This window comes from Enterovibrio coralii (assembly GCF_001559595.1).
Taxonomy (GTDB): domain Bacteria; phylum Pseudomonadota; class Gammaproteobacteria; order Enterobacterales; family Vibrionaceae; genus Enterovibrio; species Enterovibrio coralii.
Map to the genome: position 1 here is coordinate 1 of NZ_LNTY01000043.1, position 115,343 is coordinate 115,343.

Below are 115,343 nucleotides of genomic sequence, written 5' to 3' on the forward strand. Positions count from 1 at the left end.
TCTGCCTAGACCCACCAAATTCCAATAAACGCACTACCCTTTTGGGTCTCCCAAGCGTTTATTCGGGCGATTAGCTCAGTTGGGAGAGCACCTCCCTTACAAGGAGGGGGTCACTGGTTCGAGCCCGGTATCGCCCACCACTTTAAAAGCCTGCTTTCGAGCAGGCTTTTTTCATTTCTGCACTCAAGTATCTCAATAATCACATGTAACAGGATCATTCCCGTACCCTGTTCTATGCTGGATCTAATGTTTAATTTTCAATCCATTCATTTCGGATAAGAGACAAACTGATGATCCTTCCCCGCTCTATTAAGCATAAAATTTCCCTCGCTATCGCTACCATCATCATCATCATGGCCGCGATACAGTACATGCGACAGGACCAACAATTGATGAGATACACCAACGACTCTGTCGCGAGGTTTATTGAATCAGTGGGTACTGCCAGTACAAAAGGGATTCAGAATTGGGTAAACCCCAAAGTTGAGATTATCCAAGGTGCCAAAGAAAGCGTACTTGGTTCAAGCGGTGGAACGGTTTATGGCTATTTAGATCAAGCCAAAGTCTCTGGAAACTTCTTGTCTGTTTATATGGGAACGTCTTCCGGTGAGATGCTCCGCTATAACGCGAAACCATCAAAAGCGGGGTACGATCCTCGACAACGTCCTTGGTACATTCAAGCGAGTAACGCATCAGGCCCCGTAATTACAGAGCCGTACAAAGATTCTGCAACGGGTGAGCCTGTTGTGACAATCGCTGAGAAGTTTACGCTTTCCAATGGGGAAACGGCGGTTATCGCGGGTGATATCAAAATCGATCAACTGATTAGCTATGTAAACAGCATCAGCACAGCCAACACTCAAGCACTTTTGCTCGATGACAAAGGCACTATTCTTGCCAGCATGGACTCTGCAATGTCGTTGAAGCCCGCAACCGAAGCATCAGAATCGCTGACACCTCAAGCCTTGCCTACCCTCGCAGGTGCTAAGGCAATCAGTGAGTTAACCATTGGAACTACCCCATATCTTTTTGATATTCAGGCTATTGGTGGGTCGCCATGGTATTTGGTTGTCGCGTTGAACAAGGAATATGCCTTCCAGTCTGTGGCAGCGAGCAGAGTTGATTCATTGATGTTTGCCGTCGCTCAAGTAGTGCTGGTTTCATTGATTGCTCTCTTTCTTGTCAGCAAGATGCTCTCTCCGCTTTCTGACATCATGCGTGCCATGAAACGTCTCGCCCGTGGTGATTTAACAGCACGCGTTGACGTTAAAACGAACGACGAAATCGGTGCAATTGGTACCGGAATGAATGATGTTGCGCAAAGTCTTCAGGAGATTGTTACAGGCATTTCAGAAGCCACACGCCAGATTTCGTCTGAAGTGAACCATGTAAAAGAAAAGACCGAAGAGAATCATGGTGTTCTGGGACATCACGGACAAGTCACTGAGCATATGGTCTCTAAAGTCGAAAGCATGAACACAACGGTGGATTCAGTTGCAAACAGTGCCGGGGAAGCACTGAGTTGCACCCAGAAAACCACCCAACAAACATCAGAGTCAAAGGCGAAGGTCAAACAGTCTGTTGCAAGCGTAAATGCGCTGCTGCAAGAGATCTCTGACATGGAAAGTGACATCCAAATCATGAGTGAAAACTCAGAAAAAATCGCTTCAGTGTTGAGTGTTATTGGCGATATTGCAGAACAAACCAACTTGCTTGCACTTAACGCGGCCATTGAGGCTGCACGTGCGGGCGAACAAGGGCGAGGTTTTGCGGTGGTTGCAGATGAAGTTCGAGCGCTTGCCAGCCGAACGCAACAAAGCACCTCCGAAATCAACGATATGTTGGCCAAGTTGAATGCGGGTACCGATAATGCCGTGAAGTCGATAGAAAACACGAAAAAGAGCTGTCTCCAAGCGGTTGAGCAAACAGATTTGGTCGACACAAATCTCGATGTCATGGCGGCATCGGTGGAAGAAATTAATACGCTCAACAGCAATATTACAGAAATCACCAATGCGCAGAGTCAAGCATCCAGCGATATCAGTAACAGCATCAATTCAATCCGCGAAATGGTTGCTTCTTTGAATGAAAGTGGTGAAGCGACATTGGCAAACGTGCAGAAGCTGGCAAGTTCGAATCAGCAACTGACCTCAGCAATCGCGAAGTTCCAAATCTAACCATTTACTCCTAGCTAGCATACTGGCTCTGTAATACAGCAAGATATTCGGAGCCTTTTCTTTTCCAGCTACACAACGAAAACAAAGTTCGCTTGGAATTTCCCGTTTACCTTTTGCGGGTCGATCAAGAGAAACTCACGATCACGACTTAGCCATCGGCTACCAGAGTTTCCTTTCAGATAAAGCTGGGTGGTAAGAAAGTGCTTTTTGCCTTTCCAGAGTTTGACGTGAATGTGTGGAGGTCTGCCCGGATAAGGCACAGGATAAAGCACTGCTATGTCGTAGTTACCGCTCTTATCCGTCATCACTGCCCCACTTCCCATAAAGGCAGGGTCAAAGCTTTCCGTATTTTGCTGCATGGGATGATCGTATAGACCCTGCGCATCACATTGCCAAAATTCGATACGGATACCGGGCATCGGATTGCCATGTGTATCTCTGACTTCTCCCGATAAGTCCATTGGCTCACCCAGCAATTTTGTCGCGCTTGACACCAAGCTCTTGGTTAACGGAATAGGTTTAACAGGATAAAAAGGTCCTTCCGCCTGTTCTGGCGTTCGTAGATTGCTCGACCATGCGGGAAAAGATATCGCTACCAACCCCAAACTTTGTATAAATAAACGCCGCTTCATAAGTGCTTCTACCCTCTATTCGATGCGGATTTAGCCACCCTATCAACTATTGACCTTACCTATTAAAAAGTAGTTTCAAAATCTAACAAAAAGCACTACTATTGCGCCGTATTGGGGAGTAGTCACAAAGTCGCGAAGTCGTCATTCCGTTGCATTTATGCATCCGGCCCGCGAGAACATCCACTTTGGATGTTTTGACAAGACCAACGCCAGTTATTCGCTTTTATTTGCTTATAGATGTGCGGTTGGTATGGCTTCCTGATCTCGCCTTTCCTCCGCACACGGAGGTATCAATGTTCCTCAGCGAACTATTTTCAGGCTATGACGGCCTGCTTATCCTCACATTATGTATGTTAGGTATTGATCTTCTCATCACCCGCGGAAAAATTACTTTTCGTAGCGCGGTTATGTGGAGCATTTTTTGGTTTGCCTTGGCTTTCGCCTTTGCCGCAGCCATTTACTTTTTCTGGCCTCAAATGGCTCCGACCAGCCATTACACCAATGGTGAAGCAGCGACAGCTTTATCACCGGTTACTTACTTGAAAAGTCATTAAGCGTCGACAACCTGTTTGTTTTCGCCCTGATTTTCAGCCAATTCAAAGTGCCTGAGAACAACGTACCGCGCGTCCTCATGCTTGGCATTGTCGGTGCGCTGGTTCTACGTGCGATCATGATTTCGGTGGGTGCACCGCTTATCGCGAAATTCCATATCGTGCTTTACGTATTTGGATTCTTCCTCATCTGGACAGGTTACAAGATGTGGAAACAGCACGGTGAAGAAGACGAGTCATTCTCTGACAGTGTTGCAGTAAGACTGGTTAAACGCTTCTTGCGTGTAAGCGACGATTACCACGGCAACAAACTGGTTATCCGTGATTCTATCGGCCTGCTGGCTACCCCAATGCTGGTTGTGGTTATGGTTATCGCGATGACAGACATTATGTTTGCACTGGACTCTATTCCAGCGATTTTCGCCGTAACACAAGAACCGTATCTGGTGCTGGCCGCTAACGTATTTGCCCTGTTGGGTCTGCGTTCTCTGTACTTTGTACTGGGCGGTATGCTGAACAAGTTCGCGTATCTGCATCATACACTGGCATTTATGCTTTGTTTCATTGGTACGAAGATGCTGTTGATCGATACACCGTTCGCTATCCCTACCCCAGTGTCTCTGGGAGTGATTGTGGTATCACTGACAGTCGGCATCCTTGCTTCGATTTGGAAGCAAAAGCAGATTGACAAAGCGTTAACGCACTAACCACGAAAAAGGCACCGAATCCGGTGCCTTTTTTTCTATCTTTCAACATTACATAGCACTTAAATACACGCCGATTAGGCCACTACCAATGCCAAACAATGCACTGGCAAACGTCCCGAGAAGCACATATTCCGTATACATGCGGCTACCATGATCTTTCAAGTCGCCGAATCGAAACACAGACTTCGCCGCCAGCACCAAAGCAACCCCTGGTAACTGACCCCACAGCACAAAGATAACGATAAGTGCACGTTCGAAGTAGCCGATAAATGCACCCGCATCCTTCAATGGCTTTTGCTTTGGCACACCATCGGTACGAAAGAGCTCATCCGTCCAGTTTTTTAGCAGCAGTGAGATCGCCAAAGACGAAGGCTTCATCGCAAGCAAAAATGCCAGCACCCAACTAAACAGGTTCCACCAGTCTGCATTGAAGAATGCTTGCTCAGCTAATGTCTTTTCATTTGCATTTGCAACGACATAACTCGCCGCCGTCAGCGCGATGATGACGATACCTTGCTTTGCAAACAACAAACGGAGGTTATCTTTGTTTCTGAGTGAATACATATTCATTCCGACTGAAAAGCCAGCCAAAACAAAGGTTGCAGCCAAAGCTGGAATAAGAGGAATAGCAAAGAAAATAAATACGATAAGCCATGCCGCACTGAGCAATATGGGTAACGTCAGCAATTGCTTGGCAAATCGTTTTTCAATGGGGAACAGGTAAAATTCGAATATCACGTACACGGCTACCAGTGTGATAGCCAGAGTTAGAATCATCTGCGCGCCTCCTGCCAAGCATGGCAGCAGTGCTGCCTTTTAGTTATGTGCTTCCGTGTAACGCTTTATTCGACCAGCGTACCACCGACACGTTTCATCGATCCGCACATAATTTGCTCTATTGATGATTCTTGTGAACGCGCTGCGACTAATTCCTACCTTTTCAGCAAGGTCTGCATGAGAAAGCTCAGGATTTTCCATCCAACGCTTCAACGCGAATGCCATTTTGGCGGTGAGTGTAGAGATATAGCCGTCAAGTAAACTGACAACCATCTTCACATCGTCATCTAGCTCATTATCATCTGCACTGAAGACAAGCCGCTCATTCGCCATCTTATCGAGGTGGTGACCGGACAGTAGAAATGCTTTGCTGTTATTGGAGAGTCGAACAGGCAATTCGCGTTCCGTTGCAGTCGCAACGGACAATGATAAGCGAGCATCGGCTTGAGTCTCTTGGCTCAGCAAGTTCACACGAATCGCTAAGGCAACGCGCAATAAAATTTCTGGGTTCTCTGTATAAATTTGAAATGCATCCCCACGATAGATCTCAGCCACGATGTCCTCACCAAATGAGGAAAACACCGCTTCCAGTGCCGCTAAGGTCTCTCTACGCGCAGCTTCAGACAATGTCATCGACCCCACGATATCGCCAGTAATCACACCTGCAAACTTCATATACCCTCGGTTACATATTGAAGTAACAATATCGAATGTTACCTATTTATGTAACATTGTCAAAAGTTACGCTGAAGCATCACTCACAGGCATCGCCTCTTCAACTTCCATTTGGTTAAACAAATCAGAAAACTGCTTTGAGAGCTTGTGGTTTGGCGCGTAGTGCAAAAGTGGCATTTGATGATAGTGCGACTCTTTCATTTTCACTGAATGACTGAGGAATGGATCTAAAAGCGGCAAACCTAGCTCACGCACGTTCTCAATGATTTGCGCGGGAAACTTTGCTTGAGCATTGAACATATTCACCACAATGCCTTCCAAGGTTAACCCTTTATTGTGGTCGTCTCTGAGCTCAGCCAAATTGTCCATCAAGGTTAAAAGTGCTTGATGAGAAAAGCTGTCACAATCGAACGGAATCAAAAGACGATGCGCGGCAATTAAGCCGGCTTTCGAATAGAAATTGAGGTTAGGTGGCGTGTCGATGTAGATGCGGTCGTATTCTTTTTCAAGCTCATCTAGCGCATCTCGCAGTTTGTAGATCTTGTACCGACGCTCAAGCTCCGGTTCGAGAGAGGCTAAACGAGGGCTTGAAGGAATAATGTCGAGGTTTTCATAAGCGGTTGATTGAGGGAAATCTTTGATGGGCGTCGACACAGAAAACCAAGACACGGTTTGATCGAGTAACTCGGCCACACTCTTGTCGTTCTTGCCATTGATATCCACACCTAAGTAGTGCGAGCTGTTACCTTGAATATCAAGATCGATCACCAGCGTTTTGTACCCGCTCGCCGCACTGAGAGCAGCCAAGTTCACTGTGATGCTGGACTTACCTACCCCGCCTTTTTGATTAAAGATAATTCTACGCATGTTGTCGTCATCCCTTAAAAATAATAAGCACGACCACGAACTGTGCAGACTCAACAAAGCATATCAGGCATATAGCGAAGAAACATGTAGTTAGGTCTCGAATAGAGAGGTTATGCATGAACACCCTGTGAGGTTTTTGAATTCACGCAGCCAATAAAAAGCCCGCGATATAAACGCGGGCTTTTCCGAGCAAGCCATTCGATTTATTCACGCCCGGTCATACGCTTTAAGGTGGCGTCTTTGTCGACAACGTGATGTTTCAGTGCACCCAGCACGTGAAGAGCAATTGCTGCGATAACAATATTTGCCAGTATCTCATGCGTGGTATGGCCAACGGTGCCCAACCACTCAATTTTCTCGCCAGCAGCAATCAGAGTCACACCAAACACATCCAGACCTCTACCACCACCTACTGACATCATGATCCGGAAATCGGCATAAGAACCGTCGCCAAAAGAAGCAGATGATGAATACCTTTGGCGGCTTTTTCTTGCCAAGATGGAGAGCCTGGTATGGTTGGAATCGCACCTTCTTTTACACGCCATAAAATGCGTGCTGAAGCGAGAACGAGAATAAGAAAGCCGAAAGATTTATGCAGGCCAATCATTTCGCCTTTTTCTGGACCACGAGGGAGATCTTCCACGTACAGACCAAAAGCGAGAACGGCAATAAAAGAGATGGCAACTAGCCAGTGAAGATAGATGGTTTGCTTAGACAGCTGCGACACATTACTCATAAGATAATACTTCCTGTTTGACCTTATAATTTTGTGGTTATTTTGCGCCCTGAGCAGATTTTGAACAACCATGTGAATGTAAAGTAAAGTAAAAACTTCGAACCATTCGACAACATGTTATTTACACGCTCGATATCTCTTCAAAAATCACAACATGAGAACCGAACAGGATTCGCTATTTTGGCATTGTCTCCACAACTATGACGCTTAGCTTCTTGGGGATTTATAACCAAAATGCCATACTTGCTCTTTATCTCGATAACTTCGCATTCAATTGAGTTATCCGCCAAAGTGAAATGAAGGAGACGTTTCAATGAATACTCACTGGCGATTGCCCGTAGCGATACCTTTTCTTTTTTCTTTTTTACTACTGGCTTTCTCACCCAGTTCATTTGCCAACACAGAGCCAACCGCGCCAGCAACTCAGGCAGCCCCTTCGGTTAAACCTGAAGACCAAATCAACCAACTAAACAGCGAATTAAGCCAACTCGTCACCATGCAAAAGCAGTCATCCGGTGAAGATCGGTTGGCCTTGCAGTTACAAATGTTCCAAAAGAATGAACAGCTTCGTTCTTTGATTGGCTCTTTGGTAAAAGACCCTTCTGTTGATAAAGCTTTCTTAATCAAACAAATACAGCAGCAAGATACCTATGCAGATCAGGCATTAAGTATCTCACCCAGCGCACGACGAAACTTTCTGAAGAGCTTGGTACCGCAAAGAGTGAAGATAAATTTGCCTTACTCAGTGACTATGAAGAGTCTCGTAAATATCTCGACAGCATGTATGAGGAGCAGTCTCAGAATGCAGGCTGGCTGAAAAAGCTTGATGCACTTTCAACTGAAGCGGAAGAAAACTTAAAGCAAGAGATCACCCGACGAACAGAGCAGCTCGCCGCAAACGTTGAGTACATGCGCCAACAACTCAGTGCCATGGATGCACAGATCAAAGTCGCACCGGAGTCAGAAAAAGCAACGCTGCAACTCAGTCAGCTGATCACGCAACGCCGTATGGAGATTGCAACCACCAGCCTCAAGGTGATGATTGATATCTCTGACAAAGAAGGCATCGAAACGGCAGAATACAAACGCCTCTATTTCGAAGTGACGGGCAGCGTTACCCAAGACCTACTCAGTTCAGACGTTATTCTTTCCATCATCAAGAACTGGTCAACGCAACTTTGGAACTGGTTAGCAGAGAATGCCCCTCAGCATATTTTCCAGTTTATTGTTTTCCTGATCATCTTGTTGATTGCGCGTCAAATTGCCAACATCACACGCAAGGTGGTTAAGCGTGCCGTCGCCTCTAAGAATTTGAAGTTCTCGCAACTCATGCAAGAGTTCTTCATTTCAATGTCAGGCAAGGCTGTGTGGTTCATCGGTATCCTGATTGCTCTGTCTCAAATCGGTCTAAACCTCACCCCCATTCTCACGGGTTTCGGTATCGCCGGTGTTATCGTGGGTTTTGCGTTACAAGACACCTTATCCAACTTCGCGGCGGGTATGATGCTGCTTATCTATCGCCCCTTTGATGTCGGCGATTTCGTTGCGGCAGGTGGTGTTGAAGGTAAAGTTAGCCACATGAGCTTGGTGAATACCACGATCAAAACCTTTGATAACCAAATCATCATCGTACCTAACAGTAAGATTTGGGGTGATGTGATTAAAAACGTGACACATGAGCGTGTGCGCCGTGTTGATATGGTCTTTGGCGTTAGCTACAGCGATGACATCGAACACGTTGAAAAAGTTTTGAACGACATCGTTTCTAACCACCCGGCAGTACTTCGTGCCCCAGAAACCATGATTAAACTGCATGTGCTAAATAGCTCTTCGGTAGACTTCATTGTGCGTCCTTGGGTGAAAACCGACGACTATTGGGACGTTTACTGGGATGTGACACGAGAAGTGAAAATGCGCTTTGATAAAGAAGGCATTTCTATTCCCTTCCCACAACAAGATGTCCACCTACATATGGCATCGGGTCAATTGCCACCAAGCACAGGCAAAGACGCATAACGGAAAAGAGCACCTTAGGGTGCTCTTTTTACTTAGCTGCGACGACACGCATTTCCACCAGTGCGTTATCAGGGATAAATTCCACAACACCTATGGCCGTCCACGCAGGAAAAGGAGCCCTAATATAGTGATCTTTGACTTTCGAGAAGCACTCAATATGCTTTTTGATATCAACATGATAGGTCGTTATTTCCAATATGTTCTCGTAGTCCAGCCCTGCAGTTCTTAAATAGACACCCAGTTTGTAAAAGGCATCATGGAATTGTTCTTCGGGATCTGAACTAATGGGTTTGTCTTTTCTCGCTGCCGTCACCCCTGATAGGTAATACGTCCCATTTTTTTCGATAACGGGAGAAAAATGCCAGTCATCGAAATAGTGTTTGAACTCTTCAGGTACGATGCTGTTTTTTAAATACTGTGTCATGAAACCCCTCTACGACGAAGCTGAGTTCTGTCAATTTGGATTGGGAACGCGGATGAGATGAAAAACGGGGAATGAAACCCCGTTATTCTCTACTTGCTATTTTTTGCCAGACAGTTTGCGCCACAACCACTGTATCGCAAATTGGATGCTGTAAAACGGATTGGTCGACGCGTTGTACTCTTCCATCACATAGATGAAGTGAGATTTAAACTTCTCAACGGCCTCTTTCTCGTTTTCCGCATAGATTGCGTCGTCAGTCACCACCAGCCCTTGTTCAAGCAATGCAGACTTCTCTGCCGCGAAGGTTGGTGACGCCATATCTAGGAAGGTAAAGTTCTTGCGATTTGCATCTGGATAGGTGAAAAACTGAAATTTTCTGGCCATAACGTCCCTTACTGGTTGAAAAATCACGGTAAACCATTCAGACAGCGACACGCCCTGTACTCAGGAACTGTGCCCAATGGGTTCTATTTCGTTTCAACGCAGCATCAATCGCTTTGTGCTTATCATAATCTACCCGTTTGAAACTCACGTTCCACTTGTCGCCCTGTCCTTCCACAATGGCATAGGACGCATGGTAGCTATAACTTTGCATCGCATGAATCCAAGGCTCATCATCTTGATACGCTGGTAACCCAACGCTTCCTGGATTTACGATTAACTGATTGCTGCTGGTCAAAACTGAACGCGCTAAATGGGTGTGACCACAACAAATTAGGTGACTTTGGTTTCCTGACAACAGATTGATAATCTCTGCATCAGCGCGTAGCTCAGGCTTGCCGCTTGATGCATCTTCTAAGAGATAAACCAAATCATTGTCAGGCGTACCGTGACAGAAAAATACATCGTCAGTGTATTGCAAGACAGGCGGCAAACCTTTCACCCACGAAAGCGGCTCTTCGCCTAAATCATCGAAGATAAACTGTAGCGTGGGATTAGAAGTAAGCTCCGTTCCCCTTGCCTCGTAAATCTGCCTGTCTTGATTACCACGAATCGTGACAATCTCATTTTCCATCAACAGATTGAATGTAGCACGAGGCTCGATGGGGCCATAAAGGATGTCGCCCAGATTTACGACAACATCAACACTTTCCTTGAAAACATCATGTAACACCGCGTCTAAGGCATAAACGTTACTGTGAATGTCTGACAAGAGTGCGATTCGCATCCTTTATCCCTCTCTCGTTATTTCCTGTCCGCAGGGTGATTCACACCGTCGTTAGTCACAACATTGTCGATATCAAAAGGGTTTACGCCCTCCAAACAACCCACGTTGTAACCATATTCCGACGGATCTGAGCGTCGTTGATGGTGCGTGTAGATGCCACATTCAGAGCAAAAGTAGTGCTTTGCGGTTTGGGTATTAAATTGGTAAAGCTTGAGCAGATCGGCACCTTTCAGGATGTCAATGCCATCCAATTTCACCGAAGCAACCACCGCTCCTTTTCTGCGGCAGATTGAACAATCACATCGACGCGGTTTCTCGATGCCGTTTGGCAAACTCAATTCAATTTCGACACCGCCACAATGACAGGTTAAACGGTGCTTTTCCAATATCGGCGTGTTACCCACGGTTTTAATCATAAGCTAACTCTCCCTTTCTCTATTTCACTATACCCTTTTGAAGGTTAGCTTCCGTCTTTCAACGAAATGACACCGACGCACCTCACTGTTTCAGGGCATATCAAAAGTCTTTAGAGGTAAGTTTGAATAGCTGCGGAAATCCAATAAAAAAACACCAGCCGAAAAAAGGCTGGTGTTTTTAGTTCTGCCCGCATTACGCTGATTGATTAAATTGGCTATCCGGTTCAGGTTCAAGCGGCGTCACGGGTGCTGGCTCCGCGTCTTTTGGCTTGGTGTATTCTTCGGCTTTCTTTTCAGCTTCATCAAGAAGCTCTGCGCCTTTTTCTTTGCCTTTCTCCCAGAGTTCAGCACTTTTTTCTTTTGCGCTGTCCCATAGGGTACCGCCGTTTTCTTCTGCATCTTTAAGCAGTTGATCGCCCTTTTCTTTCGTAGCGTCCCACGCGTTATTGCCCGCTTCTTTGGCTTTGTCCCAAGCTTCGGTTGCGCTTTCTTTGGCTTTGTCCCAACTGCTTGGGTCATTTTGCTCAGCGTTTGCAGCGAATGGCATGGCAAGCAACGCTGTTAACAATAAGACTGATTTCTTCATCATCTGACCGTCCTCACTTCTTTCAACGGGGCTTCCCTGTATTGCGACGATTGCTTTCACTGTAGCAGCGATTATCGCTACACAATGTGAAGAGGTGTTTCAAAGCACGTCACACGCTCCGTATCTCGGTATCGTTCCGTTATCTATTGATTAACATGCTACCCCTTCTGAGATTCCATGCCAACCCAAAATAAAACACCGTTCAATTATAGATAAGGTTGATGCCTATAAAGTCACACCTCAATCAGATTTCTTCACGGCTCGTCTTGCACTTCCGTCGTACGTCCACAGTAAGTCCCTTGGAATGGGACCTTTATTTCTGCCACCTTGCTGCATTTGCTCCCATGAGTGAGCCAATATTCCAACGGAGCGGGACAAACAAAACAACCCACGCGCGAGTTCTGCGGGTACGCCTAACTCGGCATAAATCACCGCGGTTGCGCCGTCTATGTTCATCGGGATGGGTTTCCCTTTGCTGGATGCAAGCTGACTTTCAATCTCCAAAGCAATATCAAGATAACGGCCTTCGACAACACTGCTGGCTTTGGCTTCCGCTACAAGTTCCATCAGTCTTGGAGCGCGAGGATCAACAGGATGAAACCGATGACCAAATCCGGGAATGAACTTTCCATGCAGCTCTTTGTATTCTGATAATCCCTCAGTGACCGCATCTTGGAAAGTCAGCGGCTTTTCTGCTGCAATATTGTCAATCATTTGGTAGAGAGCAACAGCTTGCTCACCTGCCCCACCGTGCACATCGCCCAGCACGTTAACAGCAGAAGCCATAGCGTTGTTCAATCCAACACCACAGGTTGACGCCATTCTTGCAATCGCAATGCTAGGAGCTTGAGGGCCATGATCGACGGCTGACATCAATGCTGCATCGAGTAACGCGGCTTTGTTCTGAGGTGGCAATTCACCAAAGACCATTAGCCAAATCATCTGGGTGAAACTGACGTTGCCTATTAATTCTTCAATGGGATAACCGTGATAAGCGATTTTACCCGGCTCCATATCGATAATGGCGGTTTTCCACCAATCCGAGACGTCTTTTTCTGGACCTTCCGTCGGTCTTCTAATCGTCATATCGCCCCCAAACGGTGGAGTTCTGTAATTTGTTCTTCGCTGTAGCCAAGTTCCGCCAATATATCCGTTGTGTGTTGCCCAAGACTTGGTGGGGGCTTATCCACTTTCGGGCGCTCTCCATCAACTAAAAAGCCTGGGCGCACTATCTTCACTTCTCTATCTACGCCTTCGACATCCTGAAATGCCCCCTCAAATTCGCGCAGAGATACCTGTTCTAATTCCAGTGCATCAGGAACCGTGAGGATTCGTCCAGCAGGGACACCGACAGCGTTCAACTTGTCTTCCCAATAACCCGCATCATGCTCAGCAAAACAGGCTTCCAGTATCTCGGTTAATGCTTGTCGATTTTTGAGCCTCGCCTGACGCTCAGAAAATCGGGCGTCTCGCTTAAGTCCTGGCTGACCAATCACGTCGCACACTGCTTCAAACTGCTCTTGTTTGTTGGCAGCAATATTGATGAGACCGTTCGCGGTTTTAAACGACCCTGACGGACTGGCCGTCATATTGTCATTGCCCAGGGGTTCCGGCATCTTGCCTGCAATCAGAAGGTTCGATACCACCCAGCCCATGGTGGTCAAGGTCGATTCGAGCATAGACACATCGATATAACTGCCTTTTCCCGACTGCGAGCGCCCCGCCAACGCAGAGGAAATCGCAAACGCAGCAGTAATCCCGCCAATCGTGTCGGCAATGGGATAGCCCACACGATAAGGCGCATTGTCCGGTGCACCAGTAATCGACATCACCCCTGACATGCCTTGAATGATTTGGTCGTAGGCAGGTAGATGCTTCATTGGCCCTTCAGCACCGTATCCTGAAATTGCACAGTAAATGAGGCTAGGATTGACGCTTTTAAGTTCCTCGTAATCCAGACCCAAACGTTTCATCACGCCGGGCCTGAAGTTTTCAACCAGCACATCCGCACCTTCTACCAACTTTTTCAGTAAAGCCTTGCCCTGCGCGTGCTTAAGGTTGACGGTAATCGAGCGTTTCCCCGAGTTTTGAGCGAGAAAAGAAATGCCCATGTGTTGTTGATTGAGTTCAGCGTCCGCACCCAACTGACGGGCTAAATCGCCAGATCCCGGTACTTCGACCTTAATCACTTCTGCACCCAAATGGGCAAGTTGATGGCAGGCGAAAGGGCCTGCCAACACATTGGTTAAATCAAGCACTCTAAAAGAAGCGAGAGCCTTCTGCATTTCGCCTCCTGTTAGCCATCACCGCGGTCAACTTGCGCACCTGATGTTTGAATGCCGGTACGAATACCCAACTTATCCAACGCACGTCGGATAAGCGGTAGGAACAGCACAAACAGTGAGATACTCATGATGGTTAACGTAAGAGGACGTTCCCACAAGAAACTCAAGCTACCGTCAGAGATGATCAGTGCCCGACTGAGGTTGTTTTCCATTATTCCGCCTAGGATGAAGCCCAAGAGCATCGGCGCCATTGGGAAATCCAACAACCGCAGGAATATCGCCACAACAGTGATGATGACCATCATATTGATGTCAAAGGTATTGAAGCTCACCAGATAAACACCCGTGATTGAGAAGAACAAAATCAGCGGGATCAGGATAGGTCTTGGGATCGCCAACAAACGCGAGATGTAAGGAATGAGCGGCAAGTTAAGTATCAGCAGCACCATGTTGCCAAAGTACATGGAAATAATGACAGACCAGAATACGTCTGGGTTATCGACAAACAAGCGCGGCCCAGGCTGAATACCGTAAGCGATTAACGCACCCAACATAATTGCTGTCGTACCCGACCCCGGAATACCAAGGGTCAGCAAAGGTACAAATGACCCTGTAGATGCGGCATTGTTCGCTGACTCCGGCGCAGCCAAACCACGCAACGCACCTTTACCGAACTTCTCTTTCAGACGTTTTGGCGCGATGTTTCGTTCTAGACCGTAAGCAAGGAAAGACGCAATCGTCGCCCCTGCGCCCGGCAATACGCCCACAATAAAGCCAAATAACGAAGAACGTGCCACGGTCGGAGCCACTTCTTTCACTTCGTCCTTGGACAGTTTCATGCTGCCGAGTGCCGCCATATCCATGTCCGGCTCTTCTTCTTTGTGCTGACCTTTCATTACGGTTGTGACCACTTCAGCCAACGCGAAGGTGGCCATCGCTAACAAAAGGAAGCTGATGCCATCGACTAAATCGATATTATTGAAAGTGAATCGCGGTGCACCGGTAATGGCGTCAGTACCTATGGTCGCAATCATCAAACCAAAGACCGTCATTGCCATTGCTTTGAGTACCTGCCCTTTCCCCGCGAAAGCAGAAACGGCTGTCAGACCAAGGATCATCAGCGCAAAGTAGTCAGAAGATTGGAAGCTGAGTGAAACTGAAGCCAACGCAGGTGCGGCAAACAACAGAATAATTGCGCCAATAGTACCGCCGGTGAATGACGAGTACGCCGCCAATGCCAGTGCTTTACCCGCTTGACGGTTTTGCGACATTGGGTAACCGTCAAACGCGGTTACAACGGTACTCGCACAGCCTGGAGCGTTAATCAAAATGGAGGATGTTGAACCGCCAAATACGGCACCGTAGTAAACACCAGCCATAAGAATGATGCCTGATGCAGGATCAAGCCCATAAGTAATCGGGATCATCAGCGCAACCGCTGATATAGGGCCCAGCCCCGGCAGCATGCCGATGAAGGTACCCGCAAAACAACCAACGACAACCATTAAAATATTGAATGGCATGATCGCCGTGCTAAGGCCTGTAGAGATTCCGTCCCACATAATGCTAGCCTCCTAAAACTTGCGTAAACAAACGACCCGGTGCGAGATATATATCCAGCAGTTTCGCAAGTACAAACCAGATACCGACTGCGAACGGTACAGATGCTATAAAGAGTGTCTTTGGTCTTCGCTCGCCCAGCACCCAATAGCCTCCAACCAAAAACAAGATGGTGGATAAGGTGAACCCGACCCATTCAAGGGCAAAGGCAAACGCGACAATCAGTGCTAAGAGTTTCGCCACCAGCGCGAAATCCAGCCCTGCGACTGACAACTTGCTGGCTGCATCTCGCCTTGCTGTTGCCAGCATCAAGATGGAGAGTACGCTCCCCATCCAAGACAGCGCGATTGGCAATGTTTGTGCGTTGAAAGGTTCATATTCGTCACCCGGAAACATGGGAATTTCGCGTGCGTATACACCGTATGCCACCGAAAGACAGAGAAATACGAGACCACCGATATGGTCTTTAGTGACAATCATCAGACACTCCTTGAATACAACAGCAGATGGGAAGCCCCATCATCTTTGATAAGAGCCGGGCGTTGTCCTTCAGCCCGGCATTTTTAGATGTGTTTTATTTAGCGAAGGAAGCCAAGCTCTTTCATCAGGCCGCCTACTTCTTGCTCCTGACCTTCCAAGAAGGTGACAAACTCAGCGCGAGGCTTGAAGATTTCAGTCCAACCATTGCGGTCACGCACTTCTACCCACTCATCAGTGCCGTACATTTTTTCCAGTACTGCTGCATACTCGTCAGCTTGTGCATCCGTCAGACCCGGCGCACCGAAGAAACCACGCCAGTTGGTGAACTCAGCGTCATAACCCAGCTCTTTCAGCGTTGGTACATCTGCTGCCGCCGGTGAACGCTCTGGTCCAGTCATGGCTAGAATGCGTACTTCACCCGCGTTTTTCAGAGCAAGCGCTTCTGAGAAGCCAGTTGAAAGCACTTGTGTCTCACCAGATAGCATGCCTGCCATCGCTTTACCGCCTGCGTCGTAAGCCACGTATTTAACGCGCTTTGGATCGCCGCCAGCCGCTTTGAATGCCATTGCTGCTACCAAGTGGTCCATACCGCCACGTGATGAGCACCCGCTACGGAAACGGAGCGAGGGTTTTGTTTGTAGTCATTGACCAGTTGCTCAAACGATTGGTATTTCGAGCTGGTTGGAACCACGAACGCTGCATAATCGCCAATTGTCGCTGCAATAGGGGTTAAGTCACGAAATGACTGCGGAAAAACTTTAGAAAGCGAACGAATAACAATTGGCGTTGAATTCACCATCAAGGTGTTGTCTGCTTGGTCAGAGGTTTCAATCAGGTGAGCAATTGCTTTACCGCCACCACCGCCAGACATGTTTTCGTAAGAAACGGTTTCAACCAAACCAGACTTTGATAACGCTTCACCGGTACCACGAGCGGTACCATCCCAGCCGCCACCAGCACCGCCAGGAATAAGAAAGTGCACTTCTTCTACCGCCGCATTTGCAACGCCCGCACCCAGCACTGACGACAATGCCAATGCTGCTACCAGAGAGCGTTTCTTCGCGAAAAGAGCTGAAATCATAGGGTTTTCCTCGTGTCGTTCCGTCCAATGGACGAGATGTATTTATTGTTTACCTACCCTTTCAAAACTATTTGCAGCTCTAAGCAATGGAAAGATTGTGCGTTTAATGTTTTTTTAAACTTTAAAAAACATTTTGCTCATAAAGTTCACGCACGTGACGGACAGCAAAGTTTCGTCCTTTCAGTGAGATACATAATTTGTGAATGTGACTCCCAAACAAGATGTAAAGGACGTGTAAACCTATACTATGGCTATGTTGTCGCTCCGCTCATTCAAACTAAAAACCCGCATGATGCTGATTCTCGGCATGATGGCGCTGCTGCAAACCGGGTTAATTGGTTTCTTCACCCTTGCCTATCTCAGCCATTCTCTTGATGAGCAGATTGGTCAACGCGCGCTGCACGTAGCAAAAACCATTTCGTCCATGCCTCAAGTTGTTGAAGCGGTTGAAAGCCGAGATAGCGAACTGCTGCAGCCACTCACCCTCGACCTAGCGTCTATCAATGATGCGAGATTCGTTGTGATTGGCGACCGAAATGGCATTCGTCTCGCGCATCCTTCTTGGGAACGCGTGGGAAAGCCCATGTATGACGATGACGGTGACTACAACGAGCCTGCACTGCTTTATGGGAAACCTTACATACAAAAGGCGATTGGTAGCTTAGGCGCGTCGGTCCGCGGCAAGGCCCCGATCTTCGATCAAAACAGCGAGCAAGTCGTCGGCATTGTCAGTGTGGGATTTATGCTTTCTTCAGTAGAAGGCATTATCGAACGCTACAAAGCCACGCTTTATGTCGTCATCCTGCTTAGTTTTGCGCTGAGTATTTTCACAGGGCTATGGTTTGCCAATCACTTTAAAAAAGCCATCTTCGGCCTTGAACCAGAACAGATTGGGCGGTTATTCCAAGAGCGAAACGCAACGTTGGAATCTGTGCGTGAAGGTATTATCGCGGTCAACAGCGAAGGAAAAATCACGACATTTAACCGCGCTGCCGTCGAAACGTTAGGCCTAGATGCCAACACCCAGTTGACTGGAAAACCAATCGAAGAAGTCTTGCCCGACAGCCGATTAATGGATGTATTGAGATCCGGTAAACCGCAATTTGACCGCGAAATTTGGCTTCAAGATAGAAACCTCATCGTGAACCGCCTTCCTTACTACAAGACAATGAAATTACGGGGGTTGTATCGAGCTTTCGCCGTAAAGACGAACTGGATTCAGTCAGCAAGCAGCTTACCCAAATCCAACAGTATGCCGACACGTTAAGAAGCCAGTCCCATGAGTACTCGAACAAACTTCATACCATCGCAGGTTTGATTGAAATCGGTGCAACCGAGGAAGCCCTGACGCTAATCGGCCAAGAGACGCAAAGCCATCAAGCCTTGATACAGCTGCTGGTAGAAGCCGTGCCAGACCCTATTCTCGCTGGCTGTCTTCTTGGTAAATACAATCGCGCAAAAGAGCTAGGCCTTCGCTTAGAAATTGACACAGAAAGCAGTATGAAAGCCATTCCTGAGCACATTCAGCGTGAAGAGCTGGTGAGCATTATCGGCAATTTGATCGATAACGCATTGGAAGCCACGCTTAAAAACCAAAAACAGGAAGTACGCTTGTCGATGACAGATTTGGGTAACGACTTAATTTTCGAGATTGAAGACGAAGGCGTTGGCATCCCTGAATCAGAACAAGACAACATCTTCCGCAAAGGCGTGACCAGCAAAGAAGGTGAAGGTCATGGCTATGGCCTGCATCTGGTTCAAAAACTGCTGCAAAAGCTGGGAGGCACTATTTTGCTTGAGCCCGGTGAGGAATGCGGCAGTCGTTTTACGGTTTATATCCCCAAAGGGGCGGAATGATATGCACGAGCATGCTCGAATCCACAGCCCCTATGTTGGGTTGGTATATACCAAACAACCTGAAGATGCTCGTATTCATATTGGTTGGGTATAAACTCTAATGAGTAGAAAGGAAGCAGTATTACCTATGACTCAAAATATTCGCGTCGTTATCGCTGAAGATGACATTCAAATCGCCGAAATTCAAAAACGCTTTCTGGAGAAAATAGATGGCGTCGAACTTGTCGGCATTGCCCATTCGCTCGAAGATGCAGAAGACCTTGTCGATGTGTTCAAACCTGAGCTGCTGCTCTTGGACAATCATTTCCCTAACGGCACCGGACTCGACTTGTTAAGAAAGCTTCGGGCTGAAAACAGCGCGACTGACGTCATTTTGATCACCGCCGCCAAAGAAGTAGATACGCTGCGTGAAGCACTGCGTGGTGGTGTGTTCTATTACATCCTCAAACCTTTGGTCTTTGAGAGACTGCAAGAAGTCATCGGGCAATACCGTACACATTTGGACAAACTGAAAGCGATGGAATCACTGGCACAAACCGATGTAGATACCCTTTTGCCGCAACGATCGATTCAAACACCCACCAGCGAAACATTGCAGCAAGGTGTGCGGTTACCCAAGGGTATTGATGTCATTACGCTGGATAAAATACGCGGTGTGTTTTCAGATTCGGATGACCCACTAAACGCAGAGGAAGTGGGCACACTTATCGGAGCTAGCCGCACCACGGCTAGGCGTTACCTTGAGTATTTGGTCAGCACGCATGAGCTGCAAGCACACGTAAATTACGGTAGTGTTGGCAGACCAGAACGACGTTATATAGCAGCGACGGCCTAATGTGTTTTCATCAAAGTATTCTTTCAAACCATTTGGTTTGTTTACTTCCTTTTAATCGCATTCAGTTATAGTGCATTACATTCGGATTTTGGCAGTCAGTTGTCACGGAGAGACAAAGAACAATGAGCAACCCACTTTCAGTGACAGTGTCACTCCCCAATGGTTTTCAGTCTGAGTATTTCTTTGGTTTCCATCGAAGGGATAAGTGCTCTTTAGCAGAACGCGTTGAAGGCAACGCCATCGAAAAGGGACTGGTGATCGATGGACAGCCTTCTCTCCTCTCACTCACACTTACCGATTCCCACGCTACTGCGACGTTACATTCAGACGGTCAACTGACTTCGTTTTACGATGAGAGCCTTAAGACGTTAGTGACTGGCATGCTAGGGCTCAGTCAGGCAACAGATAGTTTTGAAGCGGAATACATGGTTCATCCCGATATTTCGCGATTGCTCAAACACAGCGCAGGCCTAAGAATCCCTCAAACGACTTCCCCGTTTGAAGCCATTGTGTGGGCCATCACCGGACAGCTCATCAGTGTCGAAGCGGCAGTTTCAATACGACGCAGGCTGATACAAGCTGCGGGTATTCAGCACAGCTCTGGATTATGGTGCCAACCTAGTCCCCAACGGCTCGCGGCTTTACCTATCAGTGAATATCGCGCGTGTGGTTTCTCAAATGCCAAAGCACAGACCATTCAACGTGTATCAGAGATGATTACCTTGGGTGACCTCAGCTTATCTATTGATGATGACCCTCAAGATGTAGAAAAGACCTTGCTTGCCATCAAAGGCGTTGGCCCATGGACAGTCAGTTACACCCTTCTGCGTGGCTTTGGTTGGTTAGATGGTTCACTTCAAGGAGATGTCGCTGTTAGAAAAAGTCTGCAACGCCTCCTTGGCAGTGAAGAGCCCCTCTCGCAGAAGGAAACCCAACAATGGCTTGCACAATTCGCGCCTTGGCGAGCGTTGGTAGCCGCTCATCTGTGGGCGATGGAAAGCGACAAGGCATACTAACCACTCGTGATTCTACTTGTTTTAGGAGAGTGCATTGACGCTCTCCTATTGCATATTGCTCAAAACATTAACAATTCGCTGACTAATTCAACACTCAAACCCTAATTCAAGAGAAGGTTGAAGTAACCAACCCATCAATGGGTTATCCTCCCTGCCCTTTAATAAAACTGATAACCCCGCGTATCACCTAGGCTCTGTTTACGTTCGGCGTTTGTGCTGAAGATTGTTTGTTGGCAAGAGAGCTGCGCGCGGGGCTGCGCGATTTGTTACATCATATGCATTATAAAAACATGTTGGGATACCGTTATCCCAAAGGTCCATTCGCCATGTTCAGCGTTTACAGCTTTACTGGTGCTGCGGTTGTTACTTCAACCGTGTTTTCGCTTCTGCTTTTTCTTTCAATTGATGACAGCCCGTTAATGAAGTTCCTGTTCGGAACACTGGCGGTGATCTTCGAAGCCGGTAAGTTCTATGCATGGTATGAATACGGGGAGCGTCGTGCTCACCGCAACTATACTGGCGCGGTAACCGCACTGGTTTTCTACCTCGTGCTTGCGGCCATTTCGATTGGCGGCAGTGTCGGCGGCATCAACAGTGCCACCAATAAAGCGCAAGGTGTGATTGCAATTCAAGAAGCCAAAGTTGAAGCCTATGATCGTCAGATCGAAGCGATTGAGAAACAAATCGCACTCAACAATCTGGCGGCACAGAAATACATTGAGATGGAGCGCATTGCCACAGGCATGAGCCGCATCCAAGCTGAAAACAATAAGCTTCGTGAAGAGCAAATTCGCCTTGCTGAAGAACGCGATTCATTGCCACCTGTCACCCAAGGTTCTGCCATTGGCTTGATTGATGGTATTGCAGACGCGTTTGATGTGTCGCAAAAGACCGCACAATTTGGTCTGGTGGTATTTCTTTCCATCCTGTTGGATTTGTTTGCAGCCTTTTTCGTTGGCGTGATTGGTGAAGAGCTGAGATTCCGCCGTTTTTATCAACACCACACTGAAATCGACATCACGCCTCAGGAAGTGACAAAGCCAGTTGGTTATTTGGAGCATAAACCTGATCTACAGGTTGAAACCGAGGTCGTTGAGGAAGAAAGCGAACCATTGACCATGGCAGAGCGTGTTGAAAGTGCGGTTAAGAAAGGCATCATCACCTGTTCGAAGAAAGCGGTGGCTAAACACTTCCTGCTTTCGTCTGATGATGTAGACACCTTGTTTGAAGAAATGATGGAAAAAGGCTTGCTCGCTAAAAAAGCTAACCATCACTATTACTTAACAAGCTGATGTACTTGACGAACTGACGCTTTAGCAATCAAGGTTAGAAAAAGAAAGCACCTAAACGGTGCTTTCTTTTTATCTATTACTTGGATGCATGGTTTAGATGCCTGGTTCGTCTTCTATCGACAAATAAGCGGGTTGCTTTGCCCCACTTGGCGATTGTTTTAGATCGTAAACCATCATGCGCAGTTCATTGATCATACCTTCGTATTTGATGTTTTGCCTTTCTAGCTTGGTCACTTCCGCCGTCAGCTCATCTTTTTCAGTGTCACTGAACGAGAGATCAGAGTTCACTGCGTCCAGCCTCGCTATCAAAGCTTCCAGCCTAGGATCAACGTCCGGCACATCACTCAAATTGCCAACGCGAAGCACCAACTCTTCCGTTTGTTTCTGCATGGGCTTGCTGCGAAGGTCAATGTCCCCCATCGCCTGAGCAATGCTGTGGAGACGATTTTCCAATTCAAGGATCAGCGGTTCGTATTTACCGTCGTCAATGCTTCTAAAGCGTTTCACTTCTTGCCCGATATGCTTGAGATGACTAATTTCAAACGTCACGTCATCGACGGCGTTGTTGATGGCTGCCGTGTCCCTCGGGTTCAGCCTGACAATAGCTTCTGCTTGTTCCAACGTAGCACTCGCTTTGGTGAAGCTGATGGGTGCCACTGATTTAAAGCCTTCCCGCTTGAGGAGGGCCAACTCTTTGGAAAGCGGTACGAAATTGACTTGCATGGCGATGTCGCTCTCTAACGTTTTCGCTTTCGTTAAAAACTCAGCTTGTTTTACCTGAGCATCTTCGATGTCGTTTTCAGCCACATAGCCATACAGGCGTTTGTAATCTCGATGAATGCTTTTGTATTTGTTAGGGAAAACGGATTGTGCATCGATAGAATCAAGGTATGCCATTTGTGCAATCGCTTCGGCCAGCAAACCATCGGCGGTTTGTTTTAGCGTTAAAAGGTCAGCATGTTGTTGCTGCACCTTAGCTAGACGTTTTTCGAAAACCTCACCATACGTACCCGAAGAAAACGACGAGTAATCTTCTGTCACTTTCGCTGGATTCGACGCGAAGTCTTCGTAAACATCGACGGCATCGTCCCAATCATCAAACATGTCCTCAACAGCATCTGCATCATAGAGCTGCAGTGATTTACTCTCTTCCATTTTCGCCAACCACTCGTTGTAATCTGCTTTCGCTTTGTCATACAACGCCATCGTGTTTTGGTTTTGTGTGGAAACGGCATTGGTCTTTGAAGCTACTTGTCGCGGCTCGGACGTAGACTGGCAAGCTGTAAGTAGTGACGCCATCGTCATAAAGACAATGGTGCTTTTAAATCTATGCATGTTAACCCCTCAGCGCACTTTCATTGAGCATTCAAACGATTGTTTTATAAGTATTAAGTGGAGCAGTTACGCGAATAACCACCTCATCGGCCACCTAGCTTTTTCGTCGGATAAAGATCAATTTAGTCCATCATCGGGAGGAGAATTTAGGAACTTGGAGTGATTCTGATCCCAGTTTTTTGAACAAGGTTTACAGTCTTACATTCGCTAACATCGACCAGATTATCCATCACCGATTTCTCCGTGATCTCGTCGAAGGTTTTAAAAAGATTATTTTGGGTCGTATAACGAGTAAGACAGTCCTCACTCTTTCATAAAACAAAAGTGTTTATATTTACAGACACAAAGAATGAATAGTCAGACTTATAAATAGAAATACCAAAACATCGCATTTACATAATTAAAACAAATAAGAAGTAATTTCTTTTTTCTGTGCACATTTTAAGCATTAAATAAGATTACTTATAACTTAGAACTTTTAGATATATAAATTACATTCTATATGCTCATTTAAATCTATTAATATCCACGCATTCAGTGCTGCCTTGCTTTCATGGCTTTATCCATGGGCCTTTTGGTGTGCGTGAATAGCTATAGATATTTTTGTTAACAGCGTGTTTCCGTATAACAAATCGAATTCTAATGTTTGTTTCACCCTACATCATTAATTGCCCAATTAAAGGCATGCTAATTCAATAAGGAATAAAATAATGGCGATGAGTGTTATTTTTAACCTCGCAATATTTATTGCTCTAATATATTTTCTTTACCGACTTCAAGCGAAATACGTTCCTTTTACTAAGCGCGTATTTGCCGGCTTAGGTTTAGGTATTGTTTTCGGTGGTATTCTTCAACTTTTCTATGGTGCTGGTTCAGACATCATTGCAACCAGCATCGACTATTTTGATATCGTCGGCCGCGGCTATGTAAAACTGCTTCAAATGATCATCATTCCTCTGGTAATGGTGTCTATCATCAGCGCAATCTTAAAGCTTAATGGTGGCTCATCCATCGGCAAGATCAGTGGTGTAAGTATTGGTGTGCTTGTTGTCACTACTATGATTGCAGCATTGGTAGGTATTGCTTGGTCGCTCATGTTTGGCTTAACCGCGGAAGGTTTGACGGCGGGCGCAGCAGAAGTTGCTCGTGGCGCGTCACTAGAAACTAACCTGGGTAAAGTAGAGACCATGTCCTTCGCGAATATGGTGCTTGAGTTTATCCCTGCGAACCCGTTTCTTGATATGACAGGCGCGCGCAAAACATCAACCATCGCGGTTGTTATCTTCTCTATCTTTATCGGTCTTGCCGCTACTGGCATTTCAGCGAAAAAGCCTGAGATTTATGCGTCGTTCGAGAACTTCATCAAGGTTGCTCAAGCCATTGTTATGCGTATGGTCACAATGGTACTTCGCCTGACACCATACGGCGTACTGGCACTGATGACCAAGGTTATCTCTGGTTCGAACTATGCGGACATCGTTAACCTAGCGAACTTCGTGCTTGCGTCTTACGGTGCATTGTTCACCATGTTTGCGATTCACTTGATCATCATTGCATTCATCGGCTTGAACCCAGTACGTTACTTGAAGAAAGTGATTCCTGTGCTGACCTTTGCGTTCACCTCTCGCAGCAGTGCAGCAACGATTCCTCTGAACGTACAAACACAAGAAAAAGCGCTGGGCATTCCAAACGGTATCGCAAACTTTGCCGCTTCTTTTGGTGCAACCATCGGTCAAAACGGCTGTGCCGGTATCTACCCAGCCATGCTGGCAGTCATGATTGCCCCAACATTGGGTATTAACCCACTAGACATCAGCTTTATCGTCACCTTGGTCGCGATCATCACTATCAGCTCATTTGGTGTGGCAGGTATCGGCGGCGGTGCGACGTTCGCGGCTCTGATTGTACTGTCGGCGATGGACTTCCCAGTCGCTTTGGCAGGTTTGCTGATTTCTATCGAGCCATTGATCGATATGGGTCGTACGGCACTGAACGTATCTGGTTCAATCACGGCAGGTGCAGTCACCAGTAAAGTGATGGGTCAAACTGACATGAATGTGTTTAATGACGACCAACCTCTGAACCTTGATAGCGAAGACGCAACAGCGTAACCGCAACGTTTAAAATTCTATCTGGGGAGCCTGCGCTCCCCGTTTTTAGTTTGCTGGATAAAACTATGAAAATTGTGATTATCGGTGGCGAAGCTGCCGGCATGAGCGCGGCAGCAAAAGCGCGTCGCGTTAACCCAAACGCAGAAATCACCGTATTTGAAGCATCTGAAATCATCTCATTCGGTGCATGTGGTCTGCCTTACTATGTTGCTGACGAATTCCAAGACTCAGGCTACATGGCGGAGTTTACCCCGGCTCAATTTGCAGAACGTGGCGTTACGGTTAAAACTGGCCACCGTGTAACTAAAGTAGACGCTGAAAACAAGAAACTTGAAATCACTGCGAACGGTGAAACCTTCGTAGCCGACTACGATCGTTTGATGATTGCGACCGGCGCGAAAGAAGTCATGCCGCCTGTTGCAGGTCTTGATAAGAAAGGCGTTCATACCCTGCGCGTGATGCAACACGGTTTAGATTTAAAAGCGGCGGTTCAAAATAATGAATGCCGCCATGTTACCGTTATTGGCTCTGGCTTTATCGGCCTTGAAGTAGCCGAAGCCATGATTCATCAGGGCAAGTCAGTGCGTCTTATCGAGCGTGCTGAACGTTTGATCCCAGACGCATTTGACGCGGAGATCAGCGTTCACTTCCATACGGAATTAGAAAAAGCAGGCGTTGAAATCCTGACTTCTGAATCACTGTTGTCTATCGAAGGCGACGATGTTGTCACTGGCATAGTGACAGACAAAGGTCATTACAACACCGACCTTGTGGTGGTTTGTACGGGCGTAAAACCAAACACAGAGTTCTTAAAAGAAACGGGTATTACTACCCTGCCAAACGGTGCCATTGTCGTTGACCGTCAGGGTCTGACTTCTCTACCCGATGTATGGGCTGCGGGCGATTGTGCAACCATTTGGCATGCTGTATCAGGTAAAGATGTTTACATCCCGCTTGCAACTGGCGCAAACAAGCTTGGCCGCATGATTGGCGATAACATCGCACAGGTTGAAGGTGAACCACTAACATTCCCGGGCTCTCTGGGCACAAGTTGTGTCCGCGTACTCGGTTTGGAAGCAGGTCGCACTGGCCTTTCAGAGCGCGAAGCCATTGATGCAGGTTTTAACGTTAAAACCACCGTCATCAAAGACAAGTGCCACACCAACTACTGCGCTGGTCAGTCTGACATGCACATGAAGTTGGTGTACGAAGCCGACAGCAAACGAATTCTCGGCGCGCAGATCATCGGTTACAAAGGCGCAGTGCACCGTATCGATGCTATGGCAGTTGCTGTTTCCATGGGCGTGACAACAACCCAGCTTGGCATGATGGATTTTGCTTACGCACCGCCTTTTGCACGTACATGGGACATCATGAACGTGGCGGGCAACGTCGCTAAGTAAACCGACTCTGTTCAAAATAATGGCCAGCACCTGCTGGCCTTTTTTATTTCACTTTTCGACCTCCCGCATTGCTTCCTTTCGTTCGGCTCGCTAGGCTGGATGACATCAAACACTTGTTGGAAGAAGGAACCATGGAAAATATTTCAAACATGTCGCTGTTGTCCTGCCTCGTTGAACAAACAGCCAGTTCTATTCCAGTTGTGAACCCAGCCAATGGGCAAACACTTGGGTTTGTCGCCACCCATGACAAACTCGCCATTGAAAACAAGATCCAAAAAGCAAAAACTGCGCAAAAGTCTTGGGCAAAAACCACGGCAAAACAACGTGCCGACATCATGCAGCGTTGGTATCAACTCTTGATGGACAACCAAGAAGACCTCGCAAGAATCATGACGCTGGAGCAAGGAAAACCGCTGGCCGAATCACGCGGTGAAGTCGCTTACGGCGCATCGTTTCTGCAATGGTTCGCAGAAGAAGGCAAGCGAGCATATGGTGAAACCATCCCTACGCCACTAGCCGATCGCCGAATCATGACAATCAGACAGCCTGTCGGCGTGGCAGCAGCGATTACGCCATGGAATTTCCCAATTGCCATGATCACACGTAAAGCGGCACCTGCACTGGCGGCAGGTTGCAGTTTTGTCGTTAAACCTGCCGTCCAAACACCACTTTCAGCTTACGCTGTTGCAGAGTTGGCTAGGCAAGCAGGCCTACCTGACGACTTGCTCGTTGTCGTTACCACTGAAGATGCGGTCATGGTAGGCGAACTCTTTTGCCAAAGTCCCGACATTCAAAAGATTTCGTTCACAGGCTCAACCAACGTCGGACGCATTTTGATGCGTCAAAGTGCCGAGACGGTGAAGCGAGTGTCGATGGAACTCGGCGGCAATGCGCCTTTTGTTGTGTTTGATGATGCTGATATTGATTTGGCCGTAAAAGGTGCAATCGCGTCTAAGTTTCGCAATGCAGGCCAAACCTGCGTTTGTGCTAATCGGTTTTATGTTCATGATGCTGTTTATGACGAGTTTGCTGAAAAGTTCGCCAAGGCAGTGTCTGAATTGAAGATTGGTGACGGACTCGAAGATGGCGTTTCCATAGGTCCTTTGATTGATGACAAAGCCAAAGAAAAAACGCAACGTCTTCTTCAAGACGCTGTGAACGAAGGTGCAACGATAGCCGTTGGCGGTAAAGCACTCGAAGGTCAGTTCTTCGAACCGACGATTCTGACCAACGTCAGCCATACCAATTCGATCGTCCAAGAAGAAATTTTTGGCCCAATCGCGCCATTGATTCGCTTCAGTGATGAAGCGTCACTGATCGAAATGGCAAATGACACCATTTACGGCCTTGCTAGCTACTTTTACAGCAAAGACATCAACCGTATTTTCCGCGTTGCAGAAGCACTCGACTACGGCATGGTTGGCGTTAACGAGGGAGTGATCTCCACGGAAGTCGCACCATTTGGTGGGGTCAAACAATCGGGTATTGGCCGCGAAGGTGCAAGCCAAGGGCTGGATGAATACCTGAACACCAAATACATCTGCTTAGGCGGAATGTAATCCCCCAATAAACAGCCTGGGTGACACCATTCAGGCTGTCCTAAGCAACGTCTCATCTTATCCTTTCGTCGCATTGTCAGTTTTCTTTTCTGCTATCTATTCTTATTTCGATGTGTCGTGAAAGTGAGAATCGATATGACAATTATCAAAGAAATTGATGCCGCTGTAGGTGCACATGGGGCGTGGAAGCAAAAGCTACGCAATGCAATAAATACAGGGGAGTGTGAGTCAACACCAGAACGGGTAAAACAAGACAACAATTGTTCATTCGGAAAATGGCTACACTATCGTATTGAAGAGCAATACAAAGCCTCCCCCTATTATGAAGAAGTCGTTAGTCTGCACGCTGCATTCCATAGAGAAGCGGGCTCGATATTGGCTCTTGCACTTAATGGTGACGTTGAAGCCGCCAGTGAAAAAATGAAACTGTGCAGTGAATTCAGTTCACTCTCCGCCAGCTTGACGGCAAAAATGCGGGAGTGGCAAGAGTTCCTTCAATCAGAAATGAAGAAACAAGCCTGACAAAAATCGCCATTGTTTTTAACGCAAAAAACCATGGCGATATACGCTTTATTCACGAATTCATGTTCACTATTCAGACAGTTAGCGACGACTAGCTTTTTCCTTTCGTAATCGGCATGTAAATTTGCATAAAAAGTCAGCGAACGCACTTGCATCAATGCCCTAGTTTCACTTAATGTGACTTGCGACAGCGTTTTTTCGTGCTACGGTGCGACACTACGCCTAATCAACGAGAACACTAAGGTAATATTGATGTCTGACGTACCTTCTGCTGCCATTGAAGTGGCGGCTACTGCCCAAACTGCTGCTGAGTCTTCTGGTTCTATCTGGCCATACGTAGTTGGCGGTATTGCACTGGTAATCGCTGCTGGTTACTGGGGCTTCAAGCGTATGAACAAACCTACTTTCATCATCAATCAAATCCGCAAACGCAACCTGAAAGCGATGAAAAAAGCGGGAATTGAAAGTAACGAAGCAACGATTGATCTAGACAAGCTACTTACAGCAATTGAAGAGCATGCGAACACTAACAATCTGAAAGGCTCAGATATGTTGAAGCTGCTGACCCCTCTGAACGATCAAAACCGTATGCAGTCAGCGAAAGATATGTACCTGACCATGCAACACATTGCCCGTGAAATTGGTAACACCAAACTGGCAGGTGAATTCAAAGGTAAATCTTCTGGCGTTAAATCTAACTCTCGCCTGATGGCTGGCCTTTTCAAACGCGCTGGTATCTAAGATTTTTTGGCACTGCAGCTCCCGTTGCAGTGCTTTCTCTCCCCTCACTTCATTACCGCTTTATTCCCGATAATTTTGTAAGCAGGTGCGCCTCTCACCAAAGTCTCTCTTGCGAATACATTGCCACACTCTGGGCATTCACACGGTGTACTTGTGCGATCTTCAACAATGCGTTCTTTAAAGCATTTAACCAAAGCTCCTTTGCCGCCTTTTTTGTACTTGTAGAGTAACGCTTTGCATTTACCGCAATGAATGTCGACAGAACGCTCTGGAAGTTTCTTGTTAGGTTTTGCCATTTTTTGTCTCTTTGCTTTCCTCCTGCGATCTTATCGAATCTCCGTTCCGGCTCCAACTAACACTTCATGCGTTGATCGTTAAGAAAACTGAGAACGGGCTTATATTTATACACCTCAATGCAACAAGCCATTCACATTCTCAGCTATCCTTCTGTTGGAAATTTAAACACGCGTTGATGTAAAACTCTCGTGCTACATCAAAGAGATACGTCAACAAGTCGATATCGAGGTCTGCAATTAGGCTCATCTCTCGATACAAAGCCCCCTTCCAACATTGGAGAGTTGTATGAAGATTAAGGCTCTATTTAAGACGCTCTCGCTGGCAACAGCGATTTCACTCACAGGGATTAACGCGGCTGCGGCCGAAGATCGTGATTACATTCTGGCGACAGCGTCTACTGGCGGTACGTATTACCCTGTGGGTGTCGCACTTGCGACCCTGAGTAAGGTAAAACTCGAGCCAAAGTACAAGTTTTCTCTCTCTGCGATCAGTCAGCCGGCTCAGGTGAAAACGTCAAACTGCTTCGTGAAAACGAAGCGCAATTCGCCATCCTTCAAGGCCTCTATGGTGCTTGGGCATGGAGCGGCGAAGGCAAACTGAAGCAAGCAGGCCCTCAGAAGGAACTGCGCTCGGTATCCATGCTTTGGCAAAACGTTGAGCACTTTGTGGTGCTGAGCGATCTGGCCAAATCTGGCAACATGGATGATATGAAGCAACTGGATGGCAAAAAGTTCTCTATCGGTAAGAAGAACTCGGGAACTGAAGGCTCTGGCCGCCAGATTCTGGATGGCCTTGGCATTAACCCAGACAAATTCAACCTTGCGTACCTCGGTTATGGCGCAAGTGCTGATGCTCTCCAGAACGGTACAATTGACGGGATGAACACACCTGCGGGTGTCCCAGTGAGTGCTGTTACGCGCGCCTTTGCTTCCATGGGCGATAAGATCACGATTTTGAACTTCACTGATGAGCAGATGAAGGAAGCAAATGGCGATTATAACCTCTGGACTCGCTTCGTAATTGAACCAAACACCTACCCAGGTCAAACAAAAGCAGTAGAAACCGTTGCACAACCTAACTTCCTCGCGGTTCGCAAGGACATCAGTGATGAAGACGTTTACCTCCTGACCAAAACCATTTATGAAAACCTCGCTTTCTTGAATGGTATTCATAAAGCAACGAAAGCCATGTCATTGCAAAAAGCCATTGATGGCTTGCCAGTACCATTGCACCCAGGTGCAGCACGTTTTTACAAAGAACAAGGTCTGACAATTCCTGAGCACTTGGTTGCTGAGTAATTCCTTCCCTTGTTTAGTGGCAACAATGCGCTGGCCTAATCAGGTCAGCGCATTTCAATCGACTCTCCCCAAGGACGTCGTGCTTTCAAAGCACAGTAGAGGGCATCATGAAAGAGAACGCACCAGCAAAGGATGCTGCCGACGAAGACATCGGTGATGGTCTTTCCCAATTTGAATTGACGCAGCGAACTGATTTTCCCCTACTTACACGCTGTGTCACTGTTATCGGAATACTCCTCTCCCTCGTTCATATTTGGTTTAATACGCTGGCAACACTGCCCGAGCTGTGGGTATCAGCAGCGCACTTCGCTGGTTTCTCCGTAATGTGTGCCCTGACTTATCCAGCAGCTGCAAAATGGCGAAAAAGTCGCTTCGCATTGGCGATAGATATCGGCATCGCGATTACCGCCGTTGCTTGCCTCATTTACATCATCATTGGGGAAGATGCACTCTATGATCGTGGCGTGAAATTTGTCACGACAGACTGGATATTCTCCATCCTTGCCATTCTGATTGCGTTAGAGCTTATCCGACGCACCATGGGTTGGTTTATCCCCTGTTTAATCGTTGTCGCGCTGACGTATGTGGTTTGGTGGGGTAGCTGGATTGACGGCATTTTCTCCTTCCCCGGCTTGTCTGCAGAAACCATGCTCTATCGAGCGTTTTACAGTTCTGAGGGGATGTTCGGCCCGATTTCGAGGATCTCATGGAGCTACGTCTTCATGTTCATCCTATTCGGTGCCTTCCTCGTGAAATCTGGTGCGGGTGACTACATCATCAATGTATCACGCGCTGCCGCAGGAAAAATCATTGGCGGCCCAGGGTTTGTCGCCGTACTCGGTTCCGGTTTGATGGGCTCGGTCTCTGGCTCCAGTGTCGCCAATACGGTATCGACTGGTGTTATCACGATTCCGCTCATGAAAAAGGCGGGCTTTCCGCCCAAATTCGCGGCAGGTGTTGAAGCTGCTGCCTCAACGGGCGGTCAGCTCATGCCGCCGGTTATGGGGGCAGGTGCCTTCATCATGGCGTCATACACTCAAATTCCGTATGTCGAAATCATCGCAGTCTCGTTCGCCCCTGCGCTGATTTACTTTTTGTCTGTCGCTTTCTTTGTTCGAATCGAAGCAAAACGTTCTGGCGTTCACCAAGTGGAAGCCAACACTGAGCCAATGCTTAAAGTGCTGGTTTCCGGCTGGCACTATCTGATCCCGCTGGTTGTACTCGTCACGCTTCTCGTGATGGACTTTACCCCAACCTATGCCGCTGGCATTTCGATCATTTCCGTTGTCGTCGCCTCTTGGCTTTCACCAAACCGCATGGGTATCGCTGATATCTTTGATGCACTGGCGCAAGGCGCAAGGAATATGGCGACAACGGCAGTATTGCTGACAGGTATAGGTTTGGTGGTTAACGTTATCAGTACAACAGGTATCGGTAACACCTTCTCACTGATGATCAACGATTGGGCCGGCGGCAGTTTATTCATCATGCTGGTGTTGGTTGCGTTAGCCTCGCTCATTCTTGGTATGGGCTTGCCCGTTACCGCGTCTTATATTGTATTGGGTACACTATCCGCCCCTGCCATTTATGGGCTCATCGCTGAACAACAACTGATTGAGCTGCTAGTGACAGGCCAACTACCGGAAGACGCGAAAACCATTTTCATGCTCATAGCTCCTGAACAGCTTGCTGCGTTAGGTTCACCCATGGCATTTGAGACCGCGATTGAGCTAGTTGCAAAGTGCCGGATGACTTCAAAGCAACCTTGCTTGAGCAAAGCCTTGGCCCCGTCACCGTGGGATTGTCGCTCCTTGCTGCACACCTAATCATTTTCTGGCTTTCTCAGGACAGTAACGTCACACCACCAGTCTGTTTAACGGCATTTGCCGCAGCCACGATTGCAAAAACGCCGCCAATGGCAACAGGTTTCAAAGCATGGAAAATCGCAAAAGGGTTGTATCTCGTGCCCTTGCTTATGGCCTACACACCGCTGGTTGCAGGAGATTTCCAGCAAGTTCTTATTGTGACTGTCTTCGCCATCATTGGTGTTTGGGCACTTATTGCGGGATTAGAAGGCTATCTTGAGGGCCCAATCAATATCGTGTTCCGTCTGATCGCTTTTGCTCTTGCCGCAGCCATGATGTGGCCGGGATTGGATTTGATTGTGAGAGTCATCGCGGCCGCAGCGTTCTTTGCACTACTGGTATTCAGCAAACGAAACGCAGAGCCACAAGCCGCCTGATTTTGAAGGTTAAAAAAAGCACCCTGTTGGGTGCTTTTTAGTTTTACTCTCCGGGCTTGTCGTTCAGCACAAAGCTGTCCATTAGCCCTACCATCCGCCCAATTTCGGGTTTGGTAATGGTATCGTTCGCGCCAAGATCCATCGCTTTCTTACGGTTATCGTCACTCATCAAAGAAGAAAACATAACGATAGGGATGGATTTGTATTCTTCGATTTCACGTAGTCTTTTGACCAAATGCATGCCGTCCATTTTCGGCATTTCCACGTCACTCACCACGCCATCGACAAACTCTGAGATTGGCAGGTTCTCTTCGGTACAAAGGCGAACAAACTCAATCATGTTGTCCAGGCCTTCTTGGCCATCTTTGGCTGTAATCACGTTGTAGCCTGCCGAACGCAAGGTGTTTTCGATAAGACGCCTGATAAACGCAGAATCATCAACGACCAGTATGGTTTTGGCTTCACGTTTGGCCACCATCGCATCATCAATGACAACGCGTTTGTCTTTGGTGACGTCGTATTTCTCCATACTCAATTCTGGGTTGATGTCGGCAATGATCTTCTCGAAATCGAGGATCATGATCAGGTTCTTTTCTTGCCTAACAACAGCAACCACACAATCCTGATCGGAGGCTTCTAAGAACTGACTTGGCGATTCGACCTCTTCCCATGAGATACGGTGTATACGTGAAACGCTGTCCACCAGAAAGCCGTTGGACATTCTGTTGAAGTCCGTCACGATAACGACTTTGCTATCGACATCTGAAGGTGTGGGTACACCCAACCAGCCTGCCAAATCCACCAAAGGAATAAGCTTGCCGCGCAGAGAGAATACACCCAGCACATTCGGCTGTGCATTGGGGTAGTCGGTTGTATCGGGTACACGAATGACTTCGCGCACTTTTGCTACGTTAATTCCGTAATAACACACTTTGGTACCGCCTTCTGGAAGACGCTTTTCCAGACGAAATTCGATAATTTCAAGCTCGTTGGTACCACTTTCAGTCAAGATTGAACTTTTTGGTTCTGTACTCATGCCAAATCTCGATACGGTTAAGAGGCAAATTGAAATTTTCCTCTTTCAGCATAGTCTCTTTCTTAAGACTGATGATCGAATGTTCGAAATTTGTTGTTCATGAATTCAATATCTTGTTACCAGCTCAGTCGAGTTTGAACGCTTGTTGATTGTAAAGTGCATTAATAATCTCACTGGTTTGCGCGCCTGCTGCGAGATCAAGGCCAGAGCTAGATATATCCATATTTTCCATCACAATGGTCTGTTCATTCGCCCCTGAAAGCACTTGTAGGGTAATAGTGCCGTTCGCATCCACTTCGGCTTCATCAAAGTGTGGTAACAAATCATTCGCGGTTGGCGATGCCCCTAAGTCTGGCAGGATATCGGTGATATCGATTTTGTCTTGTCCTAGCTCAAAAACAGTGACAGTGTCACTATTCTTTGGCGTAGAGAGTGACGATTCCAGCCAAGTAAACACATCATCACCTTCACCGCCCGTGAGTATGTCGTCGCCAGTTCCGGCCTGAAGCGTGTCGTTTCCACTCATGCCAAACAAGCTTTGACCACCAGCCTCAGCCACCAAAGAATCATTTGCTGCAGTACCAATGTTGTCACCAAGGTGGAGCACGCCGCTGTTGACGATAGCTTCAAGCTGCTCGGTTTGAGACAGCGAAGATGCATCACCATTGATAAGTGCGTTTAGCCCAATGCCAGTGAGCACGATCTCTTGTACAGCACTACCGCCGCTCAAGATGTTGAGCTGTGCATTGCCCCCTTGTTCAGACAGCGAAAGCTGACTAGTAAGATCATCGAAACTGGCGAGATTGCTCACACTCACCGCTTGGCTGAGGTCGATGACATCCTGAGCCACTTCAAAGTCTTGAATTGTATCAACGGCAGGTGCGTCAGCAGAGCCCAAGTCCGCGGTTGTCCATACGAAGGTATCTTTGACCGTATCCGCGCCGTCTTTACCTCCGTAGAGCTCATCATTCCCACTGCCACCAATGAGAATGTCTGACCCTAAACCACCAATCAGGGAATCATTGTTCGCTCCACCTTCCAGTGTTGCTCCTTCGCTACCAGAAACAACCACATTTTCCAGTGCATCATTTTGCGCTTTGATTGCACCATCGGCAGGATTGAGAATATTGATATCTAACGCGATGGGATTAGATTCCGCCTCTTCTCCCAGAGATGTCGTTGAAATCGCAACAACGCTGACGGAGGCATTGAGCACGGAAGACCCCATCACATGCAATTGCGTCAACTCCGTTGGCGTTAGCGTGAGTACACCAGAAACTGGCCCAGTCCCAATGGCCACGCCATCAGCATCCACAAAGGTTAGGTCGGATGGAATGCCGCGAATTTCCACTGACAAGGTTTCAGAAGGATCGGTGAGCGCGGCAGCCAGTCCTAGTAGAGGAATCACCGCAGCGATACTTCCGCCAACAGCCGCCGTTTGTGCATTACTGAGGGTTAAATTTGGAATGTCAGGTTTCGGAGCCACATTGATCGCCACCGACTCTGTATCCGTTTTTGCTCCGCCCGTGCCAGTGTTGCCATTGTCGTTAACCGTGACGGTGAGCAAATCATTACCGGAAAAGTTTGTGTCGCCAGTATAGGTGACGCCAGACGTAAGCAAGGCATTGATATCATCAAGCGTGCCTTCTAACGTCATTGTGCCCGTTCCCGCACCGCTTACCGTCACTCCATTAGGTGTCGTGCCACTTGGTATTCCTATCGCCCCATCTTGCACACTCAGCCTTACTTCAATCACTCCAGTCGGTGATTCATTCGCATCAATGTCTTTCACTCGGATGGATTCAATCAGAAGTTCAGTCTCTTCCTCAGCAGAAAGAGGCATACTTGGCAGGGTTAATTCAGGCGCGTCATTCACGGCAGAGACAGTCACGTCAATCGTTTGGTCGTCCCAAAGTGAACTCACCGCTTCGACACCGTTATCGACAGCTCGCACTGAAATCTCGAGTTTTCCATCCCAATTGTTTTCATTGGCATCGCCCGGCGTAAAAATCAGTTCAGACAACGTCTGTCCATTAATGTTCGCTATCCAAGAGCCATCGGCTTGTTTCTCGATGGTGCTGCCAGAAGGCGCATCAGTGGGTAAACTCAGCGTCGAACTATCCGGCACATTGGTGAGTACAATACGGAGTGTTTCTGGTGCATTCTCGGTCACTGAAAGCCCAGTGCCGTCATAGCTTGGCCCATCATCAATCACGCTGATATCAAGTGGTAACGCAATCTGCTCGTCTTCTGTACCGGAAACCGATGTAGTGATATCCGTATCAACGCCGTCACCTATCGGGTCAACGGTTACGCTTATACTGCTCTCGTATTTTTCTGGTATATCAAGATTTTGCTCTTTGGCATAAACAACCAAACCCACTGTCATCGAGCCGCTGAAGTTATTAGGCGGAACGAAGGCGATATCATTGAGATTAATGGATTGGCTGCCACTTGGCACGCTGATGGTCCAAATTCCACCGCCGCTGTTTTGAACAAGCTGTGAGCCATTAGATACGAGCTGGAAATCATCCGGCACGCCTGTGATTTGGATAGACACAATCTCTTCTGAACCATCCGTGTCTTGGACACTTGCAGATATCCCCGTCAGCGCGATGTGCGAATCCTCATCGCCAGATATCGGGTTGGTGTTGCCAGAGAACGTAATAGGATCATTCACAGGCAAGACGGTGAAAGAGACTTGCGAATCAACCGAGCCCGAAACAGAAGAATCAGGTTTGCCTGTGTCATCATTTTTCGCAGTATCCGTTATGAATGTTTTCACATTCACATTCACCGGGCCGCTGTAGTTTTCCGTCGGTTTGAAATAGATGTCAGAGAGCTGGGTAAGAGTAACGGTGTAAACCCCATTCTGATCTTCAACGACTTGACCCGACGCGTCGACGAACTGCCCCGCATTCCCCTGCACACTGAGTTCCACGGACGTAATGGTTTCAACGCCTCTTGTCGGATCTGTATCAGGATCCAACAAGGAATCTGCAATACTGAGCTTGATAATCCCATCTTCAAGGGCTTCGTTCGGAAAGACGGTGGTACTGCCAGGGTCAGGTTGTTTGTCGCTGCCTAACCCCGTCGTTTCAACGACAGTCACTGTGGTTTTGATGCCGTCAATTTCTGGCGTAATCACAACGCCAATGGTGGTATCAACTTCTTTGGTGTCGCCACTTTCTTGGTCCGTCGTCACCAGTTTCACAGGGAGATTAAAATCGCCCGCAAAATGCTGAGGAAGCGTTAACGTAATACCCGAAAGATCAACACTGCCATCAGCAGCCACGTTCACTTTTGCGACGTACTCAGCCGTTTCACTGTTAAACTCCATTCCCGAAACAGTCACCCCAGCAGACGCCAACGACGCTGCCGTGATAACGACAGTGAGTTCGTCATCTCCTGCATTGGCAGGGTCAATAGAAATCAGCCCGTCTAGCTGACTGCCTAAATCTACGGTTTGGTCTTCAACACCGGTAATATCACCCGCAGAGACAGTGATCGCGCCAGCCTCTTGGGTGTTTGGGTTACTGCCAGTGAAATCCAAAGTGAGAACGATCGGCTCTTGCTCTACTTTCGCACTCTTATCGCCTTCTCCCGCATCACCTTGGTCTTGCACTGTCCCTATCAGTTTTATGTAAACCGGGGCTGTGATAGGAGTGGATGTGGAAATTTCCAAATCGGCGAGCGCAGATTCGGGTATCGTCCAGCTACCATCGCCGTTATTAATGCCACCTTTGATGTAAAATTGATCGAAGTACGCTTGGTTTTCACCAGTAAACGGGTCGCCTTGCGCGTTTTGCACGAAAGAAATAACGACTTGCGTAATGAGCTCCTCGCTACTGCCGTCGGTATTGATCCCTTCAGCCGTTCTAAATACCAATCTGTGGTCGGTTTCTGACAATGATATCGACCCAGTGCCGTCATCGCTGATAGTAGTTATTTTCGTGTCACTGCTATTCACCACCTCAATTTCGCCGTCTTCGACTGTCGCGATAATACGGACATTGAGATCCCCTGTGACCTCGACTCGGTCAATAATCGACGGATCATCTTCGTCTTTTTGCTCGACGGTTAGCTTCACACTGAGGCCAATATTTTCGTCTTCATCGCTGTTTGGCGGGGCTTTCATTAAGAGCTTCGCACCGTTAACAAGCGCTTCCACTTGCGCACTGGTGAGCACGACTTCCCCACCCGAAAATACCAAAGGTGTTGTTTCGCCTTCTATCGTCAGCTCATAGCCCGCCGCTATTGCAACCGAAGACATGGAGAAAGTTATGCCAACGATTTCTTCGCGATTGTCCGTAAAGCCGTTGTCCTCGTCGGGTCGCCAATTGACGTTGATAGGCTGATCTTCGAATCCTGTGGTGGCCAGAGCATAGTCGGTCGCATCAATTTTCGGCTCGATATGCACAATCACGTCTTTGTTAACGGTCAGCGAGTCACCGTCATTCTCTGTGACCACAATACTCACCGTCATCGTGATGTCTTTGGTACTGCCCGGCGGCGGGATCAATCTGATGTCAGACAGGCCGTCGATACTCGCCTGATACTGTGGCTGCGGCGGTGTCTCATCATCTAGCCCTGCGTAGACCAAATTGACCTTTTGATTGTTCGTATCCAGCAAGGTCACACCCTCAGGGATTTTGGTGATGAGGGTAGTGAGAGTTTCTGAATTATCGCCGGGGAGTTTGTTTCCATCTTCCCCAGAGTTGATTTGGAATGACAATGACACCGAGCTGTCTTCGTCGATAGTTGTTTCTATACCCGTTTCAACGCCACCTTGCACGATAGGCTGCCAAATATCACCGAGATCGGGCTCAATATCAGGCTCGTCCGCTACCCCTTTCAACGCAACGTTTAACACTTTCGGGTCGGTTTCAAACACCTGAACCACAGTTTGGTCAACGCCAGATGAATTCGTGATAACCGCCGTATCCTTCACAACCCCCCTAACAGAAATGGCGAAATCAACGTTACTTTCCGGTGGTGGCTCCAGTTTCAAATCGGCAATTTGTGAATAAAGCACCTCATACAGGCCGCTTCCGTCAGGTACAAGCTTGTCGGTACCCAAAATCAACTCTGCACCTTCAGGCAACCCCGTAATCCAAACGTACAGAGTTTCTGACGAATCTGTGTCGACCGTCTCGGTGAGACTAATTGCATCCCCCAATGGAATCAGTGTGTCTTCTTCACCACTCACCCGAGAGACTTTCAGCGTCGTAGAGTCCGCGACCGGATCGACAGCAATCGTGATGGTTCGGGATGCCGAATCCGCGGTTTGGTACCCTGCGACAAAGTTAGACGTTTCCTTACTTTGCGCGACGGCTGTCAGAACGATATCCCCAGAGAAATTCGCATTGGGCTTCACAACAACATTGTTAATGTCACTGGCGGATACCTCATACTTTCCATTGGTAGGCGTGAGCGTATTGCCGTTTAGCAGCAACGTTGCCTCACCGCTATCCAGTGTGAGGAAATAGGTTAATGTTTCTGAACCATCAAGATCCTGAAGGTCAGCCTCAATATCCAACGTCGCGCCATCACTGTCTTCGTCGATGTTGTAATACAGTGTGGTATTGGCATCATCCCATTGCGGCACATCTGCAATGCCTTCCACGGTTACGGTGAAAGTTTGCGTTGGTAACGTTCGCTCAGAACCATCACCATTTTTCACAAACCCAGTTACTGAGAAGGTCGGGATACCGCTTGCTGCCGAGTAGTCTTGATTGGGTACAAAGGTGACACCCTGAAGTGTCCAGATTTCATTTTGTGCGTCCGGTGTGAATAGATTGGCAGGCAAAGTGATTTGCCCTGCTGACACCGCGAGTAAGGTTCCATTTGCATAGAAGGAACCATTGGCATTCGCGGGCAGCGTAATGACCACACGATCAACAACCTCGCCTTGGTCGCTATCTCCCACATTGACTGACATATTGATGGGGATACCATTTGCAGGGTTGTCGACGACATCATCATCAGGGTCAGCGAGCCTGCCTTGGTCTTCCACACCTGTTGTATTCTCAACAATAATCTGTGGCGAGCTGTCGACAATCACAATCTGTGTCGTACCCACAACAATGTCACCATCACCGTCCAGAATTTCGTAGCTAAATGACTCCTCGATACGGTTATTGGTCGAGCCACTGTGGTCGACGTCATCAGCTGCGGTAAATTGCACGTTGCCTGAACTTTGCACCAGCAAAGTCCCTAACACTTGTCCACCTGCCCCTTCTCTGACGGTGAAGAAGTTGTTCACGCCAACATTCAATTCATGCTGTTCGCCATTGATGGTCACTGACTTAATGTGAGCATCATCTGCACCACGGTTTCGGGCAGGAAGGATCGTCTGACGCGAGCTCTGCTCCCCTTCTTCTGTCACCAAGCACCGCCGCCAACACCCACGCCATCGGTCTCTAGCGAGAATGGTACATCATCCGTCACATTTACCTTGATGATACTGGTGGTCGAATCGTTGTCTGCATCTGTCACCACCAAAGGCAAATTGATTGTCAGGGTGTTTTTCTCGTTGCCCAGAGGATGATCCAGCGCACCAAGTAACGTGAAGGTATAATTTCCATCTGAATCGAGCGTGATTGTGAAGACTTGGCGAGACTCAGCAAGCCCAGTGTAGGTTTTAACGCCATTGACATCACTGGTGAGATGCAAGGTGACTGGTTCGCCTTTGGAACTGAGCGGAACATCATTTCCCGCTGAGTTTTGACTATTTGACGTGTTGTTAGCGGCAAACGCAGACACATCCAATGCAATATCTTTGACGTTGTCACTGCCACTGTTAATCACTAATTTCCCAGAATCCGTATCCTCATCCGTTCCCACGCCTCCTGGGGTGGTGCCGGGTCGATTACTGTTCGTCCCGCTTCCATTTTGGTTGATATCACTCTCTTCGACGTTCAATTCTGGTACGGTCGTTATTTGAGGACCAATACCGTCTTTAATAACCAAATCGACAGATGAGCCGCCAGTTACTGCATCACCATCGGAGTCACTCACCTGAAGGGGAAGAACGATAGAGATATCCGTGCCGTTGATAGAAATATTGGCATTCGCTGTGCCATTTTCATCATGGTCAAGCGGTTTCAACAAGGTTAATGTCGGGGAAACAACAACATCAAACCCATTGGCACCTTGTACAGCAGGGAACGTAACAGTCAGGACTGTTTCATTGTTCGCTGTCCCTGTCAGCGTGCGAGTCGTTGCATCGTAAGAAAAGACGACAGCATGTCCATCGCTGGTTAGAACCCCATTTAGATTACTAAGCACGGTAGCAACTTGAGATTCCTCAATGCCAGCAGTGTTAGGAAGCAAACGGTCATTTTGCGTTCTGATTTGAATGGCCGTATCTGCCGAATCTGGATAACCCTGCCCGCCGGTGTCCGGTGTGAGATCAGGCTCAGTTAGTTCTACCGTTCCTGACGCTTGGATAATACCGGATGCATCAGAATCTTTGATTGATACCGTAAACTCCGCTGATATCGCATCGCCATCTGTGTCAGTCGCCCTCACGCCAATCGGCAAGTTGATCACATCACTTGGTTCATCAATAGCTAGAAACTGTTTAACGGTATACGTTCCATCTGGAACACCATTGGCATCTTTGTTTAAAACGATACTTAATGCAGTTTCACCGTTATTTGGTGAGGTCGAATCATCAATCACAATGGCGATACTGTCAGAGAGCGACGAAAACGGCTGAGGTTGAACACTGGTTTGATAACCGCTGCTTGTGATGGCATCGAGTGCAGCCTCCAATCCAGCAGGTGCAATGAAAACCAAGGTTTTCAGCGCATCCGCACCCAACGTGAGTCCCAAACTTAGATTTGCCTGCTCACTGATACTACCGACACTTGGATCTGTTAAATCAGCATCAACGGGATCGAGTGACAAATCCTTGCCATCTTTCACTGTGACAACAAACGTATCTGAAGCACTATCACCATCAAAGTCAGTGACTTTGACACCGAGATTGAACAGCACTTCTTCACTGTTTGGCTGATCCAACGCATCGTTCAGCGTGGCTTTATATTGGCCAGCATTTGGCAGCAACTCGAAGGTTAACACCGTCACGGTAGAGCCACTTCCATCTTGATAACCAATGTTTATTGGATCGCTAGAGCCAGTAATCTGGGCATTGGATGGAATAACCGATAACGCGTTACCGTTGCTGGTTAAAGACGCGACGAAGGTTTGGAAATCGTTCCCCACTTCCCAAACCAGTGACGCAATTTCATCGCTGCCAAGAGTCAAACCTAATGTGGACGTTTCTGTCACTGGTGCGGCATTTGCGTCAGGATCGGTGAGTTGAGTATCGGGTGTTTGGATATCAGGCGGTTGCCATCTACCACTTCGTATTTCACCGATATTGGATTATCCAGCGAATCGCCATCCGTATCTTCAAGTTGAACTTCAAGTTCAATATTGAAAACAGCATTCCCCGACTGGTCACTCAATGTCACCCATCGATTACCCGCAAATTTCGTCGTATCTTGATGATCAAGTGGCTGATTAAGCTCAAATGTGGATGACACGGAAACGCCCGCAGCACCAGCCCCCGCTGCTTGCGAGGCCACCAGCGTGATTGAGACAGCGACTGAACCATCAGGCAACTTACCTTCAAGAATGACCGTTCCTGATGATGAGTTAGGTGAGACAGCAAATGTTAGTGTTTCGCCGTTGGAGGTCAGCTCGTTAAGTTCACTGATTAAACCCGGTACTCCACCACTTTCAGTGAGATTTGAGATAAGCAAAGAACCCGGTTTGAGCCTGTCGGAACCCGCATTGATGTCGATTTCCCCTTCAGCCGTTTGCTTTGGTACTACACCGTTTTCAATTCTGCCTTCTGTGACATCGAAGGTACCGGATTCCGTTGCCGTATCACCGTCTGCGTTGTTCCCATCGGTAATGGTTACCGAAAATTGCCCCTCAATTGTATCCTTGTCGTAATCGGTCACAGCAACAGTGACGGGCACAAGGTGAGACTCACCGTTGGCCGTTTGGTCGACACTCGCGTTTTCCGAAAAGACATAATTGTATTCATCGCCGGATGATTGCAGAGCAATGCTAAAAACGACAACAGATGGGTCAGATGCCAGCGATACAGAGATAAGGTTGTCTGTGATTTCAAAGGTCGTTGCAGCACCATTACTGGTTAACCCATCTAATGCAGCAAGCAATGCGGGCGATGACACAAACTTCACGTCAGCAATTTCGTCAGAGTTCGCCGCAATATTCAACGGAATGGGTTTGGACACAAACCCCAAGTCATTTTCATTGTGTTCCGTGCTGACAGGCTCAATCGTGGGTAAGTCACCGTCTGTAATCGTGATCACAACGTCGACGGGAGCGCGTAACGCGTTACCCCCGTTATCTGTGCCTTGAACAGATAAATCAATCTCTAACGCATCATTGACCACTCGCACTAAGCCGGAGGCATCGTCTTCAAGATGATCAAGCGGCTTATGAATTGTCACCGTTGTTTTGAGTTCAACGTCTCGACCTGCTTGAGTAGGTTCAAGAAGAATAGTGATGACGGTTTCACCTTCTGAGGTACCCGTAATTTCGCGTCCGTCATCACTCAATGTGTACTGAACGCTTTTGCCAGAAGTGGTGGTTTCACGGGAAAGCTCACTCACCACCTCATTCACGGAGAGCGACTCAAAGACAAAGGAAGAAGCATCTAGACCTAATGTACTCGCAGCAACAAGAATCGAATTGCTACCAGAGACCGGATAACTACTGCCCTCAGCAGGATTGGAGAGTTCTCCTTCTCGAACAGTGACCGCGAGATCGCCTCCTCCCAACGCGGGGATCAGCGGCGCATCATCGTCATCAAATAAGGGAAAGCGTTGACGAACAAATGACGTTTCAAACCCAGCAGTCGCAAGCACGGCAGAATAGTCATAGTGAATAACGGCAAAACCACCGATTGACGAACTGACAACGCCACCTGCAGCAGGTGGTTCCAGTTCTTCCGTTGGGTCGACACCTTGCAATATGGCTCTTTGCAATGCGGCAATGTCGTCTTCGAGTAAGGTCAGTGCGGACGCGGATTCATTAAAACCAATATTAGTTGCTAAGCCGATAACATCGGTTCCTTCGCCATCGACACGAACACACGTGGCGCAGGGCTCATCGACCAATACAGGAACACCGTTTTTCATTACTACATATCGGGCGGCTGGATTGGCAATGATCAGATCGTCAGCTCGGACGTTAGTAGAGAAAGGTACTGGGTTAGACACACCCTCTCGAATCACAAACACTTGCCCGTTTTTAACGGTTAGATGCGTGTCCGGTTCATTCGCTTTTTCGACTGTTCCTTGGTTTGAATTGTTATGTTCCGTCATCGCTTATACCCCTTACATAAGCAAAACAGGAGGCGCGAAATTCTTTTCAGAATTTCAGCAATCCTCCTGCTCTAAATCTCATTTAACGAGCTTCTGCCTGCGGATAAAAACAAATCGCTAGGTTTTAACTTTCAAGCGACAAACAACCCGCAAAGGCCTTAGAAACTGTCTTTCTAACAATTTTGCTGTCACTTATGTGTCTCAACCTGTCTCATTTCCGATAGAAACGCGATAAAGCCTATTCAGGGGGTCACATACGCATCAACTTGCCCTACTTTTAACGGGCAAAGGAAACAGAGCTTTCTCTTGCTTTATCACGCATTTTTTGTCCGGTTATGACGAACATATCTCACGTTCGTCTTAAAAAGCTCCATATTTGGACCTTTTTGCCTCCACTGGGCAGATTTGCCGTGTTTTACCAAGTTTCATATGACAACGGACAATCTTGACGCTTTCAGGGAGCATTCATGAATCAGTCAACATCCCATGAGAGACGGCAGTTAGCAAAACAGCAATGTCACTCAACTCGCTTCAAACAACAGACTCACTTCCTACATAAAATCCTTGGAGTCGCCACGTTAACGTTTACCACTACCCTCTTTTCGCTGTCTGCCTCTGCTCAGTCATTAGAACAAGCAGTCGCAACAACACTCACTCAAAACCCATTGATAAAAGAAGCGTATAACGAATACAAAAGTCGCCACGAAAACATTGACGCGTCAGAAGGTGGTTACTTGCCTTCACTCGATCTCGAGGCGGGTATCGGTTATTCGGATTACAACAATGACAGCAACAACGGCACGTACAAACCTAGAGATGTTCGCTCAGCTTACGCCAACTGATCTGGGATGGTGCCATCACTTACAACGACATTAAACGCACGAAAGCGGAAGCCGAAGCGCAGCGTTACCAGCTCCTTTCAGACGCACAAGATACCGCCCTCAGCGTGGTTGAAGTGTATTTGGAAGTGTTGAGATCGCAGCAAATTCTAGACCTCACGCTCTCCAACCTTGAGACCCATGAAAAAATCGCTGCTGATGTAAAAAAACTCACGGAAAGCGGCGTCAGTTCAACATCTGACCTCACTCAAGCCCAAGGACGTTTGGCACAAGCGCACGCTAACGTGCTTTCAGCGCAAAGCAATCTAGACGACACTATCACCGAGTTTGAGCAAGTGGTTGGTGATTCACCCGACACACTCGTTACACCCGCCGTTGACGCGCTCTTTATTCCATCTTCACTTATTGAGCTCTCAATATCGCCAAAAAGAACAACCCTGTGATTCAGGTTGCTCACCACGATGTTGATGCTGCGAAATTCCAATACAACCAAGCCAAAGGCGATATGTATCCGACCTTTACCATCGAAGCGTCACAAGAGTGGGGCGAAGAGTTGGACGGGACACCAGGTGATACGGACGAATTTCAGGCGATGCTGAGAATGCGATATAACCTGTTCAATGGTGGAACGGATGCCGCGGAATCACGCAGTGCTGCCTACCAAGTGAACAAAGCCAAAAATATTCGTAATAACGCACACCGCTTGTTAGATGAAAGCACGCGTCTGGCATGGTCAGCCAAAGAACTGGCAGACAAGCAAACCACCTTCCTTCAGCAACATGTTGATGCCGCATCTGACACGTTAAAAGCCTACGAGAAGCAATACCTCATCGGTCGCCGAACCTTGCTGGATCTCCTCAACACCGAAAATGAACTGTTTGATGCTCGCCGTTCTTATCTCGACGCGCATTTTTCGGGAATACTCGCCCGTTACCGAGTATTAAATGCCACAGGCTTGCTCCTTTCTGAATTGAGAGTTGCAACACCAGAAGAATGGCAAACATCAGTCTATGACTCTAATAAACAAGGAGAAAACGAATGATGAACGCTGTTTGGCTCAATAGAGCCAAGTTCAAAAAGGCGGTGATTTTGCCAATCACTGCCTCCTTTCTGCTCACGGCAGGCTGCTCCCTTTCTGTCGACCCTCCTCCTGTTGCGAAACAGGAGGCAGATCTGCAAGATGCCGATCGCGATGGCGTTATTAACCAACGCGATGAGTGTCTTGGCACACCGGTTGGCGCAGACATTAACAATAGTGGCTGCGCTGAAGTACTTGAGTTGAGCGCTCGCGATAACCTCCACATTTTGTTTGCGAACAATTCGTCTCGCATTCCTTCCACCTTTCTTCGCGAAGTCGATCAGCTCGCTCGATTTATGAAAAGCTTCCCGCAAACCCATGTTGAACTGAAAGGCTATGCCAGCACGGTTGGCAGTGCGGAAGCCAACCTCGCTCTTTCTCAGCGACGTGCAAACGCGGTGAAACAAGCTCTAGTTCGTAAAGGCATTTCACCGGATCGTGTTGTGATCATGGGATTTGGCGAAAGCGACCCAGTCGCGTCAGACTCTGAGCGCCAGACGGAGATTTTGAGCCGTCGCGTCACAGCGGCAGTCGCGGCCTCAGAAGAAAGCGTTGTGATGAAGTGGACGATTTATTCCACTGCAGCAAAGTGAATAGAAACACCGAAACGGTCGGCCCCGCTTAATGCGGGGCCGATTTATTTCGTGTATTGATAGATCTTAATGGAAAGTGATTGGGTCTATCGTGCCTTGGTTGGTTGGAAGCGCAAGCAACAGCCAAAAATCCAAGTCAGTTTCTGTGCACTTCGCTGCCGAGACTTTAACCACGCCTTTGCAACGCTTACCACCTGGATGTTCCAATTTGGCGCCTGGACGGCGCAATGCCTCTTCCAGACATTCTTCGCCAACAACCAGCGAGATACCATCGGCATCAACGATGCCGAAAAGTCGTCCATATTGAGAGAAATAGAAAGTGCCATTATCGCATTCTTCCCGAATGCCTGAGATACCTAGCAGTGCCTTTCGAACAGATTGGGATAAAGGATACTCAACCACGCCAACCTCTCTTTTATTCATGACATGATCCGCCAATATAGAGAAAGACGGCGCACCCTTCAGTCGTCTTTAATAACATTCCCTCTAAAACCGTAAAAAAGGCTGACAACTCTTAAACGCGCAAATCAGAAGTTGGCGCAATATTACCCAAAGATGTCTTACTAAAAAGCCAACTTAAGTATCAAACTTCCAGTAGAAGAACGAGCACCACCGCCGAGATATGCCTCGTTTTACCTGCCCAATATTCCACTACCAGTTTGATCTTGTACACATTTCACCGGATGGTCATCTTGTTCAAACTTTGAGGGTGCTACGCTTAATTTGTGAGTCACTTGTCTCTAGAGACAAAATTCACGCTCGCATTCTCACCTAAATCACGCGTTATCGCGTATCAAACTAAGGGAGGCATTGTCCCAGTTCGACGCTACATCTCACGCTCATAATCAATCATCGTTTTTAAGGAGAGACGGAATGAATGGGCTATATTGGTTTAGACACGACTTAAGACTGGCAGACAATCCGGCACTCGTCGCGCTTTCAAAACGATGCAGCAAAGCTCTGATGCTTTACGTCATCGATCCTTCTTGGTTCAAACCAACCAATCACCAATCCAAACACATGGGGAGATTCAGAGAAGAATTCCTCTACCAATCCCTGCGTGCACTTGAAAAGGAACTGAAAAAATCTAAGCAACGACTCGTCGTGAAAGTGGGTAACCCTTTAGAAATCATCCCACAGCTTTGCAAGAAGCACGATATCGACCTCGTCGCCGCAACGGACCATCCTGGCGTTTATGAGCGTCAACAACTCGCCTACCTGAATCGAACCTTGTCTTGCGAGGTCATGGTCAGCGAGAGCTTTAACCTCTTTCTCAAAAACCAAATCAGCTTTAACAAGGAAGATTTTCCACAAACATTTACTCAATTTAAAAAGAAAATCAGCGCACAAAACCTTTTACCTTGTATCCCTATCGCAAAGCCTGATTCTCTTCCCACACTTATCGATGAACGCAGAGATTTGTGGGGCGGCCAAGAGTTCGTCTATGACTTAACGCCCTACCACGGCGGCGAAGATTCAGGACTGGTTCAACTCAATCAGTTTTTCTGGAAAACGCAGGGACTCAAGAATTACAAAGCGACGAGAAACGGCTTTGATGGCTGGCAATTCTCCTCTCGCCTGTCAGCATGGCTGGCTAACGGCACACTCTCCGTGAGAACCGTGGCGGCTGAACTCGACAACTATGAGTATCGCCATGGAAGAAGCGATTCCACCGAAGCGATGTACTCAGAGCTACTCTGGCGTGAATACTTCCAGTGGATGATGCACTTCTTTGGCTCAAGCATGTTTGCCTTCGATGGCATTAAGAAAAAACGACCACTTACCAGCTTTTATTGTCAGAACTACAAAGCATGGGAACAAGGTACGACGGAATACCCCATAGTGAACGCCTGTATGCGTCAGCTCAATCAAACGGGTTATATGTCCAACAGAGGCAGACAAATTGTTGCCAGCTGTTTGGTTAACGAACTTGGTGTTGACTGGCGTTTTGGTGCGGCTTACTTCGAACAACAGCTGTTGGATTTCGATGTGGCGACTAACTATGGGAACTGGCAATACCTTGCAGGAGTCGGTGCCGATCCTCGTGGTCAGCGCCATTTCAACTTGGAAAAGCAAGCCAAGGATTACGACCCTGATGGCAGCTTCGTTGCAAAATGGGCCACCGCGACTCCTTCGGAGAGCTTGCTGAGATTTTAAATAGCCTTGGGATGGCTGAACGAAAAAGGCGGACTAGATAGTCCGCCTTTTAATTTTAGTATTAATTAGGCCAATATCTCTTCAATTCTCTCACTAACACGTTTTGCGAAAATCAGGGCGGTATGTGTCAGGGGGAATACTTCATGCTGTACATGCCATCAATCTTGGTTTCTTCAATCAGAACGGTACCGTCTGATGGCACACCTCGATTCAGCACCGTTGCGGGGCCAATCGAAAGATCACCAGCAATGCTGTAGAGCTCAGACCCTTTTGGCCAACTCGGTTCATGATCTGGCAACAAATACTTGCTCGCATCCATAAACATAAAGTCACCGATTCCGACCTTTTGGAAAAAAGCCGCAACTTGTGAGCCTTTGTGCGGTGTTCCAAGCGTGACAACCTTAGTGACATATTGAGCCATTGCCGCACCCGACTCTAGGTATGTTCGACAAATAACGCCGCCCATTGAGTGAGCAACAATCGCGGTTTCCTCACCATTAATGAAGGCGTCCATTTTGCCAAATAGCGCGGGGAGATCAGGCTTAACCGTGTTGTAAGACAAATTCAGCACGTCGTGTCCTGCTTCCTCAAGCCGCCCACTTAATGGGTGCATGGCAATACCATGCATGTACAAGCCGTGTAGCAAGATAATTTTCATTGTTATTGTCCTTCCTGCATGAGAACGATGTTTACAACGTCGCCAGCAGTTTATCCCATTCAACCGCCATTGAAATACGGGCTCTATTCACAGATTAGAAGTATTGAACTTGTTACAGCGGGTCGATGCTCTCGTTTCGTATGTTTAACTCGAGCACAAAACGTCCTACGTTTCAGAGGAGCACCAACATGAGAGTGGTTTCGACACTGGTGACAACACTTTTTCTTGCATCATTATCATCGCTCAGCTTGGCTGACGAGCAAGAAGTCAAAACGGCTGAGATGGTTGAGAAAGAGCGCGTCCAAGAACTCGATACACTGGGCGATGATGCCGCTAAAGATGCTGAAGAAGTAATAAAAAAGGGTGAAGCCGAAATGAAAGAGATGGAAGAAAAAACAAAGACTGATACTTAGTTTCTCACGCCGTCAGGTGCCTAAATCACACCTTCCCAATTGCAGACCTCTTTAATCGGCGTTAACGCATTGTCCAAGCCGCTTGTATCAAAGATCGTAGTGATGGGGTTGTAGTTATAGGGTGCTATCTGATCAACCGATTTATCTGATGTTGATATGGTGCGAAGAAAAGACATTGCATAGCAACATAGAGAAATATCATTAATATATAGAAGGTTAAAAACAAAAAAGCGGCTCAATGGCCGCTTTTTCTATATTTCGTATTGATTAGAAAATCAGGTGAGCAACACCCGCGATAACAGGCAGAGTAACCAATGTCCGCAGGATGAAAATCATCACCAATTCCCATACTTTCACTGGAATTTTACTGCCCAGCAAAAGCGCACCAACTTCTGACATGTAAATTAGCTGAGTGACTGACAGCGTGGCAATAACAAAACGTGTCATCTCGTTATCAATGTTCGCTGCAAGCACTGCTGGAATGAACATATCCGCGATACCGATCAGCATGGTTTCAGATGCAGCCACCGCTTCAGGGATTTGCAGCAATTCCAACAGAGGAACGAAAGGCATACCCAAAATGGTGAAGATTGGTGTGTATTCCGCAATGATCAATGCAGACGTACCGATTGCCATTACAACTGGCAAGACACCAAAAACCATGTCCGCAGCATTTTCCAAACCCTCTTTCAGAACATCTGACAGAGAACGGATGTGAGAAGCACGCTCGATACCAGACTTAATACCGTAAGAGAACAGCGTTTCACCTTCTGGCAATGCTTCATGTTCGAAAGTCTTTTCTTCACCATTTACCAGCGTGTTTTTCTTCCAGCTCAGTGGTGGCAAACGAGGAACAACAACTGCCGCAACAAAGCCCGCCAAACACACGGTGAGGTAGAATGGAACGAACATATGCTCCAAGCCCACTTGCGCGATGACTACTAGGCTGAAACTGATTGATACTACAGAGAATGTTGTACCTACAACAGCCGCTTCACGCTCGGTGTAGTAACCCTGCTCGTATTGCTTGCTCGACATCAGAATAGCCACGCTGCCGTCGCCCAACCAAGAGCTCGCACAGTCAACCGCTGAACGGCCTGGCAGACCAAATAGCGGACGCATGATACGTGTCATGAATGCGCCAATCATTTCTAGCAAGCCAAAGTTGGTGAGTAGTGGCAGGAATAGACCCGCAAAGACAAACACCGACAACAGCGTTGGCAGCAAATCAGCCAGAACGAAACCACCCGTTGCACCACCAACAACGTGCTCTGGACCAAAACCAATGAACGCCATTGAAACGAACACTGCACCAAGCAGTCGCACAACCAGCCAAACAGGTGAAGGTAAAAATAGGCCAGTGAGAAACTTTGATTCGGTGATAAAACGAGGTTTTGTAGCGAGAGCCAGCAAAGAACCCATTGCACTAATCAGTACAATTGACGTTACAACCAATGTTGAGTAGTTACCCAATAGGTTACGGAACGACTTTGCTAAAACAGCAATAGGAATAGTAAAACCACCTTCCGTGATCACTGGCGTCATGAACAGCAAAATGCCAAGTAGTGACGGAATAAGGAACATCAACACATTCCGTGTTGATGATGAATCTGTAGCAATATTAGTTGTCTTCTGCATAGCGAAACTTCCTGAGCGATGCGAGGGCAAGAAAAATAGATATTCACTTAAAGTGACTAATTGAGCGCAAGATTAATGGATAAATTTCTGAATGTAAACAATAAATAGTCACTTATATTGAATAAATTGCTAAATCTAAGGATTTTCACCACTTTTAGTTCATTTAATAAACAGAATTAACCAATTAAATGTTGCGATAATGTTATTTTGGTTAATTTGAACTTTGGGCAGATCAATGAGTTAACGCTGATTTTAACCCACCAAACGAGATACTCACGAAAGTGAATAATTATCCAATTTTGCGGTCGATTTTTGCGTATTCGTCGTTAACCCATGCACCAAAGGCATCCATGAGTGCAACGACGGCGCGTTTTTTGACGGGCTTACGTTGAATGAGATAGAAAAGGCGTTCCATCTCGAGGGATTTGTCTGGATAAAACTCCAGAAAAGCAGCAGAGCATTGTTCTAGGTTCACTTCCCACGTATGGGTGCGGTGCGCAACAAGACCAAAGCTCGCCCTGATCAGGCGCTTGGCCACTTCTTCTGCCGCATCCAATTGCGTGCCCCACTTGGTAGCAAGGGCGATTTTTTGTCTCAACTCCTTTAAGCGAACAATCAGGTCTTCGTTCATGGCTTTCGAGATTTCCCAACTGACCTCAAAATGCCCAAAACTGTCCGCCAAGTTGTCGCCTTTAAGGCAGATCGTGCAGTGTTTAAAGAAAAAACCCCAACGAAAAATATTGGCGAAGTTGGTGGCTTCTTTAAGCGGAACAATCTCGAAAGACACACTTTTTACCGCATCAGAAGACTGCTCAACACGCCAACGAATCGTGTTGAGCGCAGAGAACTCTTGGACATTCAACATACGTTGCGTCACCAAAGTGAACTCAAGCTCCGCTTTCTCGTCCGCCGCTCTTCTTGCCACATCACCCGAAAGATAAACACTGTGAATGACGTCTTCCAATGCCGCCCCAATTTGTCGAAGCGCCGCCGCCACTGGAGCCACAAAATCGGACTGAAGCGGTGCGTTATTGTCGAGTTCTGGCAATAATCCTCGGCGTGGCTGCGATTGGTACAAATTGAGCTCCTGAAATATAAAAACAGCATCTGCTAACGCTTTATTTTAATGGCTGTTTCTAGTGCCAACCAGTCATTCAGCGTCGAAAAATGAGGTCTAGTAAAAGAAAACCGCCTGAAATGACTTGAATGTGAATTGGGGAAACCGCATTTACATGCTCTAATACAGTTATATTGAACAAATCGGTAATGAATCATGGAAACGTCCCTGCTTTCAATTGATGAAACGCTGGAAACGGCTTTCGACATTTTCTACGAAATGGCGGAAGACAATCTGGAATACGACGATCTTCAAGCCTATGAAGCCCGCTTTGAAGACGAAGGTGCAGGCATTGCTGTCGATGCACTGAACGATTGGGAAAGCCACGTTGGCTTCGACGTCGATCGTGAAGTTTTTGTCGAAGTGCGCATTGGCCTGACATCCGGTGACTCACTGGATGACGTGCTCGTTCGCATGTTGATCAGTCGCGACCCAGACCAAAAGTTCTGCCACATGCTGTGGAAACGCGCAGAACAGGAATGACGTGTGACAACGAAAAAGGCCAGCGAATTGCTGGCCTTTTTTATACCCAATCAACTTAAAACTTGAACTCTTTGCTCGCATCAAAGTTTTTTGGCAGTTTATGCGCAATCCCTTTGTGACAGTCGATACAGGTCTGCCCTGCTTCTTCTGCTTTATCATGCACTGACGCGGCGACGGTTTTCTGCGTGCTGAAATCCATGTACTCGAAGTTATGGCAGTTACGACACTCCTGCGAATCGTTCGCTTTCATGCGTGTCCATTCTCTCGTCGCCATTTCTAATCGGTGATCTTCAAATTTTTGTGGCGTATCAACGATGCCAAATGCTTTTGCATAAAGCTCTTTGCTCGCTTGGATCTTACGCACCATTTTCGGCCCCCATTCCTTTGGCACGTGACAATCCGGGCAGGTCGCGCGAACGCCACTTCGGTTCGTGTAGTGAATCGTACCGACATACTCTTCGTACACGTTGTCACGCATTTCATGACAGCCAATACAGAAACCTTCTTGGTTGGTCATTTCCATACCGGTATGAAAACCACCCCAGAAGATAATACCGCCAGCAAAGCCGACAATAAGCACAGTACCAATGGCGAAATGACTCGGTGTTCTAAACCATTTCCAGGCGCGTTTAATAACGTTAGGAATCTTCATCTTTTCCCCTTATTGGCCAAACTTGCCTGCTGGAACGAATTCGTTCTCTACCAACTCTTCTGTCTGGGCCTGCGGTACGTGACATTGCAGACAGAAATAACGACGCGCAGAGACTTCGGTTAGCACACGGTTATCGCGATCCATAAAGTGAGTTGGGCTAACGCGAGGTGCACCGGTTTTACGGTAAACGTCGACATCATGGCACTCTAAACAGGTGTTGTTCGCTTGGTTAACCTGATATCCATCGATATTGTGCGGGATCATTGGTGGCTGGTTTACGTAGTTCAGTGCAAAGCGTTCCTGATTTTTAGGGACGCTTTTTATCTCTGGCAGAACGTTTGATTCTTCGATGCCCGTTGAGCCACGTAACGACTCAACAACAACTGCTTCCTCAGTGATCTTTTCTTCGTTTGCACTTACGACATTTGCATAAACCGCCACGCCCATTAGGGCAGACAACAGCAGCGAAACCGCTTTTTTACTCTTCATTTTCGGCTCCAAATCTTTTTCTGAATTCCAAAACTTGTTCGGCACACACGTCAATACAGCGGCCGCAACTCATACAATTTCTGTCCATGACACGCTTATCACCGCCTTTGAGCGGCTGTCTGAGCACCTGTGGTTCGGGACAGACGTTGAAACAATCCATACATTTTGTGCACGCGCTTCGGTTAACCGCGGTCACTCGCATCACGCTCTTTTCACCAATTGCTGCGTACATCGCACCCAGCGGGCAAAGATGTCCGCACCAGCCATGTTCAACCAGCAAGAGATCCAGTATGAATACCGAGCCCACCAGCCAAATTCCGCCTCCTACGCCGAATATCAGCCCACGATGCAAGGCAGACACTGGGTCGAGCCATGTCCAAAGCAAAGTGCCAGATACACCGCTCCCCACAACCAGCAATGCCAACAGCCAATAGCGAATGGATGAGGACATATGAAAACTCGCTTTGAAATTGAGTTTTCGTCTTAGCCATGCGGCTGCATCCGTCACCACGTTCATTGGACAGACCCACCCACAAAAAGCGCGTGGTGCGATCAGTGCGTAAATCGCAACAACCACAGCGAGTCCAATGAACCCTTCCGCTTCAAACGCATGCCCTGTCGCCAAAGACTGCGCAGCAATGAGAGGGTCCGTAAACGGCACGACATCAAACAAGACGCTTGAAGACAGGTTGCCTTTCAATACCCACACGCCCCCACAGGACCAGCGAGGAACGCAAGAAGTACCGCAAGCTGTGTTATTCGACGTAGGATTAGAAAACGATGTGCTCGCCACCAACCAAGACGCTTAACCACATCTTTGCCTGCATTAACCGCAAGGTTCTTGGCCATTAAAGCCCCTCCCCTGGTTTACGTGTCGGCAACGTCAGTTGACGAGGCACAAGACTTTCGCCCTCGTTCGCCGCTAGCTCTTCCCAGCCTAAGCGATAGTGTTCGCCCAGTTTTCCGCGCGCGAGGTTGGTCGGCACCACTTTGATGGCGGTTTCATCCAACACACACGCGTGTTCACACAAACCACATCCCGTACAGCGTTCTGCATTTACCATAGGAATAAGCTTTGCGTGTTTACCGGTACGCTGGTTGTGCATCGGCTCCAGCGTGATAGCTTCGTCCATCAAAGGACAGACGCGATAGCAGACGTCGCAACGAAGACCTTGCCAGTTAAGGCAGTTTTCGTGATCGATAAGTACCGCTGTCCCCATTCTTGCGTCAGTGATATCCGTCAGGCTTCTATCTAGCGCCCCACTTGGGCATGCTTTTACACAAGGAATGTCTTCGCACATCTCGCATGGGATGCTGCGGGCATCGAAATACGGCGTACCCGCAGCAACCGGAGACAAGAGCGTCGCTAATTTCAACGTATCGTATGGGCAGTCACGGACACACAAACCACAGCGCACACAAGCATTGAGAAACTCGTTCTCTTCTAACGCACCCGGTGGGCGAATGGGCACACCGCCCTGCGCTTGGCTTTGCTTGGATTGCAAGCCAAGAACAGTGACAGCAATGCCTGCACCCGCAGCGGTGCGAGCAGCATCTCGGAGGAAGCGACGTCGGCTGGTATCAAACATACCGACCTTTTTCTCTGCCTCATTTGCCGTGTGTGATGTGTCTGTGCGCTTTTTCATCGTGTGACCTGCTAATCCATTAAGCCTTCACGACTTTCACGGCACATTTCTTGTAGTCGGTCTCTTTCGACAACGGATCGGTCGCATCCAGTGTCAGCTTGTTCACCAACTGCCCCGCATCAAAGAACGGCATAAACACCAACCCTTTTGGCACACGGTTGCGACCACGGGTTTCAACGTGGGTAGTGACCTCACCTCGACGAGAAATGACTTTCACCGCATCGCCACGGCGCAGACCGCGAGCACGGGCATCCAATGGATGCATGTAAACCACCGCATCTGGGAAGGCGCGATACAGCTCTGGTACACGGCGTGTCATGGTGCCTGTATGCCAATGTTCAAGAACACGACCCGTGGATAACCACATGTCGAACTCTTCATCTGGCGACTCCGCAGCTGGCTCGTATGGCAGTGCGAAGATGACCGCTTTCTTGTCTGGCTTGCCATAGAAGGCAAACCCTTCACCGGCATTAACATACGGGTCGTAGCCCTCGGCGTAACGCCATAGGGTTTCTTTGCCGTCAACCACAGGCCAACGCAGGCCGCGCGCTTGGTGGTACATGTCGAAAGGAGCAAGGTCGTGTGCCTTGCCGCGTCCAAACTCGGCGTACTCTTCAAACAAGCCTTTTTGGATGTAGAAGCCCGCATCGCGCGCATCGTCGTTCAGGCGATCTTCTGGGATTTCATCCAAGCTGTATTTGTTCGCTTTGCCGTTGGCAAACAGTATGTCGAACAGGGTCTTGTCACCAAATTCTGGTTTCTTCGCGATCAGGTCTTGCGGCCAAACGTCCGACACCTTGATACGCTTAGACAGCTCAACGATTTGCCACAGGTCAGATTTTGCTTCGCCTGGCGCTTTCACTTGCTGATACCAGAACTGCGTACGACGCTCTGCGTTACCGTAAGCACCCTCTTTCTCTACCCACATCGCGGTAGGCAGAATCAAGTCAGCAGCCATTGCAGTCACTGTTGGGTATGGGTCAGAGCAGATAATGAAGTTGCGTGGGTCTCGGTATCCCGGCAGACGCTCTTCATTGATGTTTGGACCCGCTTGCATGTTGTTGTTACACATCACCCAATACACATTGAGCTTGCCGTCTTTCAACATGCGGTCTTGAAGAATGGCGTGATAGCCCGGTTTAGGCGGAATCGTACCCTCTGGAAGTTGCCATTTGTCTTCTGAGAACGCTCGGTGTTTAGGGTTGTTAACCACCATGTCTGCTGGCAGACGGTGAGCAAATGTACCCACTTCACGGGCAGTACCACAGGCAGATGGCTGCCCGGTCAACGAGAACGGGCCACAGCCTGGCTTGGAGATTTTGCCCGTCAACAAGTGGATGTTGTAAACCAAGTTGTTCGCCCACACACCACGCGTGTGTTGGTTGAAGCCCATGGTCCAGTAAGACACCACGTTCACTTTCGGGTCAGCGTAAAGTTCGGCCAATGCCACCAGTTGATCCTCAGGAACACCAGATAGCTCAGACACAGACTTCACATCGTAATCAGCAACAAATTTCGCGAAGGAATCAAAATCGATAGGATCTGACGCACCGCTTCCTGCATTTTTCGCTGCTTTTTCCAACGCATGTGTTGGACGCAAGCCGTATCCGATGTCTGTTGCACCTTTGCGGAAGTTAACGTGTTTTTCGATGAAGGCTTTATCGACTTTATTGTTTTGAATGATGTAGTTTGCGATAAAGTTCAGGATCGCCAGATCGGTTTGTGGCGTGAAAATCATGCCGTTATCTGCCAGCTCGAAACTGCGATGTTCAAAGGTGGAGAGCACAGCAACTTTTACGTGTGGTGCAGACAAACGACGGTCAGCCAGACGAGACCAAAGGATCGGGTGCATTTCTGCCATGTTCGATCCCCAAAGTACAAACGCATCCGCTTGTTCTAGGTCGTCATAACATCCCATTGGTTCATCCATACCAAAGGTACGCATAAAACCAACCACCGCTGAAGCCATGCAATGGCGAGCATTCGGGTCAATGTTGTTTGTGCGGAAACCTGCTTTCATCAACTTCGAAGCAGCATAGCCTTCCCACACCGTCCACTGGCCTGAGCCGAACATACCGACTGTTGTTGGGCCGTTTTGCTGAATTGCGGTTTTGAACTTGTCCGCCATCAAGTCCAAGGCTTCATCCCAAGACACTGGGGTGAATTCGCCGTTTTTGTCGTAAACACCGTTAGTTTTACGCAGGAGTGGCTGCGTTAAACGGTCTTTTCCGTACATGATTTTCGGCAGGAAGTAGCCCTTGATACAGTTCAAACCGCGGTTAACTGGCGCATCTGGGTCACCCTGTGATGCGACGATACGACCGTTTTGTGTACCCACCAGTACACCACAACCCGTACCACAGAAACGACATGGGGCTTTATCCCACTTCACCTGCTCGTCATTCCCTGCTGCTTGCGCGACAGAAACGGGCAGAGTAATTCCAGCCGCACTTGCCGCCGCAGCGGCCGCATTGGCTTTTAGGAACTTTCTACGCGTTAAGTTCATTGCCCTCTCCTTACATTGCTGATTCAGGCTCTTCGTTCTCGACCTGATGAAAAACAAGCGTTGCAGCCAGTACGCCCGGCAACGCTTTAATTTGGTCAAACAAATCCAACAGCTGTGCACGATTGTTTGTTTCGACAACCACAATGAGTTTTCCTGCTTCAGAAGATGCTGGGATCTCTGTGCCTTCAAACGACTCGATGCTTGTCTTCACGGATTCAATTTGGTCGGCGGCAGCGTGAACAATCAGGCTGCTTATGTGGTACTCGTTCAAACTCGTTGCTCCATTGAAATTGCAGATACGGGACAAGGTGAGATGCAGGCACCGCACCCTGTGCATGAGGTAGTGGTAATTTGGGGCTGAGCGACGCTGCCCAGCGTCATGCGAAATTGGATTGCACGTGTGTCACATGCATCAGCGCAGCTTCGGCATTCCACCGCGTTTTGCGCAAGACATGTCTCAGTGATAGTGATCGCTTGATGCCAAGGTGCGTTTTCCTCAGCATTGAACAGGTTTTCAGGACAGGCACTCGCACAGTCATAGCAGAAGGTACACTCGCCTTTTTTGAAATCGACGGTCGGAAAACCACCGTCCCCCGCGACGATGATGGATTCTTGGCAAGCAGATTGGCATTTCCCGCATCGGGTGCACAAATCGGTAAAATTCGCGACATCTTTCACCCACGGCAATGCCTGCAGGTTGACCCTGCGTTTACTTCTGAGGAAAAATCGGCGTTGCGTGTCTACCATGAGTAACCTTGAGATTTCTCTTTATTCGCCAATACTTAGCGACAATGTAGACACCGTAAGAATTTTTGTGAGGTGGATATATACCTCGAAAGGGGTATATGGGGGGTGGTATTGCGCTAGATCAATTTCTTGTATTGGCGTAAATCACATTATGGCGAAATCAAAGCAAGTATCCGTGTCATGAGCAAACCCAAATTGAACACAACTGCAACCGTGAAAAACTCTGTGACGACGACTGTCGCCCGTGCCCTGCTGACTATTTTGACCCTTGCAGTCATCATCACAGGTTTCTCTATCATCACCTTGGCGTCGAGTCAATGACGCCGCAGCGGTCAATACTTCCGGTTCTTTGCGTATGCAAAGCTACCGTATTGCCTACGACATCGTGACTGACTCACCTCGTTACCCAGAACACATTCAGATGTTTGAAACTTCCCTCTTTTCACCGGAGCTTCAACTGCTGGATAACCTCGCCGTGCCCGAAGAAATTCGTGTGAGGTATGATTTGCTGATCGCCCAATGGCTCAAGCTAAGACCCGAGCTAGAAGGACCCGACCGCAATTTCTATCTCGAACAAGTGGGGCTCTTCGTTAATGAGATTGACCGCTTCGTGTTTGAGCTGCAAAAACATTCAGAAAACAAGCTTCAGGTGCTGGCGTTAGTCAGCAGTGTCGGCTTGGGGCTAATACTGGCCGTCGTCATATTCCTGATTCACTACACCCAAAAACGCATCGTTAATCCTCTGAATCAGTTGGTGAAAGCAAGCCAGAACATTCAAAACCGCGAGTTTGATGTCGAACTGCCCACTGCACGAAGCAATGAACTGGGTGTCCTCTCCGACAGTTTCGGTTTGATGGCAAACGAGCTCAAAGAACTCTACACCGACTTAGAATCCAAGATAGAGTTAAAAACGCAGAAACTCACCAAAGCCAACCGCGCCTTGAATGTTCTGTATGACTGTTCCACGCAACTCTCTTCGAGCTTTCTGACAAGAAAGAGCTTTTCTAATATGTTGGCAATTACTTTGAAAGCTGATGGTGTGCGTGCCTTGCGTTTACGAGTCAATAACCCAAACCTGTCTGAGTGGGAATTAGAAGCCGGAGACGCATCCGACGAATCTTGGTACGCGCAACCGCTTAAGCTAGATGGTGAGCCTCTCGGTACCCTCGAATGGCAAGGGGACATAGAAACCGCAGATACTGTTTTGCTATCAAATTTAGCGTCTGTCATGGCGCGCGGTATCTACTACAATCACGCCCAAAAGCAGGCTACACACTTAGCTGTAATGGAAGAACGTGCAACGCTCGCACGTGAACTGCACGATTCAATTGCTCAGTCCCTGTCCTATCTTAAAATTCAAACGACGTTGTTGAAGCGACATTTGAAATTGATTGGTAACGAGGATTGCGACGAAATAGCTAACGAAATCAATGAACAACTTGGCATTGCCTATAACCAGCTCCGCGAGCTGTTGAATGCATTCCGTTTGTCACTCACGAACAGTGACTTTGGCTTAGCACTCAACGAAATGGTAAAAACGCTACAAACGCAGATAGCTGCCCCGATTACCGTTTCCTCTTCCATTGATGCAGTTTCAATGGATGCGCAGCGTCAGATGCACATTTTGCAAATCATTCGCGAGGCTTGTTCGAATGCGATAAAACACGCGGATGCGGACGAAATACTGATTGAATGTCACCAGGACAACAAATTTGCCCACATCGACATTATTGATAACGGAAAAGGGTTTGTTTTGAGTGAAGAAAAACCTGACCACTATGGTTTAAACATTATGCAAGAACGCGCGCAGTTACTTGGCGGAGAACTGAGTATAGTGTCTTCACCTGACAACGGGTGCAAAGTCTCTCTCACGTTCTCGCTGAAATAAATTGCTGGAGATAACAATGACCGCTTGGAATGTCCTTTTGGTTGATGACCATCCGCTAATGCGAAAGGGATTGGCGCAATTACTGAAGTTTGAGCCTGAGATTGGCTCCGTGGCTGAAGTCAGTTCGGGAGCAGATGCCATCGCAGAGGCGGCTCGCCACGAACCAGATTTGATCATTCTTGATCTCAATATGAAAGGCTTATCGGGCCTTGATACCCTGAGAGCGTTGCGCTCGGACGGCTGCACCTCAACCATTGTTATACTGACCGTTTCGGACAGCCCCAACGATATTCACGCAATCGTTCAAGCGGGAGCCGATGGCTACCTATTAAAAGACAGCGAACCTGAAGATATTGTCGATAAATTGAAGTCGGCGATGAAAGGTGAAAAGGCATATAGCGAGCAAGTGAAGGCGTTTCTGGACCGCACTCAAGATCAGACCTCGCCGCTAAGCGTGTTGACGGAACGTGAGATGCAAATCCTTCAGCAAGTCTCCAAAGGGTTTCGAAACAAACAAATCGGCGAACACCTCTACATCTCTGAAGCAACGGTAAAAGTTCACCTGAAAAACCTGCTCAAAAAGCTCGGCGTCGAATCACGCATGGCTGCCACCCTTTTGTATCTTGAACACGAATCGTTGAATTAATCTTTAACTGCCACCTTGCGGGCACAAAAAAAGGCTCACCGTGGTGAGCCTTTTGCTTATCTATTTTGGCAACTTAGAAAATGTCATCGCCGTTCAGGGTGACACTTTCTGCATCCGTCCACACTGTGATGGTGCGATCTTGCGTATCGTGCGTGAACACATATGCTTTCAGTTCGCCAACCTGCGTATCATTTAAGCCCATGATGCTGATCATCTCTGCAGACAGCGGCGCGTTAACAGCACCATCTTCATCGAAGCTCCATGGCAGACCAACGAGGTTGAACGAGTCATCACCACCACCGAGATGCGCAACGAAACCATCCCAGTCATCCGGCATACCCAGCTCTTCACCAAACGGTACGTCTGATTGCGCCCAGATTTCGTTAGGGTTAATGGTCACATCTTGATCGCCGTCATCACCGATAACCGCTTCAATCTGCGCCATCACGTTCCCTTTCACATTCGGGTCAGTCTGGTACGACGCACCGGTGAAATCCACGTTTGCATCACCATTTACCAGCATTCTGTCGAAGCCATTATCCGCGTTGTACATCGACTTATTCACTGTCTGACCAGCTGGATTGGTCGTTGTCAGGCCAACGAAATCGTCTGCACCGAACACGAAGGTGTCATCGCCGTTACTACCGATGTATTCATCAACACCTGTACCACCATCGATCATTACTTCGCTGCCAGGGCCACCATTCAAGATGTCATCGCCTGCGCCACCGTAAAGTTCATCCTTACCTGGGCCACCGAGCAGGGTATCGTTGCCTTCACCGCCGTAGATGAAGTCATCGCCTTTACCACCGAAGAGGGTGTCATCACCTTCGTCGCCGTAGATGTAATCGACATCATCACCACCATAGATGGTGTCATTACCTTCACCACCATGAATGGTATCTTTGTCGCTGACTTCGACCGTTTTGGTAGTGTCAGCAAACTCAGAGTAATTAAGCTCACGAATGTTGTCGTAAGAGTTCGCGACCAACGTAAGATTGGTAGATGCTGTGATTTCTGGGCCTTCAATTTGCAGCAAGATTTTGCCGTTTTCAGCCAGATTGTGGTAGTGGTGACCGTTGCCATCCAAGTCCACATCAATGATCACAAACTTATAGGTGTTTGTGCCATCCGTGTACTGAAGGGTGTAATCGAGATTCACGTTGTACGTTTTGTCACCGATGGTCACTGTCTGGGTTTTGTCATCTGAGTATTCATTACAGATGTTATCGCCATTCAGTACGCCGTCGTCATCGTGGAAAGTCACTTCTGTGCATTCACCGTCAAACGCCAACTCTGGTGGGAAGCAGAAGGTGTGGAACTCACCGCCTTTTGGTGTGGTGAAATCATCACCCATGATGAAGACTTTCGCTGTTGGGTCACAATCGATAGTTTGCGTACCAATCGTACCACCGTAGATCAGGTCATCGCCTTCCCCACCGTAGATTTCATCATCCCCCCACTGACCATAGATGGTGTCATTACCTGCACCGCCATCGATGTAGTCTTCGTCATTCGCCATCATGGTTTCAGTTTCGGCGATGTCTTCGTAGTCGAGTGAATTAATGTTGTTGTATGAGTTTGCCACCAACGACAGGTCCGTTGCGTCAGTGATCTCTGGACCATCGATTTGCAGCAACAACTGACCGTTTTCGCTCAGGTTGTTGTAGTGATTACCGTTGCCATCCAAATCAACATCAATAATCGCGAAGGTGTAAATGTTACCGTCCGAATCACAGTACTTCAGCGTGTAATCAAGGTTGACTGGGTAGGTATTGCCATCAATCGTAACGGTTTGAGATTTGTCGTCTGAATATTCGTTACAGATGTTGTCGCCATTCAGTACGCCATCATCGTCTTGGAAAGTGACTTTAGTCGAACCGCCATCAAACGACAGTTTTGGTGGGAAGCAGAAAGTGTGGAACTCACCGCCTTTCGGCATGGTGAAGTCGCTGCCCATTTGGAAAACAGTCACACATGGATCGCCACCGCCAAAGTTTGGAGACGCCGTGTTGCCGTAGATTACATCATCGCCATCGCCGCCAAACAGCTTGTCTTGGCCGTTGTTACCTTCGATGTAATCATCGCCACCTTGGCCGTAAATGGTGTCATTGCCATTACCACCAGAGATGTTGTCATCGCCACCGACTGACGGATCAACGGTCGTTGGCTCTGTGATGTCATCGTAGTTCAGGCTAGAAACGTTTTGGTAAGAGTTAGGTACGATGCTCAGATCGGTGCTTGATGTAATTTCAGGACCATCGATCTGGATCAGGATTTTCCCGTTTTCGCCCAGATTTGAGTAGTGATGGCCGTTGCCATCAAGGTCAACATCCACAATCGCAAAGGTGTAAACATTGCCATCGCTGTCGCAGTATTTCAGGCTGTAATCGACATTTACGCCGTATTCTTGGCCGTCAATTTCGACAGATTGTGACTTGTCATCAGAGTATTCATTACAACGGTCATCGCCATTCAATTGGCCATCATCATCGTTGTATTTCACTGTGGATGTCGAACCGGTAAAGTTCAGTGTTGGAGGGAAAGACCAAGTGTGGAAATTACCACTGTTCATGGTGAAATCCTTGCCCATCACGAACACTGCGCCAGTGTTTGAAGAGCCACCACCTGAGCCTACATCACCGTAAATCGTATCATCACCGTTTTTACCGGTGATTGTGTCATCTCCCAATGTGCCATTCAGCGTATCAGATCCGTTGGTACCCGTAATTGTTGCCATGAGTTTTGTCCTCGTATGCTAACCAGCTCGAGGTAGCCCAGCCATCTCTAGTCCTGCTTAGAGAGACCTGTAACTTTCCGTCCCCACCTCACGATAGGTTTGGCTTTTGCTCTACTTCGTCCTATTGCTTGCTTTTTGTGAGGGCCACGAAACCACAAAACTTCTGACGTATGCCCTGTTTCATATGGCACTCAGACTGGTTGATTAGCCACATCGCATCAAGACTATAAGTGAGAAATAAGGGGATTTTCAGGACAAGGCAGGGAAAGTTTTTAATCGATCATGATGAAAGCATGGATCAGCATTAGAAAGTAATGAGCACCAAAACAATACGTAAGCGTGATGAAAGAATGAGTGATTTAACACTTGGTATGGAAATGAATGCACTGAATACGCGGATATAGCAAAAAGCCATCACTAGGATGGCTTTTTGTCTAAGTAGTTACACAGTACTGAATATTACGCAGTAGCTGGTGTTGGCTCTTTCTGTTCTTCCGCAGATGCTTTCGTACCTTCTGCACCGTGCATCCAGTCAACCAGCTTGCTTGAGCAAAGTACCAACAGAATACCTGCAACACCTGCAGTTGCTGCAATACCGCCGAAGATTGCCAGAGGACCCGCATCGCCGACGTGGCTACCAATCAGACCCGCAACATAGTTTGCGACGGCGTTTGCACAGAACCAGGTACCCATCATCACTGACATCAGACGCAGTGGTGCCAGTTTGGTGATAAGTGACAGACCGATTGGCGACAAACATAGTTCACCCAGAGTATGGAAGAAATACGCACCTACCAGCCACCACATGGACGCTTTGACTGACATGTCTCCGCCCTGCTGCATTGCTGCACCCACCATGCACACAAAGCCCATCGCCAAGAAGCCCATCGCCATCGCGAACTTAATCGGTGAGCTTGGCTCATTCGCACCTAGACGACGCCAGAATACTGCCAACATTGGAGCGAGTAGAATGATGAAGAATGGGTTCAGCGATTGAAACCATGCCGCTGGTACTTCAAACGCACCAATCATGCGGTTTGTGTACTCTTGCGAGTAAATGTTCATCAAGCCGCCTGCTTGTTCAAAGCCCGCCCAGAAGATGATCACGAACATGCTCATCACAACGATAACTTTGAGGCGATCGCGCTCTACTTTCGTCAGAGGCTGCTTTTGTTGTGCGCCAGATTCACGAAGTTGCTTCTTCGCTGCTGGTTCAATACCAATGCTGCCAAGGTATTTGTTCGCGAAGATCATCTGGATCAACAGCGACATCAACATGCCGATACCCGCGCACAAGAAGCCAGCTTTCCAACCGAATTCTGTTGAAGCTGTACCCGCGATGATACCCGCAAGCAGCGAACCAAGGTTAATACCCATATAGAAGATGGTAAACGCGCCGTCACGACGGTTATCGCCTTCGTTGTACAGGTGACCAACCATTGTTGAAATGTTTGGCTTGAACAGACCATTACCAACGATAAGGAAAGCAAGGCCAACGTAGAAAGCATGCAGCTCATAAGGGTCGATAATGCTGTTAGGCAATGCCAGTGTAAACTGACCAATCGCCATCAAGGCACCACCAATAATGATAGAGCGACGCTGACCGAGGAAATTGTCTGCTAACCAGCCACCTAGCACAGGTGTCAGGTAAACCAAGCCGGTATAGATACCATAGAGATTCAGTGCGTCTTGTGTTGTCCAACCAAGACCACCGTTAATGGTTTTGTCTGTGAGATAAAGCACCAGAATGGCGCGCATTGCATAGAAGGAAAAACGTTCCCACAACTCTGTACCACAGAGCAGGAACAATCCGCGAGGATGACCAAGCCAAGTTGCCTGAGTGTTTGCATTCATGTTTGTCTATACCGCCTATTATTATTAGCCTGGCGGGGCAATATCGGGGCCTCCTTTCCTCTCTAGTCTCCGCCGCAGGTCGTACAGACTGCACCAAATCCGGCGTTGCCGCAAATGATAAATGAACAAAAACTTAAGATTTCATAGTTGATAAAACGGAATACAGACGGGTAATACGCAAAAACCGCAGGAATATCTTTTGTAATTCCTGCGGTTAGCGATTAGAAAACAACCACGCTTTTTTACGCTGTGATGGGTAAATCCGGAGCCACTTTTCTGTTTCTACACATCAGAAGCCCTAATCCCGTCACAACCGCCATAGCCAAAAGAATTGCGCCTAGCGAAAACTGGTCATTGACACTCATTTTTGCGGCAATCAGTGTAAAGAAACCCGCAGCCATATTTTGCACACCACCTAATACCGCGCCCGCAGTACCCGCGTGGTGTGGGAACGGAGACAAAGCACCTGTCGTCGCAGAAGGAAACAGAATGCCTGCACCTAGGAAATAAATGAACGCACCACCAATCAGTGTTTCTATTGTGACTAGGCCATTCATACCGGGAACGAACACCACTAGCGAACCGATGATAAGAACGACCGTACCAATGACCAAAGACTTCGCGGCAGACAGACGCTGTTCAATCACACTTGATAGCCATGAACCCAGCATAAAACCTGGCAGTGGCAGAACGAATAGCAAGCTCACCATTGCCGCGCTTAAACCCAAGGTGCTGCCAAGGATCACACCTGCAGCCGCTTCAAAAACCGCAATGCCAGAGAACACAGCAATCAGGCAAATCAGGTAGCCTTGGAATTGGCGATTGCTCATTACATATTGGTAGCGCTTAACCACAGAGTCATTGCGGCGCTTTTCTTCTGGCAATGTTTCTTCAAAGTACAGTGACATAACGAGGTATACCACCGCCGCCAACACCAGCAGGAACACGTAGCTCGCCTGCCAGTTGAAGTAGGTGCTTAGCATGCCACCAATCACGGGCGCAGCCAGCGGCGAGAAGATCAGACCCACACTCACCAAGCTGTTAGCACGATGCAGGCGACTGCCTTCGAAACAATCGCGTGTCAGCGTACGCGCCATCGCACCGCCACAGCCAATACCTGCACCTTGAATCACACTCGCTGCCAAAAACATATTGAACGAATCAGCGAATAACGCAGCAATCGTACCAACCAGGTAGATCGCGAGACCAACAAGAATAATCGGCTTACGGCCAAAGCGATCTGACAGCGGGCCATAAACAAACTGCGACAAACCATAAGGGATCAGGTAACAAGCCATAACAGCTTGGAGTAGTGCTGGAGACACACTGAAGTCGTCCGCCATCAATGCCATAGACGGAACATACATCGTTTGAGTCATCTGACCGACAGCAGCCAAGATGATGATCATGAGAAGAATTTTGGACAAAGGCGTTGTCGAGGACATCACCAGTTCTCCCTAAGCAAGCAAAATTAACCAAGTTTCTTTTATGCGAGGGAGACGAACGAAAAAGGACTTTATTGGAGAAAGCGACAGTGTATTTCAATCCCCCTCAGGATTTTGCGCAGATATTAGTGGCCAGCGTGGACTTAAACAACATAAATCCCGTGTTTCATACACGATAAGAAATCATAGAAAGGATTAGTTTTTCTAATGCGTAAATTTAGAACAAAAAGAAAGCACTCATTGAGTGCTTTCTATAGAGGTTTTAAGAAGATTAATGAATGATTGGCGTACTTACGTGAAGTGTCTTGCCAGAGTGGTTGTTTCTGGTGACAATTCAAAATTCCAGTTACCACTGCTGGTTGTGTGGTAGCCACCTTCAACAATAAAGTCCACTGAGTTACTGGTTCTGCGCCAGATACGCACGATGCCCTGTACATTACTGGTTTTAATGATGCTATGAGCAATCGGGTCTGTACAACCTGGCAGGAACTGCCCTTCTTTTAAGTTAATAGTAAACACCTTGCCAGAGCCCGACAGAAAATCCGTCGCATTCACCGAAACACCATTCAGTTCAGCGACCTTATTAGCGTCTTCATGCGGGGTGTCTGGTGCTGGCATATCGTGTTCAACAGGCATACTAATAGACAAGTCCTGTGGCACCGTTAACACGCTCGAATCAATGGTGAAATCGACAAAGTTCAACGCACGCAGGTCAAAGTCACCCGAAACGCGGAGTCTTACAGAGGTTGGCGTAGCGCGATAAGGTACCAAACGGTTGTCACTTGAAACACTGATGGCATTGCGAAGTACGTTGATGTCAGTCGTGCTTAACTCAGCACCATTCAAGGTAAACTCGACTTGGCCACCATACACAAGATAGGAATAAGGGATCTTCACCATATCGGCAGTCAGCGTTGGCATGGTTAAACCATAGCTTTCAGCCATTTCAGGCGTCACTACATACTCATGTGCCATTACCGGTTGAGCAACAGCAAAAGCCAGGGCAGAAACAGCGAACAGGTGTTTAATTTTCTTATTGTTTTTGATCATTATTAAGCCTCGAAGTTGGAGGAGTAAACTCCGCGTAAAATCTTCGAAAAACGCTTTTATAGCAATCAGTTAAATTAACTTGAGATCAAGACTGAGGGGTTGCTGCAAACTTCCAATTGCTCTCACTGCAATTGCGAGTTACTTCACTGAACCGATGTTGTATTTTTAGACCTGAAAAGCCTAGATAACTAGACCGCGCATCAACTATGTCTAGCCGTGATATTCAGCCAAAGAAAAAGCCCAGCAAATATGCTGGGCTTTTGAGTATGTTCTAGATGCTGTGCTTTGTCAGTTCAACTGCAACTTGTGTTTACCGTGTGACACCTTGGCCTTCAGGTACATTTTGTTGCCGTCTTTCAGGTGAGCTTCTGTACCAACAACCGCTTCTAGTTCAATGCCGTAGCTTTGAATATCTTTGATCTTTTTAGGGTTGTTCGTGATAAGACGGATTGTACTCACTCCCAAAGCCTTCAGCATGTCTGCTGCGTCTTCGAAAGTTCTCAGGTCATCTGCGAAGCCTAGGTGATTGTTTGCTTCGTAGGTGTTCATGCCCTGACTTTGCAATTCATACGCATCCAATTTGTTGTAAAGACCAATGCCTCTACCTTCTTGACGCAAGTACAGCAAAATACCGCCTTGCTCACCCATTTTCTGGATGGTTTCTTCTAGCTGTTCACCGCAGTCACAACGAGACGAATGGAAAACATCGCCAGTGAGACATTCTGAGTGCATGCGAACCAGGGGGGCACCCTGCTGTTTGTCAGCGCATTGGAAGATGATTGCGACGTGCTCTTTATTCGAGTTCAAACCATCGAATGACAGGATTTCAGCAGGAATCTTACTTCCCACTCCAACATTCAACGGGACTCTTGCTCTAATTTTTGCCATCGACTGTAATACTCTGTTATGTCGGCGTTAACCGAGGTGTACTGCCTATATTGCGACATCGATGTCAGAATTGTTATAATATAACGCTTCTCTCGATGTGGCGGGCAATCGTAACAGAAGTCCAGCACCACTGCCAGTAACGAATCAACGCAGGCGTCTTACTACGGCCGCCGGATTCCCCGCGACAACGGCAAATGCTCAACATCGCCTTCCACCACTGACCCTGCATCTATCACGGCTCCCTCGCCAATCGATACGCCAGCTTTTATGACACTGTTACCGCCAATTACTACGTTGTTGCCAATAATTATAGGCAATGAGATCTCGTTATCGCCATTTTGCTGTTCAAGCGGCAACAAACCTTGGGTCGTCGTGTAAAGGCCAACTGCGGGTCCAATCAGCACGTTATTGCCTATTTCGATGTGCCCACTATCAATAACTGTACAGTTGGGGCCAAAGGCAACATTGTTCCCCAAATTCAGGTTCATCCCGTACGTACACGTAAAGGGAGCCTCGATCACAACCCCCTTTCCACGTCTCGCAAACAACTTGGTGATGACCATGTCTTGCTTGTCGGTGTCGGCAGGATCAACCGCGTTGAGCTCCTGACAAAGCCTTCTAGAAGCAAAACGAAATTGAGTAAGTTCTGGATCAGCAGGACTGTATGGCAGTCCCTGCTGCATTTTTTCAAATTCAGTCAAAGTTCTTCCCTGAAAAAGTAGGTCTCTACTTCCCGACGGTAGAGAGCGTGTTTAGCGCACTGGCATATTGGTTTAAGAATGCTCTGCCCATTTCATGCCCTTGAAAGTAGTCCAGCTTTAATTGGAATGATTTGCTGAGTAACGCACTGCTTTCAAGTGGCGCATCCGGCGCAATTTGCATCAGCAATGTGCGGGCCGGCGGGTTCGCCATAAAATCGATGGCATCATGGTAACTTTGATAGTGCTTCGTCAGCATATCAAACATATCCGCGCTCACGCGATGTCCACTCATTGCCTGAAGACGATAAATAGACTCACCACCAAACAACCATCTGCCGCCGTTCTTGTTCAGCTTATCTGGCACCATTTCTCTGAGTTTATGCCAAATTGGTTCTTGGTGGTTTTCTTTATAACGCGTCTTAAGTGTATGAACATGCTGTTGAACATGCCCATGGAAATCTTGCAGCTTCTCTAGCCTGTCTTCGACGTTAAATTTCTCGAAATACTGTGGCAGCTTTTCTTCCATCCGTGATTTCAGGTTATCAAGGAAAGCAGGCGCGACTGGGTGCTCCTCTTCTTCCTCTTCCACTGGCTCTGTACGAATAACAACAATGATATCCGCACCACGATGGTAAGCCTCTTTCGCGGGGATCGCTCCACTCACACCACCATCAACAAAGTGATGGTCTCCAATCTGAACACTTTCAGGGTAAAGCAGTGGAATGGCGCACGTGGCCTTCAACACGTCGAGATAATTCTCTTCTAGCAGATGAAAGTACTCGGCTTCCAATGTATGCGTATTGGTGACACAGGCGTACGCTTTGCGATTTTTAAGAATTTGCTGCGCCTGCTCGACACGCAATCCATCTGGATGGTTAGGACCTGCCGCCTCTAATGCCCAGTCTAAGTCCATAAACTGTTGGCGGCGCACGTACTTCATCAGATTAAAGAATCGTTCGTGTGTGGTGTATTCGGTAATGAAGCGAAAGCCAAAACCACGTTGACGCGTGATGTATGACGAGAGGTTGAGTGCGCCTGCAGACGTGCCTATGTATAAATCAAAGGGGTCAAAGTCAGCTTCAAGGAAAGCATCTAAAACCCCTGCGGTAAAGACACCTCGTTGACCACCACCTTGGGCGACAAGAGCGACTCTTAGTTTGCGTTGAGGCGTAGAGGAAAGATACGGGTGACGTTTGTACCGATCATCGACTGTTAGTGATGAACCTTTCTTTACATTGGAGCTCTGCACACCGACCTCGGAGAGAATGCCGTTCTAAATTCCGAACCATTCTACTCAAGGACGCTGCTACAGAGCCAACAATTTGTGCAACAACGCCATTATGAATAGACGATTGCGACCGTCGCAAAGGTGATGATGCCTGCAAGTGCTGCAAATGCAGTGAATAAAGCAATTTTTAAATTCGTGTCCATTTTTTCCGCTCCCAAACCACGCCAAGCAACATTGCTTTTACATATACATAATGTAGAGCTAACGCCGAATCAAGCAGCAATACACACAATTTGAAACTATCCCCCTTTGAAGGTAAAGGTTATGTTTCAAAATGTGACACAATGCATAAAGCCAGTCACACCAGTACTTATCAGAATCTTTGACTAGAAAAACTGTCGTAATGAATAACCAGAACACAAAGTGTTACACCGCATAATGAGCGAAATATCACTTCAAGTTTAAGCACCTAAAAACACCATTTATGTGGTGAGAAAAATATAGAAACCCGCACCTATTTTCACAAACAATTAACAGGCACATTTATTTTGACCTCTAAATATATTCACTTTTTTCTCATTATTATTTAGCGAGTTACAATGCACAAAAATCTATGCTCAGACAAACAGCCTTCACACTTTTGCACCTTCATTCTTACCTACTGATGTAATTTTGAGCACTTAATCAAAAATTCGAACTAAAACGCATTTTTGTGCATTTTTCACCCAGTTGGCTGTTGAAGTGAAATTACTACATTTCACCAAGCGAAATATTTTAATTAGCGCAATACACCATACATATTCCATTTACATTTAGAATAGTTCGCACAAGAACGTTTTATTAACATCATCTCCCTTAGTTCAGTATAAAGGTGAGAGATTCTTGCTATTGATTTGTCAATAACCAACGCTTACTCTGCTATCAACCTTACTTGTAGATGAATATATTGCATATCAGTAAGGGAACAATTCCAAACACAACAAGGTTGACCTAACACCACGAAGCCAATGTGTTTAGCAGGCAGAAACACAAAAAAAACATACTGCCAACAACCCAAGCACAATCACTCACGCTCTGCGAAATGATGCGCTTTGCGCTGAGTCACCATGGACTGGTGTTAGCAACAACAAGGAGAAGTTATGAAAAGAGAACAATGGGGCTCTCGCGCAGGTTTTGTCCTCGCGGCAGTGGGCTCCGCTATCGGGTTGGGGAACATCTGGCGTTTCCCTTATATGGCGTACGAAAACGGCGGCGGTGCATTCTTTATCCCTTACCTTTTTGCCATGCTGACCGCTGGTATTCCTTTTATGATCATGGAATTTGGCATGGGCCATAAGTTCCGTGGCTCTGCACCGGTTGTATTCTCAAAACTCAACACCAAGTATGAATGGCTGGGTTGGTTCCAAGTAGGTATTGCGGCGACAATCGCAGTTTACTACGTGGCAGTCATCGGCTGGGCGTTCTCTTACTTTGGTTTCTCATTTACACAAAGCTGGGGCGCAGACACTAACGCCTTCTTCTTTGGTGAGTACCTGCAATTAGGCGGTGACAACTCTCCGAGCAAACTGGGTAGCATCCAATGGCACATTGCGTTGCCGCTTGCTCTGGCTTGGGCAATTACCTTTGCCGCTGTATTTACCGGCGTAAAAGGCGGTATCGAACGTGCAAGCAAGATCATGATGCCTCTACTGTTCATCATGATTCTTCTTCTGATCGCACGTGTTGCTTTCCTGCCAGGTGCAGTAGATGGTCTGAACTACCTGTTCACGCCTGATTTCAGTAAACTGGGCGATGCGAAAGTATGGTCAGCCGCTTACGGACAGATCTTCTTTACCCTGTCTGTAGGTTTCGCAATCATGTTGGCGTACTCAAGCTACCTGCCATCTAAATCAGACGTTAACAACAATGCTTGTATGACGGTTCTGATTAACTGTGGCTTCTCGATGATGGCCGGTGTCCTTATCTTCTCTATCCTTGGCTACATGGCCCAAGAGCAAGGTAAAGCCGTGACAGAAGTCGTCAGTGCGGGCGTAGGTCTGGCATTTGTTACTCTGCCACAGGCGATTAACTTGCTGCCTGCACCTTATATCTTAGGCCCACTGCTGTTCTTGTCTCTTGCAGTTGCGGGTATCAGCTCTCACATCTCAATCATTGAAGCAGTAACGTCGGCGATCATCGACAAGCTGAACGTAAGCCGTAAGAAAGCAGCGTCAGTCGTATGTGGTGTAGGTTTCGTTGTATCCATGGCGTTCGCAACGAATGGCGGTCTGTTGCTGCTTGATCTGGTTGACTACTTCATGAACAACGTTGCACTGCTGGGTAGCTGTCTGGTTGAACTGATTATCATCGGCTGGCTGATCAAAACCTCTGACATCCGTGCGCACGTTAACAGTGTTTCAGAGTTCTCTGTAGGTATCTGGCTGGAAATCTGTGTTCGTTTCTTGAGCCCATTGATGCTGGCGTGGATCGTAAGCACCAACCTGCTGAACACTTTCCGCGAAGGTTACGGCGGCTACGCACAAAGCGACCTAATGCTGCTAGGTTGGGGTGTCACTGCAGCACTGCTAATCGTCGGTATCGTTGTTAACGTGGCTTCACGTCCAGCGAAAGAAACAGCACAAGTTGAGGAGGCTAACGCATGACAACAGGCGCAATCATCATGATGCTGATTGGTTTCGGCATCACTTGGGGCGGAGCGGCTTGGTGTATCAGCCGAGCAATCAAAGCCAGCAAGTAAACACAAAACTGAACAAGCCCCGCTCTTCGCGGGGCTTTTTTGATGCTGAAATCACCTAACTCGTCAGTTTTTGACTTCCATTAAGCAAAATGCACCTCTCACGCTAGCACTGCACTTTATTCTCAAAGATAATATGCCAATTACTGAAAAGAATAAGAGGAATGCTCCGCATGCTAAATCAGAAGCGGATTTTGGTTGTTGACGATGATTTGGAGATCCGTGAACTGCTACAAGAATACTTGTCTAAAGCAGGTTACGACGTCACAACAGCACAAAATGGGTTAGAAATGAAAGCCAAGCTGGCCGTTCAATACCCAGACCTTATTCTTCTCGACATCATGCTGCCTGGCGACGATGGTTTTACGCTGTGTAAATACGTTCGCCAAGACTCTAGCGTACCTATCATCATGTTGACGGCGGTTTCCGACGAAACAGACCAAATCATTGGTCTAGAGTTGGGTGCGGACGACTATATCGCTAAGCCTTTCAGCCCGCGTCAATTGGTTGCACGTATTCGCGCCCTACTCCGCCGTACGCAACAACTTCAAGAAACGACCATGTCCAAGCCCAAGGCTATTCGCTTTGCACAATGGCGTTTGGATCCCGTCACTCAGCGATTGAACCATCAGGTTACGGGGCAAGAAGTCGAGATGACCTCGGCAGATTTCGCGTTGCTGATGCTGTTTCTTGAAAACCCGCAAACCTTGCTGGATAGAAATGCTATTTCTAATGCCATTCGAGGGCGCGATGCACAACCTCAGGAGCGTGGTATTGATGTGCAACTCAGCCGCCTACGTCAGCGCCTTAAAGACAACGGTAAGCAATCCACCATCATTAAAACGGTTCGCGGCAACGGCTACATGTTCGTAGCAGACATTACCTATGAATCTTAATTTCAAGCACTACTTCTGGCCGCGTTCTCTGTTATCGAGAACGCTTGTCCTTACCGTCCTTTCCGTGATCCTCGCGCAAGGTATCGCCAGTGTTTACTGGTATACCCAATCTAAAGAGCGAGAGATCGACGGTTTACGCGCAGCCTCTGAAAGCATGGCGGAGATGTTTGCCTCTACCACAGCATTCTTCCAATCACTGCCTGTGGAATACCGACACATCGCGCTCGACCAATTGAGAAACATGGGTGGTGCGCGCTTCTTCGTGTCCTTTAATAAAGAAGAAATCCGCATCGATCCGATTCCTGAGAATGCAGCGAAAGAAGAAGCTGTCTCTGCGATTAAACAGGTGCTTGAACGCAAACTGCCAAACGTAAAAGACGTGTTGGTGGAGTTTTCTCAGCCTGAAACACTGCGCGTGTTAAACAACAACCTTCTGCTGTCAGACCTTCCTAAGTCTTGGGCGCACCATACGCTGACAATGGAACCTCTGAACCCACCAATCTTGGTGGTTCAAATTGAATTAGCGAAAGAGCAATGGGTATATCTGGCCGCAGTACTTCCTGCACCGTACGTCACCCTAGATAATGAGATTGTAAATACCGACCAGATTGTCTTTCTCGGCGTGATCACAACCCTTCTCTTGTTGTTCACATACACGCTGATCCGAAACCAAACGCGCCCACTCAAGCGTCTTGCGTTAGCAGCAAACAAATTAAGTACTGACATTGAACAACCACAACTGGTTGAAGAAGGTGCTTCAGAAATTGCTACCGTGACCCGAGCATTCAACGTAATGCAAAAGCGTCTTCAACGTTATATGCATGACCGAGAGAAACTGTTTGGTTCTATCTCTCATGATTTGAAAACGCCGATCACCCGCTTACGCCTTCGTGCTGAGTTGATCGATGATGAAGTGCAAGCTGCCAAGATAAACAAAGACTTGGATGAGCTTGAAATCATGGTAAAAGGCGCACTTCAGACCGTAAAAGACACGGATATCCATGAGAATGTCGAGCAATTAGACGTTCTACAGATACTGAACAGCATTGCTGAAGTTCACAACCAACAACGTGAGCGCGTCTTTATTCGTGGTGTCCAAAAACAAGCGTTCTCTTGTAAGCCGTTGGCTTTCAAACGCTGCCTGACCAACTTGGTCGACAATGGCGTGAAATATGGCGATGAAGTCACGGTGTACATCCATGACAGCGATAAGTCTCTCGACATCACGCTTATCGATAATGGCCCAGGTATTCCAGAAGAGTACTTAAAGAAGGTCTTCGACCCTTACTTCCGCCTTCATACCGACCTTCACGCACAGGCCTTGGATTAGGTATCGCGAAGAACATTATTCGTGCACACGGTGGTGAGATTATTTTGTCCAACCGACCGAGCAGCGGTCTACAAATCGACATAGCTTTTCCCAAGGTATAGCAATGAATCTTAAGCCATTGTTACTGACGCTGAGCATTGCATTTCCTGTATTCGCATCAGATAACCAAGAACTTGAAGTGCTTCACTGGTGGACAAGTGGCGGCGAAGCGGCCGCTGTAGATTCTCTGAAGCAAAAAATGAAAGAAGAAGGCCGTCCGTGGAAGGACTTCGCGGTTGCGGGCCTAGCTGGTGAAAGCGCAACCAACACATTGCGTATCCGCGCCCTTTCGGGCAATCCACCGGATGTCGCGCAAATTAAGGGGCCGGAGATCCAAGAATGGGGCACAGCGGGCTTTCTTACCGACCTCAATGACATTGCTGAGGAACAGCGTTGGAGCCGATTGGTGCCAAGCCGTGTCGCGGATTATTTAAAGGTCAACGATAAGTTTGTGGCTGTGCCGTTTAACATTCACCGCGTTAATTGGCTTTGGGCAAACCCGGAAATCTTCGAGAAAGCTGGCGCAAAACTGCCAGAAACATTGGATGATTTCTTCGTCGCTGCGGAGAAGATAAAAACTGCAGGCTACATTCCCCTTGCTTTGGGTAACGAGCCTTGGCAGGAAACTACCCTGTTTGAATCTATCGCTCTCGCTGTCATGGGCTCAGACCAATTCCGAAAAGCGTTTATAGAGGGTGACTCAGAAGCGTTGTCGAGCGACAAACTGCGTGAGTCGCTTGAGATCTTCCGCCGCATGAAACAATACACAGACGCCGATGCACCGGGGAGAAACTGGAGTGACACCACGTCTTTGGTCATAGAAGGCAAAGCGGCCATGCAAATGATGGGCGACTGGGCGAAAGGCGAGTTCATTGCTGCGAAGAAACAGGAAGGCACAGATTATGTCTGTATTCCTGCGCCGGGAACGGCGAATCAGTTTTCTTTCAACGTTGATAGCTTCGTGTTTTTCAAAAACGGCGACCCAGACACCATCAAATCTCAGAAAGCACTGGCGACGTTAATCTTAGAGCCGGAGTTTCAGAAGGAATTCAACCTAACAAAAGGTTCGATCCCGGTTCGCGTTGATATGGACATGACTGACTTTGATGGGTGCGCACAGCAATCTATGGAAGCCTTTTTGCGCGCTGCTGCTACAGATAACCTCGTAGCCAGCCTTTCGCATAATATGGCGATTGGGCGTGCGTCTCAAATCGCCATGTTTGATGTCATCTCCCGCTTTTACGAAAACGACAACGTCGACATTAACGAAACCATGCGCCATATCCGCGCAGCAGTGCTTGCCGATAAACTCTGACAGCCCCTAACGAAAGTTGCTGGTTAGTTCACATTTCCAGCAACTTTCTCATTCCTCCTATCTCGCTCTTTTCTCAAGCATCTAGTTTTTAAGAAACCCGTTTTTTGTCCGCAAAATTATCCACATCGTGATCTGTGCACGTAACACTTTCCTTGTAGCGGTGTTATAACAAAATTGTAACATTGCGCTCATATAAACACTCTATAGTGCTCACTCGAACATATATATGCTCGTTAGAAACTAACCAATTAACTGCATAAAAACAGGCTTACAAGGAGTTATCTATGAAGCTGGGCAACATAGCTTTACTTACTTCTCTTTCACTGGCGTTTTCAGGACCCGCCCTTTCAGCGACCGAAATTGAATGGTGGCATGCCATGGGTGGCAACCTCGGCGAAAAAGTGAATGAGATCGCTGACAAATTCAATGCCAGCCAAACTGAGTTCGTCGTCAAGCCCGTTTACAAAGGGAACTACACAGAAACCATGACAGGTGCAGTTGCCGCATTTAGGGCTAAGCAACAGCCAGAAATTGTTCAAGTGTTCGAAGTGGGTACGGCAACCATGATGTCCGCCAAAGGTGCTATTTACCCCGTGTATGAGCTGATGGCGGATACCAAAACCGAATTCAACCCAGCGGACTACCTTGCTTCTGTCACCGGTTACTACACCGACAGCGACGGCAATATGCTTTCAATGCCGTTTAACAGTTCGACTCCCGTTCTTTACTACAACAAAGATCTGCTGAAAAAAGCAGGTGTAGAGCCACCAAAAACATGGGAAGAAATGGACGCAGTCGCCGACAAACTGCTAGCAAATGGAGCGAAATGTGGTTTCACCACAGGTTGGCAGTCATGGACACAAATTGAAAACTTCGGTGCAAGACACAACGCGCCGATTGCAACTGCCAACAATGGCTTTGACAGCACTGACGCGAAGCTAACGATCAACGACAAGATCTTTGTCGATCACATCAATCAACTCGCAGAATGGCAGAAAGACGGTACGTTCAAATACGGTGGACGCCGCTCTGACAGCGCACCGCTGTTTTACAGTGGCGAATGTGCCATGTACATCAATTCATCCGCATCTTATGCCGGCATCAAAGGCAATGTGAAAGACTTCGAGTTTGGGGTAGCACAGCTTCCTTACTGGGAATCGAAAATCAAACAGCCACAAAACTCCATCATTGGTGGTGCAACCCTTTGGGTTCTGCAAGGTCACGACAAAAAGGATTATGAAGGCGTCGCTGAGTTCTTCAAATTCCTGTCAGGCCAAGAGATTCAAGCAGATTGGCACCAGTTCACTGGCTACTTGCCTATCACCTATGCCGCGTATGACTTGAGCAAAGAGCAAGGTTTTTACGACAAGAATCCAGGCACTGACGTAGCAATTACGCAAATGACGTCTGTTGAACCAACGCCGGCTTCTAAAGGCATCCGTCTGGGTAACTTCGTGCAAATCCGCGATGTCATCAACGAAGAGCTTGAGAATGTTTGGGCAGGTAAAGCGAGTGCGCAAGATGCACTGAATAAAGCCACCGAACGCGGCAATGCACTTCTAGCAAAATTTGCGAAAGCAAACAAATAAGTAAACGACACACCCAATCAGCTTGAAGGCACATGCGTGCAGGTTGCTTGGGTTGTTATGGGGCGTCTCACCGCCCCTTTCTCTCTTTCGTTTAAAGCAGGTTGTTATGGACAACAAACCCGTCTTTCATAATGTATGGCTACCTGTGTTGCTGCTTGCTCCACAGCTAATTATCACATTCATCTTCTTTTTATGGCCTGCAGGACAAGCTGTATGGCAATCCGCATTGCTTGAAGACCCTTTCGGTTTGAGTACCGAGTTTGTCGGCTTAGAGAACTTCTTCGAACTCCTTCAAGACAGCACCTATTTTTCGAGCTTCGGCACCACCCTCTTTTTTAGTTTTGCTGTCGCTGGATTAGCCTTTGTGTTTCTTTGCTTTTAGCGGTCATGGCAGACCATGCCATTAAAGGCGCAACAGCCTACAAGACACTATTGATTTGGCCTTATGCGGTTGCTCCAGCCGTAGCCGGTGTTTTATGGCTGTTCATGTTTAATCCAACAGTCGGTGTCTTGGCGCATGGAATGGCGGCACTTGGCATTGGCTGGAACCCTTTTATAAACAGTGGCGATGCCATGTTTATGGTGATTGTTGCCGCCACATGGAAACAGATCAGCTACAACTTTCTGTTTTTCTTAGCGGGACTGCAATCCATTCCACGCTCCTTGATTGAAGCCGCTGCCATCGATGGCGCGGGGCCTGTTAAGCGCTTTTTCACCATCATTTTCCCGCTTCTTTCACCCACATCCTTTTTCCTCTTAGTGGTGAATTTGGTGTACGCCTTCTTCGATACCTTTGGTGTTATTCACGCCATGACGCAAGGCGGCCCCGGCGATTCAACCACTACCTTGGTTTACAAAGTGTATTCCGACGGGTTCGTGGGACTGAACCTTGGTTCTTCCGCTGCACAATCGGTGCTTCTGATGTTCTTGGTAGGCGCGTTAACCGTCGTTCAATTTAAATATGTTGAGAAGAAGGTGGCTTACTGATGGTAGAAAGACGCCCACTACTTACCCTTTTCAGTCACCTAATTTTAATCTTGGGTGTACTTGCGGTTGCCCTGCCCGTTTGGCTTGCGCTCACTGCGGCAACACACGACAGCAAAGAGTTCGTCAGCGGTATGACGCCGCTTTGGTTTGGCGATAAAGGCTTTGATGTTTTCAATGAAGTACTCACCGAAGGCACGTCACGTGAGCTGAACATCAGCGTTGCGGGCATGCTATGGAACTCGACGCTCATGGCGTTAGGGATTGCGTTCGGCAAACTCTCGATCTCAATCTTGTCAGCCTATGCGGTTGTGTACTTTCGCTTCCCCGGCAGAATGCTCGCGTTCTGGGTCATATTTATGACCTTAATGCTGCCTGTCGAGGTGCGTATTATGCCGACCTTCCAAGTCATCGCTGATTTAAGCATGCTGAATACCATGTCGGGGTTAACCATTCCGTTGATTGCCAGTGCAACCGCAACCTTTTTGTTCCGGCAGTTTTTCCTCACCGTCCCAGGAGAGTTGTTGGAAGCAGCACGAATCGACGGAGCCGGCCCCATCAAGTTCTTCTTCGACATCTTGCTTCCCTTATCACGCACCAACATTGCACCTTGTTCGTGATCACTTTTATCTACGGCTGGAACCAGTATCTATGGCCGCTTCTCATCACCACGGATGACAATTACTACACCATCGTCATGAGTATTCAACGCATGCTGGCGGTTGGTGACGGTGAAGTGGAATGGAACAAAGTCATGGCCACAACACTGTTGGCAATGATTCCACCCGTGCTCGTGGTATTAGGGATGCAGAGACTTTTCGTCAAAGGCCTTGTAGAGACAGAAAAATAAGAGATGGAAACCGCTCTTTTCACAGAGGACACGTGAATGGCAACAATGACGCTAGAAAAAATTAAGAAAGTCTACCCGAACGGCTTTAAGGCCATACACGGGGTGGATTTAGATATTGATGATGGAGAAATGATTGTACTCGTTGGCCCGAGCGGATGCGGTAAATCGACACTGCTACGCATGATTGCGGGTTTAGAAACAATCAGCGATGGGACGCTCAATATTGGCGGCGACCGCGTTAATGAAAAAGAACCCGGCGAGCGAGATATCGCATGGTGTTCCAAAACTACGCGCTTTATCCGCACATGACAGTGTTCAACAACATGGCCTACGGGCTTCGAAACCGTGGTGTACCCAAAGATGAGATAGAAACCACGGTCACAGACGTCGCCAAAATGCTCGAACTTGACCACTTGCTGCAACGCAGACCGTCTCAGTTGTCTGGTGGTCAACGTCAGCGTGTTGCAATGGGACGTGCAATAGTACGACGACCAAAAGCCTTTTTGTTCGACGAACCCTTGTCCAACCTTGATGCCAAGCTTCGTGTGCAAATGCGCCTCGAAATCAAAAAGTTACAGCGCACGCTGAATACCACATCTATCTATGTGACGCATGACCAAGTTGAAGCCATGACGCTAGCAGACAGATTGGTGGTACTAAATGGTGGTGATGTCGAACAAGTTGGCACCCCGCTAGAGGTGTATGACAGCCCTGCATCTCTTTTTGTGGCCACCTTTATCGGCAGTCCCTCGATGAACATTCTGCCGGTTTCAATCGAAGATGGTTTCCTCAAACTGGAAAACGACAGTGTGCTCGGACAAACAACCATTGCCGATAGACCTGCGTACGTCGGCCTTCGTCCTGAACATTTGCAGATTGCAGAATCACCGGAATCACAATTACTTTCCATGGATGTGACGTTAACTGAATCGCTCGGCGCGGATCTCTTGGTCTATGGCACCTTATCGGGTACTTCTCTGACGATGACACTTCGTCTTGAAGGACATGTTCATGTCGAAGATGGCTCTACATTACCCCTTACCATTGAAGACAAAAACATCCATTTTTTCGATAGGGAGACGGAAAAGCGCATCGAGATTTAACTCAGCACAATCCCGTCCAATGACGAGACATTTGCAGTCCACACGTAAACTCACTGTTGGAAAGTGTGGACTGCCTCAATTTGCTAATTTCACGCAAAATTTTTGTTTTCTTTCCAATCTCACTAACATTACCATTACAGCTATAAAAAACTTCCGCGCCCACATCGCCGGAAAATAAACTTCCGACTCAAAAGGATTTAAGTAATGCGTCGTTCAGCCTATATTTTTCTTACTCTTCTCTTACCCGGCGTAGCGTTTGCTAAAGACATCAACGATATTGATACACTGTGTGCTTCTCAGAAGTATCATAACTACATCGATGCCTCGATTAACTGGTACGAAAGCCTCGTAGACTTATCAATCCAAAAAGACGCGAAACTTCAAAGTGTTGCAACCTGGTTCTTGGACGGTCGCCGCAACCATTTCTTGCTGAACGAAGCAGCGTTCGATTATTACTTGGAGAATGATCCAAGCAAGCTGAATTTCGACGCACCGGTTGAGTCTTGGTTGAACCTGACACAAGAAGACGTGAAAGCACTAAGCCAATCCAGCACACCTCTCGCGCCTCAAGCAGAGAAAGTGTTTAACTTCCGCCAAGGGGAAGCGCACAAAGGCAACTACGACCTTCGTTCGGCATTGGCAGATTTGCTCAGTCATCCAAAAGAAATTGAAGTACCGCTGCAAAAATACAACGGCGAAATGCAAAAATTGGCCGAAACCACTTGCGACAAATCTGCGTAATTTACCCCTAGGAAAAGCAGCATAGCCCTGCTGCTTTTCCCAATTCAGCGTTTAATCCACTGATATTTAGACAGTACCCTTATCAATTCTGAGTTGAATAATCGGCTCCCATCGTGTAATTCTTTCGCACTACTCTTTGAGAACGTACCCCGGATGGTTAGAGATACAAAGAAGGCAGAGGCGTCTTTAGAAAGCCTTCAACGCATTTTCACGGTTCCAGAAGCCCCGAATTCAACACTAGGAAGCATCGAGCAGGCGATTTCGCAAAACCTCAATCGCTTCTTGCAAGACCATATCGCGGCGACTGATCGCTCGCTGACTGATATCGAAAAGGACTTCAGTAACCCCGCGATCCCTGAGCAGCCAACATTCGTTTCAGACCACACAGAGTTCCTGCTCGATAAATTGGTTTCTCAATCTGTCCATACATCCTCACCGCGCTTTATTGGGCACATGACGTCCGCCCTTCCTTATTTTCTGATGCCACTATCAAAAATCATGATTGGCTTGAATCAGAACACGGTGAAGATTGAAACATCAAAAGCCTTTACGCCCCTTGAGCGACAAGTGCTTGGCATGCTGCACAAACTCATTTATTCGCAGCCAGAGACGTTTTACGAATCTTGTATGCACAGTGCTCATCATTCGCTGGGTGCATTTTGTTCCGGTGGCACCATCGCTAACATCACCGCACTTTGGGTGGCAAGAAACAGCGCACTCAAGCCAGATGACAACTTCAAAGGCGTGGCGGAAGAGGGTCTGTTTCGTGCCATGAAGTACTATGGCTATGATGACCTAGCAATTTTGGTGTCTGAACGTGGACATTACTCACTGAAAAAGTCCGCGGACGTATTAGGCATAGGTCGAGAATCACTCGTTGCAGTGCCGACGGATGCCAACAACAGAATTCGACTGGATAAGCTAGAAGAAACCATTGCCGAGCTTAAAGCACGCAACGTGAAGCCGTTTGCCTTAGTTGGTGTCGCTGGCACCACAGAGACAGGCAATATTGATCCTCTAGATGCCATGGCCGACATTGCAGAGCGTGAAGGCATGCATTTCCATGTCGATGCAGCTTGGGGCGGCGCGAGCTTAATGTCGAACAATCAGCGTCCAAAACTGAAAGGCATTGAGCGTGCAGATTCAGTGACTATCGACGCGCACAAACAGCTTTACGTTCCTATGGGTGCGGGAATGGTGATTTTCAAAGACCCTTCACAGGTGTCTGCCATCGAACACCATGCGGATTACATCCTGCGAAAAGGCTCAAAAGATCTGGGTAGCCACACTCTAGAGGGTTCTCGTAGTGGTATGGCAATGCTGCTGTTTGCTTGCCTTAATATCATTGGTCGAGAAGGTTATGAATTGCTTATCGACCAAAGCGTAGAAAAAGCGAGCTACTTTTCCAACTTGGTCGCCAACCGAAATGATTTTGAATTGGTGACTGAGCCTGAGCTTTGCCTGCTCACCTATCGCTATGCGCCTGACGCAGTTCAAAAAGCCTTGGCGCAAGCAACGCCTGAAGACGTTGAACAACTCAACGCACTGTTGAATGACCTCACCATTTTCATCCAAAAGCGTCAACGTGAAGCAGGCAACACCTTCGTGTCGCGCACCACGCTTAAGCCTGAAAAATATGGTCGACAAGCGACCAGTGTGTTTCGCGTAGTGCTCGCAAATCCGCTGACGACGCAAGAGATCCTTCAGGAAGTGCTAGACGAACAGCGCGCGATTGCAGAAACCAGTACCATCGCGCTGCCGCAGCTGTTAGCAAAAGCTGAAGAAATCCTCACTCGATAGTGTCTGTAAGCATCAAATGAAAGAGCCGCTTTTTGCGGCTCTTTTTTTCGTCCTTGTAAATCAATGACTACGCTAAATATCAAGAGTTGTTGATTCAAGGAAGATAGGCATGCGGTCTCTGGGGTTTGATTTAAAAGCGTTGGATGTGTTCGTCACCACGGCAAAAACAGGCAACATGACCGTCTCCTCCCAACAGCTTAATCTCTCGCAATCCGCTGTATCACAAATCCTCAGTAACCTCGAAGAAAGCCTTGGTGTAAAGCTACTTGATAGAAGCGTCCGCCCCATTGCCCTCACTGTCGCAGGTCGTTACTTCTACGACCAATCTGAGCACCTTCTCGAGCAGGCAAACAAAACCCAGCGCGTTATCTCTCGCGGCAGTTTTGATAGCTTGCACTTAGTGAGAATCGCCATGGTGGACTCGCTGGCAGCGACCGTTGGAAAGCCTCTAATTGACGTTATCAAAAGCCACACGGAAAACTGGTCGATGATGACAGGCTACTCACACCTCCATCAGCACGGGCTGTTGAGTCGTAGTACAGATATTATTATTTCTGATGATGTGCTGGAGAAAGAAGACAACTTAAAGCGCTATCAGATACTGAAAGAGCCCTTCGTGCTGGTTCTTCCCCGCGCTTACGCCAATAAGTTTCCTGAAGTGTGCAAATCCCTGTTCGCATTAAGTAAACACTTGGATATGGTGCGATACAGTGAACAGAGCCTCATTAGCCAAAGCATCGAGACATATCTTCACCAACAAGGTCTCGAAGTGCCAAATCGTATGCAGTTCGACAATACTTTCGCAGTGTTGTCTGCGGTTTCACAAGGGTTAGGTTGGACGCTGACCACCCCGCTGTGCCTGATGCAAGGCGAAGTTTTTCGCCATCAACTTAGCTGTATTTCTCTCCCAGAATCAGACACTTTCTTTCGCTACTTAACCCTCATTTCACGCAGAAACGAGCTCGGAGAGTTGCCAGAAAAGCTCGCAGACGGGGCATGTAAAATTCTGCGCCAACACTTTCTGGCCAAGGTTCGCCAGCATTACCCTTGGCTTAACGAGAAAATCCGTATCGGTAAATACGCCTAAACTCACACTATTAATTTTGCTGATAGTAGTGTCTTACACAGCGTGATTGTTGTGGCAGATTTTTTGTTCCCTCACCTACCTTAATTTCATCAGTTCGTTACCGATCGTCAGACTCTGGTACCAAGCAATGTGCTTCAGCCTGTTTCGACTATCGTTTGGTAATGGTACTGCGTTTTCTAACTCAGCCAGTCACCACAAATTTGACTCTCACTCAGGGAAACCAAAGACGCAGGAGCGAATATGGATGCGCGCGAAGTAAAAACAGTGGCGGATGCCAAAGCCATTGTGGAAGAACGAAAGCTCACTCACGTTAAAGTTGGCCTATTCGATAACGACGGCGTCATGAGAGGCAAATACATGTCCAAGGAGAAATTCTTTTCTTCTCTGGAAGGTGGATTTGCCTTTTGTGACGTCGTTTTGGGTTGGGACGTAAAAGACCAACTCTATGACAACGCAAAATTCACAGGTTGGCACACCGGCTACCCTGATGCACCTGTGCGTATTCTCCCTGATACTTGCCGAGATGTGCTCGATGAGGACGGCATGGTGCTGTTTATCGCAGAATTTGAAGGTGAAGCAGAATCCGTTTGTCCCCGCGCGACACTGCGCCGCGTTTTAGACAAAGCTGCAGACATGGGCTTTGATGCCTTCGCTGCCTTTGAGTACGAGTTTTTTATCTTCGATGAAACACCGCACTCAGCGCGTGAAAAAGGTTTTCGCAACTTAAAGAACATTACGCCAGATTGGTTTGGCTATTCGATGATCCGAAACTCAACCTACTCAGGATTGTACAAAGCGATTTTGAACATGGGTGAAACCATGGATTTCCCCATCGAAGGTATTCACTCCGAGACAGGCCCAGGCGTCATCGAAGCTGCTATCGCGGTGGATGGTGCGAAAAATGCAGCCGACAAAGCGGCTTTGTTCAAAACTTACATGAAGGTCCTCGCTCAGAAGAACGACATGATGGCGACCTTCATGGCGAAGTGGACCAACGATTACCCCGGCCAAAGTGGTCACATCCATATTTCACTGCGTGACAAGGCGACGGGGAAAAGTGCATTTTTCAAAGAAGATGCAGAACTCAACATGAGCGACGTTCAACGCCACTTTCTTGCGGGTCAGCAGCTTCTCATGCCCGAGTTCCTCTGCATGATTGCGCCGACGGTAAACAGCTATACACGCATGATCCCCGGCTACTGGGCACCCACAGATGCCACTTGGGGTGTAGAAAACCGCACAACGTCACTTCGCGTCATCCCCGGTTCAGACAAATCTCAGCGTATTGAGTATCGTTTGGGAGCAGCCGATGCCAACCCTTACTTGGCATTGGCCGCAGCACTTGCCTCTGGCTTATACGGTATCGAGCACAAGTTAGAGCCCCATGCGCAAATCAAAGGCAATGCGTACGACATGACGCACGATGAAGCGTTACAGCTCCCTCGTACACTTTGGGAAGCTGCCCAATCCTTCAAACAATCTGAAGCGGCCAAAGCCATGCTGGGTGACGCGTTCGTAGAACACTTCGCCGCATCTCGTGAGTGGGAAGACAGAGAGTTCAGAAAGCACGTTACGGACTGGGAACTCGACCGCTACTTCGAAATTATTTAGGACATCAACATGGAACGTTTTCAAACGATTACACCTGTCGATGGCAGCGTGTACGTGGAAAGGAATTTCGCCACGCCCTCAGAGATTGATCGCGTATTAGGTGCCGCGCATCGTGCGCAGGCCGCTTGGCAAGATCAGCCGTTAGAAGTGCGTCAGTCGTTTTGTCGAGAAGCGGTGAAATGTTTCGTCTCTCACCAAACCGAAATCGCTGAAGAAATCTGTTGGATGATGGGACGTCCAGTTTCGCAAGCACCGGGCGAAATTGCAGGGTTTGTTGAGCGTGCGATGCACATGATAGACATCGCGCCTGAAGCCTTAGCTCCGATTTACTTACCCGAGAAAACGGGATTTACACGCTATATCAAGCGTGTCCCATTGGGGACGGTATTTGTCGTTGCGCCATGGAATTACCCTTACCTCACGGCGATTAACGCCATCATGCCGGCTCTGTTGGCTGGCAACACCGTAATTCTGAAGCATTCTGCTCAAACACCGCTTTGCGCCGAACGCTTACAACAAGCATTTCAGGAAGCTGGTTTGCCGGAGGGCGTATTCCAGTATCTTCACCTCACGCACGCTGATACTGAAAAGGTGATGCAACATGATCTGATTCGCCATGTGGCGTTTACGGGATCAGTACCGGGCGGCAAAGTGGTTGAACAGGCTATCGCAGGACGATTTATCAGTGCAGGTCTTGAGCTTGGCGGCAAAGACCCCGCTTACATCCGTGCCGATGCCAACATAGAACAAGCCGTAGAAACCGTAATAGACGGAGCATTTTTCAACTCAGGCCAATCCTGTTGCGGCATGGAACGCTTATACGTTCACGAGTCCATCTATGACGACGTCGTTGATATGTCCGTTGAGCTAGTGAATCAGTATCAACTTGGACGTCCTGATGATACATCAACCAATCTTGGGCCTTTGGTTCGAACAGCTCAGCAGATTTCGTTCGTGGACAAGTGGATGAAGCCATAAGACAAGGCGCCAAAGCCCTCATCTCTTCCCAGCATTTTAAAAGTAACCAGTTAGGTACGCCTTACCTCGCGCCACAACTCTTGGTTGATGTTGACCATTCAATGCGTGTCATGACAGAAGAAACCTTCGGCCCTGCGCTCGGCATTCAAAAAGTCAAAGACGACTACGAAGCCATTGCGCTGATGAACGACAGCGAATTTGGCCTAACCGCTGCGCTATTCACGCAAGATATTGACGAAGGTGAACGGTTAGCCGACAGCGTGGAAGCCGGAACCGTGTTTCTCAACCGCTGTGATTATCTTGATCCTGGACTCGCGTGGGTTGGCGTTAAAAACAGTGGCCGCGGCTGTACGCTTTCTCAAATCGGCTTTGAACATCTTACTCGTCCTAAATCTTTCCATATTAAGCACGGTTAGGAGCGAAACATGTCTATTTCTCTCTGGAACTACCCTACCGCCATGTCTTGTGGTGTGGGCGCGTTAAGCCAATTGCCGACCACCTGCGAATCGCTCGGCATCAAACGTCCTTTACTCGTGACCGACCCAGGCATTGCGCAGTTGCCGATGACAGAGCAAGCGCGGTCAATGTGTTCGCATCAAGGTTTGGCGATTGCTCTGTTTAGCGATGTGCAAGGCAATCCGACTGGTTCAAATGTTGAAGCGGGAAACAAAGCCTTTGTGGATGGAAACCATGATGGCGTGATCGCGCTCGGCGGTGGTTCAGCATTGGACTGCGCCAAAGCCATTGCACTTTCAGCGCGACAAGATGTGTCTTTGTGGGATTTCGAGGATATTGGCGATAACTGGACGGCCGCAGATGCAAGCAAAATTGCACCTGTTGTTGCGCTGCCAACCACTGCTGGTACTGGCTCAGAAGTCGGCCGAGCATCAGTGATCACCAATGAAGATGAAAAGCGAAAAATCATCATCTTCCACCCAGACATGTTGCCCAAACAGGTCATACTTGACCCAGAGTTGACCCTCGGCTTGCCTCCACATATCACCGCCGCGACTGGCATGGACGCTCTGTCCCATAGCCTCGAAGCATTATGCTCGCCAAGTTATCACCCAATGGCGGAAGGCATTGCGATTGAAGCATTCGTTTGGTGAACAACTTCTTGCCGGTCGTTTTCCAAAACGGCGCAGATAAATATGCACGCATGCAAATGCTCGTCGCATCAAGCATGGGCGCAACCGCATTCCAAAAAGGGTTGGGTGCCATGCACGCAATCGCGCACAGTCTGGGCGCACGTTATAACGCACACCACGGGCTGCTGAATGCCATTTTGATGCCCTATGTGTTAAACGCCAATCGCACCAAGATAGAAGAAAAGATGATGCGTCTTTCCAGCTACTTAGCATTGGAAGGGACGGGAACCGATGCCGTGTTGCATTGGGTGCTGTCGTTGCGCTCGAGTCTTGGTATTCCTCACACATTGGCAGAAATCAATATCAATGACAGTGAGGCCGCACTTATTGGCGACATGGCGAGTCGTGACCCGTCTGCAGGCGGAAATCCGATCCCATTCACCCCTGAAGAATACAGCCAGATTTTCTCCGATGCCGTACACGGAAAAGGTTTATAGCGAGGCCTTATGCGCATTGGCATTTTACTTTGTGATGATGTGAAACCTGAGTTGCAGGAAAAGCATCAAAACTACCCGGATATGTTCGCGGGGATCCTGCTAAATGCAGATCCCTCACTCACGTTGCGATTCTACCGCGTGATGGATTTTGAATACCCTGTGGATCTGGCTGAAAACGATGGCTACATCATTTCAGGCAGTCGATACAGCGTGTATGACGACCACCCATGGATTAAGCAGTTTGAAGCCTTTGTTCGCGAGCTTTACGACAACAAAATCCCCACCGTAGGCATTTGCTTTGGTCACCAAATGATGGCGCAAGCCCTCGGCGGAGAAGTCACACGCTCGGAGAATGGTTGGGGCGTGGGTATTGCCACCAGCGACTTCACTCAGTCGGCCAATTGGATGGGTAACACCAAAGGACAGTTTTCCTTGGTTGTCAGTCATCAAGATCAGGTTTCTCGATTGCCAGAAGGCAGCCAAACCTTTGCCAGCAGTGACTTTTGCCCTATCGGCATGTTTACCGTAGACAACCACTTTCTTGCGATTCAGGGGCATCCCGAATTCAGCCGCGCTTATTCATTTGATTTGATGGAATCGCGGCGAGATCGAATTCCTGAACGTGTTATCAACGCAGGACAAGATTCATTGAAACAAACCACAGACAGTGACGATGTCACTCGCTGGATGCTCGATTTTCTCGCGCAGGCAAAGCAGTGAATAGTGTGGAATAGCAAGCTCTTAAAAGGACAGGTGTAACGATATGGACTCCAGGCGACCCGAAGACGATGGCAGCTTAGCGTATTTGCCATCCGCGCTCGCAGCCTACGTCAGATTCGTCGAATCGATTAACTACTACGTTGGTCGATTCGCGATGTATCTGATTTTCGCTATGCTCGGCATTTTGATTTACTCATCCATCACCAAAACCTTCTTTCTCCCCTCTCTTTGGACGCTTGAAATGGCGCAGTTTGTGATGGTGGCGTACTACATGTTAGGTGGCCCCTACTCCATGCAGCTCAACGGCCACGTTAGGATGGATTTGATGTATGGCAGTTGGAAGCCTCGCACGAAAAGGCTGGTTGACTGTTTTACCGTGCTTTTCTTGATCGTCTATCTCGGCGTTTTACTTTACGGCGGCATTTCCAGCACCACCTATGCGTTGGAGTACGGCGAGCGAAGCTATTCAGCATGGCGTCCTTACATGGCACCAATCAAGGTCACCATGTGCATCGCTATTTTCCTCATGTTGTTGCAAGCAACGGCGGTCATGCTCAAAGACATCGCCCGTTTGCGCATGCCTAGAGACCAACAGGAGGACGTGCAATGAGTTATGAAATGATTGCCCTTCTGATGTTCTCCAGCATGATGATCATGCTTTTAACGGGTCAGCGGGTTTTTGCGGCTATTGGGGCCGTCGCAGTCATTGCGTCTTTGCTGCTTTGGGGCGATGGCGGCTCAGAGATAGCATTTGGCGCAGCGATGAAGCTGATGAAGTGGTATCCATTGCTGACGCTCCCGCTTTTCATCTTCATGGGATACATGCTGTCTGAATCAGGGATAGCCGACGATCTTTACAAGATGTTCCATGTTTGGATGGGGCCAATTCATGGCGGCCTCGCCATTGGCACGATTCTCTTGATGGTGGCTATTTCAGCAATGAACGGCTTGAGCGTGGCAGGTATGGCCATTGGTGCCAGTATTGCGCTTCCTGAGCTATTGAGGCGAGGCTACGACAAAATCATGGTCACGGGCGTAATACAGGCCGGTAGTTCGCTCGGGATCCTTGTCCCGCCCAGCGTCGTTTTGGTTCTGTACGGCATGATTGCGCGTCAGCCTGTTGGACAGCTTTGGCTTGCAGGCGTTTTCCCTGGTCTGCTGATGGCTACCATGTTCATCATCTACATCGTTGTGCGCTGTAAAATGCAGCCTCATCTTGGTCCAGCCCTTTCCAAAGAAGAGCGTAATGTGCCGTTTGCAGAGAAGCTCAAGTTGCTGCAAGCGGGCATTCTCCCTCTGGGGATCTTCTTCTCAATGACAGGTCTTTTCTTGATGGGTATCACCAGCCTTGTTGAAAGCTCCGCGGTTGGTGCCACAGCAGCGACGCTTGCCGCCATCATCAAACGGCGACTGACGAAAGAGGTGATGGAGAACACGCTCCGTAAAACCCTCGCGGTTAGCTGTATGTTCATGTGGATTATTCTCGCTGCGCTATGTTTTGGCGCAGTCTTTGACGGGCTCGGAGCCGTTAAAGCGATCGAAGCCTTCTTTGTCGATCGCTTGGGATTAACGCCATGGGAAATCCTGATCCTGATGCAGCTTTCGTATCTCATCATGGGCACATTCTTAGACGATACGGCGATGCTGGTTATCGTTGCGCCGCTTTATGTGCCTTTGGTCAAAATGCTCGGCTTCGACCTGATTTGGTATGGCGTGCTCTACACCATCACCTGCCAAATCGCATACATGACGCCGCCATTTGGTTACAACCTGTTTTTGATGCGCGCGATGGCACCACCAGAAGTGTCACTGAGCGACATCTATCGATCCATAGTCCCTTTTGTACTCATTATGATTTGCGCGCTGGCAATCGTTATGGCTTTCCCACAAGTCGCCTTGTGGCTGCCTGATTGGCATTACAGCCGATAGCGGATGCAGATTTAGGACGGAAAAAGGAAGCATCTTTTCAATGAACTGATGCAAACACCCAAACTCACAGTTACGTGGAATAAGGATACCGTTATGAGCAATAGACGCGACTTTTTGAAAAAAGCCGGTATGGTCAGTGCAGGTAGTGCAACCGCCATTCTTGGTGCACCTGCCGTGGTCTCAGCGAAAGAGCCAATTCGCTGGCGACTACAAACCTATGCGGGCCCAGCACTGGCAGAACACGTTATCAAACCTGCTGTTGATGCCTTCAACATCGCGGCAAACGGTGAAATGGTGATCGAGCTGTATTACGCAGACCAACTTGTACCGACGGGTGAGTTGTTCCGCGCGATGCAGAAAGGCACCATTGATGCGGTTCAAAGTGATGATGACTCAATCGCAGCCCCCGTTGATATCTCAGTATTTGGCGGTTACTTCCCTTTCGCTACGCGTTACAGCCTTGATGTGCCAGTGTTGTTTGAAGAATACGGCCTCAAGGAAATCTGGCAAGAAGCATACGGCGAAGTAAAAGGCGTGACATGGCTAAGCGCAGGATCGTGGGATCCTTGCCATTTCGCAACCGTGGATCCCATTCGTAGCCTGGCAGACTTAAAAGGTAAGCGTGTATTTACCTTCCCGACTGCAGGTCGTTTCCTTTCGCGCTTCGGCGTAATCCCTGTGACCTTACCTTGGGAAGATGTCGAAGTGGCGGTGCAAACGGGCGAATTGGACGGCATTGCATGGTCAGGCATCACCGAAGACTACACCGTTGGCTGGGCTGATGTAACCAACTACTTCCTGACCAATAACATTTCAGGGGCGTGGTGTGGTTCGTTCTTTGCGAACTCAGAGCGCTGGGATGCACTGCCAGACCATCTTAAAGTCTTGTTTAACATGATGATGGATATGTCCCATTACTATCGTCAGCACTGGTACTGGGGCGGCGAAGCGAAACTCAGAACCCAAGGTACCAAGATGCAGCTTACTACCATTCCAGATGATGAATGGCGTCAGGTTGAACTTGAAGCTATAAATTCTGGGACGAAGTTGCTGAAACCAGCCCACGTAACGCAAGGGTGATAGAGATATTCAAAGAGTATGCAGGGGTGATGGAGAAAGCTGGGAAGCCTTATCGCTACTCGTAGCTAAGCCTCAATGTGGAAATAAAAAAGCGGCAAACCATGGCCGCTTTTTTGTTCTTCAGGGAAAGTCAATTCACTCGTGCTTAAAATGAAAAAAACCAGTGCGATAGGCCAATACCGACACTGGTTTCCCTCGTGTTTTAAGCTGACGGCGATTTAACTCCGCCCTCTCATTAATTTCCTTCAGTTGAATAAAACCAAACAGAAAGAAATGAAAGTCTTTGGTTCAGAATCAGTCTGTAAGTGGCGGCCATGCATTACTGACTGATTTTGAACACGAGGCCTAATTTAGTATCTGATGAATAAGAAAACTGTGAGGCTATCCAGAAAGTTTCCTTATTAAATAAAGAGATGCAGTAATTTTGCGAGCCAAGTTCAACCATGGAATCGATATCACACGACTTCACTACCTTCTGGTCATAAAGCTGTCACAAAGTCCGTTGCGCACTCCGCTCTACCTAGCTCGTAGACACGTAACTCACGGATTTCACGTCTTTTTTCGTTCCATTGCCGAATGGTTTCTTGACGATTTTTGCCCCTTCCCATCTCACTGAATAAGAAACGGTCAACGGTGTGATTAAAGGCTTGAAGATCCATTTGCTCTTGGTAAACGACACCCATGTATTCGAACGCAATGCCTTTTTCTTTGTTGCTGCCAACCACAGTAAACCGTTGTAACGTATCGAGTGCCGACTCAAGCTCGCAATTGACAATCTTAGATTCAGCCTCAAACAGCGCACCGTGAACACCATAGCTTGTGGCGAAAGTACAACCATTCAGCACCAACGCAACACCAAGCACTGTAGCGATTCGTTTCATTGTATGTCCTTTTAATCCTTGAGTTTTCTTCAAGCGGCAATAGTAAATCTAGCAGCAATTTTCACGCCATGTTTGGACGTCCCTCGCCAAAACGTCAAACTAAGTTTTTAATAATTCGCATTCTCGACAATTGAAGAATCCCCTACCCTCGCCCACATTTTCACTATGTCGGTTTATTCACGAACTTAGTTTTTCGACTACAAAAATGAGGGTCCCCAATGAGAGTGGCTGTATTCAGTGCAAAGTCCTACGACGAAATTTCTTTTAATGCCATGAACCCGAAGTTTAACCATGACATCAGCTATTTCGATTTCCGTTTAACCGAGCAAACCGCGGCACTATTACAAGGCTTCGATGCTGTCTGTGCGTTTGTGAATGACGATCTTGATGCCAATGTGCTTAAAGAGCTTTCCAGTCATGGCGTGAAAGTGATAGCCATGCGCTGTGCAGGTTACGACAAACTGGATGTTGAAGCGGCTAAGGCACTAAACATTCAAGTGATGCGTGTTCCTGCCTACTCACCAGAATCAATCGCAGAACACACCGTCGGTTTGATGCTGAGTCTTAACCGCCATATTCACCGCGCGTACCAACGCACACGCGATGCGAATTTTAATCTTGAAGGCTTAACCGGATTTAACTTCCACAACCGAACCGCTGGCATTATTGGCACCGGTCGAATTGGGATTGCGACGCTTCGCATCTTGAAAGGGTTGGGAATGAACTTGCTGGTTCACGATCCGTATGAAAACCCAGAGGCAGTTGCTTTGGGTGCGAAATACGTCTCTTTGGATGAACTCTACGCACAGTCTCACGTTATTTCCCTACACTGCCCGCTGATGAAAGAGAACTACCACATGCTGAACGCAGAAGCCTTCGGCAAAATGCGTGATGGTGTGATGATCATAAACACCAGCCGTGGTGGTTTACTCGATTCCCAAGATGCGATTGAAGCGTTAAAAAGTCGCCGCATCGGGGCACTGGGTATCGACGTGTATGAACACGAGCAAGACTTGTTCTTCGAGGACAAATCAAACGATGTGATTCAAGACGATGTGTTCCGCAGACTGTCCGCTTGCCACAACGTGCTCTTCACCGGTCACCAAGCTTTCTTGACCGAAGAAGCACTTGGGAACATTGCAGAAACCACGCTCACTAACCTTCAGGCGTTTGAACGCGGTGAAAAGTCAGGCAATGAAGTGTTCTAAGCCGTTAAAGTGAACAATTTGGTGTAGTTTCATGTTTTTTTCAAAGTGCGTCTTGATTGGTTCTAGACTACAATGACGCGCTTTTTACTTATTACAGGTCAAGATTATGAACGACACTACTTCGCAACCAGCTCTGCCAGATCGTCTGTCTGGTAACCCACGCAGCCCACACCACGTTGCTGAGTGTTTCCAATACGACATCGGTATCATGTTCAACGGCAAAGAGCGTTTTGACGTTGAAGAGTACTGCCTGAGCGAAGGTTGGATCAAAATCCCTTCACCTAAAGCTCTAGACCGTCGCGGTCAGCCTCTTCTGATCACTCTGAAAGGCAAAGTTGAAGCTTTCTACAAATAAGCTTTAAACGCTTTTGTAAGTAGAAAATAGAAAAAAGGCAGAAAGTGATACTTTCTGCCTTTTTTAATGTTTTTTTCAGGTTGTTAATGCAACAACCGCTGACGTTATCTAGGGTCTTTTACCCAGTTTCACTGAGCCGTTTTGTTCAAACATGGCAGTTTCTTTCTTCTTCTTGCCAATCAACAAAGGCTTATCATCGTAAAACAGGAAGTTTTTCCAGTACTTCTTGAACACACCCCAGCGTGTTTCAATCACATTGCTTTTGTCATAGCAAAAGTAGACGACGCTGTTATCTTCCCAAGGAAAATGCGCCACGATCTCTTCAGGTAAATCACCTTCTTCATCCCACGCATTCTGCCAGTTTACGTCGCTTTCCCACACGTCTTTCGCGATAACCCAGTCGCCTTTACCAAAGTGATCTGGCGTTGGGCTTTGGTTGCTGATGAAATCACGCCACAACTGCGCACCACGTGCCTCAGCCATTGGTTTGATTTCTTCATAGTCTTCTTCTGAAACAGGCATGGATTGGTGGGTGAAAATCCACTTACGCTTGTAATCTTCCAGGGAAATGTAATTCATAATTCTCTCAAAGCTCGCGGATACGCTTATTTACCCGCGAACATATAGCCTTCACCATGAACAGTCACGAACAACTGCGGTTTCTTAGGCTCAACTTCAATTTTGTTTCTTAATCGGCGAACCAGTACATCAACGGTTCGGTCATTGGGTGCATCGACACGATGACTGATTAAATTCAGAATACGCTCACGACTCATAACCCTGTTCGGGTTTGCCGTAAATGCAACGAGCATTTCGTACTCAGCTTTGGTGAGCTTCACTGTCTCGTGTCCTTTGCTCAAAGCACGGCGATTGATGTCGAACGTCCAACCGTTGAAGCTGACAATATTATCATCTTCTCGACCCGAAGACGCTACTTGGTTTGGGGCTTTTTGCGCACGAGAAATGCGCCACAGCAAGTTCTTTACGCGAACTTGTAGCTCTCTGAGTTCAAACGGTTTAGTGACGTAGTCGTCAGCCCCCATTTCCAAACCAACAATGCGATCAATGCTGTCGGTCCGGGCGGTGACCAAAATAATGCCTACGTCAGACTTCCCGCGAAGTTCTCTGGTCAAACTTAAACCATCTTCACCGGGTAAGTTCACATCCAGCAGCACAAGGTCGACGTGTTGCTGGTTTATTATCTGATGCATTTCCTTGCCATCAGCAGCCTGGCTAACGCTATATCCTTGATTTTCAAAGTAACCACTAACCATTGTCCGGGTGACTACTTCGTCTTCTACAACCAGTATGTGATGAGTCACTGAAAACCTGTTCATAAATCGTCATGAGGAGCGCACTGTACCAGCAAAATTACCCGCAAACTTGATTTATCTCATGGTTTTTGCACTTTTCTATCCGTTAGATAAATCACAATTTTTAATGCTCAACACTATTTTTTTGCGAGTTATACACCAAATTGTGCTTTTTTGGCACATTTAGAAGCACATATTACCCACATTACGAAGCAAAACACCCACCCGTTCACATTCTATTCATATTTTCAAATTAGCCATTCACTTTCATTGCTAACCATATTCACATCCAATCGCTAACATGCGCGACTCGAAATAACGCATCAAAAACATGTAGCTATAGTGCGCTGGCTTGCTTTCCAACTTCGAGACGGGGATTGGGCCCAACACTAACTACAAACACATTTTATGGGTGTATCCATTTTTATGAAAAAGCTATTGCAAAAGCTGATGAAGCCAAGCGCAAAGTACCCAATCCTTGCGCTGGTTCTGGTCGGTGCTGTTATTGCGGTCGCCGGCGTGATCTCAATGAACAAAGCCTTCGAAGTTTTCTCTTCCACTGAGTTCTGTACTTCATGTCACACCATGCAGCAGAACTACGAGGAATATAAGCAATCTATCCACTACAGCAATGCGAAAGGTATTCGTGCTGAGTGTGTTGACTGTCACCAGCCAAAAGATTTCGCTGGCAAAGTGTGGCGTAAGATGGGTGCAGTAACTGACCTTTACCACCACTTCATCACTGGCAAGATCGATACCCCAGAAAAGTTTGAGGAACACCGGCTCGAACTCGCCCAGAAAGTCTGGGACCGTATGGCTGACGAGAACTACAAAACCTGTACGACCTGTCACTCATACGACGCAATGGATCACAGCAAGCAATCTGTTCAAGCAATGAAAGAGATGATCCCTGCTGCGAAAGAAAACATGGCGTGTATTGAATGTCACAAAGGTATCGCGCACGAACTGCCAAACATGGCAGGTGGCTTCCGTAAGACATTCGAAACGCTGAGCGCGACCGCAGTTGCTCCTGCTGGTGCGAAGAAGCTGTACTCGCTGGAAGAGAAGAGCCTGTTCGCTGCTGCTGATGCAAATGGCAAAGTTGAAGGCCAACTGCTGCCAGCTTCAGAAGTTGAAGTGATTGGCGAAGAAGGCGACATGCTGAAAGTTCGCGTTCAAGGCTGGATCGAAACAAACGGTAAAGGCCGCGTAATGACTGAGTACATGGGTAAACGTGTATTCAAGGCAACAGTACGTGGTGATGTTAAAGCAACTGAAACCGTTATCTCTGAAGAAGTAGACCCAGCAACCAACATCGCTTGGAAACAAGTAGCCGTTGAAGCATACGTCACCAAAGACGGCATGCTGGACAGCATTCAGCCTGTATGGGATTACGCATCAGAAATGTACGCGTCTTCTTGTAACTCGTGTCACGCAGCACCGGCTCCTGGCCACTTCACTGCGAACGGCTGGATCTCAAGCTTGAAAGCGATGAGTGCATATTACCGCCTGAGCAAGACTGAAGAGCGCACCCTGCTGAAGTATCTGCAGAACCACGGTAGCGACACTGGCGGTGCAGGTCACCACTAATAACGAATTAAAGCGGCAGGCGCATTAGCGCCTGTCTTATCGACTTTAAATTAATAAGGATTCCTACATGGCGACTGAAAAACAACAAGGCATTACCCGCCGTCGTTTTCTATCTGGCATGTTGACCGCCAGTGCTGGTGCCGTTATCGGCAGCAGCCTTCTGGCGCCTCGCAAGGCTATGGCCGCGACTGATGCGAAAAGCACTTTCTCTGGCGAAGTAATTCACGGTTCACACTGGGGTGCATTCCGCGCGAAAGTTGAGAACGGCATCTGGATCGATACCGTTGCGTTCGAAAACGACCCTCACCCAACTTCAATGTTGAACGGTGTTCGCGAAGTGGTTTACAACCCATCTCGTGTTAAATACCCAATGGTTCGTCTGGACTGGCTGAAGCACGGCTGGAAATCTGACACATCTCAACGTGGTGATAACCGCTTTGTACGTGTGCCATGGTCACAAGCACTGGACTTCTTCCACCACGAGCTTGAACGTGTTCAAACCACTTACGGCCCAAGTGCGCTGTACGCAGGTCACTCTGGCTGGCAGTCATGTGGTAAGTTGAACACCGCTGGTACCATCATGCAGCGCGCGATCAGCCTGCACGGTACTTACCTAGCGAAGATCGGTGACTACTCAACCGGTTCTGCGCAGGTTGTTCTGCCTTACGTTGCTGGTGCAATGGAAGTTTACGAACAGCAAACGTCTTGGCCTCTGGTTCTGGAAAACGCGAAAAACATCGTTATCTGGGGTTCAGACCCAATCAAAAACCTGCAAGTTGGCTGGCTGATCCCTGATCACAGCGTTTACGGTTACTACCAACAACTGGCAGATAAAGTGAAAGCTGGTGAAATCAACGTTATCCACGTTGACCCAGTGAAGAACGAATCTTACAAGTTCTTCGGCGGCGAGCAGGTTCCAGTGAACCCGCAAACTGACGTTCCATTGATGCTGGCGATTGCTCACACTCTGTACACTGAAAAGCTGTACGACGAGCAATTCCTGGCTGATTACACCACTGGTTTCGACCAATTCGTTCCTTACCTGACCGGTGAGAAAGACGGCGTTGAGAAGACACCAGAGTGGGCAGCGAAGATCTGTGGTATCCCTGCAGACCAAATCCGCGAACTGGCACGTACCATGGCAAGTGGCCGTACTCAGATCATCGCGGGCTGGTGTTTGCAGCGTATGCAGCACGGCGAACAGTACGCATGGATGATCGTTGTTCTGGCAGCAATGCTGGGTCAAATCGGTCTACCAGGTGGCGGCTTCGGTTTCGGTTGGCACTACAACGACGCAGGTACTATCACCTCTGCGGGTCCACTGATGTCTGGTTTCAGCTCAGTGACTGGCGTTGAGCCAATTCACCAAGGTAGCTACAACGGTTACTCGACCTACATTCCAGTAGCGCGTTTCGTTGACTGTATCGAAAACCCAGGTCAAACCATCCAGTTCAATGGTCACAAGGTGAAGTTCCCACACATGAAGATGGCTATCTTCTGTGGTAACAACCCATTCCACCACCACCAAGATCGTAACCGTATGATCAATGCGTGGCAGAAACTGGAAACCGTTGTTGTTGTTGATCACCAGTGGACAGCAAGCTGCCGCTTCGCAGACATCGTTCTGCCAGCGACGACCACTTACGAGCGTAACGACATCGAGCAGTTCGGTAACCACTCGAACAAAGGTATCATCGCGATGAAACAAATCGTTGAGCCTATGTTCGAATCGAAAGATGACTTCGATATCTTCCGTGAACTGTGCACCCGTTACGACCGCGAAGAAGCGTTCACTGGCGGTAAGACTAAGATGGAGTGGATCGAAGAGATCTACAACGGTGCGCGTCTGCAAGGCCGTGGTATCGGTGTTCGTATGCCTAACTTCATCAAGTTCTGGGAAGAAGAGCAATTTATCCCGTTCCCAGAAGGTTCAGAGTGGGTACGTCACGCAGCATTCCGTAAAGAACCGGATCTGGAGCCACTGGGCACAGCAACTGGTTTGATCGAGATTTACTGTAAGACTATCGCTGACATGGGTTACGACGACTGTCAGGGCCACCCAATGTGGTTCGAAAAAGTTGAACGTAGCCACGGCGGTCCTAAGTCGAACAAGTTCCCGATCCACCTGCAGAGCTGTCACCCGAACCACCGTCTGCACTCGCAGCTGTGTTCGTCTGACGACCACCGCGGTACCTATGCAGTTGCTGGTCGCGAGCCTTGTTACATCAGCACTGAAGATGCGAAAGCACGTGGTATCGTGTCTGGCGACATCGTTCGTGTATTCAACGACCGTGGCCAAGTACTTGCAGGTGCTGTTGTTACTGACGACTACATGTCAGGCGTATGTCGTATCCACGAAGGTGCATGGTATGCGCCTCTGGAAGGCGGCAAGTCAGGTACTCTATGTACTTACGGCGACCCGAACGTTCTGACTGTTGATATCGGTACATCGAAACTGGCTCAAGCAACGTCTGCACACACTGCACTGGTTGAAATTGAGAAATACACTGGCAAAGTTCCAGCAGTAACTGGTTTCAGCGGCCCAATCGCAGTTGACGATGTAAACCCACTGTTCCCAGCGATGGATATCGCATAAGAGACAGTGATGAGAAAAAGGGCAGCTTAGCTGCCCTTTTTTACTCCAACTTCTATACACTTATAGAATCTATACCCAAGCCCACATAAGACGAATACGGTTTGGGTATACACTCTAACGCATCTCGAAAAACGGAATGATAATGCAAGAATTTATTGCCATTAACGAACAACGCGCCGAGTTCTACTGGTGGATGTCTTCACTGTTTGCAACCGAATTGACCCAGCAAGACTTGGACAATTATCACGGCGGTGACATGGACAACTACTATTCTGTGTTGGCCATGACCGAAGAACTGAAAGCACCTATTGCTGAGTTCCGCGACGCATTGAGCAAACTGAAGCTGCGCGAAGACGCTCAGCTTGAATTGTCCGCCGACTTTTGCGGTTTGTTCCTGAGCACGCCAAAGAGCGGTGCCCTGCCGTATGCCTCTATGTATATCGGTACAACTGGCCTTCTGAATGATAAGCCTGCGCAAGAGATGGCAGCGTGGATGAACCAATACGGTATCGCGCAACGCAAAGACTTCAACGAACCGTTTGACCACCTGGCAGTGCAACTCGACTTTATGGGCAACCTTGTCATTCTTGCGAATAAAGAAGAGAGCGAAGAGAAACAAGAAGCAATGATGCAAGAGCAACTTCGTTTCCTCGACACTATGCTGGTGCCTTGGTTGGGCCATTTCCAAAAGTCAGTGAATGATTTCGACCGTTTTGGTTTCTATAAAGCGGCGGCAAACCTACTGGCTGCATTTGTCGCTTTAGATGTCGCGTTTTTGAAAGGCGAATAAACGAAAAACTGGCAGAGTAAAAAGCCGGCTGAGTCCGGCTTTTTTTATTGGCGCGCAAACACATACAGAGATTGGGTGTATGTTTTAAAAATCTCTAAGGGTGGTAAAGAATGTGTTGCTGCCTATTAAGGTTGACACGCATCAAGCTTATTTACGTCGTAACAATAGAATAATTGCGACACTGCCAAACACCCAGTAAACTGTGAACGCAAGCGTTTGGCATTGAGAATTTGGTGCAATGTTGCATAAGCACTTTTAAACGTTTCGCCGTGCATAAATCATGCAATTAAAGACAGACATATCGCTCGGCGATATGCACATAGGCAAAGCACTCGATACTTTGCATCATTTGAATTTAGTACGCCGCTTCTTAATAGCGGCGTAAACATGTGAGCAGCTCCGAAGCGGGCTGCCGATGAAAACGATAAGAAGATTACAATGGCAACAATTAAAGACGTCGCTCGACTCGCCGGTGTATCTACAACCACAGTTTCCCACGTGATCAATAAGACACGTTTTGTGGCAGAAAACACGACGAAAAAAGTATGGGCTGCAGTCGACGATCTGAACTACGCACCAAGTGCGGTTGCGCGAAGCCTAAAGTGCAACTCTACCCGCACCATTGGTATGCTGGTGACCAAATCGACGAACCCATTTTTCGCTGAAGTCGTACATGGCGTCGAAGAATATTGCTATAACGAAGGCTACACGCTCATTCTGTGTAACACCGAAGGTAACATCGCTAAACAACGCGATTATCTGCGTATGCTTGCTGAAAAGCGCGTAGACGGTGTTCTGGTGATGTGTTCAGACATCAGTGAAGAACTGTTGGCACTGCTTGAAAAGAAACAAGACCTGCCAATGGTTGTGATGAACTGGGGCACCGAGCATGTAAACACCGACTGTATCCAAGACAATGCAGAGCTTGGTGGTTACCTAGCAACTAAATACCTGATTGATTGCGGCCACAAAGACATCGCATGTATTTCTGGCCAATTGGACCGCCTTACGTGCCAAACACGTTTGAGTGGTTTCAGAAAGGCACTCGCAGAAGCGGGTCTTGAAGAAAGACCAGAGTGGATTGTCGAAGCTGACTTCGAGTGTGACACAGCAGTTGTTGCGGCGAAGAAGCTGATTGAACAAGAAAAACGCCCTACTGCGGTTTTCTGTTTTAACGACATCATGGCATTGGCTGCGATCAGTACATTCCGCCAGGCTGGACTGGATGTGCCAAACGATATCTCTGTGATCGGTTACGACAACATCGATTTAGCTGCGTTCTTCTCGCCACCGCTGACCACGATTCACACGCCAAAGAATCGCTTGGGTAAAACCGCTATCAAGCTTTTACTGGAGCGTTTGGTGAATAAAGAAAGCGAGCAGCAGACGTTTGAAATGCAACCAGAGTTGGTTGTTCGCAGTTCAGTAAAAGACCTGAACGCATAATCCTCTTAGTGCCTATTCAGTGCACACAAGAAACCCGAGTCTCTGACTCGGGTTTTTTATTTAATGTTCGTTCCAAAAGCGTCGCATTATCAAATGAGCTATAACGAATATAAAATGCCTAATATTTTAGGCTCGCATGCCATATTTCTATCCTTTGCCAAAATCGCTCGAAACCCCGCCATTACAGTGATTAGCCTCGAATATTTAAGATTCAACCAAATCATTTCCTGAACCAAGATCACACTTTAGGTGGCCAGTATTAACGACAAATTTACTAAATTGGGTTAAGCTATTTAAGTCAAGAAAAAGGCAAACCATCGCGAAAGCATGGGACGCAAAGCTTCCGGCCTTCACACCTCAATCTTTGTTGCGGTGTTGGTAGCGGAGTTACCGATGACGTTAGCATCTCCTCTCCAGAAAACTTCTGGTTAAAGACAATTCACAGAATTTGTCCCGCTACGTTAATCCCCTTGACCAATAGTCTTACAACGTTATGTTTGAGAATGAGTCATATGGATAAACCAACTCTAAAAAACACACTTAAGTTTTTTGAATCTTTAGGAAAAATCAAATCACGTTCAATGTTTGGTGGTTTCGGCATCTTTTGCAACGACACCATGTTTGGACTCGTTGTACATGACCAGCTTCACCTTAGAGCCGGCCAACAAAATGAAGTCGAATTTATTAAACTTCAAATGCAGCCATACGAGTACAAAAAACGTGGTTTCCCCGTTGTTACAAAGTACTACGCTATTCCAGAAATGTGGTGGGAACAGCCAGAGGTCCTGATGGCACATGCAGTCAAAGCTCTGGACATTGCACGTGAAGACCAACATGAAAAGAAGACTGCCGTCCCAGCTCGTATAAAAGACCTGCCTAACTTAAGGCTGGCAACCGAACGCATGCTGAAAAAAGCGGGTATAGGGTCAGTTCAAGAGCTGCAAGACACTGGCTCTGTAGGCGCATTCCAAGCACTTCAACGTTCACACAATGACGCGGTTAGCCTTGAAATGCTTTGGGCACTAGAAGGTGCTATCGAAGGCAAGCACTGGTCCGTTATCACGCCAGCTCGCAGAGACGAACTACTCCAACATCTCGATCAATAACGCTTTTTTCTCTGCGCGGAACTATCGCTCTCAGTTCAACTCTAAGTATAGAGCTGAGAGCGTTAAATCACTCTCACGTCACCCTCATTCGCACTGCATACTGTAACTTTTATAATTTACAGTAATAGCACCCTGTTTTGTCCTTTCTTTGCTTCCTAAATGGAAAGTACTACCATGTTCCATCGCTGTGATAGCAAGCATCCGCAATAGATAATTTAAGAAAAATCCCTTTAATAAACCAATCGACATAACAACATTCAAAAATCACCCCAAAGACACCTTTTGTGACATGCGTCACACATATGAGACTATATGTGCCTCGTTGATTATCAGTTCAACGCATTCTGGACTATGTGAAAAGAGAGAGAGTTGAATGGCAACAATAAGATGCATTACAACAAACCGTTTCCAGACCAAATTGACAGGATCTTTCGAGACCACTTTAGTAAGTGGCCGCGAAGATTTAAGTGGACGGTGTTCTGCTGCTTCTTCATGCCGTTGTCATTTTACTTTGCACTTGTCCAAGGCACCTTTGCACCCTCTTTTCTCAGCATTTTGGTCATGTTCTTCTTTTCCATAAATGCCATGGTTGTTTTTTGGGGCTTGAGACTTAACAGCTTCGCCCGACGCTACTGGCATCGAAACTATCACATCGCAGGCACCACTACCCTCGCCCTTGTCCCCCTTTCCTTACTGGCATTTCAATACTCTGTGTACTGTTTATAGCCGTTGCTATTTCACGAATTACTCAAATAACTAAATCAATTAAAACAGATAGATACCGCACATCTATTGATAGTCAGTGCAAACTGATTCGAAATTTTTGATGAAGTGTGTAATTTATTTCTCTACGCCACGGTCATATCCACCAAGCAAGAACGGAAACGCGCGCACCTCCACCCTTTGCTTAAGCTCATAATCTTCATGAGTCACAATATTGGCAACAAATTCACTTAACTCACTGGATTGTTAACAAAAATACTTATGACAAACGTATGTTTTGCCATAGTTATTCTGTGAATAGTCGCTTATCTTCACGTGAATGGATTGCCCGAGTGCTCCAACGCAACTTGGCTTTTTAGTAAGGACAAAAGATGAATAAACAAAAGCTAGCCATCATCGTCGTTATCGCTGCGATTTTCGTCACTTGGTTTGCTTTCGATCTCGGTGCGCTGTTTACGCTGGAAAATGCAAAAGCGCAGCATGAAGCGTTGAAAGACTCCATCGCCAGTAATTTTGTCAGCGCAAGCATCATCTACTTTGTTGTGTATGTGGCAATGACCGCCTTGTCTTTACCCGGTGCTGCTATTGCAACCCTTCTGGGTGCCGCTTTATTCGGCTTTTGGTGGGCGTTGCTTCTGGTCTCTTTCGCGAGCTCCATCGGTGCCACGCTTGCGTTTTTGGTAAGCCGCTTTCTTCTCAAAGACAGTGTTCAAAGTAAATTTGGTAACAAGCTGGCGACGATTAACCAAGGTGTCGAAAAGGACGGTCCTTTTTACTTGTTAACACTGCGCCTCATTCCTGTGTTCCCGTTTTTCCTGATTAACTTGCTGATGGCTTAACGCCAATCCGCACCGCTACGTTTTATATTGTTAGCCAAATTGGCATGCTCCCGGGTACTGCTGTGTACATCAATGCCGGTACCCAACTGGCTCAAATTGATTCATTGAGCGGTATTGTCTCTCCGGGCGTGCTTTTATCTCTGGTTTTACTGGGCGTGTTCCCAATCATTGCGAAGGTAGTTATGAATTTTCTTCAGAAACGTCGTGTCTATGCAAAATGGCAGAAACCTAATTCATTTGACCGAAACCTGATCGCGATTGGAGCAGGTGCAGGTGGTCTTGTTACGACGTATATCGGTGCTGCCGTTAAAGCGAAAGTTACCCTCATCGAAAAGCACAAAATGGGTGGCGATTGTTTGAATACAGGCTGTGTTCCTTCAAAAGCCCTAATCCGTGCAGGTCACGCAGTCCACGAAATTAAACGCTCCCAAGAATTTGGTGTTACTGCGGGTGAGCCATCGGTCGACTTTAAGCAAGTTATGGGCCGCGTACACAAGGTTATCGCCAATATCGAGCCGCATGATTCTGTCGAGCGTTACACCAAACTAGGTGTTGAGTGTATTGAAGGCGAAGCAAAATCCTTTCTCCGTGGGAAGTTGAGGTCAATGGTCAACGCTTAACAACCCGCAATATCGTTATCGCAACGGGCGCGCGTCCACTTGTTCCAGGCATTCCTGGTCTCCAAGAAGTCAGCTACCTCACGTCTGACAATGTATGGGAATTGGAAGATCAACCGAAGAAACTTCTGGTACTGGGCGGCGGACCTATTGGCAGTGAGCTTGCACAGAGCTTTGCGAGATTGGGGACTGACGTCACGCTGGTCGAGATGGCAGACCAACTGTTGATCCGTGAAGATGCTGACGCCGCCGAATTGGTCGTTAAAGGTCTCAAGGAAGATGGCGTAAACATCTTGTTAGGCCATAAAGCCACACGCTTTGAGAAAGACGGCGACGTGCAACGCGCTTACCTCGAACACAATGGTGAAGAAGTGGTGGTTGAGTTTGACCATGTCATGCTGGCATTAGGTCGTGTTGCAAATACGAAAGGCTTTGGCCTTGAGGATATCGGCGTAGAGCTCACAGAACGTGGCACCGTGAAGGTAAACGAATACCTTCAATCAAACTATCCGAACATCTTTGCCGTTGGTGATGTTGCAGGGCCTTTCCAACTGACCCATGCAGCGGGTCACCAAGCTTGGTATGCTGCCGTGAACGCATTGTTTGGCGACTTTAAGAAGTTCAAAGCTGACCACTCTGTTATGCCTGCTGCGACCTACACAGCCCCAGAAGTGGCGCGTGTCGGTATCAACGAGAAAGAAGCGATTGCACAAGGCATTGAGTATGAAGTTGCGCATTACGGTATAGACGATCTCGATCGTGCCATTGCGGATGGTGAAGATCATGGTTTCATCAAGGTGATCACACCGAAAGGGAAAGACAAGATCCTTGGTGCCACCATTGTCGGCTCTCATGCTGGCGACTTGCTCGCAGAATTCACCCTCGCCATGCGTCATGGTCTTGGATTGAACAAAATTCTTGGTACGGTTCATCCTTACCCAACCATGAGCGAAGCAACAAAATACACGGCGGGCGTTTGGAAACAAAACAACGCCCCCCAGGGTTTGCTGGCATGGGTAGAGAAATTCCATGCATGGATGCGTAACGAACCAAAAAACAATGGCTCACAGACAATGATTAAGGAAGATTAATCACCATGAACTACAAATCAATCGTGACCGCTTGCGCGCTGGCTTTCAGCGCGACAAGCGTCGCTGCTGACCTGTCGAACTGGGAAGAAATCAAAAAAGACGCCAACGGACAAACTGTTTACTTCAATGCTTGGGGTGGCAGTCAGGAAATCAACGCTTACCTACGTTGGGCTGGCGATGAATTGAAAGAACGTTACGGCGTCACACTTCAACACGTCAAAGTCTCAGACATTGCAGAAACCGTGAACCGTTTGGTTGCTGAGAAAGCGGCAGGTAAGAACGAAGGCGGCAGCGTCGATATGGTTTGGATCAACGGTGAAAACTTTAAATCGATGAAATCAAACGGCCTTCTTTTCGGGCCTTTTGTTGAAAACTTACCAAGTTGGTCAATTGTTGATAAGTCGCTGCCCGTTACAGAAGACTTCACCGAGCCAACAAACGGGCTAGAAGCACCTTGGGGCGTTGGCCAATTGGTGTTTATCCACGATGAAAAAACACTGGCCAACCCACCAGCATCCTTCACGGAATTACTGAGTTTGGCAAAAGCCTTTCCAGGCAAGACCACCTACCCTAAGCCGCCTGCGTTCCACGGTACCAGCTTCTTAAAAGCCGCATTGTTGGAATTGGCCAATGATTCTGCCCCGCTTTACAAGCCAGTCGATGAAGCACAGTTTGCAGAGATTACCGCACCGCTTTGGGCATATTTAGATGAGCTCCACGGCGTTGCTTGGCGCGGTGGTAAGCAGTTCCCTGCAGGCAGTGCCGAAACCATGCAATTGCTGGATGACGGCGAGCTGCTATTGGCGATCACCTTTAATCCAAATGCCGCAGAAACTGCGGTGAAAAACGGCACATTGGCACCAACGGCAAAAGCGTTCGCATTTGATAAAGGAGCACTCTCTAACATTCACTTCATGGGGATCCCTTGGAACGCTAACGCGAAAGAAGGCGCACTGGTGACTATCAACTTCCTAATGAGTGAAGAAGCACAGGCACGTAAAGCAGACAGCGATGTCTGGGGAGACCCTGCTGTGGTCAAACTGACCAGTGTGGGTGGAAAGCCATTGTTCAAATCCCAACCTGAACCACATCCAAGCTGGCAAGTTGCATTAGAACAAGCATGGCTGGAGCGATATGGTCAATAACTCGCGCCAGAAGTTTTCGGCGTTGTTTGAGAGGTAAACATGTTACGTCTGCTGTATATCCTGACGCTGACCGTGTGTTGTTTACCTCTTATTCCAGGGCTTGGAGGCGTGTTACTTTCCGCAGTTAGCTACCTCCCAGTCCTTGGACTCGATGAGCCCAATATTGCTGGTTGGCAAGCCATGATGGCTTGGCCTGGCACAGTGGTTTCTCTGAAAATTACCCTCTACACGGGTATTTCCGCTTCCATTCTCGCCGTCTTATTTACCTTTTTGATCCTTCAGGCTTGCTGGGGAACGAAACGATGGCAACGGATTGAAAAATGGCTATCGCCGTTGCTTGCCATGCCTCACGTTGCATTTGCTATCGGATTTGCCTTTACCTTTGCGCCTTCTGGTTGGCTATTTCGCCTAGCAGCACTCTTTTCGGGCGAGACTGAGCCTTATCACTGGTCACTGGTTCAAGACCAATATGGCATTGGCTTTATCATTGCGCTGGCAATCAAAGAGACACCCTTTCTCCTTCTGATGAGCTTATCTGTGTTAAAGCAAATGCAGGTCGATAAGCTTTTGACCGTCTCTCAAAGCCTCGGCTACAACCGAGGAGCAGCATGGTTCAAAGTGGTGTTTCCTCAGTGGTTGCCAAAAATGCGCTTCCCGATTTATGCCGTTTTGGCTTACGGCTTATCCGTTGTCGATGTCGCAATGATCATTGGCCCTACATCACCGACCACGTTCGCCGTGTTGGTTTGGCATTGGTTTAACGACCCAGATCTTCAACTATTACCGCGAGCGGCAGCAGGTGCCATATCCTTGTTCTTGCTTTGCTTTGGTGTCTTGCTGATTTATCGCGGATTTGAGCATGTTATTGTCCGCTTTTGGCAGAACTGGCAGTTTAGCGGCAGCAAACATATCTCCTTGCCCGGTAAACAGCTTTTCAACGTTATCGCGCTGGTACCGTTTTTGATGATTCCGGTCCTGTTAATTTGGTCTTTCGCGTTACGCTGGCGGTTTCCCGACATTTGGCCGACAAGGCTCAGTACACGCTTTTGGGAACAAGAAAGCAGCCACCTTGTAGAGCTTGCAATTAACAGCTTGATACTGGGGCTTGTCTCCGCCTCCGTGGCACTCATTTTTGCTATTGGCTGTTTGGAGTACCGAGATAAATACCACAAGTCCGTTCCCCAACTGGTTATTGCCATTCCTATGCTTATTCCCCAACTATCCATTTTGTTTGGGATACAAGTGGCTATCTACATGTTGCCGGGCCAATGGCACGTACCGGCGACCATTTGGGCCCATATTCTTTTTGCTTTTCCGTATGTCTATCTAGCTCTGGATGGCCCATGGAAATCGTTCGACCAACGGCTGACACAAACGGCGAGAAGCTTGGGGCAAAGTCCCTTCAAAGCTTGGTGCGCGGTCAAACTGCCGAATGTGCTTCCCGCCATTTTGCTCGCATGGGCAGTCGGCCTCAGCGTGAGCTTCGCACAATACTTGCCAACACAGCTCCTTGGTGCGGGTCGCATTACCACACTCACAACGGAAGCGGTTAGCTTGGCAAGTGGTCAAGACAGAAGGATCAGTGCCGTTTATGGACTTATCCAAGCCTTCTTACCTTTGGTCTTTTTTGCCATCGCGTTGACAGCAAGTCGATTGGCTGATCCCAAGCGTCGACTCGCCAAACAAACAGAACAAAGAGAGATAAACAATGAGTTTGTCCGTACAAAACCTCACTATTAAAACGCCGCAACTGACTCTGTTAGATGACATGAGCTTTGTGGTTGAAAATGGTGACGTACTCTCCATCATGGGTCCAAGCGGTTGTGGAAAGTCCACGTTGCTTTCGGCCATCGCTGGCCATTTGTCTCCTGAGTTTGAGTGCCATGGTGATATCAGCGTTAACGAGGCCAGCATTCTTGCTTTGCCAGCCGAAAAGCGCACGGTAGGCATACTTTTTCAAGATGACTTGCTCTTCCCTCACCTCAATGTTTGGCAAAATTTGGCATTTGGTCTGCCAGACACCATGACAGCAGCAGAGAAGAAAGCGCGGGCTCTTGCGACACTTCAGGAAATCGAGCTCTCGGATATTGCTTTCAAAGCCCCCGACCAAATCTCTGGCGGTCAAAGAGCGCGTGTTAGCTTGATGCGTACACTGCTTTCTCACCCAAAAGTTATCCTGCTCGATGAGCCGTTCAGTAAACTCGATAAACCACTTCGTAAAGCATTCCGTGCGTTTGTTTTCAAACAAATCAAAGCGAGAAACATCGCCGCCGTAATGGTGACACATGATGACAGCGATGTGCCTATGGAAAGCACCTTGTTGAACTGGCCAGTTTACGAGCAAGAAAGCACAAGTAACGCCATTAAACCGGAGCAGAAGCATGCTTGATCGTTACTCGATTGAAGTCATTCGTTGGCCACTCAAGCAAGCGGCTAAACTTCCCGACAAAATGGGCTTAACTGCCAATCAAGTCACCCTGTCTGGATTTGTGCTCGGCCTTTTTGCATTACCTGCGATTGCTTACGAACACTACTGGTTAGGACTGTTGTTTATCGTTTTCAATCGGATTTTTGATGGATTAGACGGTGCCTTGGCGAGGCGACAAGGCATCACAGATGCGGGCGGTTTTCTCGATATCACCCTCGACTTTCTGTTCTATTCCATGATCCCGTTTGCTTTTGCATTGGCAAACCCAGAGCAGAACGCCGTCGCGGCTACCTTTTTGGTATTCTCCTTCATGGGGACGGGTTCTAGCTTCCTTGCTTTTGCCATCATGGCGAGCAAGCGAAACATTGAAAACCCTGTCTACAAGAGCAAATCGCTCTACTACATTGGCGGGTTAACAGAAGGGACGGAGACCATCGCATGTTTCGTTCTTTTCTGTCTCTTACCTCAGCACTTTGCTGAAATCGCGTGGACGTTTGGTGCACTGTGCTGGATAACAACCGCCACCCGTATCTGGGCGGGCTACCAGACGTTGAAAAGCTAAATCTAACCGTCGGTTATCATGCTCAACAACCAGGTTTTAAACTGACTCACATTTGGGTTCTCACTCTTTGCCTTTGGGCTAAGAAGATAGAAGCCCATTTGTGGTTGAATCGTGAGTTTTCTTAACACCCTCAGAGCACCTGAATCAATGTGGTCTTGAATGAGCAACTGGGAAGAGATGCAAAACCCCTCGCCTGCCAACGCCGTATCGATTGCCATACCGGTTTGATTAACTTGCAACAGCGAACCGGTGACAAATGCAGGTTCGCTGTCTGCCAATAACTTCCAGTTAAAATGGCCATCATCGATAAGAGAATGTCCTGCAAAGTTCCATACTTGCGGCAAGCTCGTCCCGCTCTTCACATAGTTAGGGCTATAGACAATCACAAGATCAGACTGCGAAAGCACATTCACGTCTAAACTGCTGTCTTGAGGTTCTGATGATTGGCGTACCGCGATATCGACACCATCACTTTTGAAATTTGCGATGTCGTCCGTCGCGATGATATGAAGTTCGATAGAAGGAAATGCTTTTCTGAACATAGGCAGTTTTGGGATCAGCCATTTGTTTGCAAACGTAGGCGGCACGCTGACTGTTAGCGCTCCCGCCTCACGCTTTATGTCGTTTACCGCTTTGTGCAGCAGTAACAGGGCACTAGAGACATCTTCTTGTAACTGCTTACCTTTGTCGGTTAACGAAACGCCACGGGAATGGCGAATGAAAAGTTGGCAGCTCAGCTCATCTTCCAGTCGCCTTATTCTCTGAGCGACCGCACTGGGTGAAATAAAAAGCTCCTCCGACGCTAACCGGATATTGCGGTGTCTTGCGACAACCTCAAAGACATGCAGAGCATTGACGTTTAGTGAACTCATTGTAAAAACCTGAGAGAAGTTTTTCTTCACACTAGCACAAGAAATTTGCGCTTGTGGTTAGTCCTCTAAGGTTTTACCTTTGCGTCCTACAAATACACCAGATTTCAGTTTATAAGGGTGTGGTATGCCGTCTCTTGCTATGGTCGCGTTCTGGGTGCTTGGACTCGTTTGGGGAAGCAACTTTATCTTCATGAAGTGGTCCTCCGCTTACATCTCTCCAGATCAAGTCGCTTTTCTTCGTGTGCTCTTTGGTTTTATTCCCCTCTTGGCCTTTGCGTTATGGACAGGAAAACTCAGCCGAAACCACCTCAAACATTGGCCGCATTTTGTCGTGATGTCGCTACTGGCTACGGCTTTGTATTACTACGCTTTCGCTGAAGGAACAGCCCTGTTACCTTCCAGCATTGCGGGCATGCTAAGTGCGTCGATCCCATTATTCACCTTTGTCACCGCCGCCATATTTCTGCGCTCTGAACCACTCACACGCTTATCGCTTGCGGGAACGTCGCTGGGATTTATTGGCGTTCTCCTCATCGCGCAGCCTTGGCAAGGCCTGTCAGGTTCAATCAATCTTGCGGGTGTCGGCTATATGATCGCGGGTGCGCTCAGCGTTGGCGTTTCGTTTGTGTATGCGAAAAAATTCGTCTCGACACTGGGTATTCCGCCCGTTGCTTTGGCGACATATCAGATTGGCTTGGCGACAATATTGCTCGGCGTTACAACAGATTGGCATGGCATCACAAACATCACCCATGATACCCGCGCCGCAGCGGCACTTGTCATTGGATTGGGCGTTTGCGGGACAGGTATGGCATATATGATGTATTACTACATCGTTGAGCAGATGGGTGCCATCAAGGCCTCAGGCTCGACTTATATTCCGCCTGTTGTCGCACTGG

General features: G+C 47.9%; 85 protein-coding genes, 1 tRNA gene, 16 pseudogenes and 2 riboswitches (1 of these 104 running past the window's edge). Of the genes and pseudogenes, 58 read left to right on the forward strand and 44 right to left on the reverse strand.

What is annotated here, in order from left to right; genetic code table 11:
• Positions 1 to 64: 64 nt before the first annotated feature.
• A tRNA-Val gene (locus tag ATN88_RS16390) sits at positions 65 to 140 on the forward strand.
• A gap of 150 nt (positions 141 to 290) precedes the next feature.
• Positions 291 to 2,177, forward strand: coding sequence for a methyl-accepting chemotaxis protein (locus ATN88_RS16395; RefSeq protein WP_067418280.1), 1,887 nt, complete (start codon positions 291 to 293; stop codon positions 2,175 to 2,177).
• Between the two features lie 68 nt (positions 2,178 to 2,245).
• Here ATN88_RS16395 and ATN88_RS16400 read toward each other — a convergent pair whose 3' ends face one another.
• Positions 2,246 to 2,809, reverse strand: a complete 564-nt coding sequence (locus tag ATN88_RS16400) for a dioxygenase family protein (protein ID WP_067418284.1) — start codon at positions 2,807 to 2,809, stop codon at positions 2,246 to 2,248.
• A 293-nt stretch (positions 2,810 to 3,102) separates the two neighbouring features.
• Here ATN88_RS16400 and ATN88_RS16405 point away from each other — a divergent pair.
• A pseudogene (locus tag ATN88_RS16405) lies at positions 3,103 to 4,067 on the forward strand (TerC/Alx family metal homeostasis membrane protein).
• A 48-nt stretch (positions 4,068 to 4,115) separates the two neighbouring features.
• Here ATN88_RS16405 and ATN88_RS16410 read toward each other — a convergent pair.
• The 4 genes and pseudogenes from ATN88_RS16410 to ATN88_RS16425 form a co-directional block, all read right to left on the reverse strand.
• Positions 4,116 to 4,844: a hypothetical protein gene (locus ATN88_RS16410; RefSeq protein ID WP_067418288.1), complete on the reverse strand. Its 729-nt coding sequence runs from the start codon at positions 4,842 to 4,844 to the stop codon at positions 4,116 to 4,118.
• Between the two features lie 39 nt (positions 4,845 to 4,883).
• Positions 4,884 to 5,519, reverse strand: a complete 636-nt coding sequence (locus tag ATN88_RS16415; protein WP_067418293.1) for a winged helix-turn-helix domain-containing protein — start codon at positions 5,517 to 5,519, stop codon at positions 4,884 to 4,886.
• A gap of 66 nt (positions 5,520 to 5,585) precedes the next feature.
• Complete coding sequence (locus ATN88_RS16420) at positions 5,586 to 6,386, reverse strand: ParA family protein (RefSeq protein ID WP_067418297.1); 801 nt, start codon at positions 6,384 to 6,386, stop codon at positions 5,586 to 5,588.
• Positions 6,387 to 6,589: 203 nt separating this feature from the next.
• Positions 6,590 to 7,122: pseudogene (locus ATN88_RS16425) on the reverse strand (cytochrome b).
• 313 nt (positions 7,123 to 7,435) lie between these two features.
• Between ATN88_RS16425 and ATN88_RS16430 the strand changes: the two are divergent.
• A pseudogene (locus ATN88_RS16430) lies at positions 7,436 to 9,138 on the forward strand (mechanosensitive ion channel domain-containing protein).
• 28 nt (positions 9,139 to 9,166) lie between these two features.
• On the opposite strand, the gene ATN88_RS16435 reads toward ATN88_RS16430, so the two are convergent.
• The 10 genes and pseudogenes from ATN88_RS16435 to ATN88_RS16480 all read right to left on the reverse strand — a co-directional run bounded on the left by ATN88_RS16435 (position 9,167) and on the right by ATN88_RS16480 (position 17,138).
• Positions 9,167 to 9,562 carry a Rid family hydrolase gene (locus tag ATN88_RS16435; protein ID WP_067418301.1) on the reverse strand — a complete coding sequence of 132 codons (396 nt, stop codon included), beginning with the start codon at positions 9,560 to 9,562 and terminating at the stop codon, positions 9,167 to 9,169.
• 96 nt (positions 9,563 to 9,658) lie between these two features.
• Positions 9,659 to 9,946: a hypothetical protein gene (locus ATN88_RS16440; protein ID WP_067418307.1), complete on the reverse strand. Its 288-nt coding sequence runs from the start codon at positions 9,944 to 9,946 to the stop codon at positions 9,659 to 9,661.
• 37 nt (positions 9,947 to 9,983) lie between these two features.
• Positions 9,984 to 10,730, reverse strand: a complete 747-nt coding sequence (locus tag ATN88_RS16445; protein WP_067418310.1) for a metallophosphoesterase family protein — start codon at positions 10,728 to 10,730, stop codon at positions 9,984 to 9,986.
• A 17-nt stretch (positions 10,731 to 10,747) separates the two neighbouring features.
• Entirely contained in the window at positions 10,748 to 11,143 is a 396-nt protein-coding gene (locus ATN88_RS16450) for a GFA family protein (protein ID WP_198158400.1), read from the reverse strand.
• A gap of 196 nt (positions 11,144 to 11,339) precedes the next feature.
• Positions 11,340 to 11,735 carry a hypothetical protein gene (locus tag ATN88_RS16455; RefSeq protein WP_067418318.1) on the reverse strand — a complete coding sequence of 132 codons (396 nt, stop codon included), beginning with the start codon at positions 11,733 to 11,735 and terminating at the stop codon, positions 11,340 to 11,342.
• Between the two features lie 237 nt (positions 11,736 to 11,972).
• Entirely contained in the window at positions 11,973 to 12,818 is an 846-nt protein-coding gene (locus ATN88_RS16460; protein ID WP_067418321.1) for a citryl-CoA lyase, read from the reverse strand.
• Positions 12,815 to 14,017, reverse strand: coding sequence for a CaiB/BaiF CoA transferase family protein (locus ATN88_RS16465; protein WP_067418324.1), 1,203 nt, complete (start codon positions 14,015 to 14,017; stop codon positions 12,815 to 12,817). The genes ATN88_RS16460 and ATN88_RS16465 overlap by 4 nt, the downstream gene beginning before the upstream one ends.
• A gap of 11 nt (positions 14,018 to 14,028) precedes the next feature.
• Positions 14,029 to 15,579 (reverse strand): tripartite tricarboxylate transporter permease, encoded by a 1,551-nt coding sequence (locus ATN88_RS16470; RefSeq protein WP_067418327.1) that lies wholly within the window; start codon positions 15,577 to 15,579, stop codon positions 14,029 to 14,031.
• A 4-nt stretch (positions 15,580 to 15,583) separates the two neighbouring features.
• Positions 15,584 to 16,057 carry a tripartite tricarboxylate transporter TctB family protein gene (locus tag ATN88_RS16475; RefSeq protein WP_067418330.1) on the reverse strand — a complete coding sequence of 158 codons (474 nt, stop codon included), beginning with the start codon at positions 16,055 to 16,057 and terminating at the stop codon, positions 15,584 to 15,586.
• Positions 16,058 to 16,155: 98 nt separating this feature from the next.
• Positions 16,156 to 17,138 (reverse strand): annotated as a pseudogene (locus ATN88_RS16480) (tripartite tricarboxylate transporter substrate binding protein).
• 289 nt (positions 17,139 to 17,427) lie between these two features.
• On the opposite strand from ATN88_RS16480, the gene ATN88_RS27540 reads away from it, so the two are divergent.
• From ATN88_RS27540 to ATN88_RS16500, 6 genes and pseudogenes are all read left to right on the forward strand, one after another.
• The gene (locus tag ATN88_RS27540) at positions 17,428 to 18,405 is read left to right on the forward strand and encodes a PAS domain-containing protein (RefSeq protein WP_232313330.1); all 978 of its coding nucleotides are present in this window, start codon (positions 17,428 to 17,430) and stop codon (positions 18,403 to 18,405) included.
• Positions 18,381 to 18,449, forward strand: a pseudogene (locus tag ATN88_RS27545) (hypothetical protein); the annotation flags it as partial. The gene ATN88_RS27540 and the pseudogene ATN88_RS27545, both read left to right, overlap by 25 nt.
• A gap of 3 nt (positions 18,450 to 18,452) precedes the next feature.
• Positions 18,453 to 18,995, forward strand: coding sequence for a sensor histidine kinase (locus ATN88_RS27550; RefSeq protein ID WP_232313332.1), 543 nt, complete (start codon positions 18,453 to 18,455; stop codon positions 18,993 to 18,995).
• Between the two features lie 127 nt (positions 18,996 to 19,122).
• Positions 19,123 to 19,830: a response regulator gene (locus ATN88_RS16490; protein WP_067418334.1), complete on the forward strand. Its 708-nt coding sequence runs from the start codon at positions 19,123 to 19,125 to the stop codon at positions 19,828 to 19,830.
• Between the two features lie 122 nt (positions 19,831 to 19,952).
• Positions 19,953 to 20,846 carry a DNA-3-methyladenine glycosylase family protein gene (locus tag ATN88_RS16495; protein WP_067418339.1) on the forward strand — a complete coding sequence of 298 codons (894 nt, stop codon included), beginning with the start codon at positions 19,953 to 19,955 and terminating at the stop codon, positions 20,844 to 20,846.
• 275 nt (positions 20,847 to 21,121) lie between these two features.
• Positions 21,122 to 22,138: a Preprotein translocase subunit SecY gene (locus ATN88_RS16500; RefSeq protein ID WP_067418342.1), complete on the forward strand. Its 1,017-nt coding sequence runs from the start codon at positions 21,122 to 21,124 to the stop codon at positions 22,136 to 22,138.
• A gap of 93 nt (positions 22,139 to 22,231) precedes the next feature.
• Here the strand turns inward: ATN88_RS16500 and ATN88_RS16505 are convergent, their stop codons facing one another.
• Positions 22,232 to 23,473 carry a hypothetical protein gene (locus ATN88_RS16505; RefSeq protein ID WP_067418346.1) on the reverse strand — a complete coding sequence of 414 codons (1,242 nt, stop codon included), beginning with the start codon at positions 23,471 to 23,473 and terminating at the stop codon, positions 22,232 to 22,234.
• 710 nt (positions 23,474 to 24,183) lie between these two features.
• Here ATN88_RS16505 and ATN88_RS16510 point away from each other — a divergent pair.
• The 5 genes from ATN88_RS16510 to ATN88_RS16530 all read left to right on the forward strand — a co-directional run bounded on the left by ATN88_RS16510 (position 24,184) and on the right by ATN88_RS16530 (position 29,809).
• The gene (locus ATN88_RS16510) at positions 24,184 to 25,584 is read left to right on the forward strand and encodes an L-cystine transporter (protein WP_067418349.1); all 1,401 of its coding nucleotides are present in this window, start codon (positions 24,184 to 24,186) and stop codon (positions 25,582 to 25,584) included.
• A gap of 65 nt (positions 25,585 to 25,649) precedes the next feature.
• Complete coding sequence (locus tag ATN88_RS16515; RefSeq protein WP_067418352.1) at positions 25,650 to 26,987, forward strand: CoA-disulfide reductase; 1,338 nt, start codon at positions 25,650 to 25,652, stop codon at positions 26,985 to 26,987.
• A gap of 131 nt (positions 26,988 to 27,118) precedes the next feature.
• Positions 27,119 to 28,546: an NAD-dependent succinate-semialdehyde dehydrogenase gene (locus ATN88_RS16520; RefSeq protein ID WP_067418356.1), complete on the forward strand. Its 1,428-nt coding sequence runs from the start codon at positions 27,119 to 27,121 to the stop codon at positions 28,544 to 28,546.
• A 135-nt stretch (positions 28,547 to 28,681) separates the two neighbouring features.
• Positions 28,682 to 29,068: a CZB domain-containing protein gene (locus ATN88_RS16525; protein ID WP_067418360.1), complete on the forward strand. Its 387-nt coding sequence runs from the start codon at positions 28,682 to 28,684 to the stop codon at positions 29,066 to 29,068.
• Between the two features lie 252 nt (positions 29,069 to 29,320).
• On the forward strand, positions 29,321 to 29,809 hold the full coding sequence (locus tag ATN88_RS16530) for a hypothetical protein (RefSeq protein ID WP_067418364.1): 489 nt from the start codon (positions 29,321 to 29,323) through the stop codon (positions 29,807 to 29,809).
• Positions 29,810 to 29,853: 44 nt separating this feature from the next.
• Here ATN88_RS16530 and ATN88_RS16535 read toward each other — a convergent pair whose 3' ends face one another.
• Entirely contained in the window at positions 29,854 to 30,105 is a 252-nt protein-coding gene (locus ATN88_RS16535) for a hypothetical protein (RefSeq protein WP_067418366.1), read from the reverse strand.
• A gap of 286 nt (positions 30,106 to 30,391) precedes the next feature.
• Here ATN88_RS16535 and ATN88_RS16540 point away from each other — a divergent pair.
• Positions 30,392 to 31,404 (forward strand): annotated as a pseudogene (locus ATN88_RS16540) (TAXI family TRAP transporter solute-binding subunit).
• A gap of 107 nt (positions 31,405 to 31,511) precedes the next feature.
• A pseudogene (locus tag ATN88_RS16545) lies at positions 31,512 to 33,646 on the forward strand (TRAP transporter permease).
• A gap of 43 nt (positions 33,647 to 33,689) precedes the next feature.
• Here ATN88_RS16545 and ATN88_RS16550 read toward each other — a convergent pair.
• The 4 genes from ATN88_RS16550 to ATN88_RS27565 all read right to left on the reverse strand — a co-directional run bounded on the left by ATN88_RS16550 (position 33,690) and on the right by ATN88_RS27565 (position 45,055).
• The gene (locus ATN88_RS16550; RefSeq protein WP_067418368.1) at positions 33,690 to 34,682 is read right to left on the reverse strand and encodes a chemotaxis protein CheV; all 993 of its coding nucleotides are present in this window, start codon (positions 34,680 to 34,682) and stop codon (positions 33,690 to 33,692) included.
• Between the two features lie 124 nt (positions 34,683 to 34,806).
• On the reverse strand, positions 34,807 to 41,070 hold the full coding sequence (locus tag ATN88_RS27555; protein ID WP_232313334.1) for a M10 family metallopeptidase C-terminal domain-containing protein: 6,264 nt from the start codon (positions 41,068 to 41,070) through the stop codon (positions 34,807 to 34,809).
• A complete protein-coding gene (locus tag ATN88_RS27560; protein WP_232313336.1) occupies positions 41,067 to 42,980 on the reverse strand; it encodes a T1SS-143 repeat domain-containing protein in 1,914 nt (637 codons plus the stop codon). The genes ATN88_RS27555 and ATN88_RS27560 overlap by 4 nt, the downstream gene beginning before the upstream one ends.
• Entirely contained in the window at positions 42,977 to 45,055 is a 2,079-nt protein-coding gene (locus ATN88_RS27565; protein WP_232313337.1) for a retention module-containing protein, read from the reverse strand. Before ATN88_RS27565 ends, ATN88_RS27560 begins: the two co-directional genes overlap by 4 nt.
• A gap of 560 nt (positions 45,056 to 45,615) precedes the next feature.
• Between ATN88_RS27565 and ATN88_RS16560 the strand changes: the two are divergent.
• Together ATN88_RS16560 and ATN88_RS16565 are read left to right on the forward strand one after the other, a co-directional pair.
• Positions 45,616 to 46,936 (forward strand): annotated as a pseudogene (locus ATN88_RS16560) (TolC family outer membrane protein).
• A complete protein-coding gene (locus ATN88_RS16565; RefSeq protein WP_067418371.1) occupies positions 46,933 to 47,565 on the forward strand; it encodes an OmpA family protein in 633 nt (210 codons plus the stop codon). The pseudogene ATN88_RS16560 and the gene ATN88_RS16565 overlap by 4 nt, the downstream one beginning before the upstream one ends.
• A gap of 66 nt (positions 47,566 to 47,631) precedes the next feature.
• Here the strand turns inward: ATN88_RS16565 and ATN88_RS16570 are convergent, their stop codons facing one another.
• Positions 47,632 to 47,988: a hypothetical protein gene (locus ATN88_RS16570; RefSeq protein ID WP_232313338.1), complete on the reverse strand. Its 357-nt coding sequence runs from the start codon at positions 47,986 to 47,988 to the stop codon at positions 47,632 to 47,634.
• A gap of 450 nt (positions 47,989 to 48,438) precedes the next feature.
• On the opposite strand from ATN88_RS16570, the gene ATN88_RS16575 reads away from it, so the two are divergent.
• Positions 48,439 to 49,722: a DASH family cryptochrome gene (locus ATN88_RS16575; RefSeq protein WP_067418374.1), complete on the forward strand. Its 1,284-nt coding sequence runs from the start codon at positions 48,439 to 48,441 to the stop codon at positions 49,720 to 49,722.
• Positions 49,723 to 49,849: 127 nt separating this feature from the next.
• Here ATN88_RS16575 and ATN88_RS16580 read toward each other — a convergent pair whose 3' ends face one another.
• Complete coding sequence (locus tag ATN88_RS16580; protein WP_232313339.1) at positions 49,850 to 50,380, reverse strand: PGAP1-like alpha/beta domain-containing protein; 531 nt, start codon at positions 50,378 to 50,380, stop codon at positions 49,850 to 49,852.
• Between the two features lie 188 nt (positions 50,381 to 50,568).
• Here ATN88_RS16580 and ATN88_RS16585 point away from each other — a divergent pair, with 188 nt between their 5' ends.
• Positions 50,569 to 50,793 (forward strand): hypothetical protein, encoded by a 225-nt coding sequence (locus ATN88_RS16585; RefSeq protein ID WP_067418377.1) that lies wholly within the window; start codon positions 50,569 to 50,571, stop codon positions 50,791 to 50,793.
• A 267-nt stretch (positions 50,794 to 51,060) separates the two neighbouring features.
• On the opposite strand, the gene ATN88_RS16590 is transcribed toward ATN88_RS16585, so the two are convergent.
• Together ATN88_RS16590 and ATN88_RS16595 are read right to left on the reverse strand one after the other, a co-directional pair.
• Entirely contained in the window at positions 51,061 to 52,431 is a 1,371-nt protein-coding gene (locus ATN88_RS16590; RefSeq protein ID WP_408607711.1) for a YjiH family protein, read from the reverse strand.
• A 289-nt stretch (positions 52,432 to 52,720) separates the two neighbouring features.
• Positions 52,721 to 53,509, reverse strand: a complete 789-nt coding sequence (locus ATN88_RS16595) for a hypothetical protein (protein WP_067418382.1) — start codon at positions 53,507 to 53,509, stop codon at positions 52,721 to 52,723.
• Positions 53,510 to 53,704: 195 nt separating this feature from the next.
• On the opposite strand from ATN88_RS16595, the gene ATN88_RS16600 reads away from it, so the two are divergent.
• Positions 53,705 to 54,031 carry an HI1450 family dsDNA-mimic protein gene (locus tag ATN88_RS16600; protein WP_067418385.1) on the forward strand — a complete coding sequence of 109 codons (327 nt, stop codon included), beginning with the start codon at positions 53,705 to 53,707 and terminating at the stop codon, positions 54,029 to 54,031.
• 55 nt (positions 54,032 to 54,086) lie between these two features.
• On the opposite strand, the gene napC is transcribed toward ATN88_RS16600, so the two are convergent.
• The 7 genes and pseudogenes from napC to napF form a co-directional block, all read right to left on the reverse strand.
• Positions 54,087 to 54,683, reverse strand: a complete 597-nt coding sequence (gene napC / locus ATN88_RS16605; protein WP_067418388.1) for a cytochrome c-type protein NapC — start codon at positions 54,681 to 54,683, stop codon at positions 54,087 to 54,089.
• A 9-nt stretch (positions 54,684 to 54,692) separates the two neighbouring features.
• Positions 54,693 to 55,172 carry a nitrate reductase cytochrome c-type subunit gene (locus ATN88_RS16610; RefSeq protein ID WP_083539502.1) on the reverse strand — a complete coding sequence of 160 codons (480 nt, stop codon included), beginning with the start codon at positions 55,170 to 55,172 and terminating at the stop codon, positions 54,693 to 54,695.
• Positions 55,162 to 56,021 (reverse strand): annotated as a pseudogene (gene napH, locus ATN88_RS16615) (quinol dehydrogenase ferredoxin subunit NapH). The gene ATN88_RS16610 and the pseudogene napH overlap by 11 nt, the downstream one beginning before the upstream one ends.
• On the reverse strand, positions 56,021 to 56,761 hold the full coding sequence (napG, locus tag ATN88_RS16620; RefSeq protein ID WP_067418521.1) for a ferredoxin-type protein NapG: 741 nt from the start codon (positions 56,759 to 56,761) through the stop codon (positions 56,021 to 56,023). The pseudogene napH and the gene napG overlap by 1 nt, the downstream one beginning before the upstream one ends.
• Before the next feature lie 76 nt (positions 56,762 to 56,837).
• The gene (gene napA, locus ATN88_RS16625; RefSeq protein ID WP_067418390.1) at positions 56,838 to 59,324 is read right to left on the reverse strand and encodes a nitrate reductase catalytic subunit NapA; all 2,487 of its coding nucleotides are present in this window, start codon (positions 59,322 to 59,324) and stop codon (positions 56,838 to 56,840) included.
• A 10-nt stretch (positions 59,325 to 59,334) separates the two neighbouring features.
• Positions 59,335 to 59,595: a chaperone NapD gene (locus tag ATN88_RS16630; protein WP_067418392.1), complete on the reverse strand. Its 261-nt coding sequence runs from the start codon at positions 59,593 to 59,595 to the stop codon at positions 59,335 to 59,337.
• Entirely contained in the window at positions 59,592 to 60,071 is a 480-nt protein-coding gene (gene napF / locus ATN88_RS16635) for a ferredoxin-type protein NapF (protein WP_067418395.1), read from the reverse strand. The genes ATN88_RS16630 and napF overlap by 4 nt, the downstream gene beginning before the upstream one ends.
• Positions 60,072 to 60,251: 180 nt before the next feature.
• Here napF and ATN88_RS27570 point away from each other — a divergent pair, with 180 nt between their 5' ends.
• From ATN88_RS27570 to ATN88_RS16645, 3 genes are read left to right on the forward strand one after another with little or no spacing between them, the layout of a single operon-like run.
• On the forward strand, positions 60,252 to 60,392 hold the full coding sequence (locus tag ATN88_RS27570) for a hypothetical protein (RefSeq protein WP_232313351.1): 141 nt from the start codon (positions 60,252 to 60,254) through the stop codon (positions 60,390 to 60,392).
• Entirely contained in the window at positions 60,340 to 61,959 is a 1,620-nt protein-coding gene (gene narQ / locus ATN88_RS16640; protein WP_232313341.1) for a nitrate/nitrite two-component system sensor histidine kinase NarQ, read from the forward strand. Before ATN88_RS27570 ends, narQ begins: the two co-directional genes overlap by 53 nt.
• 16 nt (positions 61,960 to 61,975) lie before the next feature.
• Positions 61,976 to 62,605 carry a response regulator gene (locus tag ATN88_RS16645; protein WP_067418397.1) on the forward strand — a complete coding sequence of 210 codons (630 nt, stop codon included), beginning with the start codon at positions 61,976 to 61,978 and terminating at the stop codon, positions 62,603 to 62,605.
• Between the two features lie 73 nt (positions 62,606 to 62,678).
• Here ATN88_RS16645 and ATN88_RS16650 read toward each other — a convergent pair whose 3' ends face one another.
• From ATN88_RS16650 to cydH, 8 genes are all read right to left on the reverse strand, one after another.
• Positions 62,679 to 65,345: a calcium-binding protein gene (locus ATN88_RS16650; protein WP_067418399.1), complete on the reverse strand. Its 2,667-nt coding sequence runs from the start codon at positions 65,343 to 65,345 to the stop codon at positions 62,679 to 62,681.
• 28 nt (positions 65,346 to 65,373) lie between these two features.
• A riboswitch (cyclic di-GMP riboswitch) is annotated at positions 65,374 to 65,459 on the reverse strand.
• Positions 65,460 to 65,804: 345 nt separating this feature from the next.
• Positions 65,805 to 67,199, reverse strand: a complete 1,395-nt coding sequence (locus ATN88_RS16655; protein WP_067418402.1) for a peptide MFS transporter — start codon at positions 67,197 to 67,199, stop codon at positions 65,805 to 65,807.
• Positions 67,200 to 67,441: 242 nt separating this feature from the next.
• Positions 67,442 to 68,644 carry a multidrug efflux MFS transporter EmrD gene (gene emrD / locus ATN88_RS16660; RefSeq protein ID WP_067418405.1) on the reverse strand — a complete coding sequence of 401 codons (1,203 nt, stop codon included), beginning with the start codon at positions 68,642 to 68,644 and terminating at the stop codon, positions 67,442 to 67,444.
• Positions 68,645 to 68,935: 291 nt separating this feature from the next.
• A complete protein-coding gene (locus ATN88_RS16665) occupies positions 68,936 to 69,694 on the reverse strand; it encodes a hypothetical protein (protein ID WP_232313343.1) in 759 nt (252 codons plus the stop codon).
• A gap of 288 nt (positions 69,695 to 69,982) precedes the next feature.
• Positions 69,983 to 70,582 carry a GTP cyclohydrolase II gene (locus ATN88_RS16670; RefSeq protein ID WP_067418407.1) on the reverse strand — a complete coding sequence of 200 codons (600 nt, stop codon included), beginning with the start codon at positions 70,580 to 70,582 and terminating at the stop codon, positions 69,983 to 69,985.
• Positions 70,583 to 70,743: 161 nt separating this feature from the next.
• On the reverse strand, positions 70,744 to 71,265 hold the full coding sequence (locus ATN88_RS16675) for a maltose acetyltransferase domain-containing protein (protein ID WP_232313345.1): 522 nt from the start codon (positions 71,263 to 71,265) through the stop codon (positions 70,744 to 70,746).
• A gap of 43 nt (positions 71,266 to 71,308) precedes the next feature.
• A complete protein-coding gene (locus ATN88_RS16680; RefSeq protein WP_067418410.1) occupies positions 71,309 to 72,532 on the reverse strand; it encodes a patatin-like phospholipase family protein in 1,224 nt (407 codons plus the stop codon).
• Between the two features lie 89 nt (positions 72,533 to 72,621).
• The gene (gene cydH, locus ATN88_RS25860) at positions 72,622 to 72,714 is read right to left on the reverse strand and encodes a cytochrome bd-I oxidase subunit CydH (RefSeq protein WP_157490739.1); all 93 of its coding nucleotides are present in this window, start codon (positions 72,712 to 72,714) and stop codon (positions 72,622 to 72,624) included.
• Positions 72,715 to 73,650: 936 nt separating this feature from the next.
• Between cydH and ATN88_RS16685 the strand changes: the two genes are divergently transcribed.
• The 20 genes and pseudogenes from ATN88_RS16685 to ATN88_RS16770 all read left to right on the forward strand — a co-directional run bounded on the left by ATN88_RS16685 (position 73,651) and on the right by ATN88_RS16770 (position 94,882).
• Positions 73,651 to 75,153 (forward strand): sodium-dependent transporter, encoded by a 1,503-nt coding sequence (locus tag ATN88_RS16685; protein WP_067418412.1) that lies wholly within the window; start codon positions 73,651 to 73,653, stop codon positions 75,151 to 75,153.
• On the forward strand, positions 75,150 to 75,248 hold the full coding sequence (locus ATN88_RS25865; protein WP_157490740.1) for a MetS family NSS transporter small subunit: 99 nt from the start codon (positions 75,150 to 75,152) through the stop codon (positions 75,246 to 75,248). The genes ATN88_RS16685 and ATN88_RS25865 overlap by 4 nt, the downstream gene beginning before the upstream one ends.
• A 170-nt stretch (positions 75,249 to 75,418) precedes the next feature.
• Positions 75,419 to 76,141 (forward strand): response regulator, encoded by a 723-nt coding sequence (locus tag ATN88_RS16690; RefSeq protein WP_067418524.1) that lies wholly within the window; start codon positions 75,419 to 75,421, stop codon positions 76,139 to 76,141.
• A pseudogene (locus ATN88_RS16695) lies at positions 76,131 to 77,572 on the forward strand (ATP-binding protein). Before ATN88_RS16690 ends, ATN88_RS16695 begins: the two are co-directional and overlap by 11 nt.
• A gap of 2 nt (positions 77,573 to 77,574) precedes the next feature.
• The gene (locus tag ATN88_RS16700; RefSeq protein WP_067418414.1) at positions 77,575 to 78,825 is read left to right on the forward strand and encodes an ABC transporter substrate-binding protein; all 1,251 of its coding nucleotides are present in this window, start codon (positions 77,575 to 77,577) and stop codon (positions 78,823 to 78,825) included.
• Positions 78,826 to 79,109: 284 nt separating this feature from the next.
• Positions 79,110 to 80,414 carry a sn-glycerol-3-phosphate ABC transporter substrate-binding protein UgpB gene (gene ugpB, locus ATN88_RS16705; protein WP_067418416.1) on the forward strand — a complete coding sequence of 435 codons (1,305 nt, stop codon included), beginning with the start codon at positions 79,110 to 79,112 and terminating at the stop codon, positions 80,412 to 80,414.
• Positions 80,415 to 80,520: 106 nt separating this feature from the next.
• Positions 80,521 to 81,401: pseudogene (ugpA, locus tag ATN88_RS16710) on the forward strand (sn-glycerol-3-phosphate ABC transporter permease UgpA).
• Positions 81,401 to 82,248, forward strand: a pseudogene (gene ugpE / locus ATN88_RS16715) (sn-glycerol-3-phosphate ABC transporter permease UgpE). The pseudogenes ugpA and ugpE overlap by 1 nt, the downstream one beginning before the upstream one ends.
• Before the next feature lie 129 nt (positions 82,249 to 82,377).
• Positions 82,378 to 82,709, forward strand: a pseudogene (locus tag ATN88_RS28950) (ATP-binding cassette domain-containing protein); the annotation flags it as partial.
• 291 nt (positions 82,710 to 83,000) lie between these two features.
• The gene (locus ATN88_RS28955; protein WP_408607713.1) at positions 83,001 to 83,351 is read left to right on the forward strand and encodes a TOBE domain-containing protein; all 351 of its coding nucleotides are present in this window, start codon (positions 83,001 to 83,003) and stop codon (positions 83,349 to 83,351) included.
• A gap of 204 nt (positions 83,352 to 83,555) precedes the next feature.
• Complete coding sequence (locus ATN88_RS16725) at positions 83,556 to 84,092, forward strand: hypothetical protein (protein WP_067418418.1); 537 nt, start codon at positions 83,556 to 83,558, stop codon at positions 84,090 to 84,092.
• Positions 84,093 to 84,245: 153 nt separating this feature from the next.
• Positions 84,246 to 85,892, forward strand: a complete 1,647-nt coding sequence (panP, locus tag ATN88_RS16730; protein ID WP_067418420.1) for a pyridoxal-dependent aspartate 1-decarboxylase PanP — start codon at positions 84,246 to 84,248, stop codon at positions 85,890 to 85,892.
• Positions 85,893 to 86,001: 109 nt separating this feature from the next.
• Positions 86,002 to 86,979, forward strand: a complete 978-nt coding sequence (locus ATN88_RS16735) for a LysR family transcriptional regulator (protein ID WP_067418423.1) — start codon at positions 86,002 to 86,004, stop codon at positions 86,977 to 86,979.
• A 240-nt stretch (positions 86,980 to 87,219) separates the two neighbouring features.
• Positions 87,220 to 88,590 (forward strand): glutamine synthetase family protein, encoded by a 1,371-nt coding sequence (locus tag ATN88_RS16740; RefSeq protein WP_067418425.1) that lies wholly within the window; start codon positions 87,220 to 87,222, stop codon positions 88,588 to 88,590.
• A 9-nt stretch (positions 88,591 to 88,599) separates the two neighbouring features.
• Positions 88,600 to 89,984: pseudogene (locus ATN88_RS16745) on the forward strand (aldehyde dehydrogenase family protein).
• 9 nt (positions 89,985 to 89,993) lie between these two features.
• Positions 89,994 to 91,153, forward strand: a pseudogene (locus tag ATN88_RS16750) (iron-containing alcohol dehydrogenase).
• Between the two features lie 9 nt (positions 91,154 to 91,162).
• A complete protein-coding gene (locus tag ATN88_RS16755; protein ID WP_067418427.1) occupies positions 91,163 to 91,873 on the forward strand; it encodes a glutamine amidotransferase-related protein in 711 nt (236 codons plus the stop codon).
• Positions 91,874 to 91,916: 43 nt separating this feature from the next.
• The gene (locus tag ATN88_RS16760; RefSeq protein WP_067418429.1) at positions 91,917 to 92,483 is read left to right on the forward strand and encodes a TRAP transporter small permease subunit; all 567 of its coding nucleotides are present in this window, start codon (positions 91,917 to 91,919) and stop codon (positions 92,481 to 92,483) included.
• Complete coding sequence (locus ATN88_RS16765; protein ID WP_067418431.1) at positions 92,480 to 93,802, forward strand: TRAP transporter large permease; 1,323 nt, start codon at positions 92,480 to 92,482, stop codon at positions 93,800 to 93,802. The genes ATN88_RS16760 and ATN88_RS16765 overlap by 4 nt, the downstream gene beginning before the upstream one ends.
• Before the next feature lie 93 nt (positions 93,803 to 93,895).
• On the forward strand, positions 93,896 to 94,882 hold the full coding sequence (locus ATN88_RS16770; protein WP_232313347.1) for a TRAP transporter substrate-binding protein: 987 nt from the start codon (positions 93,896 to 93,898) through the stop codon (positions 94,880 to 94,882).
• 479 nt (positions 94,883 to 95,361) lie between these two features.
• Here ATN88_RS16770 and ATN88_RS16775 read toward each other — a convergent pair whose 3' ends face one another.
• Positions 95,362 to 95,763: a hypothetical protein gene (locus ATN88_RS16775; RefSeq protein WP_067418434.1), complete on the reverse strand. Its 402-nt coding sequence runs from the start codon at positions 95,761 to 95,763 to the stop codon at positions 95,362 to 95,364.
• A gap of 218 nt (positions 95,764 to 95,981) precedes the next feature.
• On the opposite strand from ATN88_RS16775, the gene ATN88_RS16780 reads away from it, so the two are divergent.
• Both ATN88_RS16780 and ATN88_RS16785 read left to right on the forward strand, forming a co-directional pair.
• A complete protein-coding gene (locus ATN88_RS16780) occupies positions 95,982 to 96,971 on the forward strand; it encodes a 2-hydroxyacid dehydrogenase (protein WP_067418437.1) in 990 nt (329 codons plus the stop codon).
• Positions 96,972 to 97,077: 106 nt separating this feature from the next.
• Entirely contained in the window at positions 97,078 to 97,326 is a 249-nt protein-coding gene (locus ATN88_RS16785) for a DUF3297 family protein (RefSeq protein ID WP_067418439.1), read from the forward strand.
• A gap of 108 nt (positions 97,327 to 97,434) precedes the next feature.
• Here ATN88_RS16785 and ATN88_RS16790 read toward each other — a convergent pair whose 3' ends face one another.
• Both ATN88_RS16790 and torR read right to left on the reverse strand, forming a co-directional pair.
• Positions 97,435 to 97,905, reverse strand: a complete 471-nt coding sequence (locus ATN88_RS16790) for a DUF2947 domain-containing protein (RefSeq protein ID WP_067418442.1) — start codon at positions 97,903 to 97,905, stop codon at positions 97,435 to 97,437.
• Positions 97,906 to 97,931: 26 nt separating this feature from the next.
• A complete protein-coding gene (torR, locus tag ATN88_RS16795) occupies positions 97,932 to 98,648 on the reverse strand; it encodes a two-component system response regulator TorR (RefSeq protein ID WP_067418526.1) in 717 nt (238 codons plus the stop codon).
• Between the two features lie 417 nt (positions 98,649 to 99,065).
• Between torR and torC the strand changes: the two genes are divergently transcribed.
• From torC to ATN88_RS16845, 10 genes and pseudogenes are all read left to right on the forward strand, one after another.
• Positions 99,066 to 100,229 carry a pentaheme c-type cytochrome TorC gene (torC, locus tag ATN88_RS16800; RefSeq protein WP_408607712.1) on the forward strand — a complete coding sequence of 388 codons (1,164 nt, stop codon included), beginning with the start codon at positions 99,066 to 99,068 and terminating at the stop codon, positions 100,227 to 100,229.
• 67 nt (positions 100,230 to 100,296) lie between these two features.
• Positions 100,297 to 102,825, forward strand: a complete 2,529-nt coding sequence (gene torA, locus ATN88_RS16805) for a trimethylamine-N-oxide reductase TorA (RefSeq protein WP_067418447.1) — start codon at positions 100,297 to 100,299, stop codon at positions 102,823 to 102,825.
• A 142-nt stretch (positions 102,826 to 102,967) separates the two neighbouring features.
• Positions 102,968 to 103,615, forward strand: a complete 648-nt coding sequence (gene torD / locus ATN88_RS16810; protein WP_067418450.1) for a molecular chaperone TorD — start codon at positions 102,968 to 102,970, stop codon at positions 103,613 to 103,615.
• Positions 103,616 to 104,053: 438 nt separating this feature from the next.
• Entirely contained in the window at positions 104,054 to 105,061 is a 1,008-nt protein-coding gene (gene purR / locus ATN88_RS16815; protein WP_067418452.1) for an HTH-type transcriptional repressor PurR, read from the forward strand.
• Positions 105,062 to 105,359: 298 nt separating this feature from the next.
• Positions 105,360 to 105,456: riboswitch (cyclic di-GMP riboswitch) on the forward strand.
• 117 nt (positions 105,457 to 105,573) lie between these two features.
• The gene (locus ATN88_RS16820; RefSeq protein ID WP_067418455.1) at positions 105,574 to 106,167 is read left to right on the forward strand and encodes a TfoX/Sxy family DNA transformation protein; all 594 of its coding nucleotides are present in this window, start codon (positions 105,574 to 105,576) and stop codon (positions 106,165 to 106,167) included.
• A gap of 1,094 nt (positions 106,168 to 107,261) precedes the next feature.
• A pseudogene (locus ATN88_RS16825) lies at positions 107,262 to 109,437 on the forward strand (FAD-dependent oxidoreductase).
• A gap of 5 nt (positions 109,438 to 109,442) precedes the next feature.
• On the forward strand, positions 109,443 to 110,582 hold the full coding sequence (locus tag ATN88_RS16830) for an ABC transporter substrate-binding protein (protein WP_067418457.1): 1,140 nt from the start codon (positions 109,443 to 109,445) through the stop codon (positions 110,580 to 110,582).
• A gap of 39 nt (positions 110,583 to 110,621) precedes the next feature.
• Complete coding sequence (locus ATN88_RS16835; RefSeq protein ID WP_067418460.1) at positions 110,622 to 112,322, forward strand: ABC transporter permease; 1,701 nt, start codon at positions 110,622 to 110,624, stop codon at positions 112,320 to 112,322.
• The gene (locus ATN88_RS16840) at positions 112,291 to 112,971 is read left to right on the forward strand and encodes an ATP-binding cassette domain-containing protein (RefSeq protein WP_067418462.1); all 681 of its coding nucleotides are present in this window, start codon (positions 112,291 to 112,293) and stop codon (positions 112,969 to 112,971) included. The genes ATN88_RS16835 and ATN88_RS16840 overlap by 32 nt, the downstream gene beginning before the upstream one ends.
• The gene (locus tag ATN88_RS16845; RefSeq protein WP_067418465.1) at positions 112,964 to 113,572 is read left to right on the forward strand and encodes a CDP-alcohol phosphatidyltransferase family protein; all 609 of its coding nucleotides are present in this window, start codon (positions 112,964 to 112,966) and stop codon (positions 113,570 to 113,572) included. The genes ATN88_RS16840 and ATN88_RS16845 overlap by 8 nt, the downstream gene beginning before the upstream one ends.
• 2 nt (positions 113,573 to 113,574) lie before the next feature.
• On the opposite strand, the gene ATN88_RS16850 is transcribed toward ATN88_RS16845, so the two are convergent.
• On the reverse strand, positions 113,575 to 114,444 hold the full coding sequence (locus ATN88_RS16850; RefSeq protein ID WP_067418466.1) for a LysR substrate-binding domain-containing protein: 870 nt from the start codon (positions 114,442 to 114,444) through the stop codon (positions 113,575 to 113,577).
• Between the two features lie 124 nt (positions 114,445 to 114,568).
• On the opposite strand from ATN88_RS16850, the gene ATN88_RS16855 reads away from it, so the two are divergent.
• A protein-coding gene (locus ATN88_RS16855) for a DMT family transporter (protein ID WP_067418468.1) crosses the window boundary here: on the forward strand, positions 114,569 to 115,343 show its 5' portion. It continues 122 nt past the right edge of the window; only the first 775 of its 897 coding nucleotides appear in the window; the start codon lies at positions 114,569 to 114,571; its stop codon lies off the right edge, out of view.

Bases quoted from the DNA above. Each gene is read 5' to 3' on its own strand.
- ATN88_RS16395 (WP_067418280.1), top strand. From the start codon at position 291: ATGATCCTTCCCCGCTCTATTAAGCATAAAATTTCCCTCGCTATCGCT.
- ATN88_RS16400 (WP_067418284.1), bottom strand. From the start codon at position 2,809: ATGAAGCGGCGTTTATTTATACAAAGTTTGGGGTTGGTAGCGATATCT.
- ATN88_RS16410 (WP_067418288.1), bottom strand. From the start codon at position 4,844: ATGATTCTAACTCTGGCTATCACACTGGTAGCCGTGTACGTGATATTC.
- ATN88_RS16415 (WP_067418293.1), bottom strand. From the start codon at position 5,519: ATGAAGTTTGCAGGTGTGATTACTGGCGATATCGTGGGGTCGATGACA.
- ATN88_RS16420 (WP_067418297.1), bottom strand. From the start codon at position 6,386: ATGCGTAGAATTATCTTTAATCAAAAAGGCGGGGTAGGTAAGTCCAGC.
- ATN88_RS16435 (WP_067418301.1), bottom strand. From the start codon at position 9,562: ATGACACAGTATTTAAAAAACAGCATCGTACCTGAAGAGTTCAAACAC.
- ATN88_RS16440 (WP_067418307.1), bottom strand. From the start codon at position 9,946: ATGGCCAGAAAATTTCAGTTTTTCACCTATCCAGATGCAAATCGCAAG.
- ATN88_RS16445 (WP_067418310.1), bottom strand. From the start codon at position 10,730: ATGCGAATCGCACTCTTGTCAGACATTCACAGTAACGTTTATGCCTTA.
- ATN88_RS16455 (WP_067418318.1), bottom strand. From the start codon at position 11,735: ATGATGAAGAAATCAGTCTTATTGTTAACAGCGTTGCTTGCCATGCCA.
- ATN88_RS16460 (WP_067418321.1), bottom strand. From the start codon at position 12,818: ATGACGATTAGAAGACCGACGGAAGGTCCAGAAAAAGACGTCTCGGAT.
- ATN88_RS16465 (WP_067418324.1), bottom strand. From the start codon at position 14,017: ATGCAGAAGGCTCTCGCTTCTTTTAGAGTGCTTGATTTAACCAATGTG.
- ATN88_RS16470 (WP_067418327.1), bottom strand. From the start codon at position 15,579: ATGTGGGACGGAATCTCTACAGGCCTTAGCACGGCGATCATGCCATTC.
- ATN88_RS16475 (WP_067418330.1), bottom strand. From the start codon at position 16,057: ATGATTGTCACTAAAGACCATATCGGTGGTCTCGTATTTCTCTGTCTT.
- ATN88_RS27540 (WP_232313330.1), top strand. From the start codon at position 17,428: ATGATGCTGATTCTCGGCATGATGGCGCTGCTGCAAACCGGGTTAATT.
- ATN88_RS16490 (WP_067418334.1), top strand. From the start codon at position 19,123: ATGACTCAAAATATTCGCGTCGTTATCGCTGAAGATGACATTCAAATC.
- ATN88_RS16495 (WP_067418339.1), top strand. From the start codon at position 19,953: ATGAGCAACCCACTTTCAGTGACAGTGTCACTCCCCAATGGTTTTCAG.
- ATN88_RS16500 (WP_067418342.1), top strand. From the start codon at position 21,122: ATGCATTATAAAAACATGTTGGGATACCGTTATCCCAAAGGTCCATTC.
- ATN88_RS16505 (WP_067418346.1), bottom strand. From the start codon at position 23,473: ATGCATAGATTTAAAAGCACCATTGTCTTTATGACGATGGCGTCACTA.
- ATN88_RS16510 (WP_067418349.1), top strand. From the start codon at position 24,184: ATGGCGATGAGTGTTATTTTTAACCTCGCAATATTTATTGCTCTAATA.
- ATN88_RS16515 (WP_067418352.1), top strand. From the start codon at position 25,650: ATGAAAATTGTGATTATCGGTGGCGAAGCTGCCGGCATGAGCGCGGCA.
- ATN88_RS16520 (WP_067418356.1), top strand. From the start codon at position 27,119: ATGGAAAATATTTCAAACATGTCGCTGTTGTCCTGCCTCGTTGAACAA.
- ATN88_RS16525 (WP_067418360.1), top strand. From the start codon at position 28,682: ATGACAATTATCAAAGAAATTGATGCCGCTGTAGGTGCACATGGGGCG.
- ATN88_RS16530 (WP_067418364.1), top strand. From the start codon at position 29,321: ATGTCTGACGTACCTTCTGCTGCCATTGAAGTGGCGGCTACTGCCCAA.
- ATN88_RS16535 (WP_067418366.1), bottom strand. From the start codon at position 30,105: ATGGCAAAACCTAACAAGAAACTTCCAGAGCGTTCTGTCGACATTCAT.
- ATN88_RS16550 (WP_067418368.1), bottom strand. From the start codon at position 34,682: ATGAGTACAGAACCAAAAAGTTCAATCTTGACTGAAAGTGGTACCAAC.
- ATN88_RS27565 (WP_232313337.1), bottom strand. From the start codon at position 45,055: ATGACGGAACATAACAATTCAAACCAAGGAACAGTCGAAAAAGCGAAT.
- ATN88_RS16565 (WP_067418371.1), top strand. From the start codon at position 46,933: ATGATGAACGCTGTTTGGCTCAATAGAGCCAAGTTCAAAAAGGCGGTG.
- ATN88_RS16570 (WP_232313338.1), bottom strand. From the start codon at position 47,988: ATGAATAAAAGAGAGGTTGGCGTGGTTGAGTATCCTTTATCCCAATCT.
- ATN88_RS16575 (WP_067418374.1), top strand. From the start codon at position 48,439: ATGAATGGGCTATATTGGTTTAGACACGACTTAAGACTGGCAGACAAT.
- ATN88_RS16580 (WP_232313339.1), bottom strand. From the start codon at position 50,380: ATGAAAATTATCTTGCTACACGGCTTGTACATGCATGGTATTGCCATG.
- ATN88_RS16585 (WP_067418377.1), top strand. From the start codon at position 50,569: ATGAGAGTGGTTTCGACACTGGTGACAACACTTTTTCTTGCATCATTA.
- ATN88_RS16590 (WP_408607711.1), bottom strand. From the start codon at position 52,431: ATGCAGAAGACAACTAATATTGCTACAGATTCATCATCAACACGGAAT.
- ATN88_RS16600 (WP_067418385.1), top strand. From the start codon at position 53,705: ATGGAAACGTCCCTGCTTTCAATTGATGAAACGCTGGAAACGGCTTTC.
- napC (WP_067418388.1), bottom strand. From the start codon at position 54,683: ATGAAGATTCCTAACGTTATTAAACGCGCCTGGAAATGGTTTAGAACA.
- ATN88_RS16610 (WP_083539502.1), bottom strand. From the start codon at position 55,172: ATGAAGAGTAAAAAAGCGGTTTCGCTGCTGTTGTCTGCCCTAATGGGC.
- napG (WP_067418521.1), bottom strand. From the start codon at position 56,761: ATGTTTGATACCAGCCGACGTCGCTTCCTCCGAGATGCTGCTCGCACC.
- napA (WP_067418390.1), bottom strand. From the start codon at position 59,324: ATGAACTTAACGCGTAGAAAGTTCCTAAAAGCCAATGCGGCCGCTGCG.
- napF (WP_067418395.1), bottom strand. From the start codon at position 60,071: ATGGTAGACACGCAACGCCGATTTTTCCTCAGAAGTAAACGCAGGGTC.
- ATN88_RS27570 (WP_232313351.1), top strand. From the start codon at position 60,252: ATGAGCAAACCCAAATTGAACACAACTGCAACCGTGAAAAACTCTGTG.
- ATN88_RS16645 (WP_067418397.1), top strand. From the start codon at position 61,976: ATGACCGCTTGGAATGTCCTTTTGGTTGATGACCATCCGCTAATGCGA.
- ATN88_RS16650 (WP_067418399.1), bottom strand. From the start codon at position 65,345: ATGGCAACAATTACGGGTACCAACGGATCTGATACGCTGAATGGCACA.
- ATN88_RS16655 (WP_067418402.1), bottom strand. From the start codon at position 67,199: ATGAATGCAAACACTCAGGCAACTTGGCTTGGTCATCCTCGCGGATTG.
- emrD (WP_067418405.1), bottom strand. From the start codon at position 68,644: ATGTCCTCGACAACGCCTTTGTCCAAAATTCTTCTCATGATCATCATC.
- ATN88_RS16665 (WP_232313343.1), bottom strand. From the start codon at position 69,694: ATGATCAAAAACAATAAGAAAATTAAACACCTGTTCGCTGTTTCTGCC.
- ATN88_RS16670 (WP_067418407.1), bottom strand. From the start codon at position 70,582: ATGGCAAAAATTAGAGCAAGAGTCCCGTTGAATGTTGGAGTGGGAAGT.
- ATN88_RS16675 (WP_232313345.1), bottom strand. From the start codon at position 71,265: ATGCAGCAGGGACTGCCATACAGTCCTGCTGATCCAGAACTTACTCAA.
- cydH (WP_157490739.1), bottom strand. From the start codon at position 72,714: ATGGACACGAATTTAAAAATTGCTTTATTCACTGCATTTGCAGCACTT.
- ATN88_RS16685 (WP_067418412.1), top strand. From the start codon at position 73,651: ATGAAAAGAGAACAATGGGGCTCTCGCGCAGGTTTTGTCCTCGCGGCA.
- ATN88_RS25865 (WP_157490740.1), top strand. From the start codon at position 75,150: ATGACAACAGGCGCAATCATCATGATGCTGATTGGTTTCGGCATCACT.
- ATN88_RS16690 (WP_067418524.1), top strand. From the start codon at position 75,419: ATGCTAAATCAGAAGCGGATTTTGGTTGTTGACGATGATTTGGAGATC.
- ATN88_RS16700 (WP_067418414.1), top strand. From the start codon at position 77,575: ATGAATCTTAAGCCATTGTTACTGACGCTGAGCATTGCATTTCCTGTA.
- ugpB (WP_067418416.1), top strand. From the start codon at position 79,110: ATGAAGCTGGGCAACATAGCTTTACTTACTTCTCTTTCACTGGCGTTT.
- ATN88_RS28955 (WP_408607713.1), top strand. From the start codon at position 83,001: ATGAACATTCTGCCGGTTTCAATCGAAGATGGTTTCCTCAAACTGGAA.
- ATN88_RS16725 (WP_067418418.1), top strand. From the start codon at position 83,556: ATGCGTCGTTCAGCCTATATTTTTCTTACTCTTCTCTTACCCGGCGTA.
- panP (WP_067418420.1), top strand. From the start codon at position 84,246: ATGGTTAGAGATACAAAGAAGGCAGAGGCGTCTTTAGAAAGCCTTCAA.
- ATN88_RS16735 (WP_067418423.1), top strand. From the start codon at position 86,002: ATGCGGTCTCTGGGGTTTGATTTAAAAGCGTTGGATGTGTTCGTCACC.
- ATN88_RS16740 (WP_067418425.1), top strand. From the start codon at position 87,220: ATGGATGCGCGCGAAGTAAAAACAGTGGCGGATGCCAAAGCCATTGTG.
- ATN88_RS16755 (WP_067418427.1), top strand. From the start codon at position 91,163: ATGCGCATTGGCATTTTACTTTGTGATGATGTGAAACCTGAGTTGCAG.
- ATN88_RS16760 (WP_067418429.1), top strand. From the start codon at position 91,917: ATGGACTCCAGGCGACCCGAAGACGATGGCAGCTTAGCGTATTTGCCA.
- ATN88_RS16765 (WP_067418431.1), top strand. From the start codon at position 92,480: ATGAGTTATGAAATGATTGCCCTTCTGATGTTCTCCAGCATGATGATC.
- ATN88_RS16770 (WP_232313347.1), top strand. From the start codon at position 93,896: ATGAGCAATAGACGCGACTTTTTGAAAAAAGCCGGTATGGTCAGTGCA.
- ATN88_RS16775 (WP_067418434.1), bottom strand. From the start codon at position 95,763: ATGAAACGAATCGCTACAGTGCTTGGTGTTGCGTTGGTGCTGAATGGT.
- ATN88_RS16780 (WP_067418437.1), top strand. From the start codon at position 95,982: ATGAGAGTGGCTGTATTCAGTGCAAAGTCCTACGACGAAATTTCTTTT.
- ATN88_RS16785 (WP_067418439.1), top strand. From the start codon at position 97,078: ATGAACGACACTACTTCGCAACCAGCTCTGCCAGATCGTCTGTCTGGT.
- ATN88_RS16790 (WP_067418442.1), bottom strand. From the start codon at position 97,905: ATGAATTACATTTCCCTGGAAGATTACAAGCGTAAGTGGATTTTCACC.
- torC (WP_408607712.1), top strand. From the start codon at position 99,066: ATGAAAAAGCTATTGCAAAAGCTGATGAAGCCAAGCGCAAAGTACCCA.
- torA (WP_067418447.1), top strand. From the start codon at position 100,297: ATGGCGACTGAAAAACAACAAGGCATTACCCGCCGTCGTTTTCTATCT.
- torD (WP_067418450.1), top strand. From the start codon at position 102,968: ATGCAAGAATTTATTGCCATTAACGAACAACGCGCCGAGTTCTACTGG.
- purR (WP_067418452.1), top strand. From the start codon at position 104,054: ATGGCAACAATTAAAGACGTCGCTCGACTCGCCGGTGTATCTACAACC.
- ATN88_RS16820 (WP_067418455.1), top strand. From the start codon at position 105,574: ATGGATAAACCAACTCTAAAAAACACACTTAAGTTTTTTGAATCTTTA.
- ATN88_RS16830 (WP_067418457.1), top strand. From the start codon at position 109,443: ATGAACTACAAATCAATCGTGACCGCTTGCGCGCTGGCTTTCAGCGCG.
- ATN88_RS16835 (WP_067418460.1), top strand. From the start codon at position 110,622: ATGTTACGTCTGCTGTATATCCTGACGCTGACCGTGTGTTGTTTACCT.
- ATN88_RS16840 (WP_067418462.1), top strand. From the start codon at position 112,291: ATGAGTTTGTCCGTACAAAACCTCACTATTAAAACGCCGCAACTGACT.
- ATN88_RS16845 (WP_067418465.1), top strand. From the start codon at position 112,964: ATGCTTGATCGTTACTCGATTGAAGTCATTCGTTGGCCACTCAAGCAA.
- ATN88_RS16850 (WP_067418466.1), bottom strand. From the start codon at position 114,444: ATGAGTTCACTAAACGTCAATGCTCTGCATGTCTTTGAGGTTGTCGCA.